The sequence below is a fragment of the Streptococcaceae bacterium ESL0729 genome (assembly GCA_029391995.1).
Classification (GTDB): domain Bacteria; phylum Bacillota; class Bacilli; order Lactobacillales; family Streptococcaceae; genus Floricoccus.
In genome coordinates, this window is record CP113924.1 from 1 (window position 1) to 115343 (window position 115343).

At 38.1% G+C, this 115343-nt stretch carries 104 protein-coding genes, 3 tRNA genes, 3 rRNA genes and 1 other annotated feature (1 of these 111 running past the window's edge); of the genes, 85 read left to right on the forward strand and 25 right to left on the reverse strand.

The window, feature by feature from the left end; all coding sequences use genetic code 11:
- Positions 1–4 precede the first annotated feature (4 nt).
- The 17 genes from dnaA (at position 5) to OZX68_00085 (ending at position 24648) form a co-directional block, all read left to right on the forward strand.
- Positions 5–1384 carry a chromosomal replication initiator protein DnaA gene (gene dnaA / locus OZX68_00005; GenBank protein WEV60678.1) on the forward strand — a complete coding sequence of 460 codons (1380 nt, stop codon included), beginning with the start codon at positions 5–7 and terminating at the stop codon, positions 1382–1384.
- Between the two features lie 167 nt (positions 1385–1551).
- A complete protein-coding gene (gene dnaN, locus OZX68_00010; protein WEV60679.1) occupies positions 1552–2694 on the forward strand; it encodes a DNA polymerase III subunit beta in 1143 nt (380 codons plus the stop codon).
- Between the two features lie 68 nt (positions 2695–2762).
- Positions 2763–6089 carry an ATP-dependent nuclease subunit B gene (gene rexB / locus OZX68_00015; GenBank protein ID WEV60680.1) on the forward strand — a complete coding sequence of 1109 codons (3327 nt, stop codon included), beginning with the start codon at positions 2763–2765 and terminating at the stop codon, positions 6087–6089.
- Positions 6076–9726 (forward strand): helicase-exonuclease AddAB subunit AddA, encoded by a 3651-nt coding sequence (gene addA / locus OZX68_00020; protein WEV60681.1) that lies wholly within the window; start codon positions 6076–6078, stop codon positions 9724–9726. Before rexB ends, addA begins: the two co-directional genes overlap by 14 nt.
- A gap of 77 nt (positions 9727–9803) precedes the next feature.
- Complete coding sequence (locus OZX68_00025) at positions 9804–9998, forward strand: DUF951 family protein (GenBank protein WEV60682.1); 195 nt, start codon at positions 9804–9806, stop codon at positions 9996–9998.
- Between the two features lie 35 nt (positions 9999–10033).
- On the forward strand, positions 10034–11152 hold the full coding sequence (gene ychF, locus OZX68_00030) for a redox-regulated ATPase YchF (GenBank protein WEV60683.1): 1119 nt from the start codon (positions 10034–10036) through the stop codon (positions 11150–11152).
- A 60-nt stretch (positions 11153–11212) separates the two neighbouring features.
- Positions 11213–11785: an aminoacyl-tRNA hydrolase gene (gene pth / locus OZX68_00035; GenBank protein ID WEV60684.1), complete on the forward strand. Its 573-nt coding sequence runs from the start codon at positions 11213–11215 to the stop codon at positions 11783–11785.
- A 1-nt stretch (position 11786) separates the two neighbouring features.
- On the forward strand, positions 11787–15308 hold the full coding sequence (gene mfd, locus OZX68_00040; protein WEV60685.1) for a transcription-repair coupling factor: 3522 nt from the start codon (positions 11787–11789) through the stop codon (positions 15306–15308).
- Entirely contained in the window at positions 15309–16781 is a 1473-nt protein-coding gene (locus tag OZX68_00045) for an oligosaccharide flippase family protein (protein ID WEV60686.1), read from the forward strand.
- A gap of 53 nt (positions 16782–16834) precedes the next feature.
- Positions 16835–17119, forward strand: coding sequence for an RNA-binding S4 domain-containing protein (locus OZX68_00050; GenBank protein ID WEV60687.1), 285 nt, complete (start codon positions 16835–16837; stop codon positions 17117–17119).
- Positions 17094–17492 (forward strand): septum formation initiator family protein, encoded by a 399-nt coding sequence (locus OZX68_00055; GenBank protein ID WEV60688.1) that lies wholly within the window; start codon positions 17094–17096, stop codon positions 17490–17492. Before OZX68_00050 ends, OZX68_00055 begins: the two co-directional genes overlap by 26 nt.
- On the forward strand, positions 17485–17781 hold the full coding sequence (locus OZX68_00060; protein WEV60689.1) for a S1 RNA-binding domain-containing protein: 297 nt from the start codon (positions 17485–17487) through the stop codon (positions 17779–17781). The genes OZX68_00055 and OZX68_00060 overlap by 8 nt, the downstream gene beginning before the upstream one ends.
- Before the next feature lie 60 nt (positions 17782–17841).
- Positions 17842–19137 carry a class A beta-lactamase-related serine hydrolase gene (locus OZX68_00065; GenBank protein WEV60690.1) on the forward strand — a complete coding sequence of 432 codons (1296 nt, stop codon included), beginning with the start codon at positions 17842–17844 and terminating at the stop codon, positions 19135–19137.
- Positions 19138–19140: 3 nt separating this feature from the next.
- On the forward strand, positions 19141–20382 hold the full coding sequence (gene tilS, locus OZX68_00070) for a tRNA lysidine(34) synthetase TilS (protein WEV60691.1): 1242 nt from the start codon (positions 19141–19143) through the stop codon (positions 20380–20382).
- Positions 20383–20386: 4 nt separating this feature from the next.
- Positions 20387–20926, forward strand: coding sequence for a hypoxanthine phosphoribosyltransferase (hpt, locus tag OZX68_00075; GenBank protein ID WEV60692.1), 540 nt, complete (start codon positions 20387–20389; stop codon positions 20924–20926).
- A gap of 152 nt (positions 20927–21078) precedes the next feature.
- Positions 21079–23106 carry an ATP-dependent zinc metalloprotease FtsH gene (gene ftsH / locus OZX68_00080; GenBank protein WEV60693.1) on the forward strand — a complete coding sequence of 676 codons (2028 nt, stop codon included), beginning with the start codon at positions 21079–21081 and terminating at the stop codon, positions 23104–23106.
- A 147-nt stretch (positions 23107–23253) separates the two neighbouring features.
- Positions 23254–24648, forward strand: coding sequence for an amino acid permease (locus OZX68_00085; protein WEV60694.1), 1395 nt, complete (start codon positions 23254–23256; stop codon positions 24646–24648).
- Positions 24649–24682: 34 nt separating this feature from the next.
- On the opposite strand, the gene OZX68_00090 is transcribed toward OZX68_00085, so the two are convergent.
- From OZX68_00090 to hisS, 4 genes are read right to left on the reverse strand one after another with little or no spacing between them, the layout of a single operon-like run.
- Entirely contained in the window at positions 24683–25558 is an 876-nt protein-coding gene (locus OZX68_00090; GenBank protein WEV60695.1) for a YitT family protein, read from the reverse strand.
- 32 nt (positions 25559–25590) lie between these two features.
- Positions 25591–26487, reverse strand: coding sequence for a YitT family protein (locus OZX68_00095; protein WEV60696.1), 897 nt, complete (start codon positions 26485–26487; stop codon positions 25591–25593).
- Between the two features lie 4 nt (positions 26488–26491).
- Positions 26492–28243: an aspartate--tRNA ligase gene (gene aspS / locus OZX68_00100; GenBank protein ID WEV60697.1), complete on the reverse strand. Its 1752-nt coding sequence runs from the start codon at positions 28241–28243 to the stop codon at positions 26492–26494.
- Positions 28243–29529 (reverse strand): histidine--tRNA ligase, encoded by a 1287-nt coding sequence (gene hisS, locus OZX68_00105; protein WEV60698.1) that lies wholly within the window; start codon positions 29527–29529, stop codon positions 28243–28245. Before hisS ends, aspS begins: the two co-directional genes overlap by 1 nt.
- 356 nt (positions 29530–29885) lie before the next feature.
- Between hisS and rpmF the strand changes: the two genes are divergently transcribed.
- The 3 genes from rpmF to OZX68_00120 are packed head-to-tail and all read left to right on the forward strand — an operon-like array spanning position 29886 to position 30454.
- Positions 29886–30056, forward strand: coding sequence for a 50S ribosomal protein L32 (rpmF, locus tag OZX68_00110; protein ID WEV60699.1), 171 nt, complete (start codon positions 29886–29888; stop codon positions 30054–30056).
- Between the two features lie 12 nt (positions 30057–30068).
- Positions 30069–30218: a 50S ribosomal protein L33 gene (rpmG, locus tag OZX68_00115; protein ID WEV60700.1), complete on the forward strand. Its 150-nt coding sequence runs from the start codon at positions 30069–30071 to the stop codon at positions 30216–30218.
- A gap of 56 nt (positions 30219–30274) precedes the next feature.
- Positions 30275–30454, forward strand: a complete 180-nt coding sequence (locus OZX68_00120) for a hypothetical protein (protein WEV60701.1) — start codon at positions 30275–30277, stop codon at positions 30452–30454.
- Between the two features lie 35 nt (positions 30455–30489).
- Here the strand turns inward: OZX68_00120 and acpP are convergent, their stop codons facing one another.
- The 4 genes from acpP to OZX68_00140 all read right to left on the reverse strand — a co-directional run bounded on the left by acpP (position 30490) and on the right by OZX68_00140 (position 34276).
- Complete coding sequence (gene acpP, locus OZX68_00125; protein WEV60702.1) at positions 30490–30732, reverse strand: acyl carrier protein; 243 nt, start codon at positions 30730–30732, stop codon at positions 30490–30492.
- Positions 30725–31735 (reverse strand): phosphate acyltransferase PlsX, encoded by a 1011-nt coding sequence (gene plsX / locus OZX68_00130; GenBank protein ID WEV60703.1) that lies wholly within the window; start codon positions 31733–31735, stop codon positions 30725–30727. Before plsX ends, acpP begins: the two co-directional genes overlap by 8 nt.
- Before the next feature lie 72 nt (positions 31736–31807).
- Positions 31808–32608 (reverse strand): Cof-type HAD-IIB family hydrolase, encoded by an 801-nt coding sequence (locus OZX68_00135; GenBank protein WEV60704.1) that lies wholly within the window; start codon positions 32606–32608, stop codon positions 31808–31810.
- A 45-nt stretch (positions 32609–32653) separates the two neighbouring features.
- Entirely contained in the window at positions 32654–34276 is a 1623-nt protein-coding gene (locus OZX68_00140; protein ID WEV60705.1) for an ATP-binding cassette domain-containing protein, read from the reverse strand.
- A gap of 171 nt (positions 34277–34447) precedes the next feature.
- On the opposite strand from OZX68_00140, the gene OZX68_00145 reads away from it, so the two are divergent.
- From OZX68_00145 to trpS, 7 genes are all read left to right on the forward strand, one after another.
- Positions 34448–34597 carry a teichoic acid D-Ala incorporation-associated protein DltX gene (locus OZX68_00145; protein ID WEV60706.1) on the forward strand — a complete coding sequence of 50 codons (150 nt, stop codon included), beginning with the start codon at positions 34448–34450 and terminating at the stop codon, positions 34595–34597.
- Between the two features lie 12 nt (positions 34598–34609).
- Positions 34610–36079, forward strand: coding sequence for a D-alanine--poly(phosphoribitol) ligase subunit DltA (gene dltA / locus OZX68_00150; protein WEV60707.1), 1470 nt, complete (start codon positions 34610–34612; stop codon positions 36077–36079).
- The gene (gene dltB, locus OZX68_00155) at positions 36079–37293 is read left to right on the forward strand and encodes a D-alanyl-lipoteichoic acid biosynthesis protein DltB (protein ID WEV60708.1); all 1215 of its coding nucleotides are present in this window, start codon (positions 36079–36081) and stop codon (positions 37291–37293) included. The genes dltA and dltB overlap by 1 nt, the downstream gene beginning before the upstream one ends.
- Before the next feature lie 23 nt (positions 37294–37316).
- A complete protein-coding gene (dltC, locus tag OZX68_00160) occupies positions 37317–37556 on the forward strand; it encodes a D-alanine--poly(phosphoribitol) ligase subunit DltC (GenBank protein WEV60709.1) in 240 nt (79 codons plus the stop codon).
- On the forward strand, positions 37553–38827 hold the full coding sequence (gene dltD, locus OZX68_00165; protein WEV60710.1) for a D-alanyl-lipoteichoic acid biosynthesis protein DltD: 1275 nt from the start codon (positions 37553–37555) through the stop codon (positions 38825–38827). The genes dltC and dltD overlap by 4 nt, the downstream gene beginning before the upstream one ends.
- Before the next feature lie 27 nt (positions 38828–38854).
- Positions 38855–39562 carry an alpha/beta hydrolase gene (locus OZX68_00170; protein WEV60711.1) on the forward strand — a complete coding sequence of 236 codons (708 nt, stop codon included), beginning with the start codon at positions 38855–38857 and terminating at the stop codon, positions 39560–39562.
- A 26-nt stretch (positions 39563–39588) separates the two neighbouring features.
- Positions 39589–39808, forward strand: a binding site (T-box leader).
- Positions 39809–39848: 40 nt separating this feature from the next.
- Positions 39849–40871 carry a tryptophan--tRNA ligase gene (trpS, locus tag OZX68_00175; GenBank protein WEV60712.1) on the forward strand — a complete coding sequence of 341 codons (1023 nt, stop codon included), beginning with the start codon at positions 39849–39851 and terminating at the stop codon, positions 40869–40871.
- 102 nt (positions 40872–40973) lie between these two features.
- On the opposite strand, the gene OZX68_00180 is transcribed toward trpS, so the two are convergent.
- From OZX68_00180 to OZX68_00195, 4 genes are all read right to left on the reverse strand, one after another.
- Positions 40974–41594 (reverse strand): helix-turn-helix transcriptional regulator, encoded by a 621-nt coding sequence (locus tag OZX68_00180; GenBank protein ID WEV60713.1) that lies wholly within the window; start codon positions 41592–41594, stop codon positions 40974–40976.
- Positions 41595–41749: 155 nt separating this feature from the next.
- On the reverse strand, positions 41750–42508 hold the full coding sequence (recO, locus tag OZX68_00185) for a DNA repair protein RecO (protein WEV60714.1): 759 nt from the start codon (positions 42506–42508) through the stop codon (positions 41750–41752).
- A 21-nt stretch (positions 42509–42529) separates the two neighbouring features.
- On the reverse strand, positions 42530–43705 hold the full coding sequence (locus OZX68_00190) for a pyridoxal phosphate-dependent aminotransferase (protein ID WEV60715.1): 1176 nt from the start codon (positions 43703–43705) through the stop codon (positions 42530–42532).
- A 131-nt stretch (positions 43706–43836) separates the two neighbouring features.
- Positions 43837–43908: transfer RNA gene (locus OZX68_00195), tRNA-Glu, on the reverse strand.
- A gap of 470 nt (positions 43909–44378) precedes the next feature.
- On the opposite strand from OZX68_00195, the gene OZX68_00200 reads away from it, so the two are divergent.
- The 4 genes from OZX68_00200 (at position 44379) to cls (ending at position 47916) form a co-directional block, all read left to right on the forward strand.
- A tRNA-Lys gene (locus OZX68_00200) sits at positions 44379–44451 on the forward strand.
- A gap of 90 nt (positions 44452–44541) precedes the next feature.
- Positions 44542–45864 (forward strand): hypothetical protein, encoded by a 1323-nt coding sequence (locus tag OZX68_00205; protein WEV60716.1) that lies wholly within the window; start codon positions 44542–44544, stop codon positions 45862–45864.
- A 287-nt stretch (positions 45865–46151) separates the two neighbouring features.
- Positions 46152–46337 carry a hypothetical protein gene (locus OZX68_00210; protein ID WEV60717.1) on the forward strand — a complete coding sequence of 62 codons (186 nt, stop codon included), beginning with the start codon at positions 46152–46154 and terminating at the stop codon, positions 46335–46337.
- Between the two features lie 127 nt (positions 46338–46464).
- Positions 46465–47916 (forward strand): cardiolipin synthase, encoded by a 1452-nt coding sequence (gene cls / locus OZX68_00215; GenBank protein WEV60718.1) that lies wholly within the window; start codon positions 46465–46467, stop codon positions 47914–47916.
- Positions 47917–47945: 29 nt separating this feature from the next.
- Here cls and dusB read toward each other — a convergent pair whose 3' ends face one another.
- On the reverse strand, positions 47946–48944 hold the full coding sequence (gene dusB, locus OZX68_00220) for a tRNA dihydrouridine synthase DusB (GenBank protein WEV60719.1): 999 nt from the start codon (positions 48942–48944) through the stop codon (positions 47946–47948).
- Positions 48931–49806 (reverse strand): Hsp33 family molecular chaperone HslO, encoded by an 876-nt coding sequence (hslO, locus tag OZX68_00225; protein WEV60720.1) that lies wholly within the window; start codon positions 49804–49806, stop codon positions 48931–48933. The genes dusB and hslO overlap by 14 nt, the downstream gene beginning before the upstream one ends.
- Before the next feature lie 165 nt (positions 49807–49971).
- Here hslO and OZX68_00230 point away from each other — a divergent pair, with 165 nt between their 5' ends.
- The 3 genes from OZX68_00230 to rpsI all read left to right on the forward strand — a co-directional run bounded on the left by OZX68_00230 (position 49972) and on the right by rpsI (position 52310).
- Positions 49972–51261, forward strand: a complete 1290-nt coding sequence (locus OZX68_00230; GenBank protein ID WEV60721.1) for an adenylosuccinate synthase — start codon at positions 49972–49974, stop codon at positions 51259–51261.
- Positions 51262–51457: 196 nt separating this feature from the next.
- Positions 51458–51904 carry a 50S ribosomal protein L13 gene (gene rplM / locus OZX68_00235; protein WEV60722.1) on the forward strand — a complete coding sequence of 149 codons (447 nt, stop codon included), beginning with the start codon at positions 51458–51460 and terminating at the stop codon, positions 51902–51904.
- Between the two features lie 13 nt (positions 51905–51917).
- Positions 51918–52310 carry a 30S ribosomal protein S9 gene (gene rpsI / locus OZX68_00240; protein ID WEV60723.1) on the forward strand — a complete coding sequence of 131 codons (393 nt, stop codon included), beginning with the start codon at positions 51918–51920 and terminating at the stop codon, positions 52308–52310.
- Between the two features lie 59 nt (positions 52311–52369).
- On the opposite strand, the gene OZX68_00245 is transcribed toward rpsI, so the two are convergent.
- The 3 genes from OZX68_00245 to OZX68_00255 form a co-directional block, all read right to left on the reverse strand.
- The gene (locus tag OZX68_00245; protein ID WEV60724.1) at positions 52370–53416 is read right to left on the reverse strand and encodes a tyrosine-type recombinase/integrase; all 1047 of its coding nucleotides are present in this window, start codon (positions 53414–53416) and stop codon (positions 52370–52372) included.
- Positions 53417–53522: 106 nt separating this feature from the next.
- Positions 53523–53720: a DNA-binding protein gene (locus OZX68_00250; GenBank protein ID WEV61342.1), complete on the reverse strand. Its 198-nt coding sequence runs from the start codon at positions 53718–53720 to the stop codon at positions 53523–53525.
- 374 nt (positions 53721–54094) lie between these two features.
- Positions 54095–54451: a hypothetical protein gene (locus OZX68_00255; protein WEV60725.1), complete on the reverse strand. Its 357-nt coding sequence runs from the start codon at positions 54449–54451 to the stop codon at positions 54095–54097.
- Between the two features lie 90 nt (positions 54452–54541).
- On the opposite strand from OZX68_00255, the gene OZX68_00260 reads away from it, so the two are divergent.
- The 4 genes from OZX68_00260 (at position 54542) to OZX68_00275 (ending at position 59192) form a co-directional block, all read left to right on the forward strand.
- Positions 54542–55012 (forward strand): helix-turn-helix transcriptional regulator, encoded by a 471-nt coding sequence (locus OZX68_00260; GenBank protein WEV60726.1) that lies wholly within the window; start codon positions 54542–54544, stop codon positions 55010–55012.
- 29 nt (positions 55013–55041) lie between these two features.
- Complete coding sequence (locus tag OZX68_00265) at positions 55042–55431, forward strand: Cro/Cl family transcriptional regulator (GenBank protein ID WEV60727.1); 390 nt, start codon at positions 55042–55044, stop codon at positions 55429–55431.
- 403 nt (positions 55432–55834) lie between these two features.
- Positions 55835–58369, forward strand: a complete 2535-nt coding sequence (locus tag OZX68_00270; GenBank protein ID WEV60728.1) for an AAA family ATPase — start codon at positions 55835–55837, stop codon at positions 58367–58369.
- A 364-nt stretch (positions 58370–58733) separates the two neighbouring features.
- Entirely contained in the window at positions 58734–59192 is a 459-nt protein-coding gene (locus OZX68_00275) for an HIT family protein (GenBank protein ID WEV60729.1), read from the forward strand.
- 72 nt (positions 59193–59264) lie between these two features.
- On the opposite strand, the gene OZX68_00280 is transcribed toward OZX68_00275, so the two are convergent.
- On the reverse strand, positions 59265–60347 hold the full coding sequence (locus OZX68_00280) for a hypothetical protein (GenBank protein WEV60730.1): 1083 nt from the start codon (positions 60345–60347) through the stop codon (positions 59265–59267).
- A gap of 154 nt (positions 60348–60501) precedes the next feature.
- Here OZX68_00280 and OZX68_00285 point away from each other — a divergent pair, with 154 nt between their 5' ends.
- Both OZX68_00285 and OZX68_00290 read left to right on the forward strand, forming a co-directional pair.
- Entirely contained in the window at positions 60502–60984 is a 483-nt protein-coding gene (locus OZX68_00285) for an NUDIX hydrolase (GenBank protein WEV60731.1), read from the forward strand.
- Between the two features lie 245 nt (positions 60985–61229).
- On the forward strand, positions 61230–61772 hold the full coding sequence (locus OZX68_00290) for a DUF4062 domain-containing protein (GenBank protein WEV60732.1): 543 nt from the start codon (positions 61230–61232) through the stop codon (positions 61770–61772).
- Positions 61773–61805: 33 nt separating this feature from the next.
- On the opposite strand, the gene dcm is transcribed toward OZX68_00290, so the two are convergent.
- Positions 61806–63071: a DNA (cytosine-5-)-methyltransferase gene (dcm, locus tag OZX68_00295; GenBank protein WEV60733.1), complete on the reverse strand. Its 1266-nt coding sequence runs from the start codon at positions 63069–63071 to the stop codon at positions 61806–61808.
- A 153-nt stretch (positions 63072–63224) separates the two neighbouring features.
- On the opposite strand from dcm, the gene OZX68_00300 reads away from it, so the two are divergent.
- Both OZX68_00300 and OZX68_00305 read left to right on the forward strand, forming a co-directional pair.
- Complete coding sequence (locus OZX68_00300) at positions 63225–64718, forward strand: Sau3AI family type II restriction endonuclease (protein ID WEV60734.1); 1494 nt, start codon at positions 63225–63227, stop codon at positions 64716–64718.
- 34 nt (positions 64719–64752) lie between these two features.
- Positions 64753–65043, forward strand: coding sequence for a hypothetical protein (locus OZX68_00305; GenBank protein WEV60735.1), 291 nt, complete (start codon positions 64753–64755; stop codon positions 65041–65043).
- Positions 65044–65149: 106 nt separating this feature from the next.
- Here the strand turns inward: OZX68_00305 and OZX68_00310 are convergent, their stop codons facing one another.
- Positions 65150–65524: a hypothetical protein gene (locus OZX68_00310; GenBank protein ID WEV60736.1), complete on the reverse strand. Its 375-nt coding sequence runs from the start codon at positions 65522–65524 to the stop codon at positions 65150–65152.
- A 92-nt stretch (positions 65525–65616) separates the two neighbouring features.
- Between OZX68_00310 and OZX68_00315 the strand changes: the two genes are divergently transcribed.
- From OZX68_00315 to celB, 6 genes are all read left to right on the forward strand, one after another.
- Positions 65617–66636: an alpha/beta hydrolase gene (locus OZX68_00315; GenBank protein WEV60737.1), complete on the forward strand. Its 1020-nt coding sequence runs from the start codon at positions 65617–65619 to the stop codon at positions 66634–66636.
- Between the two features lie 122 nt (positions 66637–66758).
- Positions 66759–67136: a DUF1622 domain-containing protein gene (locus OZX68_00320; GenBank protein ID WEV60738.1), complete on the forward strand. Its 378-nt coding sequence runs from the start codon at positions 66759–66761 to the stop codon at positions 67134–67136.
- Between the two features lie 132 nt (positions 67137–67268).
- Entirely contained in the window at positions 67269–68705 is a 1437-nt protein-coding gene (locus OZX68_00325) for a 6-phospho-beta-glucosidase (GenBank protein ID WEV60739.1), read from the forward strand.
- Positions 68706–68756: 51 nt separating this feature from the next.
- On the forward strand, positions 68757–69098 hold the full coding sequence (locus OZX68_00330; GenBank protein ID WEV61343.1) for a PTS cellobiose transporter subunit IIA: 342 nt from the start codon (positions 68757–68759) through the stop codon (positions 69096–69098).
- Between the two features lie 15 nt (positions 69099–69113).
- Complete coding sequence (locus OZX68_00335) at positions 69114–69620, forward strand: hypothetical protein (GenBank protein WEV60740.1); 507 nt, start codon at positions 69114–69116, stop codon at positions 69618–69620.
- Positions 69620–70951, forward strand: coding sequence for a PTS cellobiose transporter subunit IIC (celB, locus tag OZX68_00340; GenBank protein ID WEV60741.1), 1332 nt, complete (start codon positions 69620–69622; stop codon positions 70949–70951). The genes OZX68_00335 and celB overlap by 1 nt, the downstream gene beginning before the upstream one ends.
- 29 nt (positions 70952–70980) lie before the next feature.
- On the opposite strand, the gene OZX68_00345 is transcribed toward celB, so the two are convergent.
- Positions 70981–72246 carry a replication-associated recombination protein A gene (locus OZX68_00345; protein ID WEV60742.1) on the reverse strand — a complete coding sequence of 422 codons (1266 nt, stop codon included), beginning with the start codon at positions 72244–72246 and terminating at the stop codon, positions 70981–70983.
- A 145-nt stretch (positions 72247–72391) separates the two neighbouring features.
- Here OZX68_00345 and OZX68_00350 point away from each other — a divergent pair, with 145 nt between their 5' ends.
- From OZX68_00350 to OZX68_00400, 11 genes are all read left to right on the forward strand, one after another.
- Complete coding sequence (locus OZX68_00350) at positions 72392–72859, forward strand: DUF3013 family protein (protein WEV60743.1); 468 nt, start codon at positions 72392–72394, stop codon at positions 72857–72859.
- A gap of 9 nt (positions 72860–72868) precedes the next feature.
- On the forward strand, positions 72869–73825 hold the full coding sequence (prmA, locus tag OZX68_00355) for a 50S ribosomal protein L11 methyltransferase (GenBank protein WEV60744.1): 957 nt from the start codon (positions 72869–72871) through the stop codon (positions 73823–73825).
- Positions 73826–73920: 95 nt separating this feature from the next.
- Positions 73921–74676 (forward strand): 16S rRNA (uracil(1498)-N(3))-methyltransferase, encoded by a 756-nt coding sequence (locus OZX68_00360; protein WEV60745.1) that lies wholly within the window; start codon positions 73921–73923, stop codon positions 74674–74676.
- A 106-nt stretch (positions 74677–74782) separates the two neighbouring features.
- A complete protein-coding gene (locus OZX68_00365; protein WEV60746.1) occupies positions 74783–76996 on the forward strand; it encodes a bifunctional (p)ppGpp synthetase/guanosine-3',5'-bis(diphosphate) 3'-pyrophosphohydrolase in 2214 nt (737 codons plus the stop codon).
- The gene (gene dtd, locus OZX68_00370) at positions 76996–77448 is read left to right on the forward strand and encodes a D-aminoacyl-tRNA deacylase (protein WEV60747.1); all 453 of its coding nucleotides are present in this window, start codon (positions 76996–76998) and stop codon (positions 77446–77448) included. Before OZX68_00365 ends, dtd begins: the two co-directional genes overlap by 1 nt.
- A 157-nt stretch (positions 77449–77605) precedes the next feature.
- The gene (locus OZX68_00375; GenBank protein ID WEV60748.1) at positions 77606–78784 is read left to right on the forward strand and encodes an ABC transporter substrate-binding protein; all 1179 of its coding nucleotides are present in this window, start codon (positions 77606–77608) and stop codon (positions 78782–78784) included.
- 22 nt (positions 78785–78806) lie between these two features.
- Complete coding sequence (locus OZX68_00380) at positions 78807–79688, forward strand: branched-chain amino acid ABC transporter permease (protein ID WEV60749.1); 882 nt, start codon at positions 78807–78809, stop codon at positions 79686–79688.
- Position 79689: 1 nt separating this feature from the next.
- Complete coding sequence (locus OZX68_00385) at positions 79690–80646, forward strand: branched-chain amino acid ABC transporter permease (GenBank protein ID WEV60750.1); 957 nt, start codon at positions 79690–79692, stop codon at positions 80644–80646.
- On the forward strand, positions 80646–81410 hold the full coding sequence (locus OZX68_00390; protein WEV60751.1) for an ABC transporter ATP-binding protein: 765 nt from the start codon (positions 80646–80648) through the stop codon (positions 81408–81410). The genes OZX68_00385 and OZX68_00390 overlap by 1 nt, the downstream gene beginning before the upstream one ends.
- A complete protein-coding gene (locus OZX68_00395) occupies positions 81410–82114 on the forward strand; it encodes an ABC transporter ATP-binding protein (protein WEV60752.1) in 705 nt (234 codons plus the stop codon). Before OZX68_00390 ends, OZX68_00395 begins: the two co-directional genes overlap by 1 nt.
- Positions 82115–82154: 40 nt before the next feature.
- Positions 82155–82814, forward strand: a complete 660-nt coding sequence (locus tag OZX68_00400) for a CBS domain-containing protein (protein WEV60753.1) — start codon at positions 82155–82157, stop codon at positions 82812–82814.
- A gap of 43 nt (positions 82815–82857) precedes the next feature.
- Here OZX68_00400 and OZX68_00405 read toward each other — a convergent pair whose 3' ends face one another.
- Positions 82858–84126 carry an MFS transporter gene (locus OZX68_00405; protein WEV60754.1) on the reverse strand — a complete coding sequence of 423 codons (1269 nt, stop codon included), beginning with the start codon at positions 84124–84126 and terminating at the stop codon, positions 82858–82860.
- Between the two features lie 9 nt (positions 84127–84135).
- Positions 84136–85788 (reverse strand): family 43 glycosylhydrolase, encoded by a 1653-nt coding sequence (locus OZX68_00410; protein WEV60755.1) that lies wholly within the window; start codon positions 85786–85788, stop codon positions 84136–84138.
- A gap of 119 nt (positions 85789–85907) precedes the next feature.
- Here OZX68_00410 and OZX68_00415 point away from each other — a divergent pair, with 119 nt between their 5' ends.
- From OZX68_00415 to purR, 5 genes are all read left to right on the forward strand, one after another.
- A complete protein-coding gene (locus tag OZX68_00415) occupies positions 85908–86837 on the forward strand; it encodes an AraC family transcriptional regulator (GenBank protein WEV60756.1) in 930 nt (309 codons plus the stop codon).
- A gap of 417 nt (positions 86838–87254) precedes the next feature.
- Positions 87255–87668: a 30S ribosomal protein S12 gene (gene rpsL / locus OZX68_00420; protein ID WEV60757.1), complete on the forward strand. Its 414-nt coding sequence runs from the start codon at positions 87255–87257 to the stop codon at positions 87666–87668.
- Between the two features lie 118 nt (positions 87669–87786).
- Positions 87787–88257: a 30S ribosomal protein S7 gene (rpsG, locus tag OZX68_00425; GenBank protein WEV60758.1), complete on the forward strand. Its 471-nt coding sequence runs from the start codon at positions 87787–87789 to the stop codon at positions 88255–88257.
- Positions 88258–88463: 206 nt separating this feature from the next.
- Positions 88464–90590 carry an elongation factor G gene (gene fusA / locus OZX68_00430; protein WEV60759.1) on the forward strand — a complete coding sequence of 709 codons (2127 nt, stop codon included), beginning with the start codon at positions 88464–88466 and terminating at the stop codon, positions 90588–90590.
- Between the two features lie 98 nt (positions 90591–90688).
- Positions 90689–91498, forward strand: a complete 810-nt coding sequence (purR, locus tag OZX68_00435; protein WEV60760.1) for a pur operon repressor — start codon at positions 90689–90691, stop codon at positions 91496–91498.
- Between the two features lie 32 nt (positions 91499–91530).
- Here purR and OZX68_00440 read toward each other — a convergent pair whose 3' ends face one another.
- Positions 91531–92274: a glucosaminidase domain-containing protein gene (locus tag OZX68_00440; protein ID WEV60761.1), complete on the reverse strand. Its 744-nt coding sequence runs from the start codon at positions 92272–92274 to the stop codon at positions 91531–91533.
- A gap of 149 nt (positions 92275–92423) precedes the next feature.
- Here OZX68_00440 and OZX68_00445 point away from each other — a divergent pair, with 149 nt between their 5' ends.
- Genes OZX68_00445 through OZX68_00460 form a run of 4 tightly spaced genes read left to right on the forward strand, consistent with a single transcriptional unit; the run spans position 92424 to position 94980 of the window.
- A complete protein-coding gene (locus OZX68_00445) occupies positions 92424–93038 on the forward strand; it encodes a phosphatase PAP2 family protein (protein WEV60762.1) in 615 nt (204 codons plus the stop codon).
- The gene (locus tag OZX68_00450; protein WEV60763.1) at positions 93035–93982 is read left to right on the forward strand and encodes a TIGR01212 family radical SAM protein; all 948 of its coding nucleotides are present in this window, start codon (positions 93035–93037) and stop codon (positions 93980–93982) included. Before OZX68_00445 ends, OZX68_00450 begins: the two co-directional genes overlap by 4 nt.
- The gene (locus OZX68_00455) at positions 93976–94518 is read left to right on the forward strand and encodes an SAM-dependent methyltransferase (GenBank protein WEV60764.1); all 543 of its coding nucleotides are present in this window, start codon (positions 93976–93978) and stop codon (positions 94516–94518) included. The genes OZX68_00450 and OZX68_00455 overlap by 7 nt, the downstream gene beginning before the upstream one ends.
- 48 nt (positions 94519–94566) lie before the next feature.
- On the forward strand, positions 94567–94980 hold the full coding sequence (locus OZX68_00460; protein ID WEV60765.1) for a hypothetical protein: 414 nt from the start codon (positions 94567–94569) through the stop codon (positions 94978–94980).
- Positions 94981–95054: 74 nt separating this feature from the next.
- Here the strand turns inward: OZX68_00460 and mscL are convergent, their stop codons facing one another.
- Positions 95055–95489, reverse strand: a complete 435-nt coding sequence (mscL, locus tag OZX68_00465) for a large-conductance mechanosensitive channel protein MscL (protein ID WEV60766.1) — start codon at positions 95487–95489, stop codon at positions 95055–95057.
- Positions 95490–95744: 255 nt separating this feature from the next.
- On the opposite strand from mscL, the gene OZX68_00470 reads away from it, so the two are divergent.
- From OZX68_00470 to polA, 17 genes are all read left to right on the forward strand, one after another.
- The gene (locus OZX68_00470) at positions 95745–96851 is read left to right on the forward strand and encodes a hypothetical protein (GenBank protein ID WEV60767.1); all 1107 of its coding nucleotides are present in this window, start codon (positions 95745–95747) and stop codon (positions 96849–96851) included.
- Between the two features lie 99 nt (positions 96852–96950).
- Positions 96951–97751 carry a Wzz/FepE/Etk N-terminal domain-containing protein gene (locus OZX68_00475; GenBank protein ID WEV60768.1) on the forward strand — a complete coding sequence of 267 codons (801 nt, stop codon included), beginning with the start codon at positions 96951–96953 and terminating at the stop codon, positions 97749–97751.
- A gap of 11 nt (positions 97752–97762) precedes the next feature.
- Positions 97763–98461 (forward strand): CpsD/CapB family tyrosine-protein kinase, encoded by a 699-nt coding sequence (locus tag OZX68_00480; GenBank protein WEV60769.1) that lies wholly within the window; start codon positions 97763–97765, stop codon positions 98459–98461.
- A gap of 20 nt (positions 98462–98481) precedes the next feature.
- The gene (locus OZX68_00485) at positions 98482–99246 is read left to right on the forward strand and encodes a tyrosine protein phosphatase (protein ID WEV60770.1); all 765 of its coding nucleotides are present in this window, start codon (positions 98482–98484) and stop codon (positions 99244–99246) included.
- Positions 99247–99264: 18 nt separating this feature from the next.
- Positions 99265–99966 (forward strand): sugar transferase, encoded by a 702-nt coding sequence (locus OZX68_00490; GenBank protein WEV60771.1) that lies wholly within the window; start codon positions 99265–99267, stop codon positions 99964–99966.
- Between the two features lie 20 nt (positions 99967–99986).
- Positions 99987–101156, forward strand: a complete 1170-nt coding sequence (locus tag OZX68_00495) for a glycosyltransferase family 1 protein (protein WEV60772.1) — start codon at positions 99987–99989, stop codon at positions 101154–101156.
- A 141-nt stretch (positions 101157–101297) separates the two neighbouring features.
- Positions 101298–102491, forward strand: coding sequence for a hypothetical protein (locus tag OZX68_00500; protein ID WEV60773.1), 1194 nt, complete (start codon positions 101298–101300; stop codon positions 102489–102491).
- Positions 102492–102655: 164 nt separating this feature from the next.
- Positions 102656–103687 (forward strand): acyltransferase, encoded by a 1032-nt coding sequence (locus tag OZX68_00505; protein ID WEV60774.1) that lies wholly within the window; start codon positions 102656–102658, stop codon positions 103685–103687.
- Between the two features lie 11 nt (positions 103688–103698).
- Positions 103699–105117 carry a flippase gene (locus OZX68_00510; GenBank protein WEV60775.1) on the forward strand — a complete coding sequence of 473 codons (1419 nt, stop codon included), beginning with the start codon at positions 103699–103701 and terminating at the stop codon, positions 105115–105117.
- A gap of 124 nt (positions 105118–105241) precedes the next feature.
- Entirely contained in the window at positions 105242–105826 is a 585-nt protein-coding gene (locus OZX68_00515; GenBank protein ID WEV60776.1) for a VanZ family protein, read from the forward strand.
- A gap of 99 nt (positions 105827–105925) precedes the next feature.
- A complete protein-coding gene (glf, locus tag OZX68_00520) occupies positions 105926–107056 on the forward strand; it encodes a UDP-galactopyranose mutase (GenBank protein WEV60777.1) in 1131 nt (376 codons plus the stop codon).
- 1 nt (position 107057) lies between these two features.
- A complete protein-coding gene (gene galE, locus OZX68_00525; protein ID WEV60778.1) occupies positions 107058–108050 on the forward strand; it encodes a UDP-glucose 4-epimerase GalE in 993 nt (330 codons plus the stop codon).
- Positions 108051–108582: 532 nt separating this feature from the next.
- Positions 108583–110130: ribosomal RNA gene (locus OZX68_00530) — 16S ribosomal RNA — on the forward strand.
- Between the two features lie 99 nt (positions 110131–110229).
- Positions 110230–110302: transfer RNA gene (locus OZX68_00535), tRNA-Ala, on the forward strand.
- 147 nt (positions 110303–110449) lie between these two features.
- Positions 110450–113355, forward strand: a 23S ribosomal RNA gene (locus OZX68_00540).
- 101 nt (positions 113356–113456) lie between these two features.
- A 5S ribosomal RNA gene (gene rrf, locus OZX68_00545) occupies positions 113457–113572 on the forward strand.
- The 16S, 23S and 5S rRNA genes sit together here with 1 tRNA gene alongside, the layout of an rRNA operon.
- Positions 113573–113684: 112 nt before the next feature.
- On the forward strand, positions 113685–115343 hold the 5' portion of the coding sequence (gene polA / locus OZX68_00550; protein WEV60779.1) for a DNA polymerase I. Its footprint extends 975 nt past the window's final position; 1659 of the gene's 2634 nt are visible here — the first part of the coding sequence; the start codon lies at positions 113685–113687; its stop codon lies off the right edge, out of view.

Below are 115343 nucleotides of genomic sequence, written 5' to 3' on the forward strand. Positions count from 1 at the left end.
TTTTATGAAACTAAACAAACTTGAGTTGCAGTTTTGGAATAAAATTAAGGCCCTGGCTAGGGAAAATATTAAACCTGCAGCTTACGAGTATTTTATTGAAACTGCAAGGCTCTTAACTGTCGACAATAAGGAGGCTAAAATCCTTGTTGAGACTACCTTCCAAGAACCATTTTGGCAGGGACAAGAAGACCTGATAACAACTGCAGGCTTTGAAGTTTATGGTGATAAGATAACTTTTACCCTTCTTGCCTCAGATAAGATTACTGATGATGAGCTGGCTCTTTATGAAACAACAAGAGAAGAAGCTAAAAACCCTAGTGGAAGTGCCTTGGATTCTGGCCTTGATGAAAAGGCTAATATGGGAATTAGATCTGATTATACCTTTGAAAATTTTGTCCAAGGGGAAGGGAATAAATGGACCTTAGCTGCTGCTATCGCAGCCAGTGACTCTCCTGGTAAACTATATAATCCTTTATTTATCTACGGGGGTGCAGGCCTTGGGAAAACCCATCTAATGCATGCCATTGGTAATGAAATACTAGAGGATAATCCCAAAGCTAAGGTAAAGTATGTCTCAAGCGAAACCTTTGTCAATGATTATGTAAATGCAACCAGAAAAAATAAGATGGATGTTTTTACTAATACTTATCGAAATCTTGATCTACTACTTCTTGACGACGTTCAATTCTTTAGCGGCAAAGAAGGAACCCTTAATGAATTCTTCTCAACATTCAATGCCTTATACGACAAGGAAAGCCAAATTGTTCTTACTAGTGACAGACTTCCACAGGAGCTTAATAACCTAGAAGAGCGTCTAGTTTCACGCTTCTCGTGGGGACTTACAACTGATATTACTCCCCCAGACTATGAAACAAGAATGGCCATCCTGCTAAATCTAGCTGAGAAGTCTGATATCCATTTTGATGATAAAACCTTGGGCTATATTGCCGGACAAATTGATTCAAATATTAGGGAACTTGAAGGGGCCTTCAACAGAGTTGAGTTCGTCACCAAAACGTCCAACCTTTCAGCAGCCAATATTGAGATGGCTGAAAAGGCTCTTGAAGGACTTAAGGCTAAACCCAATGCAGTTAAAACACTTGTGGCTACCGAAGAAATCCAAGCAGCGGTAGCCCGTCATTATGATATAAGTGTTGAAGATATCTTAGGTCGCAAACGTGTTAAGCAAATAGCCTTCCCCCGTCAAGTAGCCATGTATCTTAGTCGAGAGCTTACTGACAATAGCCTGCCCAAAATTGGAACTGAATTTGGTGGTAAGGATCACACAACAGTTATGTATGCCTACGACAAGATCAAAGATTTGATGAAAGTTGACTCTGATTTGCAAAAAGATGTCGATAGCATTAAAAGTAGTCTAAAATAAGCCTGTGGAAAACTAGCTGACTTATCCCAAGCTTATCCACAATTAATCCACAGGATAAATCCTTTTAAATCAAGGGATTAGATCACTTATCCCAAGTATCCACAGGACTTATTACTATTACTATTCTACTTATACTTAATATATATATAAAAAAGGAGTTTAAAAATATGATTAATTTTTCAATCAACAGAAGTGCCTTCTTAAATTCATTAAAAATTGTTAAACTTGCCATTAGCTCAAAAGTTGTTATTCCATCTTTGTCAAAAGTAAAAATTTCAGTTGATGCAGAAGGTCTAACCTTGACTGGTTCAAATGGACAAATCTCAATTGAGCATTTCCTTTCAAAGGACGATGAAAATGCTGGAATGTTTATCAATGGTGTTGGTAGTATTCTCCTAGAGGCTTCTTTCTTTGATAGTATTGTTTCAAACCTTCCAGAAGTAACCTTTGAATTTAAGGAACTTGAACAAAACCAAGTCCTCCTTACATCAGGCAAATCTGAAATTACCCTAAAAGGACTTGCTTCTGAAAATTATCCACGGATCCAGGAGATTCCGACAGATAATCCTTTGAAGATAAATGTTGGCCTTCTAAAAAATATTTTCTTAGAAACAGCCTTTGCTGCTAGTACCCAAGAAAGTCGTCCCATCTTAACTGGTGTCCATCTAACTCTTTTAGAAAATAAAAAATTAAAGGCCGTGGCAACTGATTCGCACCGTCTCAGTCAAAGGGTGGTTAATTTGGACAAATTAAGCGAAAATTTCGATGTGGTTATTCCAAATAGGTCTCTAAGCGGATTTAAGAGCGTTTTTTCAAACGATAATGATGATGTTGAGGTATTCCTTTCAAGTAGCCAAGTGCTCTTTAGAAACGAAACTACGAGCTTCTACACACGTCTGGTCGAAGGAACTTATCCAGAAACAAATCGTTTAATCCCAAATGACTCAGACTATACCCTTGATTTAACCTTTAATACAGCGGCCTTAAGACATACTATGGACCGTGCTCGCCTGTTAAGTAATGCCACTCAAAATGGTACTGTGAAACTTACAATCGCAGATAACAAAATTATCGCCTCTGTTAACTCACCAGAAGTGGGAAGTGTTCATGAGGAAATTGATGCCCTTAAATATCACGGAGATGATCTTGTAATCAGTTTTAATCCACAGTTTATGATTGATGCCCTAAAAGTCATCCAGGACGCTGAGGTACGTATTAGATTCATCTCAGGCGTTCGTCCCTTTACTCTAGTACCAAATAGTGAGGGAATTGATTTCATTCAGCTTATAACTCCAGTGAGAACAAATTAAGACTTAAGAGCAAATATGTTAGAATAAGACTAAGAAATTAGTCTTATTTTTTATGGAATGAGGTAGACATGAAGATAATTTATACGGATATATACAATGATTTAACAGGCGAGCTCATTAGGAGGGCCAAGGAGATTATGAATCAGGGAAAGAAGATTTTTTACCTGGTTCCATCATCCCTCTCTTTTGAAAAGGAGAAGGAAATCCTTGAAGCTTTTTCTGAGGGCAGGGATACTGCTCTTTTTGATTTAACGGTTTCCCGCTTTAAGCAACTGCCCTGGTATTTTTCAAAGTCGTCGACCTATGAAGACAAAATTGAACTTACCAAGGTTGGAAAAACCATGCTTTTTAAAAAGATTATTAAAAGTTTTTCCAAAAAAGAGCTGCCCCTTTATTTCTCGATGAATTCTAGTGCACCTTTCCTTGATTCACTAGTAGATTTACACCAAGAAATGGAAAAATCTAATCTGACGAGTCAAGATTTACTGTCAAGTCAAGATGATGAAAAAATGAGAGAGTTAGCAAAAATTATCGATTGCTTTAATTTAGAGCTTGCTGAAAAATATGCTAACTATTCTAAGCTTGATAGCTTCATTGACGATCTTGTAAATGACAAATTTACTAATAATTTACAGGATTTGGTTATTGTAATCGATGGTTATTCTAGGTTTTCAGCTGAGGAAGAAAGACTTATATCAGTGTTAAGTCAAAAGGTTTCAAGCCTTATAATAGGTACATATGCAAGCAAAGAATCCTTTACAAGCACCTTCTTACAGGGAAGTGTCTATCAAAATTCAGTAGAGATGATGCTTAGATTCAAGAATTATTTTTCAGCAGAACTTGAATATTTTGTAAATGATGATGTAAATCCAATCTTTACTCAAATTTCTAAAGCTTGGGAGAATGAAAATGACCCAACTTCGACAAAAACATATAATCTCAAGCTAGAAAATCTTGAAAGTGAACGTGTAAAGCTTTGGCAAGCTGTAAACCAAAAAGAAGAGATTGAATATGCAGCCAAGGAAATTAGACAACTTGTTAGTAAAGGTGTTCGCTACAAGGATATTGAAGTTTTAGTTGGTGATTCAGATAATTATCAAATAAAATTGGAACAAATTTTCTCCATGTATGAAATTCCAATCTTTTATTCCAATGAAGAGTCGATGCGAGATCATCCGCTCATTACTTTAATTGAGAATATTATCAGGCTTAAGCGTTATAACTATAATTTAAATGACGTTATCAATCTCTTGAAGGCTCAGATCTATTTTCCCCTTCCTTATAATTTAGATGATGTCTATGATTTTGAATTCTACCTGGCAGCAAATAATATTAATGGAAGAAAGAACTACCTTAGTGACTTTACAAGTATTTTTGACCAGGATGATCTTTTTAGGATAAATGAGCTGAGAGAAGGACTTTTTGGGGAAAATTCTCCCTTACAAAAAATAACTACTTATAATAGAAGAAAACTTGCAAAAAATGTCGTAAAAGACTTTAAAGATTTCCTAAAAGATGCCTCAGTTATCCAGATTATGGACAGGTTATACACAGAAGCTGAGGATAACAATGACTTTGCCACAGCAAATCGCCACCAACAGGTGTGGGATTTGATGCTTCTTAGTATGGAAGAGTTTTTGGCAGTTTTTGATGGGCAAAAGCTAACCATGGAAGAGTTCCTAGACCTGCTTTACTCAGGTCTTGCAGCAGCTACTTACCGAGGTATTCCAGCTAATGTTGATGTTGTAAAGGTTAGAGACTGTGGGCTTGTTGAGCCTAGGAGTTCTAAATATGTCTATGTTTTAGGTCTTAGCCAAAATAACTTTCCTAAAAGTAAAACAAATACAACCCTATTATCTGATGATGACAGGCTAAAAATTAATGAATCTTTAAAAGATAATAACAGGCCTGGGGATAATGTTAGTAAGTTTATTGATCAATTGAGCCAAACAAGTAGTGCTAAGAATATTTATAATGCCCTATCCCTTTTTAATTCTGCAACAGAAAAGTTAGTTTTGTCTTATCCACAGGTGTATGATTCTAGCCAGGAAGATTTTTCTCCCTATCTTAAGTTTTTGGTGGATATGGGGATAAAAGTCCAGGTAAAAGGTGGAATAAATCTTGCGTCTGGTCTTGAGGAGATAGGTAATTATCCGGGTCTTTTAGCTAATATTGGTAAGTTAGAGCGTTTGATGCAAGACGAAACATCTCTTAAGGCCAAGGATTCGTCCACAAGATTAGCCTTCTGGCGGAGTTTGACAAGGATTTTAAAAAATAATCCCCAATATAATAAGATTATTGAGGGAGCAAGGGATGAAATAAAACCAAGTAAAATTTCAAAGGAGGTAGTGGATAGTTTTTACAAGGATAAGATATATGCCTCAGTTTCTTCATTTGAGAACTTTTATAATTGCCAATATAAGTACTTTATTAACAATACTCTACTATTAAAAGAACTTGAAACCTTGTCACTTGATTCTAGGATTTCTGGAAACTACTTTCATGAAGTTTTTGAACGCTTAATGCTTATTGGGCCTAACTCTCAAAATTTTGATAAGAGCCTTAAGGCTTCATTAAAGGAGGTCTATTCAGAAAGAAATTACCGCTACTATTTTCAAAATGAAACGGGGAAATATCTTTATCAAAATCTAATTGATATTATTGAGCAGACATCAACCATGCTCTTAAGTGTTGTAAAAGAGGGCAATATCAGTCCAGAGAAGTTTGAGGAGACATTTGGTTTTCCACAATCTAGGCTTACTGATTATTCGGTTAAAATTGATGAAAATCACGACTTAAAATTAAGAGGTAAGATTGATAGAATTGACAAGATATCAGATAAAATCGGAATCATTGATTATAAGTCGGGTAATTTATTCTTTGATTTGAATAAGGCCTTTAGTGGTCAAAGTTTACAGTTTATGACTTATTTAGATATCCTAAGAAGGAATTATTCAAGTGATATTTGGGGTGCAAGCTACCTAAGGCTACAAAATCCAGAATTTAATCTCAAGGATTTAGTAAGTCTTGATGACCTACCAAGTAAGCTTCTCAAGGAGATGTCCTACAAGGGAATTTTTAATGGAGATGACCTTCCTTATCTAAGAGATACAAAGCTCTATGATATAGGTAGAAATAATTATTTTTCCAAGCAGGAAATTGATGACTTGATTGGCCATAATGAAATTCTTTATAAGAGAGCGGCAAGAAGTCTTTTGGATGGTGAGCTTGAAATAAATCCAGTTGCTGATAAAAGTAAGGTTTTGGGATGCGAATATTGCAATTTGAAGGCGATTTGTAAATTTGAACCAAATATCCATATGAATTACACCAGGCAGATCGGTAAGCAATCAAGGGAAGATATATTTAAGGAGATTTCAGATGACAGAGCTTAAACTCACAAAAGAACAAACCCAGGCCATAACAGATAGTGGCCAAAATATCCTTGTATCTGCTAGTGCGGGAAGTGGTAAGACCTTTGTAATGGTTGAAAGAATTATTGGTAAAATTCGGCAGGGAATTAGGATTGAAGATCTTTTTATTTCAACCTTTACAGTTAAGGCTGCTAGTGAATTAAGAAGCCGGATTGATAAGAAGTTACGGGAAGAGCGGAGGTTATCAAAGGATCCTGTCGAAAGGCAGTTGTTTACACAAGCTTTACAGGGTCTTGATACAGCCCACATTGGTACCACTGACGCTTATACTAGCTACATCTTAAAACAGTTTTACTATACCATTGATCTTGATCCCAATTATAGGCTTATGGCCGACAAGGCCGAACAGGATGTCCTAAAAGAAGAAACTTTCACAGCTCTTTTTGAAGATTACTTAGCTGGAAGTGATCAGCTGGCTGAAGACTTGAGGATGTGTAAAGATAGGTTTACAGCCCTAGCAAAAAATTACTCAAATGACCGTAATAATAAGGGTTTTAAAGAAGTAATTTACAAGATTCATGCTTTTTCAGAAAGTACTGAAGACCCGAGAGCTTGGCTACAGCACAACTTTTTACAGGCAGCCAATGATTACCTAAAATTTACTGATCTACCCGATTCATTTTTTGAAGAATGGAAGAAGGATGTCTATGATTTTATCACCTTGATGGAATTTTATAAGGACAGTGACCTTTTTACTACCAAAAAACAGCTTGAAAAGGTTAATTCATTTTTTGATGAACTACCAAGACTAGTTAAGGCTATGGTTAACAATGATTTAGAATCCTTTGGACAAATTTTTTCTGGCTTGGATTTTGATATCCGCTTTGGAAAAACAGACGATGAATTAATCAAGGAAAAAAGAGAGGAATTTAAGGCACAAAAAAATAGTCTAGTTGGTAGTAAAAGTAAGCCTGGATCAATTTTAAAATTTATAAATAATCTTAACCATCCATCTTTGGTTGAAGAATTCAGTAGTAAAGCTTTGCCTCTGCTGGAAGACTTGCAGAAGGTAGCTCTCGCCTTTTATGATGCTTACTTAAAAGCAAAATTAAGGGAGAATCTCTTGGAGTATGCCGATATCAATCATTTGGCCTTGAAAATTCTTAAAGAGAATGAGAGCATCAGAAAAACTTTAGCAGACAAGTACAATGAAATTATGATTGATGAGTATCAGGATGCTAACCAGGTCCAAGAGGCCTTGTATCAACTTATAAGTAAGGGGAATAATCTCTTTATGGTTGGTGACATTAAGCAATCGATTTACAGCTTTAGGCAGGCTGATTCAAGCTTATTTCTTTCTAAATATCTTTCTTATGGACAGAATGTAGGAGGTAAGCTGATTAGGTTGAAGGAAAATTTTAGAAGTAAGGTTGAAGTTTTAAGTTTTACCAATAGTTTTTTTGAATCACTCATGGATGAGAAGCTAGGTCAAATGGACTACGGGGAGGAAGAGAAGCTAGTTTTTGGATCAAATGAATTTTCCAAGGATGAAGATCCTAGTAATTATCCAGAATTGCTACTCTATCATGAAGAAAAGGACTCCCCTGCTCCTAAAAGTAGCGAAAGTTTAGAAAATCAATCAGCAGTTAAAAATGAAATTATGGTAATTGCTAATAAAATTAAGGAATTACGAGCACAGGGCAAGGATTATAAGGAGATGGTAATTCTTGTTCGGAGCAAAAGCAATAATAATGAAATTGAAGATATTTTAACAGCTATGGGTATTCCTGTTATTCTTGACGAAGGTCGCAATAATTACTTGGAGTCAATGGAAGTTAGGATCATGCTTGAAAGCTTGAGGGCAATTGATAATCCCCTTCAAGATATTTCCTTGGTTGCCCTTTTAAACTCACCCATGTTTGATTTTACAGAAGATGACCTTTTTAGAATTTCTTTACAATCAGAGGATAATCTGCCCTTTTATCGTAAATATCAGCTGGTTCTTGAAGATAGTGGGCAAAGGATGGATTTGATTGAGGGTAGGCTAAGAGATAAATTGCAGTCCTTTGATCAATTTTTTAGTAAATGGATTACAATGTCTAGTAAAGTTTCTTTACATAAATTAATTTGGAAGATTTATGAAGATACTTATTATTACGAGTATGTTGGTGCCATGGAGAATGGTAGCCTTAGGCAGGCAAATTTACAAGCTTTACTAACTAGAGCAAGTAGTTTTGAAAAAAATGGTTATAAAGGGCTTTACCGCTTCATCAAAATGATTGATAAGTTCTTAGAGCACAACAATGATCTTGCCAGTGTAAATATTGACCTGCCAGATAATTCTGTAAGGGTGATGACCATCCACAAGAGTAAAGGTTTAGAATTTAACTATGTTTTCCTGATGAAAGTTGAAGGCAGGTTTAATGAAAAAGACTTGAATGGTAAGATTATTTTATCCAAAGAAAAAGGGCTTGGTAGTCAGTATAAGGCCAATTTTACAGACCGAGTAACGACAGATTTTCCCTTTGCTTTAGTTAATATAGAAACTTTAGCCTATAAACTTAACCGGGAAGAGAATCTTCGTAATTCCTTGGCGGAGGAGATGAGGATACTTTACGTAGCTTTTACAAGAACTGTAAAGAAACTTTACATAGTATCAGCAATTTCAGAAAATAAGCTGAAGACCAAGTATCAATCTGCCCATCTGGAACAATCAAAGCTGGATTTTAAGTCCAGAAAGAATGCAAAGTCTTATCAGGACTGGTTGCTTGCTTTACTTTATGCCTATGAAGGTCAAGGGCTTCTTGATATCTTTGAAGGGAAAAAGCTTGTTTCTGATCAACTGAAACTTATAATTAATCTTATAGATTTTAGTGATGGACAGGAGGTCACTCATGTTGATGGTTCTTTTGATGAAATCAAGCAAGAGCTTAAAGAATTTGATGATGAGCTGCTCTACCTTGATGATGTAAAGGAAGCCAGGAGGATTTTAGATTCAGCTGATGAGATGAATGAAAAATATAAAAGAGCCATAAATCTTCCAACCATTCAAACACCTAGTCAGATTAAGAAAAGATATGAAAAAATAATTGAAGTAGAGCCAATAATCAATATGAGGCAGGAAGCTTTACACAAGTTTACACTTGATGTAAATGATAAAGTTAGCCCCAGTGAGTTGGGAAGTGCGGTCCATGAATTTATGCAGTTAGTTGATCTTGATGACACGAGCTTAAATGGATTGAAGGATACTTTAGCTAGAGTAGCGGCAAGAAAAGCTGTCAAGAAGGTCATTGATTTAGAAAAAATATCCACCTTTTTTACCAGTGATTTTGGTCAATTTATGATTGAAAATAAGGATAAATTAACTAGGGAAGCACCATTTTCAATGCTGAAAACTGACTCTCAAGCTAGTGAGCAATACTTAATTCGGGGAATTGTGGATGGTTTTATTAAGCTTAAAGATAAAATTATTCTTTTTGACTACAAGACTGATCGATTTACGAGTAATAGGCAAATTCCTAAACTTGAAGATCGTTACAGGGTTCAAATGGAACTCTATGAGCAAGCTTTGAAAATGAGCTACAAGATTGAAAAGGTAGAAAAATACTTAATTTTACTAGGTGGACCAGGTCATGTTATTACCCATAAAATGGACTGATTTACATGTGAGTAAATTGATTTTTTAGTTAGTTTATAGTAAAATTAACATGCTAATCTTAGGGGGAGGCCAGATAAATGACATATGATTTAGGTGATTTTGTTGAAATGAAAAAACCTCATGCCTGTACAGTTAAATCGACTGGGAAAAAAGCAAATCGTTGGGAGATTATTAGAATGGGTGCAGACATTAAAATTAGATGTACCAATTGCAATCATATCGTTATGATGGGTCGCCATGATTTTGAAAAAAAATTAAAAAAGGTTTTATAAGTTAAAGATTAAATAGATAGTAATAGGAGACAAGAATGGCTTTAACAGCTGGTATTGTTGGTCTACCAAATGTTGGTAAATCAACGCTTTTTAATGCAATTACACAGGCAGGAGCAGAGGCTGCAAACTATCCGTTTGCGACAATTGACCCAAATGTTGGGATGGTTGAAGTACCTGATGCTCGCCTGCAAAAATTAACTGAACTAGTTAAACCTAAAAAAACGGTTCCAACAACTTTTGAGTTTACTGATATTGCGGGTATCGTCCGTGGTGCCAGCCGCGGTGAAGGTTTAGGGAATAAATTTTTAGCAAATATTCGTGAAGTTGACGCAATCGTCCACGTGGTTCGTGCCTTTGATGATGAAAATGTTATGCGTGAACAAAACCGTGAGGGTGACTTTGTTGATCCTATGGCTGATATTGAGACAATCAATCTTGAGCTCATCTTAGCTGACCTTGAGTCCGTTAATAAACGAATTGCCCGCGTTGAAAAGATTGCTCGTACGACAAAAGATAAGGATGCTCAAGCTGAGTTTGCTGTTCTTGAAAAAATAAAACCAGTTCTTGAGGACGGAAAATCAGCAAGAACAATTGAATTTAACGAGGACGAAGAAAAGGTTGTTAAGGGATTGTTCCTTCTTACGACTAAGCCCGTTCTTTATGTAGCAAATGTTTCTGAAGATGAGGTGGCAGATCCTGAGGCTATTGATTACGTTAAACAAATCCGTGATTTTGCAGCGACTGAAAATGCTGACGTGGTCGTGATTTCTGCCAAGGTTGAAGAAGAAATTTCAATGCTTGATGAGGAAGAAGAAAAGCTAGAATTTTTAGAAGCGATTGGTCTTACTGAATCAGGTGTTGATAAGCTAACTCGTGCAGCTTATCACTTGCTAGGTCTTGGAACCTACTTTACAGCTGGTGAAAAAGAGGTTCGTGCCTGGACCTTTAAACGTGGTATGAAAGCACCACAAGCTGCTGGAATTATCCATAGTGACTTTGAAAAAGGATTTATTAGAGCAGTAACCATGGCTTACGACGATCTTTTACAATACGGGAGCGAACGAGCTGTTCGTGAAGCAGGACGTCTGCGTGAAGAAGGAAAAGAATATGTTGTCCAAGATGGAGACATCTTAGAATTCCGTTTTAACGTTTAATAATTAAGTAAAGAGGTTTACATTTATGTAAACCTCTTTGTAAATATACAGGAGAAAATCATGACAAAAATGATAGTTGGATTGGGAAATCCGGGAAGTAAGTATAAGGATACAAGACATAATGTTGGGTTTATGGTTGTAGACGAATTAGCCAAAGAAAATAATTTAACCTTTACAAGGGATAAGACTTTTGCAGCTGATATAGCAACAACTTTTATTAATGGTGAAAAAATTTACCTGGTAAAACCTGTAACTTTTATGAATGAATCAGGTAAGGCAGTCGGTCCTCTTCTTTCTTATTATGGTTTAGATAACGAGAATCTTCTTGTTATTTATGATGATTTGGATATGGAACCTGGAAAGATTCGCCTTAGGGCTAAGGGTTCAGCAGGAGGCCATAATGGGATTAAAAGTATTATAGCTCATACAGGTAGTCCTGTCTTTAACCGTATTAAAATCGGAATAGGTCGTCCCAAGCACGGGATGAAAGTTCCTGATCATGTTTTAGGGAAATTTGATACAGATGATAGTATTGCAATTGATTTAGCTATAGAAAAAGCCTGTCAAGCTTGTGTTGACTATATAAAGGATGATGATTTTATAGCTTGTATGAATAAGTATAATGGTAATTGATATGGATTTGATAAATTTTTTAAATGATAATAGAAGTTTACAAAATTGGCAATCTAAGTTTACAAGTTTGTCAAGGCAGCTTATCTTGGGTCTATCAGGAAATATAAAATCCTTAATTATGGCCAATGCCTATAAGAACAATCCTAAAAAATATGTAATTATAACAGATAGCCAGTATCATGCAAGTGAACTTTATGAGGAATTAACAGCTCTTTTGGGGGAAGAACATGTCAGTCAATTTTTTTCTGATGATAATGTTTATGCAGAATACGCTATTGCAAGTAAGGACCGACTTGCATATAGATTGGCAGCCCTTGATTTTTTAACGGACCCTCAAAAGGAAGGTTTTGTAATTGTTCCTTTTTTGAGTATGAGACAGCTTCTGCCCCAGGTTGACGCTTTTAAAAAGACTTGTCAAGTTATTGAAGTAGGTCAGGAATATGATTTAAGGACCTTAGTTAGCCTCTTAAGTCATATAGGTTATGATAAAACTCAAAGGGTTATGGCTCCAGGTGAATTTTCTCAAAGGGGAGATATTCTTGACATTTATCCCTTGGATGCTGATTATCCAGTAAGAATTGAGTTTTTTGGTGATGAAGTAGATGGCATTAGATTTTTTGATGTGGAGAGTCAACGTTCTTTACAACAAATTGACAGTTTTGAAATAAAGGCTGCCAGTGATTTCATTTTAGATGATGCTGAATTTTCTAGGGGTCTTAAAAAGCTTAAAGAAGTTCATGAAAAAACGACAGATTTAAAGGTCAGATCTTACTTGGAAGAGATTATTGCTGCTTCAAAGAATAGTCACTATCATAGAGATTTACGAAAATTTTCAGAGTTTTTCTATGAAAAAAAGACAAGTCTTCTTGATTATTTTCCAAAAAATATTGAGATTTTTATTGATGATTTTCAAAAAATAAATGAGATGAACAATAAAATTAATCTTGAACTGGGTGATTTTATTGTCGGTGAAAAAAACCTTAATCACCACATAGATGGACAGGAATATCTAGCAGATACCATGCCCAAGGTTCGAAATTATAAGCCTGCAACTTTTTTTTCAAACTTCCAAAAGGGTCTAGGTAATCTTAGATTTGATGCTATTTATAATTTTAATCAACATAGCATGCAGGATTTTTTTGGCCAACTACCCCTCCTTACCGCTGAAATTGCAAGATTTATAAAAAATAAGTACACAGTTGTTCTTCTAGCTAGCCCTCAAAAATACGGGAAAATGGAGGAAGCTCTTAGGGATGAGGGATTAAAATTTAAAGAGGTTGCTGAAGATAATCTGGGAAAAAATCAAGTAAACTTGATTTCATCAACAGTAATTTCTAAGGGTTTTAATTTTTTAGATGAAAAATTAGTGGTAATTACTGAGGCTGAGATTTTTGGAAAGGTTCGGAAGAAAAAAATAAGGCGTTCAAGTAAAATTTCAAATGCTGAACGTTTGAAAGATTATAATGAACTTGAGATTGGCGACTTTGTTGTCCACAAAAATCATGGTATAGGTAAATACTTAGGAATTGAGACCATTGAAATTGGTGGGGTTCATAGGGATTATTTAACCATTCAATATCAAAATTCAGACAGGATATCTGTTCCCATTGATCAACTTGACATGCTAACCAAATATACAGCAAGTGAAGGTAAGGCACCTAAGATAAATAAGTTAAATGATGGTCGCTGGAAGCGAACTATGAAGACTGTAAACAAGCAGGTTGAGGACATATCTGATGATTTAATTAGACTTTATGCCATTCGTCAAAGTCAAAAAGGGTTTGCCTTTTTACGGGATGAAAAAGGTGAATCTGAATTTGATAATAATTTCTCCTTTGTCGAAACTGAAGACCAGCTGAGAAGTGTCAATGAGATTAAAAAGGACATGGAAAAAGACAGACCGATGGACCGTTTATTGGTCGGTGACGTTGGTTTTGGGAAAACAGAGGTGGCCATGAGAGCGGCCTTTAAGGCGGTAAACAATCACAAGCAGGTAGCAGTTCTTGTTCCGACAACAGTCCTTGCTGAGCAGCACTATAAGACTATGCTAGATCGTTTTAATGAATTTGGTGTTGAAATAGCAGTTCTTTCCCGCTTTCAAACCAAGGCCCAACAAACTAAAATCCTTGACGACTTAAAAAAGGGAAGAATTGATATCATTGTTGGAACCCATCGAATTTTATCCAAGGATGTTGAGTTCTTTGACCTTGGTCTCATGATAATTGATGAGGAACAACGGTTTGGTGTAAAGCACAAGGAACGACTAAAGGAATTGAAATCCCAGGTTGATGTTTTGACCCTCACAGCTACCCCAATCCCAAGAACTTTACACATGTCGATGCTTGGGATACGTGATCTTTCAGTCATTGAAACTCCACCTACTAATAGATATCCTGTCCAAACCTATGTAATGGAGCTTAATTACGGGGTAATTCGTGATGCCAGCCTTCGTGAAATAAGTAGGGGAGGTCAAGTTTTTTACCTTTACAATAGGGTTGACACCATTGAACAAAAGGTGAATCAACTATCAGAATTAATTCCTGAGGCAAGAATTGGTTATGTACATGGTCAAATGAATGAAGTCCAACTAGAAGATACCCTACTTGACTTTATTAACGGGGAATATGATATCTTAGTTACAACAACCATTATTGAAACGGGTGTTGATATCCCCAATGCCAATACTCTATTTGTTGAAAGTGCTGATTATATGGGTCTTTCCCAACTTTACCAGCTGAGGGGACGCGTTGGTCGGAGTAACCGGATAGCCTATGCTTACTTTATGTATGATCCAAGTAAGCAGTTGACAGAGGTCAGTGAAAAGAGACTAGACGCTATTAAAGGCTTTACTGAGCTTGGTAGTGGATTTAAGATAGCTATGAGAGACCTATCAATTAGAGGTGCGGGTAATCTGCTTGGGGCTGAGCAGTCAGGTTTTATTGAAAGTGTTGGTTTTGACCTCTACAGCCAGCTTCTTGAAGAATCTGTCAATAATCGCCTCGGTCGAAAAAATTCTAAGCCAATGACTAGTGCTGAAATTAATATTGGTATTGACGCCTTTATTCCATCAGAATATATTACCGATGAAAGGCAAAAAATTGAAATATACAAGAGGATTAGAGAAATTTCTAGCCGTGAAGACTATGAAAATATCCAAGATGAGTTAATTGATCGTTTCGGGGAGTATCCAGATCCAGTAGCCTACTTACTTGAAGTTGGTTTATTAAAACACTATGCTGATAATGCTCTTGTTGAAAAAATTGTGAAGAAGGTTGATGTAATTATTTACACTATGTCTAGCTTGGCAAAAAATACCTATCTTCCACAAGATTATTTTGATGCCCTATCTAAGACTGATTTACCTGTAAAAATTGGAGATGAGGGTGGAGTTATGGTACTTCGCTTTGATATAAAGAAGATAAAAAGTGTAAACTACTTGACTGAACTTGTAAACTTTACTGAAAGATTAAGTGAGATTAGGGACGGTAAGCAACCTAGAAAAACCACAGCAGGAGAGGATTAAATGTCCAAAAGGATTAAAGGGGTAAATATTTTAATTATATCTAGCTTAGTTGGGAAGATCCTATCAGCCATCTACCGCTTTCCCTACCAAAATATAGTAGGTGATTTGGGGTTTTATGCCTACCAACAGGTCTACCCATTTTATGCTATTGTTACCTGTCTTAGTCTTACAGCCCTCCCTAATTTCCTATCAAGTTTACTTAATACCTCAGAAAAGCCAGATGAGGTAAGGGGTCAATTCTTCCAAGTAACCCTTTTTCTTTCAATCGCAGCTTTTGTTATTCTATCTCTCTTCGCCCTACCTCTGGCCAAGGCCATGGGTACAGTAAATTTAGCCTTGCCTTTGGTTTCATCGGTTCTTCCTTTGCTATTAGTACCTTTTTTATCCCTTTACAGGGGTGTAAATCAGAGTAAACTTGACATGCAGACAACAGCCATTTCTCAGTTACTTGAGCAGCTTGTCAGGGTGTCAATGATAATTTTGGCTGCTACAAGTTTTATTAGCTTCAATAAAGATGTTTACCTGGTAAGCTCCCTAGCTATGCTGGGAAGTTTCTTTGCTGGTTTGGTAGCTTTAATTTATTTGATGTCAAAATCGAACTTAAAGGTTAAGGATTTGTTCAAATCTTTTTGGAAGATTGATGACAAGGTAAAAATTATTAGGGAATTTGGTCTATCATCGCTAGTCTTTGTCTTTTTTATGATTTATATGTTAATTTTTCAATTAATTGACGTATTTATTGTTAAAGATAGTTTGGTTGCTGGCGGCTATAGCAGTGAGCAGGCAGAGATTTTGAAAGGTATTTATGATAGGGGGCAGCCATTTTTACAACTTGGTCTGGTCTTTGTTACATCAATTTTTACTAGTGCTCTACCTAAGCTTAGCTTAGAAAAAGATGATGGCTATCTTAAAACGATATTTGACTTGGTTGTCTACCTATCGATAACTTTAACTGTTGGTTTGTGTCTTCTTTTACCCCAGATGAATGAGGTTTTATTTAAGACTAATAGTCAGCCAGAGGCCTTGATTATTTTTTCAAGTCAGGTTGCTTTTGTTGGGATTATTCAGTTTTATCACCACCTGTTATTTCTTGAAGGAAAAAATAAGATGTCAGCTTTGATTCTTCTGGTCGGTCTTCTTGTTAAGTTGAGTCTGACTTCCTTTCTTACAAAAAGTTATGGTCTAAGCGGAGCAAGTTCTTCAAGTCTTATCAGTTTACTGATAATTTTGATTCTTTATATTTTTGTAAGTCGCAAGTTTCCCAAGCAAATATTTAATTTTAACTACTGGATATCTCTAGCTTTGATGGTTTTTCTCATTTATTTTGGTTCAACCATGTTTCACGTGGAACATCGAATTCTTCAAGCCTTTAAGGTTTTCTTGATAATTGTTATATCTGCCTTAGCTTTTTTAATCTCCTGTAAAAAACTTAATGCTTTTTCAAAAAGCTTGTGGGATGAAATAAATCTCTAAAAAATTTTTGTAGATAATTTTAAACTAATATTTTTTTGTGTTATAATCTAGTCATGAGATTAGATAAATTTTTAAAAGTAAGTAGACTTATCAAAAGACGTACTGTCGCTAAAGAGGTAGCAGATAAGGGAAGAATAAAACTAAATAGTGTACTAGCTAAGAGTTCAAGTACTGTTAAGTACGGAGATCTTTTGACCATTCAATTTGGTAATAAAGTTGTTGAAGTGCGTGTACTGGAAACAAAGGATAGCACTAAAAAAGAAGATGCTAGTAAGATGTATGAGTTGATTAGCGAGACGAGGTTGAATCAAGATGACCAAGAAAAAGAAGGTTGTTAGACTCAATAATGATTATACCAATATGCAGATGATTAAAAAGGGAAAATTAATTAGGGGAAGGCTTCTAACCCGTAGGCATATGGGCATTATTTTAGTTGTTTTTACTGTGCTCTTGTCTTTTGCAGCCCTTAATCTTGTGTCAGGTTACCAAGATTTGAGGAGAAATATTGCCCTTGAAAAGACTTACGAGGAAGAAAATAACAAGCTTACCCAGACGATTGCTCTTAAGGAAAAGCAGGTTATTAAGCTACAAGATGACGATTATGTTGCCAAGTATGCACGGGCTAAGTACTTCTATTCAAGAGACGGGGAGCTAATTTTTAACATACCTGAGTTAATAAGTCACTCCAATACAAGTAAAGAAAATGAATAAAAGAAGATATGAAATTTCCAATATAACGAGATTTGGCATCTTTGTTGGCCTAGATAATGGTCGGACTGGGCTTGCCAGATGGGTAAATGTCCCTAAAAAAGGAGTTTATCACAAGGGTGACTTGGTCCTAGTTGATACTTTAGAAGAAGATTCTAACGGCAAGATTAGCCTTGCTATTTTGCCAGAGACTTTTTCCCAGAAGTATGATGATTTTCTAGAAACTTCCTATGAAGTTCTGTTAGATGTTCAGGAAAAAAATAAGGAAATTAGAAAAATATTAGATAAGTAAAACATCAACTTTTGATTGTCAGAAGTTGATGTTTTACTTGTTTTGAAGTGAGGGATTTTTTTGAATAAAACAAGATATCTGCTATTACTTGCTCTTTTTTTACTTGTAGTTTGCGGGGGCTATACTTACTGTAAATTTAAGGAAAAAGCAGCATCCGCAACAGAAATGACAAGTGATCTAAATAGGTACTATCAAGCCATACCTGAGCAAGCTAGTGTGTTTACAGATACTTTTACATACGTTGACAAAGACTTGACAAGTAAAGGTCAGATGATTGAGGCCTTTACCAATTTAAAAATAAAATCATTGATGACATCAAATTCAGGTCTGATGTTGTTTCAGCTAGAGGATAATTCCTTTATACCGGCTTTGAAATCCATCGTTTATCCTAATAATATAGGCTATAAAAAGTTAGTTAATGAAATTAAAACAATTAAAAACCAGACAGAAACATATAAAATACCCCAAGAAAATAAAGATTATCTTTACGATGTTGTAAATGATAGTGTAAATATAAGTTTACAACAGGAGGTTGAAATTGACAAGGAAGTTTTCGTATCTTTTGTAAATCAAGGTCAACTCATCTGGATTAAAAAAAATCGGTTGGAGAATCTAAGTCCTAATTATGAAAGACTTCAAAAATTATTAAATGAAAATTATGATAGCGAAAATTTTTCAATTTACATCCAGGATTTAGCTTCAGATGAGAGTGCCTCAATAAATCCAGACCAGCTCATGTATTCGGCCAGTCTGGCTAAACTTCCTATCCTATATTGGGTACAAAAGCAGATTGCAGAAGGGCTTGACTCCAATAAAGCCTATCAATATGTAAATGCTGTGAATGAAGGAGCTTTCTCCTTTCAACCAGCAGGAAGTGGATTTTTAAGTAAGACGGCAGACAATAAGGAATATAAGTTATCAGATCTAATTACCTATACTGGAAAACGTTCTGATAATGTTGCTAGTAACTTGTTGTCCTACTACCTGTGTGAGAATAATAAGGAGTTGTTCAATGAAAGTATAAGTTTGCTTGCTGGTAGAAGATGGAATTTAGAAGATAGGCAGGCTTCAAGTAGGATGACAGGCAAGTTGATGGTCGAACTATATAAGCTTGGTGGTCAGAGCTATCAAGCCCTTAAACATACTGATTTTGACAATCAAAGAATACCTAAATATTTACCAAGTAACATAAGCATTGCCCATAAAATTGGTGAGGCCTATGATTTTCACCATGATGTGGCGATAGTTGAAGCTCCTAAAGCTTACCTTATAAGTGTGGAGACGCAAAATGATGTAGATATTGATGATATTAGTAGGCTGTCAAAGGAAGTTTATGAAATTTTGGTGGGAGAGTAGGCGATGGATAATCTAAAGGATAGTTTCCTTAAGTTAGCAAAAGATAGGAATTTGTTTGGAGAACACCAGAAGGTTTTAATAGCCCTTTCTGGAGGAGTGGATTCCCAAACCCTCTTTAATCTACTTTACAGCTTGAAAGATGACCTTGGAATTGAACTTGGTGTAGCTCATGTAAACCATAAGCAGAGGCAGGAAAGTGACCTAGAAGAACGTATTTTGATGGAGCGGATGCATGATTTATCCATCCCTATCTTTACAAAATCATTTACAGGTAAATTTACCGAAGAAGCTGGTCGTAGCTTTAGATATAGCTTCTTTAAGGACCTTATGTTTACACATGAGTTTACAGCACTAGTAACAGCTCACCATGCAGACGATGTAGTTGAAACAGTCTTAATGAAGCAGATTAGAGGCAATCGCTTGCGTCATCTTGGTGGGATTAGGGAAAGGCAGGATTTTGGTGGAGGAGAGTTAATCAGGCCCCTTTTAAGTTTTAGTAAATCTGATTTTGAAACAAGGGATTTTTTTGATGACTATACTAATAGGGAAAATCTATACTTGCGAAATCTTATTAGAAATCAAGTAATACCACAATTAGAGGATATAAATCCATCATTTAAGGACGGTCTTTTATCCTTAGTAAAAGAGATTAATATGTCTTTAGAGGTAGTTGAAGAAAATATTGCAAAACTTGGCCTTTCTAGTGACAAGGTTAATCTAGCTATTTTTATGGATCAAGGAGAGGCTTTAAGGAATTTTATTCTACAGGATTATCTGGAAAAATTTCCTGATTTAAAGGTTGGTAGGCGGCAGTTTGATGAACTTTATCAAATGCTTATAAGGCCAGGACAATTTACAGTCAATGTATCTAAGGATTATAAGTTGATTAAGGATAATGATAATTTTTACTTTAAGAGGCAGGATCAATCTCTTGAGATTAAGCAATTTGTAGTTACAAAAACAAGGCCTACGGGGACTTCCTATGAAAAACTCTATATCCCCAAAGATGCTGACTTTTCCACAAGAAATAGGCAGGCTGGGGATAAAATTTTAATCAATGGCGTTAACAAAAAAATTAGGCGTTATTTTATTGACCAAAAAATCTCCCTGCTTGAGCGTGAACATGCCCAAATTATCGAAGTAAATGGGGAGGTTTATGGTATCTTGGGGATGGTTACAAGTGATTTGAGTAAATCCCTTAAAAATGATAAAATTAGGGATACTTTATACTACTATGAGAGGTGAGAAGATGTTAGAACAAGATATAAAGAAAGTATTATTTTCAGAAGAAGAGTTGCAAGAGAGAGCTGTTGAATTGGGGGCAGTTTTAACTGCAGATTACCAGGATAAAAATCCCCTAGTCGTTGGAATCCTTAAGGGCTCTGTCCCATTCTTAGCAGACCTTACCAAGAGGATTGATGCCCATCTTGAAATGGACTTCATGGTTGTTTCAAGCTACCACGGGGGAACTTCTTCAAGTGGTGAGGTTAAGCTAATCAAGGACCTTGACACAAGTGTTGAAGGGCGTGATATCCTAATCGTTGAGGACATCATCGACACAGGTCGCACACTTAAGTATCTGGCTGAGCTTCTTGAGCACCGTAAGGCTAACTCTGTTAAGATCGTAACCCTTCTTGACAAGCCTGAAGGACGTGTTGTTGATATCGAAGCTGACTACGTTGGTTTCAATGTTCCAAATGAATTTGTAGTTGGATATGGTCTTGACTTTAACGAAAACTACCGCAACCTTCCATACATTGGTGTTCTTAAAGAAGAAGTTTACCAATAAACAAGACTTAAGTACCATAGTTATTTAAGATTTTATATTATAAAATTTATATATTTGATAAGTAACCAGGGGCATTTATGGTGCTTATAATTGGAATTTCATAAGAATTCTGTCATAATATAAAAAAATTAATGTTTTAGAAAAGGAAATAAATGAATAACAATAGGAAAAACAATGGTTTTGTGAAAAATTCCTTTTTGTATGTCCTACTTGTCATTGCTGTAGTATTTGGTCTTAATTGGTTTTTAGGTGATACTTCTACTTCAGTAAATAAGGTGGATTATACGGAATTTGTTAAAGAGCTGAAGGCTGGCGAAATTGAAAATATTAGTTACCAACCTTCTAGCGGACTTTTGGAAATCAAGGGTGATTACAAGTCAGAAAAATCTGTAAAAACTGACTCTGAGCTTAAGCTATTTGGCTCATCTAATGTCAAGGTAAGTAAGTACAGGACTCTTGTATTATCAAATGACTCAACAATTTCTGAAATTCAACAGCTATCAAATGATGCAGGAGTTGAGATTAAAGTCATTCCTGAAAGTTCAAGCGGTGTATGGCTTAGCTACCTAATGTCATTTTTACCATTGATTCTTCTAGTTGGTTTCTTCTACATGATGATGGGTGCCAATGGTGGTGGCCGTGGTGGTGCAGGAAATGCCATGAACTTTGGTAAATCTAAGGCTAAACAGCAAGACGGAGCTGCTGTTAAGGTTCGCTTCCAAGATGTGGCTGGAGCTGAAGAGGAAAAACAAGAGCTTGTTGAGGTTGTTGAATTCCTTAAAAATCCTAAGAAATTTACAGATCTTGGTGCCCGTATTCCTGCAGGTGTCCTTCTTGAGGGCCCTCCAGGAACTGGTAAAACCCTACTTGCTAAAGCTGTGGCTGGTGAGGCTGGTGTTCCATTCTTCTCAATTTCAGGTTCTGACTTTGTTGAGATGTTTGTCGGAGTTGGTGCGAGCCGTGTCCGTGATCTTTTTGAAAATGCCAAGAAGAATGCCCCAGCCATCATCTTCATTGATGAAATTGATGCAGTCGGTCGTCAGCGTGGTGCTGGTATGGGTGGTGGAAACGATGAGCGTGAGCAGACCCTCAACCAACTTCTTGTTGAGATGGATGGATTCCAAGGGAATGAAGGCATTATCGTAATCGCTGCAACCAACCGTAGTGATGTGTTGGATCCGGCCCTCCTTCGTCCAGGACGTTTTGACCGTAAAATCTTGGTTGGAGCACCTGACGTTAAGGGACGTGAAGCAGTTCTTCGCGTTCATGCTAAAAACAAACCACTTGGACCGGATGTTGACCTCAAGGTTGTAGCCCAACAGACTCCAGGTTTTGTGGGTGCTGATCTTGAAAACGTACTTAATGAAGCAGCTCTTGTGGCAGCTCGCCGTGATAAAAAAGTAATTGATGCTAGTGATATTGATGAGGCCGAAGACCGTGTAATCGCAGGTCCTGCCAAACGTGATAAAAAGGTATCTGCTAAGGAACGTGAGATTGTGGCCTACCACGAGGCTGGACACACCATTGTTGGACTTGTTCTGTCAAATGCAAATGTTGTTCACAAGGTAACAATTGTTCCACGTGGCCGTGCTGGTGGTTACATGATTTCTCTGCCAAAAGAAGATCAAATGCTCCTATCTAAGGAAGATATGCAGGAACGTCTTGCAGGTTTACTTGGAGGACGTAGTGCAGAAGAGATTATTTTCAACCAGATTACGACTGGTGCTTCAAATGACTTTGAACAGGCAACACAACTTGCCCGTGCCATGGTTACCCAGTACGGAATGAGCGATCTTCTTGGTACCGTTCAGTACGAAGGAAATCAATCAGTATTCGTGGGTCGTGACTATGGTCAAACTAAGGGTTATAGTGAAGCGACTGCAGTTGCCATTGATGAAGAAGTTCGTCGTATCGTTGCGGAAGCTCATGAACAGGCCCTTCAAATCATTGAAGACAACCGTGAAGCCCATAAAAATATTGCTATGGCTCTCCTTAAATATGAAACTCTTGACGCCCGTCAAATTATGAGTATCTATAAGACAGGTAAGATGCCGGCTGACTTTGTTGATGATGAACCTGAGGTTGCACAAACTTATGAAGAAGCTAAGGCTGAATCTGATAAGATTGACCACGACCGTCAAGTTACTGAAGAAAAAGAAACAGGAGAAGCAACTGATTAATATCAGTTGCTTTTTTTTATGGTCTTAGCCATCGACATATTATCTTGTTTTTTAATTTTATTTATAGTAAAATTGAGGATACCTTTAAACTGTGTGAATATTATGGAAATATCGCAATGGAGGAATTTTTTTTAAGAGGAATAATTTATGAACATCTTTCGTAAGAAGAATCTAAGTTCTGGAAAAACTGAGATGAAAAGGCATTTAAGAACCTTTGATCTTATCTTTCTTGGGCTTGGAGCAGTAGTTGGTAGTGGGATATTCACTATCACAGGTATTGGAGCAGCTGAATATGCAGGACCAGCCCTTGTTATATCAATTATCATTGCAGCCCTTGCTGTTGGTATTTCAGGTCTTTTTTTTGCTGAATTTGCTTCACGCTTGCCAGTAATTGGAGGACCTTATGGTTATCTATATGCTATTTTTGGAGAATTTATAGCTTGGATAGCTGGATGGCTTGTCATCATGGAGTTTTTATCAGCCGTCTCAGGAGTTGCTAGCGGTTGGGCATCTTATTTAAAGGGTCTTTTCCATATTAGTTTACCAAAGGCCCTAAGCGGACCTTTTAATCCGTCTGAAGGAACTTATATTGACATTTTACCTGTCCTAGTTATTGTTTTAGTAACTGCTATTGTTCTTATGAACTCAAAGGTTGCCCTTCGTTTTAATGGTGCCCTTGTTGCCCTTAAATTTTCAGCCCTAGCTCTTTTTATCATTGTTGGTATTTTCTTTATTAAACCTGAAAATTGGTCTAATTTTTCACCTTATGGTTGGGGATCATTTTTTGGAGACCCTAATCAAAATAAGGGAATTTTAGGTGGGGCTGCCATTATGTTCTTTGCCTTTTTAGGATATGAATCAATTGGGACAGCTGCTGATGAAGCCATTGAACCTCAAAAATCGGTTCCCCGTGGTATAGGTGGGGCCTTAGCTATTGTAGCCCTTCTTTATATCGTTGTAACCCTTATTCTTACGGGTATGGTTAATTATACAAAATTAAATGTAGCAGATCCCCTAGCCTTTGCTCTTCGCCATGTGGGTATGTCATGGGCTGCCAACTACATCTCAATTGTTGCTATTTTGACCCTGGTTACAGTTTGTATTTCAATGATTTTTGCTCTTGCTCGAATGATTTATGGAATTAGCCGGGATGGGCTTATTCCAAAAAGTTTTAGTAAAATTTCTGAAAAAACTAAGGTGCCAACAAATGCAACCTTGCTTGCAGGATTTGTATCTGCAGTAGCAGCAGGTATTAGTAGCTTAAATCAGCTGGCAGAATTTGTAAATATTTGTACCCTAGCCTACCTTATTCTTTTAGCCCTTGGAATTATTAAGTTAAGACATGACCAAGGTCTTCCTGAAAAGGGACAGTTTAAGACACCTTTAGTTCCCCTTTTACCAATTATTTCAATTGTTATTTGTGTAAGTTTTATGAGTCAATATAGCTTGATCACTTGGATTGCCTTTGGTGTTACCTTAGTCATTGCAACAATTATCTACTTTACCTATGGTTACAAGCATAGTGAGCTTAATAAAAAATAAAAAAGTTTGGAAGATTTCTTCCAAACTTTTTTATTTAAAATAATTTTTTCTTACGAATATTATAGGTAAAGCCACTTCCAATTACCTCGTGAACATTAATGACTGAGATGAAGGCATTTGGATCAACATCAAGCATGAGATTTTTAACGCGGGGGATTTCTTCTGGTGACAGGACAATGTAGATGACTTTTTTATCAGTCCCAGAGTAAACTCCTTCGCCATTTAAAAATGTAGCACCGCGGTCAATTTCATTGACGAGCTTAATACCAGCTTCTTCGGCCTTATTTGATATGATAATCATTCCTCGGACAGCATAACCACCATTTTGAATGATTTCGACAGCCTTGCTGTAAACAAAGCTTGCTATCAAGGTATACATCATATGCTTAACATCAATATAAGAAAGGCTTGCCACAAGGACAATGATATCAATGAATAGTAGGGCTTGACCCAGTTGAACACCTTTTTTAATCTCCAAAACCTTTGCAATAATATCAGAACCACCAGATGTTCCACCGAAGCGAAAGATTATTCCAGTCCCAACACCAGCAAAGGTTCCTGCAAGAATACCTGCAACCAGAAAATCACCGTCAACGTTAATGGAAAGGTCAAATTTTTGGAAGTAGTAGATGAAAATTGACATGACGATGGTTGAATAGATGGTGTAGGCGATAGATTTTTTACCCAGATACTTGTAGCCTAAAATGAAAGGCGGAATATTTAAGATAACCCGGGTGAAGGCTGGGTTTATTCCTAGCAAAGCGTGGATGATTAGGGTTATCCCACTGACACCACCCTCAGCTAGTTGGTGTGCCATATTGAATTCAACAAATCCAAAGGCATAAATGGCTGTCCCAACTGTAACCATAAGAATGCTTACGGGATCAAAGATTGAATTGTTTTTTTTCATAATAGTCCTTGAGATTTTTAAAATATTAGGGCTTATCCTTCGTCAAAATTTCCGAGAATTTTAACATTTTCAGATATTGAAACAAAGGCATTTTCATCAACTTTTTTCATGTTATTTTTGAAGTATGAAAATTCTGCCCTGGTAATAATTGTAAGTAGGATGGTCATTTCATCGTGGCTATAGGCACCCTCAGCATTGTTTATGATGGTAACTCCCCGGTGTAATTTATTCTGGATAAAGTCAGATACTTGATGGGATTTTTTGGTAACAATCATAACCTGCATCTTCTTTTGCTTGGTGTAAATAGCATCCGTTACCCTACTTGAGACAAAAATGGTGAAAAGTGAGTAAAACATGTACTTCCAGCCAAAGAGAACTCCAGTAATAAGCACGATTACGGCATTAAACATGAGGGAGATGTGACCGACATTTCGGCCAGTTTTTTTGCGAATGGCAAGACTTATAATGTCTGTTCCCCCGCTTGAAATTCCATTTCTAAAACTATAACCAATCCCAGCTCCCATGATAAGTCCACCAAAGATAGCGTTGATTATTGGATCTGTTGTTAGGACAACCTCAGGTATTATCTGCATGAAGATAGAGCTTAGGGTTACTGTTAAGATAGTATAGAGGGTAAATTTATGACCAATTTTCTTCCAGGCTAAAATAAAGAGGGGAAGATTTATGGCATAAAGGGTAACCGACACAGGAATGGTGAAGCCCAACAGCCTATGGCTTAGGGTTGAAAGAATCTGGGCAAGCCCAGTCGCTCCAGTTGAATAAACATGACCCGGAACGAAGAAGAAATTGACTGCAATACTGGATAGGATGGCATAGACAATTGAGGCTGAGAATTTTTCAGTAAACTGCTCTATTGTATTCTGGGCTCTAATATCTTCTGAACTTTGTTTGGTAAATGGTATTTTCATAGGCTTATTCTTTATCTGCCTTGACTTCCAGGTGAAGCTCCTCAAGTTGTTTTGGTGCTACAAGACTTGGTGCTTCGGTCATTGGGTCGCTTGCCTTATTGTTTTTCGGGAAGGCGATAACTTCACGGATGTTGTCTTTCTTAGCTAGAAGCATAGCAAGACGGTCAAGACCAAGTGCTAGTCCTCCGTGTGGTGGGAATCCGTAGTCGAGTGCTTCAAGAAGGAAACCAAATTGCTCGCGGGCATCTTCTTCGCTGAAGCCTAGGGCTGTAAACATTCTTTCTTGAAGTTTGCGAGTGTTGATACGGAGGCTTCCTCCACCAAGTTCATATCCGTTGAGGACAACATCGTAGGCAACGGCACGTACCTTTTCAAGGTCTGACTCAAGGAACTCTTCACTTTCCTTAGTTGGAAGTGTGAATGGGTGGTGGGCTGACATGAAGCGTCCTTCTTCTTCACTGTATTCAAACATTGGCCAGTCGATTACCCATAGGAAGTTGAATTTGTCAGTGTCAATTAGGTCAAGCTCTTTAGCAAGACGGCTTCTTAGGGCACCAAGTGTGTTGTTTGCCACATCTAGTTCGTCAGCAACAAAGAGGATTAGGTCTCCGTTTTCTGCCTTAAGTTCTCCTAGGAGTTCAGGAGTCTTGTCAGTTAGGAATTTAGCAACTGGTCCAGTTAGGGCGTCGCCGTCAACCTTAACCCAGGCAAGACCTTTTGCACCAAACTGCTTAGCAAATTCAGTCAGCTTGTCGATGTCCTTACGCGAGTATTTGTCTGCAGCACCTTTTGCAAGGATTGCCTTAACTGCAGGAGCTTCTGAGAAGACCTTGAAGTCAACAGTTTTTGCAAGGTCAGAGATGTCTACAAGTTTCATATCAAAACGTGTGTCAGGCTTGTCGCTTCCGTAGAAGTTCATAGCATCATCATAGCTCATGCGTGGGAATGGAAGTTGCACGTCGATGTTAAGTGCTTCCTTCATAACTTTTGCAAGAAGTCCTTCAGTTAGGTCCTGGATATCTTGGTCGTTTAGGAATGAAGTCTCAAGGTCGACCTGTGTGAATTCAGGCTGGCGGTCACCACGAAGGTCTTCGTCACGGAAACATTTAACGATTTGGTAGTAGCGGTCAAATCCAGCATTCATAAGGAGCTGTTTAGTGATCTGTGGGCTCTGTGGAAGGGCATAGAAGTGTCCCTCAGAAACACGGCTTGGTACTAGGTAGTCACGGGCCCCTTCTGGAGTTGACTTAGTAAGAACTGGTGTTTCCACATCGATAAAGTCAAGGTCGTCTAAATAGTGACGGATTGATTTAGTGATCTGGTGGCGCAGTTTGAAGTTGTTAAGCATTTCCGGACGACGGAGGTCAAGGTAGCGGTAACGAAGACGAGTTTCGTCACTTGCGTTCATGTCGTCAGTGATCTCAAAAGGAGTTGTTTTTGAGGTATTAAGAATTGTAAGGGCAGAAACTGCAAGTTCAACTTCACCAGTTGGGACCTTGTCGTTTGTACTTGTACGGCGGACAACCTCACCAGTAACCTCGATAACGTACTCATTACGGAGTGACTCAGCAGTAGCCATAACCTCGCTTGATACGTGTTCAGGGTTGATGACAAGTTGCATGATTCCTTCGCGGTCGCGTAGGTCGATGAAGATTAGACCTCCAAGGTCACGGCGGCGTCCAACCCATCCCTTAAGGGTGATTGTTTCACCAATATTTGCACTGCGTACTTCTCCTGCGTACATGGTTCTTTTCATTACATTTTCTCCTCTAATTCATCAAAAATTTTCCCAAAGTCTTCACTGATCTCTGAGATAGTTGTTGTTACTTCCTTGCGGCTTTCGTTGTTCTTAACCTTGATTACACCACTTTCAACCTCAGACTCACCAAGGGTGATAACCATTTTGGCCTTGTAGGCTTCAGCACTCTTGAACTGGGCCTTGATTTTGCGTCCAAGGTAGTCGCGGTCTGCTTTAAATCCTTGGTTGCGTAGACTTTCAACAAGCTTAAGGGCTGGAAGGTTTGCTGCTTCGCCAAGCACGATAACATAGGCGTCAAGTGAGTTGGCTGTTGGGATTTCAATTCCCTGCTCTTCCATAACTAGAAGAATGCGTTCCATACCAAGACCAAACCCAAAAGCGGGAGTTTCAGGGCCGTTGAAGTATTCAACAAGTCCGTCATAGCGTCCACCAGCACAGATGGTAAGCTCAGTCCCCTTAACGTCAATCATAAATTCAAAGATTGTGTCGTTGTAGTAGTCAAGACCACGGACCATGGTTTGGTCGATGATGTAGTCGATATTTAGAGCTTCAAGCATGGCACGAACCTCAGCAAAGTAGGCACGTGACTCGTCAGTCAGGTAGTCAAGAACCTGTGGAGCATCCTTAATGATTTCGCGGTCGCCGTTGTCCTTGCTGTCAAGGATACGAAGCGGATTTTCCTTGAGGCGGCGTCTGCTATCCTCAGAAAGTTGACCCTCAAAAGGTGTCAGGTAGTCGACTAGGGCTTTGCGGTAGTTGGTGCGACTTTCCTTGTCCCCAAGGCTATTTAGGTGGAGTTTGATTCCCTCAATCCCCAGTTGATCAAAAAGGGCGTAGGCCATGGTGATGGTTTCAACGTCAGTTGCTGGATTTTTTGAACCAAAGCATTCGACACCGATTTGGTGGAACTGGCGGAGGCGTCCAGCCTGCGGGCGTTCATAGCGGAACATTGGGCCTGTATAATAAAGCTTAACGGGCTTTTGAACCTCTGGGGCAAAAAGCTTATTCTCAACATATGAGCGAACAACTGGCGCTGTTCCTTCAGGACGAAGGGTGATATGACGACCCCCCTTGTCCTCAAAATCATACATCTCCTTGGTGACGATGTCACTGGTGTCTCCGGCACTGCGGCTGATTACTTCGTAGTGCTCAAAAATGGGCGTGCGAATCTCCTGGTAGTTGTAGCTTGAGAAGACAAGGTTTGCTGTCTCTTCTAAAAACTGCCATTTTGCACTTTCGCCAGGCATAATATCTACGGTGCCTTTTGGTCTTTGTAGCTTCATAATACTTCCTTTCTATAGAAAAAGCCCTTGGATTAATCCAAGGACGTAAAATACGTGGTGCCACCTTTTTTCACAGGGGTATCCTGCCTCATAAGCTGTAACGTTGCTAGCGATAATAAGTCACGGATGGGTTGTATCCTTTCAGCCAGGGGACACTCTCTGCTAGGGATATTGTAACAAATGATTGGTCATTCCTCAAGGTTAAAATTTTTATTTTTTAAGAAAGATGCAGTTTGTAAAGTAAAAATACTTTACAAAACTCTTGTATTTGTTTCAAAAACATGTTAAGATACTAAAGTATTTGAATTTAAGGGCCCAGTGCCTAGTCAAAGAATATAATAAAAGGAGACATACACATGGCAGTACCAGCACGTCGTACTTCAAAATCTAAAAAAAATAAACGCCGTACTCACTACAAAATTTCAGCTCCAACTGTAACTTTTGATGAGACTACAGGTGATTACAACCGTTCGCACCGTGTATCACTTAAAGGATACTACAAGGGTCGTAAAGTTACTAAGGATTAATAGGAGGCTAATATGCGCGTAAACATTACTTTGGAACACAAAGAATCTGGTGAACGTTTATATCTGACTCAAAAAAATAAACGTAACAACCCAGACCGTCTTGAACTTAAAAAATATTCTCCAAAACTACGTAAACACGTTGTTTTCAAGGAAGTTAAATAATAATAAAGATAAAAGCCTATCAAAAGATAGGCTTTTATTTTAGAAAGGGAAGGCTTATGACAAGAGAAGAGTTTGAAGGAAGAATTAGGGAAGAGCTTAAGATGCCATTTTTTAAGCTCCAATTAGAAGGCCATACTTATTCAGAAGAAGAGTACCAAGCTTTCAAAAGGGATTTACTTGATTATTATAAGGATTATGTCCAAGATCTTGATACGGATTTTCAAGGTGGTCTATAAGCATAAAAAAAGACGTGTAAACTACACGTCTTTTTTTATGCTTTTTTATCTGCAATGTAGTCGATAACATTTCCGATTGTAATAATCTTTTCAGCATCTTCATCAGAAATTTCAATGTTAAATTCATCTTCAAGAGCAAGAGTAAATTCCATGATTGAAATTGAGTCAGCGTGGAGATCATCAACGATATCTGTATCTACTGTGATCGATTCTGGATCCACTTCTAAATTTTCTACCAAGGTAGTTTTAATCTGGTTAAAAATTTCTTCTTTAGTCATTTATCTCTTCTTCACTTTCTTTTTGATAATATTTTACAAGTTGTCCAACGACATCACTTTCAAGCATCTTATTAATTTGCTTAATGGTTGAGTAGATGGCTTCACCAGAAGATGAACCATGAGCTTTGATTACTGGTGATTTTAGCCCGAATAGGACAGCTCCACCGGCTTTTTCGTAATCCATCTTATCCTTAAGACCCATTAGGCTATCTTTAAGAAGGAGCCCTCCAAGTTTTCCAGAAATTCCGCCCTCTTTAATGGCTCCTTTAAGGAGTGTCATGATGTTACTTGCAGTACCTTCCATGGTCTTTAAGACAGCATTCCCTGTAAAACCATCGGCCACAATGACGTCAGCAAGGCCTTCTTGGAGGTCACGAGCTTCGATATTACCTACAAAGTTAATGCTCTTGTCTTCTTTGAATAGCTGGTAAGCCTCCTTGAGGACTGGTGTTCCCTTTGAAGCTTCCGTTCCATTATTTAAAAGTCCCACTCGAGGATTTTTGATGTCCCTGACATTTTTTGCATAAAAACTTCCAAGGGTTGCATAGTCACGCAGCTGCTTGGCAGTGTTTTCAGTGTTGGCACCAAGGTCAAGCATATCAAAGCCCCGACCATCTAAGCTTGGGAGTGTAGACATTAGAGCAGGACGCTCAACCTGTTTGATTCGTCCCACAACAAAGATTCCACTTGCAAGCAGGGCTCCAGTATTTCCCGCTGATAAAAGGGCATCAGCTTCCCCGTCTTTTACTGCTTGAGCAGCACGAACCATACTTGAGTCTTTTTTACGACGGATGGCCTTCACGGGCTCATCATCACCTTCAATTTTTTGGCTGGTATGGACAATTTTTATATTTTTATCATCAACTAGGTGTTCCCTAATCTTTTCTTCATCACCAAAAAGAATAAATTCTAAATCTGGAAAATCCTTTTTAGCTAACTTTACTCCGTCAATAATAGCTTTTGGAGCGTGGTCACCACCCATCGCATCAATAGCAATTCTCATAATTTCTCCAATTTTTTAAGTAGATAAAAGAGTTTTTTATCTGGCATTCTGCTTCTGTGTTAGAAGAGTCTATCACAAATTTACTAATTTTTCAATTTGACCAATTGTAGCTTCATCATTACAGTGACCAATTTGATACTTACAAATATCCTTAACTTCGTCACGGGCATTTTCTGTAGCATAAGAGTGGCCAACATAGCTAAGCATCTCAAGGTCGTTTAAGTTATCACCAAAGGCTGCCATATCTGCTGGATCAATGTTTAATTTTTCAGCCAAATGACTAAGGCCAAGGGCCTTATTAACATGACCGGCCATGATATCAATCGATTCAAAACCAGTAGTAACTCCCCGGTAAGGCTTGATTCTTTCATTCACCCAGTCCTGGGCATTAAGAACGTGCTCTCTAGGGAAGGTTACCATAACCTTTAAGACGTCATCTTTGAGATCATCAAAATTATCAATTAATTTAACATTTGAATAATATTTCTTGAAGTGGCTGATAATCTCATCATCTGCCGATTCAAGAATATAGGCTGATTCCTTACCAGATAAGGAAATACTATCCCTATTAACGTGTGGATGATTGGCTAAAATCTTGGTGATTTTTTTATATTCATCGGGATTCATCTTATTTTCATAAAGAATCTCGCCACCATACTCAACAATACTTCCATTTTCAGCAATGAAGGCTACCTGATCTGTAAAATCAGAAAATAGGTCCTTGAGGCTGGCAAGCTGTCGCCCACTTGCCGCAGCAAAAATGATTCCCTGATTTTTAAATTCTTCTAAAACATGTCCCAGGCGTTTTTTATCAAAACTCCCATCTTCCTTGAGGAAGGTACCGTCCATGTCGGTTGCAACTAGCTTAATCAAATCTATCTCCCTTAAAATTTTGAGAACAAGGTCCGACTAATTACCTTAGTCCTTCCAAAGTTCCTTAACCTTACCTTGAACTTCTTTGTTTTCAAGGAATTCGTCATAAGTTTCATCAATTCGGTCAATAACCCCGTTTTTAGAAAGAACAACGATATGGTTGGCTAGGGTGTTGATAAATTCGTGGTCATGGCTGGCAAAAAGAATACTTCCCTTGAAGGCTTTAAGGCCGTCATTTAGGGCAGAGATTGACTCTAGGTCCAAGTGATTAGTTGGGTCGTCGAGAACAAGGACATTAGACTTAAGCAGCATGAGCTTACTTAGCATAACGCGGACTTTTTCTCCCCCACTTAAAACATTAACGGACTTATTAACTTCTTCTCCTGAGAAAAGCATACGCCCAAGGAAACCACGGAGGAAGGTATTGTCATCTTCTTCCTTGCTTGCAAACTGACGAAGCCAGTCAAGGATAGTTTCTCCACCAGCGAAGTCACGTGAGTTATCTTTTGGTAGGTATGACTGACTTGTTGTAACTCCCCACTTGATTTCACCAGTGTAGTCGATGTCACCCATAAGTGCACGCATAAGAGCAGTAGTTTGGATGTCATTTTGCCCAATAAAGGCTGCCTTGTCACCTGGTTTAAGAATGAAGCTAATATTATCAAGGATTACTTCGCCATCAATTTCGATGCGGAGGTCCTTAACAGATAAAAGGTCATTTCCGATTTCACGTTCTGGTTTGAAGTTGATAAATGGATATTTACGGCTTGAAGGAACGATTTCTTCAAGTTCAATTTTATCAAGCATTTTCTTACGTGAGGTTGCCTGTTTAGATTTAGAGGCATTGGCTGAGAAGCGGGCAACGAACTCTTGCAGCTCCTTGATTTTTTCTTCAGCCTTACGGTTTTGGTCCCCTTGAAGCCTTGCTGCAAGTTCACTAGATTCCTTCCAAAAGTCGTAGTTACCAACATAAAGCTTGATTTTACCAAAGTCAAGGTCGGCCATGTGGGTACATACCTTGTTTAGGAAGTGACGGTCATGGGATACGACGATTACTGTGTTTTCAAAGTTAATTAAAAATTCCTCAAGCCAGTTGATGGCTTGAATATCAAGACCATTGGTCGGCTCGTCTAGTAGAAGAACGTCAGGTTTACCAAAAAGAGCTTTGGCAAGAAGAACCTTAACGTGCTCACCGGCTGTAAGGTTGGCCATAACGTCATTGTGTAAGTGCACTGGGATTCCCAGGTTTTGTAGAAGGGAAGCAGCTTCACCTTCAGCCTCATATCCACCCATTTCTCCAAATTGTGCCTCAAGTTCTGCTGCACGCATGAAGTCATCGTCAGTTGATTCTGGATTCATGTAGATGGCATCTTTTTCAGTAGCAATCTTTGAAAGAGCCTCGTTACCAGCCATAACCACGTCAAGTGGAGTCTGCTCCTCATAGTCAAAGTGATTCTGACGAAGGACAGAAAGGCGTTCGTCTGGTCCAAGAGATACATGACCTGTAGTAGGTTCGATGTCTCCAGCAAGGATTCTTAGGAAGGTTGATTTACCAGCACCATTGGCACCAATAAGTCCATAACAGTTCCCTGGATTAAATTTTATGTTTACTTCATCGAAAAGTTTGCGGTCTGAAAATTGTAGACTAATATCATTAACTGTAAGCATTTTTTCTCCTATAAATGTAGATATATTCTTTTATTTTACAGGTTTTTTAGTTAAAAGTAAATCTCAGGGCATTATTATAGGGAAAGGACACTCTCTCTAGGAGAGCATGAAGAAGCTAGAATCTTACATTTTTGTAAGTCTCAATTTTTTCCAATGTGGTATAATGAGAGCATGAAGAAAATACAGACATTTTTTACTGGCAACCGTATTGCTAATTTTACGGCTAGAACAGTACTATATTTTGTTATCCTTGTGGGACTACTTTATCTATACCACTATTCGGGAATAGGCCAGGGTGGCTTCTTGTATAATGAATTTTAGGAGGAGGAAACTATGATAGATAATATGATTAAAACTATTGATAGCCATGATGCAGGAAGTCCTGTTTATGATTATTTGGGTCAAGTATATAGCTATGGTGACTTAAAGGAGAAATCTGATCAGCTTGCTGCTCATCTACTTGGGCAAAACTTGCCTAAAGAAGCTCCAATTATGGTTTATGGTGGCCATCAGTTTGAGATGATTGTAGCCTTTTTGGCTTCAGTTAAAGCAGGACATGCCTATATTCCTGTTGATGTGAATTCATCGATTGAGCGAATTGAAGGAATTATTGAGGTTGCAAATCCTGCAGCTCTTATTCCCGTCAATGAGCTTCCCCTTGAGATTGATATTCCAGTCATTGAATTAACTGATGAGATATTTGTGGGAAGTCCTGTAATTGATCCGACAAATTTTGTCAAAGATGATGAAAATTACTACATAATCTTTACTAGCGGGACAACAGGCAAGCCAAAGGGCGTGCAAATTAGCCATAACAATCTTTTAAGCTTTACAAACTGGATGCTTGCTGATTTTAATCTGCCTGAAAAACCGGTAACTTTGGCTCAACCACCATATTCTTTTGACCTGTCAGTCATGGACTGGGCACCAACCTTAGCCTTAGGAGGAGTTTTAAAGGCTCTCCCTAAAGAAATAGCAGATGACTTTGCTCGATTCTTTGCCCTTCTTCCAAAAATGAATTTACAGGTTTGGGTGTCAACTCCGTCATTCTCTGAGATTGCCATGCTGTCACCAGAGTTTAATCAAGCTAATTACCCAGAGCTTAAGCACTTCCTTTTCTGCGGTGAAGAGCTTACGGTTGGTACTGCTAAAAAACTTAAGGAACGCTTTCCTGCGGCACAAATCTTTAATACCTACGGGCCAACTGAGGCAACTGTAGCTATTACTGAGATTGAGATTACAAGTGACATCATTGAATCAAGTGAGCGTTTGCCGATTGGTCGTGTTAAGCCTGATACTAAGATTCATATTGTTGACGGTGAAATCGTCATCGCAGGTCCTGGAGTTTCAAAGGGTTATATGAATAACCCAGAGAAAACAGATGAAGCCTTTTATGAAATTGACGGGGTTCCTGCTTATAAAACTGGGGATTTAGGTAAATTTGATGAAAATGGCATCCTCCACTACGGTGGTCGTAAGGACTTCCAGATTAAGCTTCATGGTTACCGAATTGAGCTTGAAGAGGTAAACCACTTCCTTAACCTGTCAAAATATGTCAAGTCAGGTGTGGCTGTTCCTAAGTACGGAGCTGACCACAAGGTTCAAGCCATGATTGCTTACGTGGTACCTGAAGCAAATGATTTTGAAAAAAATATTGAATTGACAAACGCCATCAAGGCAGAGCTTAATGAGTTGATGATGCCCTACATGGTGCCAAGTCGTTTCAAGTATGTAGACAGTCTACCAATTTCTCCAAATGGAAAAATTGACCTTAAGGCTGTAATTGCTGAGGTGAACAAGTAATGCTTGATTTTTTACATAAGATACCGAACTTCGAGGCTTATGGGAATCCACAATACTTTTTCTATCTAGCTATTGCCCTCATTCCAGTAGCAATTGGAATTTACCGCCAGAAGAGATTTCACCTCTATGAGGCCTTGGTACAATTTGTTTTTATCTTCCTGATGTTTACAGGAGGGAAAGTTAACCAAGGTTTAGCTCTTCTTGCCTATATTGTATGGGAATTTGTGATTGTAGGCTCTTATTTGACCTATAGGAAAAATGCAAATAGGACTTGGGTCTTCTATCTGATGACCGTTCTTTCAATCCTTCCCCTAGCAATTGTTAAGCTTTCTCCAGCTCTTTTAGGTCACAATTCCCTATTAGGTTTTATCGGGATAAGTTATTTGACCTTTAGATCGACTGGGATGGTTATGACAGCAAGGGACGGTGTGATATCAGGCTTTAATCCTTGGATGTTCTTTAAATTCGTCCTATTTATGCCGACCTTTACAAGTGGGCCCATAGACCGTTATGAGCGTTTTGAAAAGGACTATGATAATCTACCAACTAAAGATGAATATCTGGATATGATTCAGAAGGCTGTCTGGTATATCATGGTTGGTTTCCTTTTTAAATTCATAATCGCTTATGTCTTAAAAGATATTGCCATGCCTTATGTCGAGGACCGAGCCCTATCTCGTGGTGGCTTTTCTTGGTCACTTCTTGGATACATGTACGTTTACGGGCTTGATCTCTACTTTGACTTTGCTGGTTATTCCCTCTTTGCCGTGGCAATCTCATATATCTTTGGGATTAAGTCACCAATGAACTTTAACAGACCCTTTATTTCAAAGAACTTAAAGGATTTCTGGAACAGATGGCACATCAGCCTAAGCTTTTGGTTTAGGGATTTCGTCTTCATGCGTTTGACCTTTACCCTGATGAAGAAAAAAGTCTTCAAGAGCCGTGTTACTACAGCAAACGTTGCCTACATCCTTAACATGCTTCTCATGGGATTTTGGCACGGGGTTACTTGGTATTATATAGCTTATGGACTCTTCCATGGTCTAGGACTTGTTGTTAATGATGCCTGGCTTCGCTATAAAAGAAAACATAAAAATCAAATTCCACACAATAAATTCACGGAGATTTTTGCAATCTTCCTAACGATTCAGGTGGTCTTTGTGGGATTCTTGATATTCTCAGGATTCCTTGATAAACTATTTTTTAAATAAGAAAATTTGAGAGGAAATATAATATGGAAAACGTAAGAGATGGAATTATTGAAATCATGACTGAGGTTTCAGGAGAAGATGTAACTTCAATGATGGATGAAAACTTCTACGATAATGGATTACTTGATTCAATGGCAACAATTGAAGTGCTTATGAGCATTCAAGATGAGTTTGGAGTGACAATTCCTGTTCTTGGATTTGTCCGTGAAGAGTGGGATACACCAAACAAGGTCATTGCTAAAGTTACGGAGATGCTTGGATGAGACTAATAAAACGCCTGTGGTGGATTTTTGGTCCCTTATTGCTTGCTGCAGGTCTTTTATTTGCTTTACTTGTTTTTACCAAGTCTGACGGTAGATTTTCTGAGAAAATTTTAACACGTGCAGCTTCATCCCTTGAAACACGTATTTTTAAGGGGCGGGCCCACAAGCATGCAGCCTTCACAGACGAAAGTAAAAACTATGTTCCCTTCATGGGTTCAAGTGAGTTGACACGTTTTGACTCCTTTCACCCATCTGTTCTTGCAGACAAGTATAAAAGAGACTACACCCCCTTCCTTCTAGGATATATGGGAACCCAGTCTTTTGCCCAATATTCAGCCATGCAGCCAATAATTAAAGATTTAGCCGGTAAAAAGGTTGTCTTTAGTATTAGTCCCCAGTGGTTTGATCCCAAAAGTCAAAGTAAGGCAGCCTTTCAGACCTTTTACTCAAAACTTCAAGGAATATCATTTTTAAATAATGCAACAGCTTCGCAAGAAGATATTTATGCAGCCAAAAGATACCTTGAGATGGATATTCAAAATGGTGGTCTCTTCAAGCAGATAGCTGACGGAAAGCCACTTTCTGATTTGCAAAAGAAGAAGAGTGTCTTTGAAGAAAATATCTTGGCCAATGAGGATTTACTTTTTTCTCATTTCGATATGACGGATAATTATGACAAGAAGATTCTTCCAAGAGAGGCTGATCTTCCCGATACTTATGACTATAATGTCTTGGATCAACTAGCTATTAAGGAAGCTAAGGCCAATACGACCAATAATAATTTTGGCATTAAGAATAGCTTTTATAATGAGCGTCTGAGGGAAAGTGTCGGTAAACTTAAGGGTACTCAGGCAGGCTTTGACTATACAAAGTCAGTTGAATACAACGACTTCCAGTTGGTTTTAAATGAATTTGCTAAAAATAATGTCGAAGTCCTCTTTGTAATTCCACCCATTAATCAAAAGTGGATTGACTACACAGGTCTTCGCCCTGAAATGTACCAAGCAACTGTTAAGAAAATCAAGTATCAGTTAGAGTCACAAGGCTTTACCCATATTGCTGACTTATCCCATGCTGGTGTAAATGAATATTACATGCAGGATACCATTCATATTGGTTGGCGGGGTTGGCTTGATTTAGATACCTATATCAACCCCTTCTTGACAGGAAGCACTGGAAAATCAACCTATAATCTAAATAATACAGAGTTTCTTTCAAAAAATTGGGCAACCATGGACCCAGCAGATATTACAGACTTTAAGGAAAATTAATCAAATAAGAGATTGGCGGAGGGACAGATGCGTTTGTTGAAAAATCTATTTTTAGATAAAGAAGCAGAAGAAAAATCTCCTTTGGCTAATCCAGCGATTTTTATTCCTGGAAGCAGTGCTGGAAAAAATCGTTTTGATTTGACCTTTAAAATGCTTGGCATTAATCCTAAGGATGTTTTGAAGCTTAAGATAAATGCAGATCATGTTATTTCCTGTACGGGATCTTATCGAGGTTATATTGTAATTTCCTTTGATGATAATCGGGATGGGCATAAAAATATACAAAAACAGGCTGAACTTTTGGATTCAGCCTTTGCCTATTTGTCAAGCAAGTATAATTTTCATGAATTTAATGCCATTGGTCATTCCAATGGAGGTCTCAATTGGACTATTTTCTTGGAAAAATATTTTAATAAGTATCATAAAAAAATCAACAACCTGGTGACAATCGGCAGCCCCTTCAATCTTAATCACGGACGCGGTCGTAAATCCCCCATGCTCATTAATTTGATAGCTGGTAAAAAGAAGCTTCCAAGATACATGAATGTTTACACGATTGTAGGACTTGATGATAGCCTGGTCAAGCCTCACAGTGCTTATTCAGCCATAGATGTCTTTTACAAAAGAGTGGCGAATTTTACACAGATAAGTTTATCAGGCTTTAAGAGTCACCACTCTATCTTGCCTCACAATCAGGATACGGTGAATCTTTTGGCAAAAATTTTACAAATTTGACTTTGTTGACGATAATCTAAATTAAATATATAATTTCGTTAGGGAAGAGTAGCCTTTGAAATGGTTTCAGGGAGTTGGCGGTGAGTGCAAGCCAATACCAGGAAGATTGCGAATGGACCCTAGTATGATTGATTTGAAAAAATAAAAATCACGGCCACCACCGTTATCAGGCAGTCGTTATCTGACGACTTGAGAGGCAGAATCTGCCTAAATTGTGGTGGTACCGCGAATACATTCGCCCGCAGACTTGTGTCTGTGGGCTTTTTATATTATTAAAGGAGAAAAAATGAAAGAAATTATTCTAACGGGTGATAGACCCACTGGAAAGCTTCACATCGGACATTATGTTGGATCACTTAAAAACCGCGTAATCCTTCAAGATCAAGATAAATACGATTTGTTCGTCTTTTTGGCTGATTTACAAGCCCTAACTGATCATGCAAAAGACCCTAAAAAAATTATTGAAAGTATTGGTGAAGTAGCACTTGACTACCTGGCTGCAGGTCTTGACCCTAAAAAGTCAACCATCTTCATTCAAAGCCAGATTCCTGAGCTTGCTGAACTTACCATGTACTATATGAATCTTGTAAGTGTGGCTCGTCTTGAGAGAAATCCCACAGTCAAATCTGAAATCGCCCAAAAGGGCTTTGGAGAAAGCATTCCAGCAGGTTTCCTTGTGTATCCAGTTTCTCAGGCGGCAGATATTACAGCCTTTAAGGCCAATTTAGTACCAGTTGGGACTGACCAAAAGCCAATGATTGAGCAAACCCGTGAGCTGGTTCGTGCCTTTAATAATGCCTATAATACTGACGTTCTGGTAGAACCAGAGGGAATTTATCCAGAACATGAAAGTGCTGGCCGCCTTCCAGGCCTCGATGGGAATGCCAAAATGTCTAAGTCCTTAAATAATGGGATTTATTTATCTGATGACATGGATACGCTCAAGAAAAAGGTTATGAGCATGTACACTGACCCCAACCACATTCGTGTTGAGGATCCAGGACAGATTGAAGGAAACATGGTCTTCCACTATCTTGATGTTTTTGGTCGTCCAGAAGATGCAGAAACTATTGCTGAGATGAAGGCCCATTATGCAGCTGGAGGTCTTGGTGATGTTAAGACCAAACGTTATCTACTGGATATTCTTGACCGTGAACTTTCACCCATCCGTGAACGTCGTCTTGAATATGCTAAGGACATGGGAGCGGTCTATCAGATGCTTAAAGAAGGTAGTGAAAAAGCACGTGCTGTTGCTGCAGTTACTCTTGACCAAGCTAAAAATGCCATGGGAATTAACTATTTCAAATAAAGTAAAAAAGAGCAGAATTGCTCTTTTTTACTTTACACTTTACATTCTAAATGCTTATATAATAAGGAGTTATATATGTAAATTTACATAGATTTACAGTTATTAAAAAAGGTGAAATACATATGCTAAGGTCCAAATTAAGGGAGTAATGATACCCCAGAAGATTAGCATAATTGGGCGGGCAATATCATCTTTCCACCAGAGAAATTTATCACTTTTAGCCTGCTTGCTGGACTTGTAGTGTCCCACTGTTAAAGGATATTTTCTATCCAGTCGTGGTTGCCACAAGCTTAGTCTGATATATTTTAAGAGGGGCCAGAGAGCTAAGAAGGCAAATAACCAGAAAAGAGCACTAAATATTTGAAGAAGATTATTATTAATAAAGGATAAAGAAGCTCCAAGTCCAAGCATAAGGACGAATAAAAGAAGTTTTAAAATATCAAAAAGCTTATCTTCTCCCTCCCTTTGAAGCATTTGCTTGGAAAAATTTTGTGAGTATTCTTCAAGTTCTTGGTTTTTATTTTGCCCCTCATCTTGCTCGAATAAATCAATAATTTCAACATCTAGGGCACGAGCTACTGACTTTAGGGTTTCAAGGCTTGCATCATCTCCACCTTCTAGGCGTTGAATGGTCCTGATACTAAGACCACTTTTTTCAGCCAAGGCTTCTTGGGTTAGTCCTTGCCCCTTCCTTAGTTGGGCTATGGTTGTCTTATTTTTCAATTTAAAAATCCTCCTTGATTTATTGAGACAATTGTACAATTTTTAAGACTTAAATAATAGGACAGTAGCCTGTCAATAGGCTGACAGTTTGCCGCCAGCTACAATCTAGCTATAATACAGTAAAAACTAGCTTTACATTCATGTAAAGCTAGTTTTTAATCTTTCATGATATTAAACCACTTGTCCATTTCATCAAGAAATTTTTTTGATTTCAAGTGAAGTCCTACATACTCGTCATAAAGTTCATTTACAAACTCCCGAATTTTCTTTTTAAGCTCTGGCTTAAGGCTAATACTTTCTAGTTTATCAAGATCAACCCTTGTAAAGATGTTTACAAAATATAAAACATTAGGATCCAGGTGACTCCGTCTTTCATCTTCAAAAAAATGATTGGGACAAAGGGCCCCGCTGTATTTAAAGGAAAAATCAAGGGGAAGGTCTCGCCTATGACAGAAGGCACATTCTGAAAAGTTAAGCTCGATTCCAAAGTGAGGTAGGAGCTGAATTTCAAAGATATTTGTAATGATTTCTGGGTCAAATCCCCCTTCAATCAGATCAATGCTTCTAGTTAAAAACTTGTAAAGGGGTTTGTCAACTTGATTGTCAGGGAGAGCTGCGTCGGCAAGAGCCATCATATAGGTTGTATGGGCATTTAAGAAGATATCTTCTGCTATCTTTTTATGAAAATTTGGATGGCTGAGGTCTTTGATGAAGGAGAAACCATTGCCGTTGATTTGTAAAATCATCTCCGATTCGCAGGCAGGTTGGAGGGCACCGTTAATCTTAGACTTGGGGGCATTTTTAATAAAAAACATCCTCTTGCCAAAATCAGCGGTAAATATCTTGGCCAGTTTATCCTTTTCCCGGTAGTTTCTAGTATATAAAACCAGAGCCTGACACCGATCTTCTTTCATAAAATTACCTCAATTGATCTATTACTTGCCTTCTTCTTTGATATATTCTTCAAGTCGTGTCATGGCAGTCTTAATGGCTTCCATACTAGCAGCATAGCTGATTCTGATGTATCCTTCACCGAGTTCACCAAAGGCACTTCCAGGGATAAAGGCCACTTGTTTTTTCTGGGCAAAATCAATCAGGAAATTGAAAGAGTTTTGCTCAAAACCTGCAGGAATCTTTGCAAAGATATAGAAGGCACCATCAGGCTTAATGATTTCAAAGTTCATCTTTTGCATCTTATCCATGATGTAGTCTCGCCTTTTAATATATTGTTCAACCATGGGTTTAGCATCATTTTTTCCGCCAGTTAAGGCTTCAATGGCTGCATACTGGGCATTTGTAGTAGCAGCTGTCACCAAATACTGGTGGGTTTTGACAAGTTCCCTGGTTAGATTTCTTTGGGCTAGGATAAAGCCAATCCTCCAGCCAGTCATGGCGTGAGATTTTGAAAGCCCGTTAATGACAATTGTTTGATCGGGCAAGAATTCTCCGATTGAAACATGACTTTGACCCGTGTAATTAAGCTCGGCATAGACTTCATCACTAATAACAAAAATCTCGTGCTTCTTAAGTACTTGAGCAAATTCTTCGATTTGTTTTCTTGAATAGGTCATGCCAGTAGGGTTTGCAGGATAGTTAAGGATGATTGCCTTAACCTCACCCTTGTTGTCATCAAGGGCCTTTTCAAGAACTTCAGGGGTTAGAACAAAATTTTGAGGCCTTGTATCAATAGGTACAACTTGGCCGCCAGCTAAGGTGATGATGGGTTCATAGCCTGGATAATTGGGAGCAGGGATTAAGACCTTGTCACCTTGGACCAAAATTGATAAAAGACTTGCTGAGAGGGCCTCTGTAGCACCTACAGTGACTAAAATTTCATCTTCAAAGGAATAGTTTAAATTATATTTTTCCTTCATAAAGGTAGAGATGGCCTCGCGAAGCTTAAGTAGACCGCTCATGCCAGTGTAGTGACTGTGATTGTCGTTAATGGCCTGAATGGCCTTTTTCTTGACATCATCTGGGGTATTAAAATCAGGCTCACCCAAGGTTAATTTTATAATTCCAGGAATTTTTGAGACCTCTTGGTCGAATTGTCTGATTTCTGAAACAGCGATTTTATCTAAATTTTGATTGAAACGATTACTTAAATCCATAAGAACTCCTTGCTAGGTATTTTAGAGAAATTTTATCAGTATTTTCAGAAAAATTCAACAATTTATTCTTGTTGCCTTTTCAATTAATGAGAATAACAAAAAAACCCCAACCGAAGTTGGAGTTTATAAGATAGTCCGTACGGGATTCGAACCCGTGTTACCGCCGTGAAAAGGCGGTGTCTTAACCCCTTGACCAACGGACCAAATCTTTACACCGTTTCGTTTCCTCAACGGTACTTTCTTATTATACAATCTTTTTGGATTTTGTAAAGTCTTTTTTTAAATTTTTTTTATTTTTTTTAAAAAAGGTTTATAATAAAGAGGATTTTGTCTTTTCTGTTTAAAAAGGAGTATATTAAATAGTCAAATTCTTGAAATGAAATAGATTTAGTGGTAGTATATAGGCATAGAAGAGGTACTGGAATGTACGAACTAACTCATCTTTTTTGACCGACTAAATCGTATTGCTTAGGGATTCGACGACATCTTACAGTATGCATACCGTACATCCGGGAGCGACTTTAGTAAGAGCAAGAAGCCCACCTTGTCTATTAGGCGGGTTCAATACACGGGTTAGTATCCGGCATTCAATCAGTGCCTTGTTTTTTATAAAAAATTCTTGAAATTTATATTTCAAGTGCTATAATAACATAGTAAATTAAATATTTATCAAGCCTCCTTAGCTCAGTTGGTAGAGCAGTGGACTCTTAATCCATGGGTCGCAGGTTCGAATCCTGCAGGGGGCATCGTAAAATCTCAGTTAGCTGGGTTTTTTTTGTATTTAGTTGTTATTAATATTATATTTAAATTATAGAATTATTTTGGAGGATATCGACGTGAAAGATATAACATTCGAAGAAGCAATAGATAATATAAAAAATATACCCGTAGAATTGGAACCTCTATCTCTGTTTGATGTTAAAAGCTTGCTTTTTGATTGGTATATAGAAGGGAAAGAAAGTAATTGCTTATCTCAAGAATATGGCATAGTTGATAGATTTTATTTATTATTCTCAAAAGTGAATTTTCCTTCGGGTTGGAATTGTAGCCGTTGTGATGAAGAACTATTGGGATCTTTTCCATCAAAGACTTCATTAATTTATAAATTAGGAAAAATAGAGCCATCATCTAAATTGAGTTTTAATGATGTTATAGGAAGATGTAAAAATTGTGGTCATATAGAGGAATCATCATGTACGTGTATGTACTGTGTAGCTGAAAGGAATCGTTTGTTGGATGAAAAGTATATTGCTGTAAAAAATATAGAACCTTCAATTCCAACCTTCGAACTTGATGATTTATGCATTGGTGATTACATAGACATGATTTCCTGGTTAAGGACATCATGGTCAAGTGATATGACTTATGTGGAGTCATTTGATTCAAGAGATGTAAGTATCGAGGATAGAATTTATAATGATTTTAGTAAGGAGCTAGAAGTTATAGATAGGCTCTGGGAGCAAGATTTCATTACTGTCGATTCGAGTAGTCCAATTTCAGCATTTTCCTATAAAAGGCAAGATGGAGTATTACAAGTTAAAAGTTTTTTTATCAAAAGTGTAAACTGGAAGTTGAGAACGGCTTTCGAATCGGTGTCGAAGCATCGGTTCCTTTACCCTAATTGGGGAAAATATTTTAGAGGGGAATGTTTTCATGACAATTTAATGAACCCAATAGTTCAGCAAATTGCATATGATAATGTTCAGGATTTATATTCCCTTTGGAAAAATGCAGTTCTTGATGAAGCTATCGAATATTTCAAATATAAATGCAAAGAATTGGGTTTAGATGCAGGGGCAGGAATAAATCCAGGGGAAAAAACCATAGCTATGTTCAAAAATCTTTTAGAACGCTGGACATTAAGTGACGTGTTTTATTTTATTTGGTCTGCTAGCAGAGACGCATTAGCCTATAAAGTAAGTGCAGGGGTATCTTCTGCACAAGCTGCCAATTCTATTAAGGGAAAAATTGAACGTCTTTCTACCAGAGCAGACCAGAATAACTGGACTCTTAAGGAATTTGAGAGGATTAAAGATTTACCATTGTCTATCGCACCTTATATACTGTATTGCGAAATTCTTCAACTTCCACGAGAAGGTTTGCATACTGTACCGAATGTGGAATATATTTATAATAAATTTTATCCAGAACTACTTTAATAAATGTATACTTAAAGTAAGATAATCCTTTTCACCTCCCATAATCTATCTGAGGTTTTTGATATCAGTGATGAGGTCTATTTGTTGACGAGAAGTTCCCTTGATAGGATTTCTAGTTTGAAGGAAGCTCGTGAGGCCATCTTGCATTGAGAATTTTTCCTATTTTTTAATATCAAAAGAGAATTAAATAGTCATTAATCCATAAAAATAGAACCTTATTTTTGACAGTTTTCTGATTTAGTAATACACTTCAATTATAGTAAAAATAATTTAATGGAGGCTCTACCATGGAAACATTACGTGATGGACTAAAGGAAAACCGTGAATCTTTTGACCGTGCTAAGGAAAAAAGACATGAAGAAACAACAATTGATATTAATCGTAAACATGTGGCTGAAGAAACCGCCCGTAAAAAAGAAAAACATGAAGAGCGTGAAGTTGTAAGGCGTGCCAAGGAAGAAGAAAAAGATTAAGAAGAAGGCAAATAAAAGGGGCTTGCCCCTTTTTTTCTAGCCTTATTAAGCTTACTTGCCTTTAATTAAGGGGAATCTGTTATAATAAAAGGAAGAGTTTAGAAAATTATTTTAAAAGGGGGATGATATGTCTTTTTCGACATTTTTAAGTATTATAACGGCACTAATTACCATTAATTCGATTCTTGCAATTATTACCATTTTTAGAAAGCCAAGATCGATCGCAAGTATCTTTGCCTGGCTCATGGTTCTTGTTTTTCTACCCGGTATCGGCTTTTTCACCTACCTTTTTCTAGGCCGGGGGATTGATAAAACAACAGTCCACAGGTTTGAGGATGAAAATAGGGAAGACTTAAGTCATATCGCAGCCAAGATTGCACAAAATAATAGTAAGTTTAAGAAGAAGGAGATGAATCCTCAGGAGCGTCAGCTGAAACGGTACTTCAACAATGTAGAGCGAACTCCCTTGTGCCGAGGTAATGACGTTAAATTCTTCTTGGACGGTCAGTCAAAGTTTAAGGCTCTTTTTGAGGATATAAGACGCGCCAAAAGTAGTGTGCACGTTGAGTACTATGCTTTTTTCCCCGATAAAATCGGAACAATCTTTAGGGACCATCTGATTGATAAGGCCCGTGAAGGTGTGGAGGTCAGAGTGATTTATGACCCCTGGGGAGGGCATACAAGGAGAAGTTTCTTTAAACCCCTTGAAGAGGCAGGAGGTAAGGTAATTCCCTTTATTACCGCTCGGGACGTCCTTAGAAATACTAGGCTTAACTACCACCTCCACCGCAAAATAGTAGTCATTGATGGCCAAATTGGTTGGACTGGTGGTTTTAATGTGGGAGACCAGTATATTTATGGGAGTAAAAAATTTGGTTTTTGGCGGGATACTCACGGAAGGATTACGGGGACTGGGGCCTTTGGTCTCCAGGAAACCTTTATTCGTGACTGGAATGTGTCAGTCAAAAGGCCTGAGGATAAGCTTAAAAGGCTTGATCAGTATTTTGTGGTTCCCAAGGAAGGAACAGGAGATGTTGACGTTCAGATTGTGTCAAATGGGCCAGAAAATCCAAGTAAGGTTTTAAGGACAGGATTTATCAAGATGATTATGGATGCAGAAGATTATATTTGGATTCAATCTCCTTATTTGATACCAGATGATCCCATGATTACAGCCCTCGTTTCTGCTGCCAAATCAGGGGTTGATGTAAGAATTATGATTCCTGACATGCCAGATCACCCTTTTATTTTTAGGGCAACCCAGTACTATGCCAACTTCCTCCATAAACACGGGGTAAAAATTTACAACTATACCAATGGTTTTATTCATTCTAAGACCTTGGTAACAGATGATAAGCTGGGTGTTTTTGGGACCAGTAATCAAGATATTAGAAGCTACGAGCTTAATTTTGAGATGAGTGCCTTTTGCTATGATGAGGATATTGCTAGGCAGATGGCTGAGACCTTTAAAAATGACATTAAGAAGTCTGAGCTTTTAACGGATGAGATTATCGCCAATCAGTCCCTCTGGTTGAGGTTTAGACAAAATTTCTCAAGGCTTTTAAGTCCAATATTATAGAAAAAAAGAAGTCCCGAGGACTTCTTTTTTTATTTAATGGCTTGTAAGTAATCATCAAAGATTTGGTTGATTTCAGCTTGGCTTTCAGCCTGATTGATGGCAACCTTGACCTTGGCAGCACGGGGGGCACCTTTTAGGTAGTAAGCCGCATGCTGGCGGAACTCACGGGAACCGATATCTTCACCCTTCAGGTCAATCAATCGACTCAAATGAAGTCTTGCAATATTGATTTTTTCTTCAACAGGTGGCTCTTCTAAGAGCTCTCCAGTCTTAAGGTAGTGGTTGGTCCTGTGGAGCATCCAAGGGTTACCAAGGGCCGCACGCCCAATCATAACGGCGTCACAGCCAACCTCATCAATCATTTTTTTAGCCTCCTCAGGTGTGCGAACGTCGCCATTTCCCATGAAAGGAATGGTTAATTTGTCAGCCACCTTGGCTAAAATATCCCAATCAGCATGCCCTTCATACATTTGAACTCTTGTTCTTCCGTGCATGGCAAGGGCTGAGGCACCAGCAGCTTCAGCTGCTAGAGCATTTTCGACAGCATAGAGGTGGTCAGTGTCCCAGCCTGTCCGCATTTTGACAGTTACAGGAATATCGACAGCACTTGTCACTGCTGATACCATCTCATGGACCTTATTTGGATCAAGGAGCCAGCGGGCACCTGCTTCAGCCTTTGTCACCTTGGGTACGGGACAACCCATATTAATATCAATCATATCAACTGGAGTATTTTCTTGAACGAATTTAGCAGCTTCAACAAGAGTTTCCTTGTCACCACCAAAAATTTGCAGGCTGATAGGATGTTCTTTTTCATCCATTTCAAGCATGGAAAGAGTTTTCTTATTGCGGTGTTGGATACCCTTGTCTGAAATCATTTCAACAACGACAAGACCAGCTCCAAATTCCTTGGCAGTCATCCTGAAGGCCTTGTTGGAAATTCCAGCCATTGGGGCTACAACAACCCGGTTGGGGATTTCAACATCTCCTATTTTCCAGGGTGAGTTGTATTTACTATCCATTTGCATTGATAATCTCCTTTAGGTCTTCTTCAGTGAATTCATAGTGTTTATTACAGAACTGGCAGGTGACGTCTGCCCCGTGGTCTTCTTCAATCAGAGCTTCAAGTTCTACGCGACCAAGACTTGCAAGACCATCAGCGAAACGCTCGCGTGAGCAGTCGCATTGATAAGTCAGGGGACTTTCGTCAAGAATCTTGTAGGCATCACTTCCGTAAATGGCAGTAAGCATTGAGGTAAATGGATCATCTTCTTCAAGAATAGTTGAAATGGCAGGCATTTTTTGAACATGTTCTTCAAAACGCGTAATCTCATCTTCTGTTGCATCTGGCATAACTTGGAGGAGAAAACCACCTGCAACCTTAACGCTTCCGTCTTCATTAAGAAGAACATTTAGGCCGACAGCACTTGGAGTTTGCTCACTTACGGTAAAGTAGTAGGCCAAGTCCTCACCAATTTCTCCAGTAACAAGTGGTACCTGCCCAGTATAGGGATTTTTAAGTCCCATATCTTTTACAACGGCAAACCAGCCTGGGGCAAGAATTGGTCCCACAATAACCTCACCAGTTGAATTTTTCTTATAGTCAATCTCAGTGTTCTTCATATAGCCTTTAACATGACCATGGGCGTCAGCTATGGCAATAATTGGTCCTACGACCTCACTGTCAGGCAAGATACGCAGAGTAATCTTGTCTTTTCCCTTTTGGTTGGCTCCAAGAATTAGAGCTGAAATTAGGGTACGACCTAGGGCCACAGTTGAGGTAGGCCATGTTTGATGTATTTTTTGAGCCACTTGAACAGTTTCTGTGGCGTCTAAAATAAAGGCCCGAAAGTGTCCATTGTCTGATATTGTTTTAATTATTTTATCCATGATTAATCTCCTTACTTGTAAGATTATTACAAGGTATTCTAACACATTTTGGCTACTTTTACCTGAAATCAACATTGATTTAATCTTTTTGACTAAAATGATAAGAAAGATATGGCTTTTTTTGATATAATAAACTGTAACTAAGTAAGAATTAGGGAGATAAATATGCCATCAGTTGTTGTTGTAGGTACCCAGTGGGGGGATGAAGGTAAGGGAAAAATTACCGATTTTTTAAGTGCGAATGCAGAGGTAATCGCACGCTATCAGGGTGGAGATAATGCCGGACATACGATTGTTATCGACGGCTTCAAATACAAGCTTCATTTAATTCCATCAGGAATCTTTTTCCCAGAAAAAATTTCTGTTATCGGAAATGGTGTGGTAGTAAATCCAAAATCATTAGTTAAGGAGATTGCTTATTTACATGAAAATAATGTGACGACAGACAATCTTCGTATTTCTGACCGTGCTCATGTAATCTTGCCATACCACATCAAACTTGACCAGCTGCAAGAAGATGCTAAGGGAGATAATAAGATTGGGACAACAATCAAAGGGATTGGTCCAGCTTACATGGATAAGGCAGCACGTGTGGGTATCCGTATCGCAGACCTCCTTGACCGTGAAATCTTTGAGGAACGCTTGAAGTCTAACCTTGAAGAGAAGAACCGTCTTTTTGAGAAAATGTATGATTCAGAAGCCCTTGATTTTGATGAAATCTTTGAAGAGTACTATGAATATGGTCAACAAATCAAAAAATATGTGACTGATACATCAGTTATCTTAAATGATGCCCTTGACAGTGGTAAACGTGTTCTTTTCGAAGGAGCTCAAGGGGTTATGCTTGATATTGACCAAGGTACTTACCCATTTGTTACTTCATCAAATCCTGTAGCTGGTGGTGTTACGATTGGTTCGGGTGTTGGTCCTTCAAAAATTAACAAGGTTGTCGGAGTGTGTAAAGCATACACTAGCCGTGTAGGTGATGGACCATTCCCAACTGAGCTTTTTGATGAGACAGGTGAGCGTATCCGTGAAATTGGTCATGAGTACGGAACAACAACAGGACGTCCGCGTCGTGTGGGATGGTTTGACTCTGTTGTTATGCGTCATTCACGCCGTGTATCTGGAATTACCAACCTTTCACTTAACTCAATTGACGTTTTAAGTGGTTTACCAGAAGTTAAAATTTGTGTGGCCTATGAGCTTGATGGTGTAAGGATTGACCACTATCCAGCAAGCCTTAAAGATTTACAACGTTGTAAACCTATTTACGAGACCCTTCCAGGATGGGAAGAGGACATTACAGGTGTTCGTACCCTTGATGAGCTACCAGAAAATGCCCGTAACTATGTGAGACGTGTTGGTGAGCTTGTTCAAGTTCGCATTTCAACCTTCTCAGTGGGACCAGATCGTGATCAAACTAATGTTTTAGAATCAGTTTGGAGCCTGTAAAATATTCCAAGTAAAAAGGAGCTTTCTCCTTTTTATTTTATTCTTTTCAAGTAAAAGCCCTTGACGAAGCTTCAAAATTAAGGTAAGATAATAAGCGGTATTGTTTACCACCATTTTTTGGCCCCGGAAACCGAAAAATAATAAGTGCAAGGAACGGCACACACGTAAACAAAGACAGAAAATAATAGGAGATATCATGAACAAAACTACATACATGGCTAAGCCAGGTGAAGTTGAGCGCAAATGGTACGTTGTTGACGCAACTGATGTACCTCTAGGACGCCTTTCAGCAGTTGTTGCAAGCATCTTACGCGGAAAAAACAAACCAACATTTACACCACACACTGACACAGGTGATTTCGTTATCGTTATCAATGCTGAAAAAATCAAACTTACTGGTAAAAAAGCAACTGATAAGATCTACTACCGTCACTCAATGTACCCAGGTGGTCTTAAATCAACTACAGCAGGTGAATTACGCGAAAACAAACCAACTCGCCTAATCGAAACTTCTGTAAAAGGTATGCTTCCACACAACACTCTAGGACGTGCTCAAGGTATGAAACTTAAAGTGTATGCAGGTAGCGAACACAACCACCAAGCACAAAACCCAGAAGTGCTTGATATCACAGGCTTAATTTAAGGAGGGCTGAACATTGGCACAAGTACAATATCTCGGCACAGGACGCCGTAAAAACTCAGTAGCTCGTGTACGTTTAGTACCTGGTACTGGTAAAATCACAGTAAACAAAAAACCTGTTGAAGAATACATTCCACATGCTGACCTACGTTTAGTAATCAACCAACCATTTGGTGTTACTCAAACTGTTGGTGCATACGACGTTTTAGTTAACGTTAACGGTGGAGGATATGCTGGACAATCTGGTGCTATCCGTCACGGTATCGCACGTGCTCTTCTTGAAGTTGACCCTGACTTCCGTTCAGAACTTAAACGTGCTGGACTTCTTACACGTGACGCTCGTATGGTTGAACGTAAGAAACCAGGTCTTAAGAAAGCTCGTAAAGCTTCACAATTCTCAAAACGTTAATCAATTCCTTATTGTATCAACGTTTACAAGGACTTTTTGGTTCAAGTTGGTTCAAATTATCAATTTGACAAAGAACTTAAGAGATTTAAAGCATCGGCATCTTGCTGGTGCTTTTTTTCTGGCATCAATTCAAGATAATAGTTTTGTGTTGTTTGGATATTGATATGTCCCAAGCGTTTTGAAACATAGGCGATATCAATATCTTGTGAAAATAGAAAAGAAGCATGTGTGTCTATTAAGCCATGGAAGGTAGTTTTTTGGATATCTAGTTTTTTCAGCAATCTGGCAAGTTTAGCAGATTGTTGAAAGCCGTCAGAATCAAAAAAATATCCATTATACTTAACTGGGAGAGAATTTAGAACATCGTATACTTCTTGATTAATGGAAATATCTCGTTTTGAGTTTTTGGTTTTTAAAGAAGTATCTTCAGAAGTTGGACTAAGAGAGCACCTGACATGAATGCCATATTCAAAGAGGTCTTCTGGGCGTATACCTAAGAGTTCTCCACGTCCCATGCCAGTCTCTAAGGCAAGAAGTACAAGGACGTTAAACTCTTTTTCTGGATGACTAATGACGTAAGTATGTAATTTCTTAAATTCTGTAATGGAGAGCGCACGGTTTCTCTTATCTAGAACCTTTCCTCGTGTTTTGACTAAATTAGCAAAATCGGTAGCAAGATAGCCACGAGCATAAGCATCGCGTAGTGCTGTTTTGATTTTCAATAATACTTCATGAGTAGTTTTTCGAGAGTAGGTTTCTGCATACTTATCTATTTTTCGTTGAACTACAATATCATTCAAATCCTTTAACTGTATATCGCCAAATAATTTCTTCACTACTTGAGAAGTTCTTTGATAATTTTGAAAAGTTGTTTCTTTTACGTCATTTTTCTTTATGATGTAAATCCAGTTTTCAAAGAAATCAGCAAAAGTTGTTGTACGTTCTGCTAACTGTTTTCCATTTCCTTTCTCTAATTCATTTTCTAAGGCCCAGCGAGTTGCATCTTTCTTAGTGCCAAATGATTTTGTCAATTTCTTATGTTGACCATGGTTGTAAAGTGAAATCTGAGATCTGTATGAGTTACCACGTTTAATTATACTAGGCATTTATAACAAATCATTTCACTGAAAGATGGTTGATAAATGCTAGTTGAATACATTGCCAATTCTACATGGCGCAAAGTATCTAATAAACCATCATACGATTTTTTAGCTAGATAGAGTGCGTCTTAATAAAGTTGATGAGGGAAGTAACAGTGTAGCGCTCTTGTCTCCCAATCATAAAACGTTCTAACTCATCGTTTGCGCGAACGAATTTATCAAAAGATTTTGGATTAATCCCTAAGAACTGAGAAGCTTGTTCTCTAGTAAGCAGGTAGGGTAATTCATAAGTAGTTATAGTATTTTCCATTTCGTCAATATCTTCATATAACCATTTCAGTTCTTGTCTTCGTTCAGAATCGAAATCCATTTTTTTCGTTTTTTGTTTAGGAGTAATAATTGCTTCATATTCATAAATTTCTGTGTACGTGGGAGTTTCAATGATTTTTTGATTGTAGGCTTTCAAAGACCATCACTCCTAGATAACTGTTCAGTTGTCAATGACCGATGAGATAAGCAGACACTTTTCTCCTGATGTTGGTCTATAAATAAAGTTAAGAGAAAATCCTGCTGCGCGGTCTTTCCAAACCGCTCGCTTGCAGAAGAATTCTTAACGCCGAAACCGGCTTTAGGCTTGGTGCCCAGCCAGCTCCGCCTAAATTTTTCTACAAGCGAGCAGTGAAATTAGTGGGTGGGAGTGTTTTCGCCTTTTTTGTTTACGAGCTTTACAGAGTCAGCAGTGGCTGATAATCCATAGTTAATGAAACGTCCATTCACTTGCGCCCATGGTCTGATTGCTGAATTGTCAAAAGTAATTGTGGATAACCCTCGTTGTGCTAATTCATCATTTGAAATTATTGGTGCTTCTGCGGTAGTCGCTACTTTTACTGAGATTTTTTCATAACGTACTTTCGTTAAAATACACTCATAGCTCCAGCTTAAGATTTCGCCCTCCTTTTGCCATCTTGCAACACTAACGACTAGATATTCTGATTCTAGTTTACTTTTTGGTAACTCTAGGTCGGTAATTTTGATTCCCATAATATAGCTTTCCTTTAATATACGACTTTTTATACGGTGTCAATAGAAAATGGCGAAAAAATATATACGAAAATTTATACGGGTGATACAATGGAAGAAACGACATGGAGGAATCAGCAGATGTTTGAATTATTGCAGCCAGATAAAGTCAAGGTTGGCCAGCGAATCAAAGAAATCAAGGAGTCGATGAATCTTTCTTTTACAGAGTTAGGGAATCGCCTTGGATTAAAGAAGCCAACGATCAGTGCCTACGTTCAGGGATACACATTGGCGCCAATCGTTGTAATCAAGCAATTATCTAGTATCAGCAGAAAAACCGTTGGGTGGTTTTATTACGGTGATATAGATGAATATATCGCAGATTATTTGCGATTAAAAGGTCAATATGAAATTCTTAAAGACCATCCAGAAATCGTTCAAATAATCAAAGACAAATTTTATACTGGCGATTTCAAAAATTCTGGTTGGGAGAATGAAGTTGGCTACCCAGAAGAAATCTTTATTGATGACTTTTTTATGAGATACAACAGACGTTCATCAAACAAGAGCTACAGGAATTAGCAGCCAATGAAATAGATGGCTTGCCTTTTGTGGATGATTTGTTGCAGGCGAAAAAGGATGAAGCAATCTTAGTAATCACCACTAATATCTTTGAATTTATGGATGTAGCTGGAGAATTCAATTATGGTGACAAAGATACTATGATAAAACTAATCAAAGAAGAAGTTGCCAAGTTTGATTTTTCTTCGAATGGTATATTTGAAGATCAATATTTGATTGGAAAATTAATCAATATACTGGCGGATAATCAGCAGACGGGCCAGTTGATTAATAATCTGTCCGAAGAATTGACGGATAAATCATTTACAGGGATGTTTGGTGGGGAAGAGTTGATAGAGACGATTCAGACGTTGCGGCCGGCTTTGATTAAGTTGTATGGGGAAGTTAGTGCTGATCAGGTTGAGGATTGGTTTGGGTAGTAAGTTGTTCACGAGTTGGAACAAAATTTTTATCGTGAGTAAAATCATTGCAGAAAACTATAATAGATATTTTGAATACTATTTCCTTTTTATTTGTCTATAACAACCATATTTGAGGTATAATTTCTTTAAGTGTGAAAAATGATTACTTATTAATATTTGTGAAATTATGGATAAAGTATACGGGAGTTTAAAGTATTAGTTTTATTGGATATGCCATCATTAACAGGACAACAAATCTCGGAGGGGGGTAATTCTGACTAATCATTTATTTAGTCGGAAATTTTCTATGAAGCAGTTCCCCTGACTAAAGAAAAAATAAATCATAAACAGTTTTGGTGGCATATGAGTGTAGTAAATATTTATGTTAAGCGATTATTATTTTAAGAAAGGAAAGTTTAGGATGCTCAATGAAATTGTTGAATGGATTAAGAAACAGCCTTATTGGCAACAACATTTAGGAAACCTGATATTTGCGAATGGAAATTTAGATGATGCTGGATTAGAAACAGTATATTTACTATTCAAGCAAGAATTTGATTTGGTGAAACAACCTCTTCAAAAAGAAAATTTGCCTTTCTTAATAGAAAAAGATATAAGTGAATCTGCTGAAAATTATACATGGGATGGGGTATCAAACATAACTGGCGTAAACGCGCTTAGCTCTAAGGAATCTCTAAGTGTGGGTAGCCAAATCACATTAATCTATGGAGAAAATGGAACAGGTAAGTCAGGATATACTAGACTCCTAAACAATGCTTTTTTATCTAGAGGAGATAAAAATATAATCTCTAATATTTATAGTGATGCAAATGAAGAGATTAGTGCCAATTTTCATTTTACTGATCAAACTGGAAAACAGTCCGTTATAAATTTTCCAAAAGAAAAAAATAGAGTTTTGTTCAATGATGTGGCAGTTTTTGACACAGTCAGTGCTATGAACGATTTGACAAAAGAAAATGAAATTAGTTTTGCACCCTTAGAGTTTAGATTTTTTGAGGATTTAATGACTGGTTTTGCATATGTCAAGAAGAGTCTGGAAACGGATATAAAAAAACTACAAGGTGAAAATCCGTTTATTATTTATTTTAAGGAAAATACGCCGACAAGAGAATTAGTGTTATCTTTGAACAAAGACACAGACTTAAACAATTTGAAACAAAGAGTAACGCTATCGGAAAATCTAGAAATAGATTATAAAGAAAAAATGAAAAGAAAAGCAATTTTATTAGGCTTGAATGTCAATAAGAAAGTGGCCGAATATAATCAGTACAAAACAAATTTGAAGCAACTTGAAGAAAAAGTTAAAACATTAAATGAGAAGTTTTCCTCGAATAGATTGCAAAAAACAAGGGAGTTATTGGTATCAAAAGAGGAGTTAGAGCAAATATGTGATAAGGAAGGTTTGAAGCAATTTAAAGAGGATAATATATATTTACTTGGGTCAAGCGAATGGAAAAATTTTATTCAGGCGGCTGACACATATTATAAAGCTATTGAACAAGAAATTGAACATTGTATTTTTTGTGGTCAATCATTAGAACAGGTATACCTAATTGATAAGTATTGGAAGTTTTTATCTAGTGCAGCAGAAAAAAATTTAAGTATAGCAAACAAAAATATCGATAAAATAACGGATGACTTTTTATCATTAGATACAAAGCTAATTGTCAATGATTCGAAATTAGAAGAATGGTTGAAGGAAGAATATCCAGGTCATTTACAAATAATTTTTGATGCGGAGCTAAAATTTGAAGAGATAAAAAATAATATAGTGGAAAATCTGAGCTCTAACAATTTAGACTTTCAAATTAAGAGTAAAGATATCAGCACTGATAGTTTTAATGAAATTTACAACCAACTTAACCAAAAGATTACAGAATTAAATCAGGAGAAAGTTGCTCTTGAATTGAAGGAAATAAAGAAATTTGAAGAAGAATATGATGATATTCAAAAGTTAGAGGGTTTGCTACCTCAAATTAATAATTACATTCTGAAGTTGAGGTGGATTGATAAGGCACAAAGAGTTAACCCTTCAACAAATAGAATCACGGCATTTCAAAATAAGTTATTTAAGAAATACGTTACTCAAGAATATGTTGATAATTTTAAGATGGAATGCAGAAATTTGCAGACGAATTTTTCTGCACAAATTGTTCAACGAGGACGAAAAGGAACTACGCTTAGCAAATTGACTGTTCAAGGTAAAAGACCTATTGAAATATTGAGCGAAGGTGAGCAAAGATCGATTGCTCTCGCCAATTTTCTGGCTGAAATGAAATTGAACCCCAATAATAATTGCTTAGTTTTTGATGATCCTGTTAGTTCTTTGGATTACAAAAGGCGAGAAGCGATTTCAAGACGTCTTGTCGAAGAAGCTAAGTGCAAACAAATTGTTATATTTACACATGATATTACTTTTCTATTAAGTATTCAGCAGTGTTGTGATAAGGAGAATGTCTCTTATCAAACTACAACGCTCAGAAAGTTCCAAAATGAAGCGGGGTTTGTACAGAATAATGTACCGTGGATTGGAATGACCGTGAAGAAAAGGATTTCGTATCTTAGAAATGAGTTGCAAAATGTAGAAAAAACGTATAAGTTATTGCAATCTGGAAATATAGATAAACAAGATGAGTATGAAAAAAGTGCCAAACTATGGTGTGAGCAGCTTAGAGAAACTTGGGAACGGATGATTGAGGAGATTTTGTTTAATAACTCTGTTCAAAGATTTCACCCTGCAATTCAGACACAAAGGTTAAAGAATGCTTTATTTACAAAAGATTTATATCAAGAAGTTGAAAATGGAATGAGTAATTGTTCCAATTGGGTTCATGATAGAGCAGCAGGATTAGGAGAAGCTATCCCTACTCCAGATGAGTTGCAGGATTATCTGACGGCGTGTGATTCTTTTCAAAAATCGAATAAACCTAAATAATAGGTGTTGTATTGAATGATCAATCTCGACTCGCGAATTTTTTGGAAATTGACACCATTGCTTTCAAACAATCTGAAAAAAAGTGGAATTTTTGCTAATAGTATAGCTTAAATTCGTTGACATTAAAGCTTTTTCAAGCGAATTCAAAAACAATCAGTCGAACCAGGTCTTAAGAAAGCTCGTAAAGCTTCACAATTCTCAAAACGTTAATATTGCTGGTTCTTCTCCTCGAGAAGACACAGGATTATATATGTTCAAACACCCACCTTTGGTGGGTGTTTTTTTGCTCCCAACCAAGTAAATAATTTAGTTATAAATATTTTTTTGATATAATAATGCAAATTTGAAGATGGAGAATTGATATATGTGTTTGATATGCGACAGGATAGAGCTGATAAAAGATGGTAGTAATCCTTACTTCGTAAGGGAGCTTACGGCGGGTTATGTCGTCTTGGGGGACAGCCAGTATTTCAGGGGCTATACGATTTTTTTATGCAAGAATCATAAGAGTGAACTTTTTGACCTAGATCCTGAATTTAGGAGGAAATTTTTAGACGAGATGTCTCTTGTTGGGGAGGCTGTTTACAAGGCTTTTGAGGCTGAAAAAATGAACTATGAACTCCTGGGTAATGGAGATAGCCACCTTCATTGGCATCTTTTTCCAAGGATTTCTGGAGATATTGGAAATTACGGCAATAAGGGAAAGGGCCCTGTTTGGTGGTACCCTATGGAGAAAATGTACGACGATTCAAATACACCAAGTGATGAAGAGTTGAATGCTTTGAAGGATAAATTGTCAAAGGAGTTGGATAAGCTTTTTTGATGACTCAAATATATTAAGAAGGCTTTTTTACAATTAAAACCCCATCACTATTAATGATGGGGTTTAAGTTATTTAGTTATTTCCAGAATTTTTCCTGGCGTAATCAATAGCATTTTGGCAAGCATTAATAAAGGTTCCACTAGTGTCCCTTCGAACTCTTTTAGATCCTGTGTCATAATTTTCCTTGTCTGTCATATAATCACGAAGAAGCTCTTCTTTAGTAAAAAGATGGCGGGTTACATCAAGGAAGGAATATCCACTTTGTGCACTTTGATTTACTACACCAAGCACAGGTGTCACACCTCTATCATCCATAGCAAGCTGAAAATAAGGATGTCCAGATCCAGCCCCACTTGAAATTTGGAAGAAGACGTTATTGCTGGCATCCACTACATATACCATTCCAAGTCCCATCATTCCTTTGTAATTTTTCACGCGGGAATCAACGGTATTTGCAAACAGAAGCATCCTAGTTTCAACAGGCAGGGCATCAAATGTCTTGTTGGCCTCCTCTCCAGTAATCAGGGGTATATTTTCAGCTTGTTTTCCTAATGAGTTGGGTGAAATCATCTCGTCAAACTGTTTTTTAAGAGCTCCACTCATATCTTGAACTACATGTCCAGCAGCCTTGTCATAGTTTACCTGGTCGCTGTAATAATCATCTAACATTTCCTCTTTGGTAAAAAGGTGCCTGGTAACATCTATGTCTTGTATAGTTACTTGATTTTGGTATTGATTTTTATTGACTCCATCAACTGGAGTTATCCCATTATCATCCATGTATAACTTGTAAATAGTCATTCCTGAAAAACTATCAGATTCATTTGTTAAATTGATGTAAACATCTTGGCCGTCAATAGCATAAGTTAGTGTATATCCATCAATACCTGGATTATTTTTAATGCTAGAACTCACAGTATTAGCAAAAAGTATCATTCGCACGGTAACAGGTAGAGTATCAAATTTATCAGTAATTTCTTTTTGCGGATCATCCTTAGAATTTGTACTATCTGTACTTACCATATTATCGCTAACAACTTCACTGCTGCTAGATGTACTTGAGGAGCTTTCAATTTGGACGTTTTTCTCTTTGGAACAGGCTGTGAGGATTAAAAGTATTAGTGGTAACAGTAAGTATGGATTTCGTTTTTTCATAACTTTCCTCCAGTTGAAATTTATTATTATTTTTACTATAAAATAATAATTTAAAAAAGTAAATTATTACCTGGCTAGGCTAATAATTGAATAAACTTGTAAGTTCAAATATAATAGACCAAACTACTTATTGGTATATAGAAAGGAGCATCTTATGAAAAAAACTAGTCATTTTGGTGTGTACGGGGTTTCCTTTAATAGCAAGGGCGACCTTCTTTGTATCGAGAAGACTTTGGGTCCGTACAAGGGGCGTTTTGACCTTCCAGGTGGCAGTCAGGAGGCGGGCGAGGGGCTTACGGAAACCCTTATGAGGGAGATTTTGGAGGAAACGGGCTTTACCCTTTTAACTTACTCAAACCCAAGAATCTATGATGCCATGGTGAAGGTTGAAAATGGCGATTTTTTCGTCCACCATATTATGGCCCTTTACGATTTTAAAATTAATGAGGCCATCCCGCAACAATCACTTCCACGCCTTGTAGAAGATGGTCTTAATGACTCCCAGGCAATTAAATGGCTTCCCCTTGATCAGATAACCTTAGATAATTCATCACCTCTTGTTCTGAAGGTAAAAGATGAAATTTTAGGAAATCCTGTCCTGGATAAGAGTATTTATGACGGGTGGGAGGTTAAGTAAAATAAAAACTACCAAAATTATTTGGTAGTTTTTATTTAGTCTATTTCTTTTATAAAATTGCCAATCTGTTTAACAATCTCTGTCACAAGAGCATTACCCATAAAGAACATACGCATGCAATTGGATTCCATTGAATAAAATAGTGTTATTTTTTTTAATATTATAGGTAAAGTCCTTGATCTTTAATATTTTGACGGATATAATAGACGGTAGATATTACAAATATACATATGTAGGAGGAATTTATGCCTAAAATTTTTAGTGAATATAACATAACTTTATCTTGTCCTAATGATATTAAGGATGAGAAAAAGGTAATTGAAAGTGCTGTAGAGGATTTTAATATTTACATAGGGCAAACATACAATATAAGATTACGATTATCGCACTGGTCTACTGATGCCTATCCTGAAAGTGGCGGGGAGCCGCAGAAACTATTAAACAAACAATTCATTGATGATTCGGATGCACTTATTTGTATTTTTTGGAGTCGTTTTGGAACCCCAACTAGCTCTCATGAATCTGGAACAGTAGAAGAATTTGAAAATGCAATTAATAGTGGTAAACAAGTATTTATATATTTTTGTGATATCCCAAAAAAGATTTCAAAAATTGACACGCAGCAATTAGATAAAGTAAACGATTTTCAGAGAAAAATAGAAAAAGACAAGCATATATTTTATAAATCTTATGAAAGTATTGAAGAGTTTGAACGTTATATTAAAAAAGATATAAGTTCATACTTTATCAAAAAAAATAACCTTGAGAATGATAATAGTAAAAATTAATAAAAACTACCAAAATTACTTGGTAGTTTTTATTTAGTCTATTTCTTTTATAAAATCGCCAATTTTTTTAACAATCTCTGTCACAAGAGCATTACCCATAAAGAACATACGCATGCGGTCGGTTACTGGTTTTATTTGTCCATTTGCATCCTTCTTTAGTGCAGTCCAATCTTTAGGGAAATCTTGTAAGCCTTCAGCTTCGATTGGGGTGAGAAGGCGGTAGCGGTTATTTCTGTAAATTAGGTGTGTTGACCTATTTACAGATCCTTCTGATGTAAGCATGGTACGTCCTGGTAATTCTTCACTATCATAAGGCGACATTCCACCTTCTGAAAAGATGTAAGAATGTCCATCGGCCGATGTTCTTTCAATTTTTTTAGGTCCTCTGAGGTATTTGAATTTTTCTAATTTCTCAGAATCAGTTAGATAGTATTTTTCAGCAACATCAACCTCATCTTGAAGAACATGACCCAGGGTAAGCCTTGTCCCATCATAATCGGCTGCTGTTTCAATTGTATAATACTTACCGTGCCTCATAATCCCAGTATTCCAGACTTGACCTGTAAAGTTATCTGAAACTTCGACGATATCCTCAGGAAGCTCATAGAAGGCACGGCGATCTTTTACGGCTAAATTTTTGACAGGAAACTGACTTGCAAAAAGTCCATCGTGGAAAATATAATTGTCATAGTTGTTTTCAATGAATACATTATCTGTATTTTCGAAATCTGAATCAATTTTTTGTGCAAAACTCGTATCATTTCGGTAAACGAAGAAGAAAACTCTCCTTCGCCTCTGACTACGTCCATATTCAGCTGCATTGATAACTCGCCATTCGACTGAATAATTAAGGTCATCAAAGGCCTTAAGCATTATAGCAAAATCACGTCCCCTTTGTTTTGATGGTGATTTTAAGAGGCGATCGACATTTTCAAGGATTAAGTATTTAGGTTTTATAATTTTTGTGGCTCTTATAATATCCCAAAAAAGAACCCCTTTTTTTCCTTCAAGTCCCATCTCATTTTTTTTCGTCCGAGCTACGGAATAATCTTGGCAGGGAAAACCACCGACAATCATATCAGCGTCCATTGCCTTGAATTCTTCATCTGTAATATCAGAAATACTGATATTTATATTTTCGCTATCTTCAAAGTGATAGTTATATACTTCGTACGCGTCTTGTGATTTTCTCGATGGCTCCCATTGGTTTGACCAAAGGGTTTTAAATATATTAGAATCAGAATTTTCAAGACCTATTCTGAATCCACCTACTCCTGCGAATAGTTCTAGAATTTTCATATTATTATCTCCGTTTATAGTTTATTAGTATATTATATAAAAGTTATTCTGAAAGATCAAGGAATTTATATTTAAATATATAATAAGAATATTCATCAAAAAATAATCTTTAAATTTGCTATAATTAAGAAAATATTTTAAGGGGATGAGAATATGGATAGCTATTTATTTGATTACGATGATGGAAGTGTTGATAGTGTGGTTGAATATTCAAAAAAGCTTATTGGAAAAAAGTTTAGTGAAATTATTGATGAATATGAAAAAAATCCTTATGAGAGCTATGAAAATCGTTCTTTAGATATAGTGTGTGAGGATAAGGTAGCTACTTATATTAATCCAAAATCAAAGGGGCAGTACGGTAACTATATGGAACGGTATTTTTATGGTTATGAACCTAATAATGACCGTGGAGCTGATTTTCCAAAGATTGGTGTTGAACTCAAGATTACACCTTTTAAGGTCAATAAAAATGATAGTATGAGTGCCAAAGAACGGTTAGTTTTGACAATCATTAATTATATGACTGAAAATTTGGATGATTTTTATGGTACCCATATGTGGGAAAAATGTGAAAAAATCCTTCTTCTTTTTTATAATGGTCTGACAAAAGAACGTACTGTGACTGAGTATGTTATTGAAAAGGTCTTTTTATACGAATGGTTTGAAGAGGATATGGAAGTAATCCTAGAGGACTACAAAAATATCACGGATAAAATTAAAGCTGGGCGGGCTCATGAGCTTTCAGAATCAGATGGTAATTACCTTTCTACATGTACCAAGGGTGCTGGAAAAGGAAAAGATTTACGTGCTCAGCCCTTTAATGATATTTTAGCCAAACAAAGGGCCTGGGAGTTAAAATCAAGTTATATGACATATTTGATTAAGAATAAAATTTTTAATCAAGAAGATCAGGAAAGTGTTGTTAAGAATTTTAGGGGAGAAAAGAAGCCGTTCACGGAAATTATTACTGAAAGAATTATGCAGTATAAGGGTATGTCTTTGAATAGTCTTTGTGATAAATTTGATATTAAATTAAAAACTAAAAATGCCGGTAACCTTTTAGTGAAAAAAATTATGGGCTTATCTAATAATATTGATGAAACTAAAGAATTCCAGAAGGCTAATATGATTTTAAAGGTAATTCGTGTAAACAAAAATGGTCTTCCAAAGGAAGACATGTCATTTAAAAATTATCAATTTGAAGAACTTGCAAAAAATGATGATTGGGAGCAGTCGCAGCCTTATTTAGAAATCTATAGTAGAAAATTTTTATTTGTAATTTTTAAGGAAAATGATTCAGGAGACTGTCTATTAGATGGAGTTAAATTTTGGGGGTTCCCTGAACGCCAGCTTGATGAAATTCAACGGGTTTGGGAGGAGACGAGATCCATTATTAATGATGGAGTGAAACTTACCCAAAAGGGAAATAGGGTGTTAACAAATTTCCCACAAAGTAAGAAAAACCAAATAATATTTACTAAAATTCATGCTCAGAATTCCTATTATGAGCTTACTCCTGGAAATTTTTTCGGAAAGGGAAAATTATCTGACACTTATAAACTTCCTGATGGAAGAAGGATTACAAAACATTCATTTTGGCTATCAAAGAAATATCTCAAACAAGTCTTTGATGGCAAGTGGGACTAGCTTGTTTGATTCTAATACATAAAGGAGCACTATAATGACAAGAAAATCGGTTCTTTGGGCGGTAGTTTTGGTTTTATTAGTAAGCTATTTGGCCATTCTTTTTGAGAGCAAATACTTGGTTGGTCTTGGGATTTTGGGAATTTCCCTTCTTTGTTTTTCTATGGCCTATGCCATAGGTGTAAGGCATAATTATTCCCTCTTAGGTATCGATTTTGGTCCCAGCTGGCGGCGTTTTTCGGCCCTTTTCCTTCTAGTCATTGCCTTTCTTGTAATGCTTCTAGGAATTTATTTGACATTTTTTTATCAAGGCCCTATGACCTTTTAAAAATTACTAGAAAGTTTAGTAGTTTTTTAGATAAAAAAGAGTGGGAATCAATTATGTCCCGCTTAGTTGAAAGGAGATATCATTAATATAATCATTAATGATAAATTCAATTCTTTTGACTTATAAAACTTGGGTTTAAAAGGATGAAGATTGCAAAAAAGCAAATTAAGAGAATGGCTAGTAGCCAGAAAAATTTCCCTAATTTTGTAGTTGGATTAAATGTAAGTCCCCAGCCAAAGACTTTTGGAACAAAAAGTTTTTGGCTTTTATGTTCTGGTTTTTGGTAGAAGGAATTGCAGGCAAAATAATCAGCAACAATGAGAATTAGGATTGATGCGAGCATCAAAATCATCAATGTTCTAATTGCTTCCATATTGTCCTTAAAAAAGACGGTCAGAAGGCAAAAGAGTAGAGTGAAGAAAAGAGAAATCCAAGTTACCCAGAGGGAAACCTTGTCGGTCTTTGTATCGTTTTTAGTCATAGCAAACTCCTTTAGATGTTTAACGTGAAACATTTTGTTATACTATCATTATACACTATATTATACACTATATATTTACAAGGAGGTACTTGTTGAATAAGAAAATAATCATGTGGGTATCCCTATCCTTTACCTCCGTTTTTCTTCTAGTCCTATCCCTCGCTCTCTTGGCCATGTGGCTTTATCCTAAATCTACTGCCTTCGTCCTCAGTAAGGCTGTTTTTAAGACAGAAACGGCTATTTCAGATGAAGAAAGTAACCAAAAAAATAAGGCTAACATTAGCATTCAAGAAAATTTAGTCTATCCATCATCTCATAAAAATAATACCTTTGACCTCTATTATCCAGCTTCAACTGAAGGTCCCTTACCTCTTTTGATTTGGGTACACGGTGGAGGTTATCTTGGCGGTGATAAGGAAATTGCTAAAGAATTTGCGGCAAAGCTTGCGGCTGAAAATCAAGTGGCCATCCTTTCTATGAATTATGAGCTGGCTCCAGAGTCCCAGTATCCCAATCAGCTCATACAGGTTGATGATTTGACCAAGTATTTACTCGAAAATCAGCTGGTCTATCCTTTGATTGATTTTAACCGTATTTTTTACGGGGGAGATAGTGCGGGAGCTCAGATTGCCCTTCAGTACCTTCTTGTCCAGACAAATGAAGCCTATGCCCAAGGGATGTCCCTTCCGCAAAGAGTTTCTAGGGACAGGCTCAAGGGGGCTATATCCTATTGTGGACCTGTCAATCTTGTAAACTTGGTTGACAAGTATGGTAATAATCAGGCAGTAAGCTTTACAATATCTAGTGTTTCTTGGTCAATTATTGGGACTAGGGAGTGGCAAACGAGCCCCCAACTAGATCAAGCAAGTATTGCTCAGCATATTGATAAAAATTTTGTCCCAACTTATATTACAGATGGCAATTATTATTCCTTTGAAGACCAAGGAATAAGCCTGCAAGAAAGATTAACTCAGCTTGGAATCGCTAATGATTCGCTGTTCTTTACAAGTAGTAGTCAAACAATTGGACATGAATATCAATTTGATTATTCGACAAGTGAGGCCATCGAGTGCTTCAAACAGACGGAAGCCTTTATTAATAAATACAAATAACTTTTACACCCTTTACACATATGTAAAGGATTGTGTAAATTTAATTTGATTTTCATCATTATAATCTTAGGTTTTTATTGTTTTTTATGGTAGGATAAAGCAAAGATTTGAGGAGGTTTTAAATGGATTTTTATGAAAGTTTAACTAATGCGATTTATCCTTTTTTTAAAGTATTCGTCGTCCTATTAAATGTCATCGCTGTAGCCATCTTGATTTATGGTTCTGTACTAGGAATTGTGGAATTTATTAAGTCTCATCGTAGTAGGATTTCAACGACTGAGGCCATTGAATCCAACCAGCACATAAAAAATCATCTGGCAAGCTATATTCTACTTAGTTTGGAAGTTCTTATCGCTTCAGATATTATTGAGTCAATTGTCCATCCAACCATGCAGGATCTATCTAAGCTAGCCTTTCTGGTTGTAATTAGAACGGTTATCTCATTCTTTCTTAACAGGGAGATTGAAGATGAAGGAAAAATCGATAAAAAAGCTAAATAGAAATTTAAAGGCAATTCCTAGGAATTGTTTTTTTGTGCTTTTTTTTGTGAAATTTATATCTCATTTTTGAAAACGATTTCATAAGATGTTAGGATGAATCTATGAAATTGAAAGGTAGGATTTATTATTATTATGTCTAGTTCATTTAAGGAAAATTTTTTGTGGGGCGGAGCAGTTGCTGCCCACCAGCTTGAAGGGGGCTGGCAGGAAGGTGGTAAGGGTGTTAGCGTAGCCGACGTTATGACTGTTGGAACACCCACAAAATACCGTGAAATTACAGAAGGTATCCTTGAAGGTGAATATTACCCAAATCATGAAGGAATTGATTTTTATCACCGTTACAAGGAAGATGTTGCCCTTTTTGCTGAGATGGGCTTTACATCTTTTAGAACTTCCATTGCCTGGACAAGGATTTTTCCAAATGGAGATGAAAGCCAGCCAAATGAAGCAGGTCTAAAATTCTATGATGCCCTCTTTGATGAGTGTTTGAAACATGGGATTGAACCAGTGGTAACTCTGTCTCACTTTGAACTTCCCTATAATCTTGTTACTGAATATGGTGGCTTTACCAACCGTAAAGTAATTGACTTCTTTGTAAACTTTGCGACTGTTTGTTTTGAAAGATATAAAGACAAGGTTAAGTACTGGATGACCTTCAATGAGATTAATAACCAGGCCAACTATAATCTTGATTTTGCACCCTTTACTAACTCGGGTATTGTTTACAAGGAAGGTGACAACCGCGAAGCAATCATGTATCAAGCAGCTCATAATGAGCTTGTAGCCAGTGCTCGTGCTGTAAAGATTGGTAAGAAAATAAACCCCAATTTTGAAATTGGTTGTATGATTGCCATGTGTCCAATTTATCCAGCAACGTGTAAACCATCTGATATTCTTGCAGCCCAAAAAGCCATGGAGCTTCGTTATTACTTTACAGATGTTCACTGTCGCGGTGAATATCCAGCCTACATTCTTAAAAATTGGGAACGCAAGGGAATTGATATTGAAATCTCTGAGGAAGATAAACGTGACCTCCTCGAAGGAACTGTCAACTACATTGGATTTAGTTACTACATGTCATTTGCCATCGAACACAAGGACGGTAAATCTTACTACGACTACGATGAAGAAAATGATTTGGTTAAAAATAACTATGTAGAAGCGTCAGACTGGGGTTGGCAAATTGACCCCGAAGGTTTACGTTATTCCCTAAATTGGTTTACAGACATGTACCAAAAACCATTATTTATCGTTGAGAATGGTTTCGGAGCATATGATAGGGTTGAAAGTGATGGTTCAATCCATGATCAATATAGGATTGACTACCTAAGAGCCCACATCGAACAAATGCGTTTAGCCGTTGTAGAAGATGGAGTTGACCTTATGGGTTACACACCTTGGGGCTGCATTGACCTTGTATCTGCGGGAACTGGGGAGATGGAAAAAAGATATGGCTTTATCTATGTTGACAAGGATAATAAGGGTAAAGGAAGCCTTGAACGTAGTAAGAAAGATTCATTTGATTGGTATCAAAAAGTGATTAAATCAAATGGAGCAAATTTAGGATAGTTTACATAAAGTTTACAAGCTTTACATAAGGGAGATAAGATGGAAGAGAAAATGACAAATGAAGACTTGCAGATGATTGCTTTTAATATTATTTTACATAGTGGTAATGCAAGAAGTTTAATTAATGAAAGTTTAAGGGCTATGCGGGAAGGTAATTTTGATTTAGCCCAGGAAAAGATGGATGAAGCCAATAAGGCTTTGGTTGAAGCCCACCATTCACAGACAAAATTACTACAGGATTTTGCAAGTGGTCAAAAAATTGAAATTGAAATTATTATGGTCCATGCCCAGGATCACTTGATGACAACAATTACCCTACAAGAAGTTGCTAGGGAGCTTGAGTACCTTTACAAGCAAAATCAAGAGATTATGGCCAAGGTTAAAGTAGGTTAATGGGGGAAGATTAGTATGAAAAGAAGTGAAAGAGAGAAGAAAAAGCAAGAGTTTACCATGAAAAATATGTACTTTAATCGCTTTATGCTAATTAGGTACGCTACGGCACTATTTTTCTTCTCAAATTTATATTGGGCAATCTTTGCCCTTGGAACAAGGAGTGTTCTTGCTCTCATACCAGTATTCTTACTTATTTTAAGCATTCCTGTTTTATTTGAACATGTAAACCTTTATGGAAATCATACTAATCTTTTACCTGCAACAAAAAGATATTATCTATTGCAAGTTATTATGAACCTAGTTTCCTTAGCTTTGATTCCAAGTTCCATCTTTGGCCAAGTCTTTAGTTTCGTAAAAAATACCCAGGAGGCGAGAATTTTTACCGCATCAATTCTTGCTCTAGGTATTTTAATCGGGGCCTTAATTTTGTTAAAACTTAAAAAAATTAGTCTTAATGAGGACCGTCAATTTATAAGGATCAAGAGATATGAGGAAATTATGACCACGAGAGGAGTTATGTAATGAATAAGTTTATGAGTTTCTTAGAAAATCACTTCATGAAACCAATGGGTAAAGTGGCCCAGTATAAGTTTGTCCGAGCGATAATGGCTGCAGGGCTTGCCACCATACCATTTACAATTGTAGGTTCCATGTTTTTAGTACTAAATATCCTACCAACAGCCTTTCCGGCCCTTGAAGGATTCTTTGACAACACCTTCTTTAGGTTTAGCGATCTTTACATGATTGCAAATACAAGCACCATGGGAATTTTATCCCTCTACTTTGCCCTTGTCATGGGTTATGAGCTTACCAAAATTGAAGCCCAAGAAGCTAAATTAGACGTAAGTCCAATCAATGGTGCCCTTCTTTCAATGTTTGCTTTCTTTATGTGTCTTCCAGAATTAATTTTTTCAGATGGAAAGCTTACCTTGATTGAAGTTGTTACTGAAGATGAGAAGGTTATCCAGGGTGTGAGAATGGCTGGGACCATTGAAAGACTTGGAACAACAGGTATTTTCACGGCCATTATTATGGCTGTTGTGGCAACACAAATTTACTTCCTTTGTATTAGGAAAAACTGGATTATTAAAATGCCAGATACAGTGCCAGCTGGAGTATCAAGATCATTTACAGCTCTTATTCCAGCCTTTGCCGTAGCCTTTGCTGTCCTGCTCATTAATGGCGTTTTAGTTCTAGCTGGAACAGATATTTTCAAAGTTATTGCTATTCCCTTTGGTTTTGTAGCTCACATCACTAATAGTTGGTGGGGACTTATGATTATCTACTTCCTCATCCACGCACTATGGATTTTAGGTATCCACGGGGCAAATATCATTAACCCATTCATAATGCCATTTCTTCTGACTAACATGGCCGCAAATGTTAATGGAGCTCACCTGCCTTTTGCTGGAGAGTTTCAAAATTCATTTGTTGTTCTTGGAGGATCAGGAGCTACCTTGGGGATGGTAATTTTCATCGCTTTCTTTGCTAAGTCTGAGCAACTTAAGGTTTTAGGTCGGGCATCTGTAGTTCCTGGCTTCTTTAATATTAATGAACCAATTATTTTCGGGATGCCAGTTGTTTATAATCCCTACCTTGCTGTGCCTTTCTTCTTGGCTCCAATGGCTTCTGCAACCATAGCCTACTTCTCAATCAAATGGGAATTAGTTAGCCCAGTTATTGCTCAAACACCTTGGCCAACTCCTGTTGGAATTGGTGGATTCCTTTCAACAGCTGACTGGCGAGCAGTAATTCTTGCCCTAGTAACAACATTTGTTGCCTTTCTAATTTGGCTTCCATTCGTTAAAATTTATGACAACAAACTTGTGCAGGATGAAAAAGGAAATGCTTAAAAGAAAAAAAGAAGCCAAGGCTTCTTTTTTTACTTATTTTTTCCCTTACTTTTATCTTGTGCAAGGTCAAATCTTCTTTGATTTAAGGCACGTTCATATCTCCCCTGGTCGCCTCCTTGATAATAGCTAGCTGATTTAATCTTTTCAGGTAAATAGTCCTGATTTACCCAGTGGTTAGGATAGTCATGGGGATACTTATAACCGACTGCCTTACCAAGTTTTTTGGCACCCTCATAATGGCCATCCTGGAGATAACTTGGAATATCTAAGGCCCCGTGCTGATGAAGGTCTTTAATGGCAGCATCAATGGCCTTATAGGCGGCATTTGATTTGGGTGAGAGGGCTAAATCAATCACTATATTAGAAAGGATAATCCGAGCTTCTGGAAAACCAATCCGCTCCGCTGCTCCAAGAGCTATTACAGCTCGGCTACATGCTTCTGGGTTGGCTAAACTTATGTCTTCATAGGCGATAACGGTAAGCCTTCTAACAAGACTAACCAAATCCCCTCCCTCAATAAGTCTTGCCGTATAATGAAGGGTAGCATCAACATCAGACCCCCTGATTGATTTTTGGAGGGCACTTAAGAGATTATAGTGGACATCTCCGTCTCTATCAAAGGCCATGGCCTTCTTTTGTAGGCTATTTTCCATATCATCTAGGCTGACATGATGATTCTTGCTTGAAAGAACAGCAAGTTCCAAGGAATTATAGGCACTTCTCATGTCCCCACCAGTTGAATGAACTAAAAAATTCAAGGCATCATCATCAATTTTCACATCAAAGTCAAATCCCCGTTCCTTGTCGTTAATGGCTCTTTCAATGGCTTTTTTGATGTCATGAGGACTCAAGGAATGGAGTTCAAAAATCTGCACCCGGCTTCTAATGGCTGGAAGAACAGAGAAATAAGGGTTTTCTGTGGTTGCTCCGATTAGAATTATCTCTCCATTTTCAAGGAGGGGTAAGAGAAAGTCTTGCTTGGGTTTATCAAGCCTGTGAATCTCATCTAAAAGGAGAACCAAGCCCCCTGAAAATTTTGCCTCCTCAGCAATTTCTTGAAGTTTTTTCTTACTATCAGTGGTGGCATTAAAGCTTCTAAAGGCCATGTTCGTGGTTCCTGCAATGGCACTTGCGATACTAGTTTTCCCGATACCAGGAGGCCCGTAAAGAACCATTGAAGAAAGTAGACCACTTTCAACCATCCTCCTAATAATTTTACCTTCCCCGACCAGATGCTCTTGGCCAACGATTTCATCAATATTTCTAGGTCGCATCCGTCTTGCTAAATTTTGCATGGCTCCCTCCTCTTGTCCTCTATCTCATTAGTAATACTATCACTTTGGGCAAAAAATTTCCAAGTTTGAATTTTTTAGCTTTTTTAGCTATTGTAGCACTCAATGTGTTAAAATTAAGAAAGATAATAATACGATGGGAGAACAAATGGCAAAATTAGATTTTTTAGATGTCCTTGACACTAGACTTGATAAAAATTTTCCTTATGATTACCAAATCAATTGGGACAAAAAAAAACATGCAGTCGAAGTAGCTTTTTTACTGGATGCTGAGAACAAGGAAGGAATTACGATTGTAGATAGTGATGATGTTGAATCATCTGAAAATATTGTTTATGAGGATGCAGTAATTCTTGTAAATCCTTCTAAATCAAGGGTTGATTCAGAAGATTATCTGGCTGTTATTCCTTATGGGGATAAGGGCTTGTCGCTTGAATTTCTCGATCTTCTTGTAGATTATTTGACTGAGGTTGCAAATAAGGGTCTTGATGATTTGATGGACTTTTTGGCAGACCCTGAAGCTGAGGAATTTTTCCTTGTATTTGATGAAGAGGACTTTAAGCAACAGGCTGGTGCACTTGTGGAAACTGAATTTTACAAGTACCCACGCTACTAGGAGGTAAATATGGATAAATGGCAAGAAATCAAGGTTGAACTTGGCCGTGAAGCTGTTGAAGCAGCAAGTGAAATCATGATTAATTCAGGAGCTCAAGGGCTTGCGATTGAAGACAGTGCAGATTATTTGGACCACGAAGATAACTTTGGAGAAATCCTACCTGAGGTTGAGCAGTCTGATTCTGTAACAATTGCTGGTTACTACCCAGAAACCACAAATGTTCCTGAGGTTCTTTTAGAGATTGAGGAAAAAATCAAAGGTCTCTCTGAATTTGGGATTGAAGTAGGTGAGGTTAAGGTCTCAGCTGAACAGCTCTCTGAAGAGGACTGGGCTGACTCATGGAAAAAATACTATGAGCCAACAAGAATCTCACACGATTTGACAATCGTTCCAAGCTGGACTGACTATACACCGGTAAATTCAGCTGAAAAAATCATTCGCCTGGATCCTGGGATGGCCTTTGGTACGGGAACTCACCCAACCACCAAGATGTCTTTATTTGCCCTTGAGCAAATCCTTCGCGGGGGAGAAAGAGTCCTTGATGTTGGGACTGGTTCAGGTGTCCTTTCAATTGCTTCATCCCTTCTTGGGGCAGGTGAGATTTATGCCTATGACCTTGATCAGGTAGCAGTAAATGTGGCCCAGGAAAATATTGACCTTAATGAAAATATGACCAATATTCATGTCTCAGCAAATGATCTCCTTAAAAATATTGACCAGGAAGCTGATGTAATTGTTGCAAATATCCTGGCTGATATCCTGATTTTCATGACAGATGATGCCTACCGCTTGCTTAAGGATAATGGTTATTTAATCATGAGTGGAATCATTGAAAGTAAGTGGGACATGGTGCGTGCTGCCGCTGAAAAGGCTGGTTTCTTCCTAGAAACTCGCATGCAACAGGGTGAGTGGAATGCCTGTATCTTTAGAAAGACTGACGACATCATGTCGGTAGTTGGTGGCTAATCTACTGTATAAATCAACATAAATCAGATAAACCAGCTTCGGCTGGTTTTTTTGTTGTGATATAATGGAAGAAAAGAAGCAAAAGGAGAAAGTTCATGCAACAATATCATATAAAAAGTCAGGCACCAGCCCTTGATGAAATTTTTGAGATTGAAGACGGAGATACCCTGGGTCACATGTTCCGGGTTATGCGTTTGAATGAAGGCGACCTGATTCAGTTGGTTTTTGATGACCGCAAATTGGCTCTGACTGAAGTTGTTGAAGGACAAAAATTCAAAATTACCGAATTCTTAGAAAGGTCAGTCGAACTTCCAGTAGATGTAACCATTGCTATGGGTTATCCAAAGGGAGATAAGCTCGATTTTTTGGCTCAAAAGGGAACTGAGCTTGGCATGCACGCCCTTTGGGGCTTTCCAGCTGACTGGTCAGTTGCAAAACTTGACCATAAAAAAATTGGGAAAAGGGCCAATCGTCTTGAAAAGATTGCCCAAGGGGCCAGCGAGCAGAGCAAGCGATTGGTAGTTCCTAAGGTTCAGCTCTTTGAAAATAAGGGTGACTTCCTTAATAAATTAAGTAACTTTGATCTAATTCTTGTGGCCTATGAGGAGTCTGCTAAGGAGGAGGAAAAGGCAGGTTTTGTTCAGGCCCTTGAGACCCTTAAATTTGGTCAAAGGGTTCTTGTAATCTTTGGCCCAGAAGGCGGTATTTCGCCCAAGGAAATTGATTGTTTCCTAGAAAATGGTGCAAAAATAGTTGGGCTTGGTCCAAGAATTATGAGAGCTGAGACAGCTCCTCTTTATGCCCTAAGTTCCCTAAGCTTTTATCTTGAACTATTAAATAATAAGGAATAAAGTTTATAAATTATTTCATTCTTATTAGAAAGCACGCATAGTGCTTTTTTTTTTGAACAATTGGTGCTAAAATTAGACTAATAATTTGAGACACTGAGGAGAAAAGATGGCTACAGAACCGAATTTGACGGGAGATCAGGTTGTGAAACTTGCTTCCTCTTACATGAATGAGAAGGATTTGATCATGGTCCAAAAGGCCTTGGTTTTTGCGACAAAGGCCCATGCCTTGCAATATAGACAATCGGGAGAACCTTACATTGTTCATCCCATCCAAGTAGCAGGTATTCTGGCTGATTTGAAGCTTGATGCTGTGACAGTAGCTTGCGGATTTTTGCATGATGTAGTTGAGGATACAGAGGCTACCCTGGATGATTTAGAGGAAGAATTTGGGGAAGATGTCAGAAACATTGTTGACGGGGTTACAAAACTCGGTAAGGTTGAATATAAGTCCCATGAGGAGCAGTTGGCTGAGAATCATCGTAAGATGCTTATGGCCATGAGTCGAGACATGCGGGTAATTCTTGTCAAGCTTGCTGACCGCCTGCACAACATGAGAACTTTAAAGCACTTGCGTCCTGACAAGCAAAAAAGAATTTCACGTGAGACTATGGATATCTATGCCCCCCTTGCTCACAGACTTGGTATCAGTAGAATTAAGTGGGAGCTTGAGGATTTATCATTTAGGTACTTGAATGAACTTGAGTTCTATAGGATTCGCAGTCTGATGAATGAAAAGAGGACTGACCGAGAAAATCTTGTTACAGATGTCGTTGCCAAGCTAAATAAGCATTTAGAAGAGGTCGGCGTTGAAGGTGAGGTATATGGCCGTCCTAAACACATCTATTCTATTTACAGGAAGATGCATGACAAGAGGAAGCGTTTTGATGAAATCTACGATTTAATCGCCATCCGCTGTGTCATGGATACAACATCTGATGTCTATACAACACTTGGCTACATTCATGATTTATGGAAGCCTATGCCTGGTCGTTTTAAGGACTATATAGCAAATCCCAAGGAAAATGGTTACCAGTCTGTTCATACCACAGTTTATGGACCTAAAGGGCCGGTTGAATTCCAAATCAGGACTAAAAAGCAACATGAAATTGCTGAGTACGGGGTTGCAGCTCACTGGGCCTATAAGGAAGGTCACAAGGCCAAGGTAAGTAATGATGAATTGGCACAAAACCTTAACTGGCTTCATGAGCTGGTTGAACTTCAAAGCCAAAGTAATAATGCCCAGGATTTTATCAAGCAGGTCCAAGAAGATATTTTAGCAGAAAAAATTTATGTTTTTACTCCGACTGGGGCTGTTCAGGAATTACCATCAGGTTCTGGTCCGATTGACTTTGCCTATGCCATCCACACTCAAGTAGGAGATAAGGCAACAGGTGCTAAGATAAATGGTAGGATGTCCCCTTTAACCCAGACCTTGAAAACGGGTGATGTTGTTGAGATTATCACCAGCAAGACCTCTTTTGGTCCTAGTCGGGATTGGTTGAATATTGTAAAGACCAACAAGGCCAAGAATAAGATTAAAAACTTTTTTAAGAGTCAAGATAAGGAGCTATCAATTAATAAGGGGCGTGAGATGCTCCAGGACTACTTGCAGGAAAATGACTTTGTGCCTAATCAGTATCTTGATAAAAGACACCTTGATGATGCGTGTAACAAGCTTAATTTTAGGGATTCAGATGCTCTTTTTGCCTCAATTGGCTTTGGTGAAACAGGAGTAATCAGCGTCTTTAATAAGCTGACTGAAAAAGAACGTCGTGAGATTGAGCGGGAAAAACAACGTCAAGAAGCTGAAGAGCTTATGCAGGGTGAGGTCAAAAAGACCAAGACTGATGTTATGAAAATCCGCCATGATGGTGGAGTTAATGTTGCAAACATTGACAGTCTTCTTGTGCGGATGAGTAAATGTTGTAATCCTGTACCAGGAGATGAGATAATCGGCTACATTACTAAGGGTCGGGGAGTTTCTATCCACCGAAGTGACTGTCAAAATGTTAAGGCCCAAGAAGATTTTGAAAATCGATTGATTGACGTTGAATGGGAGGAGACAACAGGCTCTAAGGAGTATGTAGCAGACATTGATGTCTATGGTTTTAATAGACCAGGGCTCTTAAATGATATCCTCCAGCTCCTAAGTAATACCACCAAGAATCTAATCTCTGTCTCAGCTCATCCTACTAAGGATAAGAAGATTGCAAATATCCATATTTCACTTGGGATTAAGAACTTAAGTGAGTTGACCTTGGTTGTTGATAAAGTCAAGATGATACCTGATGTTTATTCAGTTAAGAGGACAAATGGCTAATGAGAGTAGTAATTCAAAGGGTTGAGCAAGCTAGCGTGTCTGTCGATCACAAAGTGATTGGGCAAATTAATCAAGGTCTCCATCTTCTCGTTGGTATCGAAGATGCAGACAGTCAGCTAGATCTTGACTATGCCGTCAGGAAAATAGCCAATATGAGGATTTTTTCAGATTCTTCCGGCAAGATGAATCTTTCCGTCAAAGATATAGGAGGAGGGATTTTATCCCTGTCCCAGTTTACCCTCTATGCCAATACCAAAAAGGGGAATAGGCCATCATTTACTGGTGCAGGAAGACCTGATTACGCCAGAAAGCTTTATGATAGCTTCAATGATTCCTTAAGTAAAGCTTTGGGTCAAAAAATAGAGACAGGCATTTTTGGAACAGACATGAAGGTTTCCCTTCTTAATGATGGACCAGTTACCATTATTTTAGATAGTAAAGAAGCTAGATAATAGAAGAAAAAGGCAGTTCCATTTGGGGTCTGTCTTTTTTGCTGTTAAAAAATAATAATTATTGACAATTTTCAGATAATTCAATATACTATGACTAGATTAGTTGAACTAGATTAATTTAAGGAAATAATTGAGTAAATTTAGGAGAGGTCTTAATATGAAGAAAGTAGTTTTATCTGCCTTGGCCGTAATAACTACCTTAAGTTTAGCAGCCTGTGGTCAGGCTCCTACTGGGGCACCAGATGGTGCAGCTAATAAGGTTGGAAATACATTTAAAATAGGATACGATTTGGAGATGACGGGTCCTGTTGCAGCTTATGGTGAGCAGGAGAAGATGGGAGCTGACCTGGCTGTTCAGCAAATAAATGCAAGCGGTGGAATTAATGGCAAGAAGATTGAAGTCGTAGCTAAGGATAATAAATCCGACAATGCTGAGGCTGCTAATATCGCAAGTAGCCTGGTTTCAAATGATAAGGTGGTAGCGGTCATTGGACCAGCAACCTCAGGAGCTGCAAAGGCTATCATTCCTAACACAGCACGTGCAGGTGTTCCTTTCATTACACCATCAGGGTCTGATGATAGTCTGACAGTCATGAAAAATGGCCGCCTAAATGAATTTGCCTTTAGAACTATCTTCCAGGATAGTGACCAGGGTAAAATCATTGCAGAGTACGTAGAAGATAGCCTGAAGGCTAAAAATGTTCTTGTTTATTATGATAATTCAAGTGACTATGCCAAAGGAATCTACAATTCATTTAAGAAGTCATTTACAGGAGATATTGTTGATACTGTAACCTTCCAGTCTGGTGACAAGGACTTCCAAGCAACCCTATCTAAGATTAAAAATCTTAAATTTGATGCCATTGTAATGCCTGGTTACTATAATGAAACAGGTTTGATTACTAAACAGGCACGTGAGCTTGGAATTGACGCTCCAATTATTGGAGGAGATGGATTTGCATCAGATACTTATGTGAAGCTTGCAGGTAATGCTGCAGCAAGTAATGTTCACTATGTAGGTGCCTTCTCTCCTAAAGCTCCAGCAAGTAGTAAGACTGAACCCTTCATTGAAGCCTACAAAAAGGCCTACAATCAAGAGCCATCAGGATTCTCAGCCTTGGCCTATGATGCAGTTTATATGGTTAAAGAGGCAGCTGAAGCAGGAGATGTTGAAGACTCAGCACAGCTTGCTAAATATCTAGCAAAAATTAAGGGATTTGAAGGTGTAACTGGGATGATTACAATTGATGAAAATCACAATCCGATTAAATCAGCCGTTGTAATAAGCTTGGATAATGGAGTTGAGAGCAAAGCGGAAGTTGTTAATCCGAAGTAAATAAAATGAAAAAGGTGAATCAATGCAAATAATCGTAAATGGTTTGATTCTCGGAAGTGTGTATGCCCTAATAGCCTTAGGGTATACCATGGTATACGGGATTATTAAGTTAATAAATTTTGCCCACGGTGATGTCTACATGATGGGTGCCTTCATGGGTTACTTTTTAATAAATAACCTCCATATGAATTTCTTTTTGGCCCTCATCATATCAATGGTTGGGACAGCACTTTTAGGGGTTGTGATTGAATTTTTAGCCTACAGACCCCTAAGGAATTCAACAAGGATTTCTGCTCTGATTACAGCAATCGGGGTGTCCTTCCTCTTAGAAAATACAATGATCTACTTTCTAGGTAGCTCAGCTAGACAGTTTCCACAAGCTATCGAGGTTCACAAATATAGCTTTGGATCGATCACAATTACAAATATTCAGCTGATGATTCTTGTAACATCACTTATCTTGATGGCAGCCCTTCAGTTGATTGTTCAAAAAACTAAGATGGGTAAAGCTATGCGTGCTGTATCAGTTGATAAGGAAGCCGCTCAACTTATGGGGATTAATGTTGATCATACAATCAGCTTTACCTTTGCCCTTGGTAGTGCCCTTGCAGGAGCTGCAGGTGTCATGATTGGTCTTTACTATGGTTCAATTGATCCTTTAATGGGTATGACACCAGGACTTAAAGCCTTTGTCGCAGCGGTTCTTGGAGGAATTGGAATTATCCCAGGTGCAGCTCTTGGTGGGCTTGTAATTGGTCTTTTGGAAACATTTACCCAGTCAATTCCAGGCAAACTCTCTTGGATTGCAGGTTATAAGGACGCTGTAGTTTATGCTATCTTGATTGTCATCCTCCTAATTAGGCCAGCTGGTATCTTAGGAAAAAGCGTGAAGGAGAAGGTTTAATATGAAAAATAGAGTAAAAACAAGCCTGATCTGGTCAGTGCTTTTGGTGGCAGGATTTGTCCTGCTACAATTCATGATTTCTGGTGGGATAATAAATACCTTCGGTGTTCAGTCAATTAGCTACATCGGAATCCAAATTATTCTAGCCGTTGGTTTGAACTTTGTAATTGGATTTTCGGGACAATTCTCCTTCGGTACAGCTGGTTTCATGGCTATTGGAGCTTATGCTGCAGCCATTGTTGGTATGTATTCAACCTACTACTATGCCTTTTATATAGCCATGTTTGTAGGAGCTGTTCTTGCAGGACTAGTAGCCCTAATCGTTGGGATTCCAACCCTTAGACTTAAGGGAGACTATCTAGCCATTGCGACCCTTGGAGTTTCTGAGATTATTAGAATTCTTATCATGAATGGTGATGAGTTGACCAATGGAGCAGCGGGACTTTCAGGGATTCCTCTCTTTACCAGCTGGCAGACAGTTTATATCTTTGTAGCCCTTGCAATCATTTTGACTGCAAACTTTGTTAACTCAGCAAGTGGGCGTGAGACTCTCTCAATCAGAGAAGATGAGATTGCAGCTGAGTCTATGGGGGTTAATACTACAAAAGTTAAGGTTTTAGCCTTTGTTTACGGGGCTGTTCTTTCAAGCATTGCAGGGTCTCTTTATGCAGGTCTAATCGGAACAGTAACTCCTAAGGACTTTACTTGGTTACAATCAGTAAATATCATTATTATTGTCGTTTTTGGTGGACTTGGAAGTATCACTGGTACAATAATTGCAGCTATTGCTCTTGGTTTCCTAAATATCTTCCTGCAAGATTTTGGAAGCCTAAGGATGGTCATCTACTCACTTGCTCTAATTCTTGTAATGATTTTTAGACCAGGTGGGCTTCTTGGAACCAAAGAATTTAAGTTATCTGCATTTTTCAATCATAAAGAAACTAAGGGGGTCAAATAATGGCACTTCTTGAAGTAAAAAATTTAACAAAAAACTTTGGTGGCCTAACTGCCGTAAGTGACGTTTGTATCAGCCTTGAAAGCTCTGAATTAGTTGGTCTGATTGGACCTAATGGAGCTGGAAAAACGACCCTTTTTAATCTATTAACTGGTGTCTATGAGCCCAGCGAAGGTAGTGTCGAGCTTGATGGCCGCGTCTTAAATGGTCTTCCTCCCTATAAGTTTGCTCAGGCTGGCTTAGGTAGGACCTTCCAGAATATTCGTTTGTTTAAAGACCTTTCAGTCTTAGATAATGTTTTGATTGCCCTTGGTGCCAAAAAGAAGAAGCATTTTCTGGCCAGCCTTTTACGTCTTCCAATTTATTATAAGGTTGATGAGGAGCTTGTCGCTAAAGCTCAAGAGCTTTTGAAAATTTTTAACCTGCAGGACAAGCAAGATATTCCAGCTAGTAAATTACCCTACGGGGAACAAAGAAAGCTTGAGATTGTTCGTGCCCTTGCGACTGACCCTAAAATTTTATTTTTAGATGAGCCTGCAGCTGGGATGAACCCCCAGGAAACAGCCGAATTGACTGGTCTGATTAAGGAAATTCAGGAAAAATTTGGGATTACAATCGTCTTAATCGAGCATGATATGGGACTTGTAATGGATGTTTGCCAAAGAATCTATGTACTTGAATATGGTAGGATGATTGCAGAAGGTAAACCAGAAGAAATTAAGAATAATAAAAGAGTTATTGAAGCTTATCTAGGAGGTGAAGCCTAATGTTAGAGGTTAAGGACTTATCTGTCTATTATGGCGTGATCCAGGCTGTAAGTGATGTAAATTTTAAGGTTAACGAGGGTGAGATTGTTTCCCTGATTGGAGCTAACGGGGCTGGTAAAACAACCATTCTCCATACGATTTCAGGTCTTGTCCGCCCTAAAAATGGGATTATAACCTTTGAAGGGCAGGAAATTCAAAAAACTGCCCCACAAAGGATTGTATCCTCAGGCCTTTGTCAGGTACCAGAAGGACGTCATGTCTTTCCTGGACTTACCGTCCTTGAAAATCTTGAGATGGGTGCCTACCTTAAAAAGGACCGGGAAGAAAATGCCCGCAATCTTAAGAAAGTGTTCTCTCGTTTCCCACGTTTGGAAGAGCGTAAGAATCAAGATGCATCAACCTTGTCAGGTGGGGAGCAGCAGATGCTTGCTATGGGTCGTGCCCTTATGGGAACACCTAAGCTATTATTGCTAGATGAGCCGTCAATGGGTCTTGCACCAATCTTCATTCAAGAGATTTTTGATATAATTCAAGATATTCAAAAGCAAGGAACAACCGTTCTTTTGATTGAGCAAAATGCCAATAAGGCCTTGGCTATCTCTGACCGAGGCTATGTTTTAGAGACAGGGAAAGTTGTTTTAGCAGGTACGGGTAAAGAACTTTTAGAAAGTGACGAAGTACGTAAGGCATATCTTGGAGGCTAATCCTTCAAAGGATTTATTTAAAAATTAAAGGAGTAAGAAGATGGCGGTTAAGGATTTTATGACAAAAGAGGTAATCAGTGTAGGCCCTGATACCAAGGTAGCGGGAGTTACTGATTTAATGCGTGAAAAAAATATTCACCGTTTACCAGTTCTTGATAATGGTAAGTTAGTTGGTCTAGTCACAGAAGGAACAATTGCTGAGGCAAGTCCTAGTAAGGCTACAAGTCTTTCAGTTTATGAGATGAATTACTTGCTTAACAAGACAACAGTCAAGTCAATCATGATCAAAAATGTTGTAACAATTTCGCAGTTTGCATCTCTTGAAGATGCGGTCTATTTGATGCGTGAAAACAATATTGGTGTTCTTCCCGTAGTTGATGAGGGGGAACTTGAAGGAATCATCACTGATAAGGATGTTTTTGGGGCCTTCTTAAAGGTTGCAGGTTACGGAGAAGCAGGTGTGAGGATTCGTTTGTCTGTCAAAAATGAAATTGGAGCCCTTGAAAAAATTGCTGATCTAGTAGCAAAAAATGAATACAATGTGATGAGTATTCTCCAGCTTAACAACAAGGAAGAAGGAACTACAATTTTAGAAATCCTTCTTGATGGAAACCATAATGAAGCTGACATTCAAAGTAAATTTGAAGCAGCAGGCTTTAAGGTTGAAAGTGTTGAAAAGACAGAAGCTAAAGCTAGTTAAATTTAAAAAAAGAAGCCTATTAATATTGGGGCTTCTTTTTTTGTTAGTATTTAATTCCTTTGATTGAAATAATTGAAATTCCAGATAGGAGGGCGAATAAGGCAGACATTAGGAAAATGGCTTGAAAACCAAAGGTGCTTATAGCTAGGGCTGCAAGAATTGGAGCAAGGGCTTGAGTTACGGTAGAACCAAGATTATAAACACCCAGGAAGAAGGCAACTTTTTCCTTATCGGGAATTATTTTAAGATTTAAAAGATTATTAAGGGAATTCCATATTCCAAGGCCTAGTCCTGCTAGGAAGGCGTATATAATAATTCCTTTAGCATCTTGGAAGAAGTAAATGGCAAGAGCCCCTAAACTCATGAAAACAGTGGCTAGGGCAAGGGGAATCTTTAAAAATTTTGTCTTGTCGCAAAGGGGGCCAACAAAGAAACCACAAAGGATACCAAAAACAAGCATAATGATATTTAGTTGCTGAACAGTTGACTTGACTACGGCATCACTTTGACGCATGAAATCCGTTAAAATATAAAGAATATAGCTTGCAATCATATAATTTGATGCACTTTGAAACATTTTCCCGGCTAAGGCAAGATAGTAATCACGACCAATTGCCCATTTTGGACAGACTGATTTGAAAAGTTGACCCAAAGATTCTTTTTTAGCAACCTCCTTATGTTCTACATCACCCAGATTAGATGGCTCACGGACAATAATAAGAGCCAGTAAACATCCAAGGAAGGTTATGATACCAAAAGTTGTGAAACCTAATTGAAGCCGGTGTAGGAAGTAGACTCCAAGGACTGTGAATCCATTGTTACCAAGAGCCATGCCCAGTCCCCCGTAAGCAGAAGAGGCTGTTCCACCACCACCTTTTGGTGCTAAATCAAGCCAAGCAACCATTGGTGCCACAACAAAGTTTAGGGCCACTTGCCCCAAAATCCAAGTAATTAAAAGGACAGATATGTTTGTTGCCATACCAGCAATTATCATCAAAATCATGAAGGCTAATGAGCCTCCAAAAATCCAAGGGGTCCTTTTCCCAAAGCGGGAAACTGTACGGTCTGAAATAGATCCTGCTACCATATTTGAAATGGATGCTGCAATCATTGAGGTTGTAGAAAAAAGTGCTACAAGTCCTACCTTATGAGCTGAATCAAGTTCCTGAATAAGGGCAGGTAAGTAAAGGCTTGAACAAACTGCATAGGGCCCAAGCCAGCTGGCAGGTCCAATGACAAGTCCTGGGACCAACCTTTTTAGAGGAACTGTTTTACTATCAATATCTTTTGTTAAAGTGGCTGCATTTTTCATAACTGTCTCCTATAAATTTGATACATGGTAGTAGTCAAATTGACCACAAGATTTGTGCTGGTAAGCATCAACGCTTCCGATGAAGTTGACAAGGCCAGTAAAGCCTCCAATTTCTCCTGGAGTTCCATTAACTCCTTCGTCTGATAGATAATCAACATCAAGTTTAGCTACAAATACAGTCCACTCATCATCTTCTTTAATGCGGTAGAAGATGGTTGCTAGAGCATTTTTATAGGCAATTTTTAGGCTAATCTCTCCTTCTGGAATAGCTACATGTTCATGGATATATTCAATTCGTTCACCTAGTTTGGCCTGGGATAAGGCAAGTACAACTGTATCGTATTGTTCAGAGTAGGTCAGATGAGCAAACAGCCAATCATTAGCATCATAGTAAAGACCAAGTCCTGATTTTTGTGAGTAGTGATTTGGTTTGAAGGTAAGTTTTGTTTCAACCTCATAGTTAAATGAACTTGCCCTAGTCCCCATGATTGAAGGACTTACCTTAGAAAAGAGGGAGTCACGCCCGTAAATCTCAAGTTTATTATTGACTTGTTTGACCCAGTCATCATTTTTGAAGTGGTAGGGGGTCATAAAATATTCGCTGATACTCGCTCCTTCAAAGTTTTCTTTGATATCATCTTTTTGAGTAGTAGGAAGCTCAACCTCATAAGGAATTTGGACAAACTCTTTTGCCAGATTCGATCCATCCTTCATTTCAAGCCAACCTTCATCGGTCCAAGTCATCTCCTGAATCGAGGTTTCGCGTCCTAGTGGATTTAGGAGCTTTCCTTCAAGTGGGCGACTCATCAGATGGAACATATACCATTCACCAGTTGGCGTTTGGACAAGAGATCCGTGACCAGATTTTTGGAGTCTTGAATGAGGATTATACATTTCAAAGTGACCAGCATCTGGGTCACCTAAAGAAAAAAGATGAGCGGGTGATGAGGTAAGGATGGGCTCCATTGAAGGGTGGGCTTCATAGGGCCCAAAAATATTTTTTGAGCGTCCAATTTCAACGCCATGACCGTAGCCTGTTCCTCCAGAAGCAAGAATTAGGTAGTAGTAGTCATTGCGTTTCCAGATATATGGTGCTTCTACACAGCCCCTTGTAGTGAAACCAGAACTTACCCGTTTCCAATCTCCTATGATTTGGCCATTTTCTGTATCGTATTCTGCAATGACAACTCGACCAGGAGAGGGATAACCGACGCGTGATTCCCATTCAAGGACTGCCAGATATTTTTTACCATTCTCATCATGAAAGAGAGAAGGATCAATTCCAATTGAAGTTACATATTGGGGCTTAGACCAAGGGCCTGTAATTTCATCAGCATACATGGTATAGGTGTTGGCATTAAATTCACGCCCAGTCATATTAACCATTTGACAATAAGTCATCCAAAATTTTTTGGTCGCTTTATCATAAGATAGATTTGGTGCCCAAATTCCAGCTGGAGTATCCGTTCCCCGTAAATCAATTTCTCCACCTGTAAGGACGTTTGTCACAAGTTCCCAGTTAGCTAAGTCTTTTGAATGAAAAATTGGGATGCCTGGAGTCCAGTGGAAGGTTGATGTAGCTACATAATAATCCTCGCCTACACGGATTGCTGATGGATCTGGAGCCATTCCAGCCATAATTGGATTTTGGATAGTAGTCATAGTGTTTTCCTCTTTTCTTTTTGCTAAATTAAACATAAAACTCTAAAAATGGTAATCATTTCATCTATTGCTAGTAATCCCAACTTTACTTATAATAAAGTTTGTTAAGGAGGTAGCAAATGTCAACTAAATTTGAATGTGTGGAGCATAGTGAGATTCAGGATATTTATATATTCCTGGTTGAGATGAAGTACCGTAGCCCTCATCTGCATAGCGATATTGAGATTATTTATCTCCTAAGTGGCACAATGAATCTTACAACTAATGGAGAAACTTTTGAGCTTGGTGCAGGCCAATTTCTTGTTCTAAATTCCTGCCAACTACATGAATTTTCTTCTCAAGATGGAGCCCTCCTATTAATATTCCAGATTTCCCCACAACATTTTGAAGGATTCTTTCCGCAAATCAATGAACTCTATTTTGAGTCAAAACCTGTAATACTTGATGAAAGCCAAGCAGCTACCAGGCTAAGAAAACACTTGTTTCTTGCTAGTCGTGCTCATTTTGAAGCCAGTGACTATTCACCCTTAGTTTGCCACGGCTACACCTCCCTAATCATTCATGATTTACTAGCAGTTGTTCCCTATGACCACAAATCTATACGGGAGCAAAATAAATTCCTTTATAAGCATGACCGAATTAATCAGATAAGTAATTATATAAGTGCCCACTATCAGGAAAAATTGCTTCTTTCGGATATTTCTAGTCATCTTTCACTTTCAACTACCTACCTATCCAGATTTTTCAAAGAAAATTTTGGGATTAGCTTTCAGGAGTATTTGAATATTTTAAGGTGTGAACGAGCCCGATACTTATTAGTGAATACTGAAAATAATCTTTTGACTATTTGTGAGTCTTCTGGCTTCTCAGATATTCGTTACTTAAATAAGGCCTTCAAAAAGGTATATGGGAAGTCCCCTCGTGATTTCAGGAAGGATAACCGCTGGCAGGGAGAATTTCAAGCCCTGGTTTCAGCTGCAAGTATCGGTGATGAGCAGGTTATTTATTCCCAAGATCAGGCTCTAAGAGAACTTTCTAGGTACAAGTAAGCTTAAGAATTAGACCCTCCTAACATAAGTTATAAATTAAAGAAAACGCTTTCTAAAACTTGTCTACAGAATATATAAAAAAAGATTAATTTTCATGTACAATTTTATCTAATCTAGTGGATAATCTTGCCCTATCTCTATTTTTTAAGGCAAGGTCGAGATTCGTCCTTTAGTGGGTCTTGAAAACCTGATAAAAGTCTTGATTTTTAAAGGAAATAATCTTGACAGTAAAAGGCTAAAATGGTATTATTACTAACGGTACTTTTTACATTTGGTCTCTCGAAAGTGTACAGAGACGTGCTGACAAGTTGCAAGGTACACGCAAACGTTACTTTAGTGGCGTGGGCAAGGGAGTCACCTTTTCTTGCCCGAAACTAACAAAACACACATTAAAAAAATAAGGAGTAAGTTAATAAAATGCCTACTATTAACCAATTGGTTCGCAAACCGCGTAAATCAAAAGTAGAAAAATCAAACTCACCAGCCTTGAACATCGGATACAACAGCCGTAAAAAAGTTCAAACTAAACTTTCATCACCACAAAAACGTGGAGTAGCAACTCGTGTTGGTACTATGACACCTAAGAAACCTAACTCAGCTTTACGTAAGTATGCCCGTGTACGTCTTTCTAACCTTATCGAAGTTACTGCTTACATCCCAGGTATCGGACACAACCTACAAGAACACAGTGTTGTACTTATCCGTGGTGGACGTGTAAAAGACCTTCCAGGGGTACGTTACCACATCGTTCGTGGAGCACTTGATACTGCAGGTGTTGCTGACCGTAAACAAAGCCGTTCTAAATACGGAACTAAGAGACCTAAAGCTTAATTCAAAAATCATTAGGAGTTCAGCCTGCCCACTTGTTGCGTAGAAAGAACAACTAGTCATTAGTCTTAAGAACAAGTTATAAAAAATTAATAAAAAATTGAGAAGGAGATAACTCGAAATGAGTCGTAAAGGACAAGCTCCAAAACGTGAAGTTTTGCCAGATCCGTTATATAATTCAAAAATCGTTACACGTCTTATCAACCGCCTTATGCTAGATGGTAAACGTGGAACTGCTGCTAGCATCGTTTATGGTGCATTTGATCAAATCAAGGAAACTACAGGAAATGAACCACTTGAAGTTTTTGAAACTGCAATGGAAAACATCATGCCTATCCTTGAAGTACGCGCACGTCGTGTTGGTGGATCAAACTACCAAGTACCAGTTGAAGTACGTCCAGAACGTCGTACAACTCTTGGACTTCGTTGGTTGGTAACAATTGCACGTCAACGTGGTGAACACACTATGCAAGACCGTCTTGCTAAAGAAATCATGGACGCAGCTAACAACACTGGTGCATCTGTTAAGAAACGTGAAGATACTCACAAAATGGCAGAAGCTAACCGTGCATTCGCTCACTTCCGCTGGTAAGATCTTCTGGCTTTGCCCGAAGAAACTACTTGCTTAAGTAGCACAAGTCCTGTAGTTTACTACAGGCAAGCTTGGCTAGCCCAAGCACAACTAAATAGGTAAACATACAAAGACATAACTGGGTGGGCTACTGCCCTTCCAGTTTTGTTTTTGAACTAAATGTGATAGAATATTTCTATAGAAAAATATTAAGGAGAAACAACCTAATGGCACGCGAATTTTCATTAGAAAACACTCGTAATATCGGTATCATGGCTCACGTCGATGCTGGTAAAACAACAACTACTGAACGTGTACTTTACTATACTGGTAAAATCCACAAAATCGGTGAAACTCACGAAGGTGCATCACAAATGGACTGGATGGAGCAAGAACAAGAACGTGGTATTACAATCACTTCTGCGGCTACAACTGCACAGTGGAAAGGTAACCGTGTAAATATCATCGACACACCAGGACACGTGGACTTCACAATTGAAGTACAACGTTCACTTCGCGTACTTGATGGAGCTGTTACAGTACTTGATGCTCAATCAGGTGTTGAGCCTCAAACAGAAACAGTTTGGCGTCAGGCTACAGACTACAAGGTTCCACGTATTGTTTTCGCCAACAAAATGGATAAAATCGGAGCTGATTTCTACTACTCACTTTCAACTCTACATGACCGTTTGAACGCAAACGCTCACCCAATCCAAATTCCAATTGGAGCTGAAGAAGATTTCATCGGAATCATCAACCTTGTTAACATGACAGCTGAGATCTATACTAACGACCTTGGAACTGACATTAAAGAACTTGTTGTTGGATCAGACGAATTCAAAGCTGAACTTGCTGCCCTTAACTTCGATGCTGATGAATACGAAGCACTTGCTGAAGAATGGCACAGCAAATTAGTTGAAGCTGTAGCTGAAACTGACGAAGACCTTATGATGGCTTACCTTGAAGGTGAAGAAATCACTGAAGCTGAGCTTAAAGCTGCTATCCGTAAAGCAACAATCAACGTTGAATTCTACCCAATGCTTGCTGGTTCTGCCTTCAAGAACAAAGGTGTTCAAATGATGCTTGATGCGGTTATCGACTACCTACCTTCACCACTTGACATCCCTGCAATCAAAGGTATCAACCCAGATACAGACGAAGAAGAAACTCGTCCAGCATCTGACGAAGAGCCATTCTCAGCCCTTGCCTTCAAGATCATGACTGACCCATTCGTTGGACGTCTTACTTTCTTCCGTGTTTACTCTGGTATCCTTCAATCAGGATCATACACACTAAACACTTCTAAAGGTAAACGTGAACGTATCGGACGTATCCTACAAATGCACGCGAACACTCGTAAAGAAATCAGCGAAGTTTACGCTGGAGATATCGCAGCAGCTGTTGGTCTTAAAGATACTACAACTGGTGATACTCTTGCAGACGAAAAACACAAGGTTATCCTTGAGTCAATCGAAATTCCAGAACCAGTTATCCAACTTTCTGTTGAACCTAAATCTAAAGCTGACCAAGATAAGATGGGTGTTGCCCTTCAAAAACTTGCAGAAGAAGATCCAACATTCCGCGTTGAAACAAACGTTGAAACTGGTGAAACTGTAATCTCTGGTATGGGTGAACTTCACCTTGACGTCCTTGTAGACCGTATGAAACGTGAATTCAAGGTTGAAGCTAACGTTGGTGCTCCACAGGTATCTTACCGTGAAACATTCCGTTCAGCTACTGAAGCCGAAGGTAAATTCGTACGTCAATCAGGTGGTAAAGGACAATACGGACATGTTTGGGTTGAATTCACTCCTAATGAAGAAGGTGCTGGATTCGAATTCGAAAACGCAATCGTCGGTGGGGTTGTACCACGTGAATACATCCCAGCTGTTGAAAAAGGACTTGAAGAGTCTATGGCTAACGGGGTTCTTGCTGGATACCCAATGGTTGATATCAAAGCTAAACTTTACGACGGATCATACCACGATGTCGATTCAAATGAAACTGCCTTCCGTGTAGCAGCATCTATGGCCCTTAAAGCGGCAGCTAAAAAAGCTAACCCAGTTATCCTTGAGCCAATGATGAAAGTTACAATCACAGTTCCTGAAGAAAACCTTGGAGACATCATGGGACACGTTACTGCTCGTCGTGGACGTGTAGACGGAATGGAAGCACACGGTAACAGCCAAATCGTTAATGCTTTCGTACCACTTGCTGAAATGTTCGGATACGCAACAACTCTACGTTCTTCAACTCAAGGACGTGGTACATTCATGATGGTATTTGACCACTATGAAGATGTTCCAAAATCTGTACAAGAAGAAATTATCAAGAAAAACGGTGGACAAGCTTAATTGTTCCTAAAAAATTAAATAAAGCACGAATATTCGATTGAATATTCGTGTTTTTTTGTGTAGAATGGGAATAAAAGATAGAATGAAGGGAATAAAATATGAAAAGAAGCGAACGATTAGTAGATTTTACTAATTTTCTCCTAAACAATCCAAATCAGCTAACCTCATTAACGTTTTTCAGTAAGAGGTATGATGCAGCAAAATCTTCTATTTCGGAAGATTTACTAATAATTAAGAAAATTTTTGAGGAAAGTGAAGTCGGAAAAATTACGACCTATGCAGGTGTAAGTGGTGGAGTTACCTTCACGCCCGGTATCTCAGATGACTACAGCTTGGCCTTAGCCAACAAACTTTTAGATGATATTGTGAAAGACAATAGGATTCTTCCAGGTGGTTATATTTACCTTTCAGATGTTTTAGGGAATCCTAAGGTTCTAAAAAATATCGGAAAAATAATCGCCCACGAATTTCGTGATGAAAAAATTGATGCCATTATGACCATTGCGACAAAGGGTGTTCCTATCGCTCAATCTGTGGCAGAAATTTTGGGTATTCCCTTTGTTATTGCTAGACGAGATCCAAAAATTACTGAAGGAGCTACGGTCTCTGTTAACTATATGTCTGGATCAAGTGCTCGTGTTGAGAAGATGACTCTATCAAAACGTAGTCTTAAGTCAGGAAGTAATGTTCTTTTGGTTGATGATTTCATGAAGGGTGGCGGAACCTTTGATGGGATGAAGAGCTTGGTTTCTGAATTTGATTGCAAACTAGCTGGAGTTGCCGTTCTTGCAGAAGGCGTCTTTAACGGAGAACGTCAAATTGATGGTTACAAGTCAATCTTAAAGGTCAATAAACTTGATATCCAGTCTGGAAAAATTGATGTTAGCCTTGGTAATATTTACAAATAAAAAAAATCTCCTTTTAGGAGATTTTTTTGCTTTTATATGCTGAGCGTCTGACCAATCAGAAGAACATCTGAGCTAAGATTATTACTAGCCATTAGTTGGTCGACAGAAGTTCCGTATTTTTGTGAAATCGACCATAGGCTATCACCTGATTTAACGGTATAATTACCACTAGTTTGGTAGCTGCTTGTTGAAGTGCTTGAAGTAGTAGTATAGGCTGCGTTTGACGTTTGATTACTATATCCATAGTTATAGTCGTAGGCAGCAAGACCATAGTCTTCAATTATTTTATTAAGTTTTGCGGCGTAGCCAGGGTCAGTAGCATAGACTCCTTGAAGGGCTGCTGTTGCATCCCAATATCCGCTAGTATTACTCACATGGGTTCCGTAGTAGATGGAATTGTAGTAAAGGAGGGCTCCATTAGCTGCAAAGCTGTCATAGATTGAATCATAGGTTTTAAATGATTCAATCATGTCAACCCAAGCTCCACCCAGATATTCCACAGTTTTCATACTAACACCAGGACCCTTAATACCAAAATAATTATTGTAATTGTTAGCCAGGCTACTTTTACCATAACCAGATTCCAAGATTGCTTGAGCGGCCATAACAGATGGATAAAGTCCATATTGAGGTGCTACTTGCTGGGCAACAGCTGCCATTTCTTTAATGGAAGCAGCATCAACCTCCTTGGGAGTTGATAGACCTAGAATTGATAATCCAATCCCGCCGATAGCTGCCATTTGGAGTATACGGTTTGTATAAGTTGGTATATTCATATTGTATCCTTTCAAGTTTGTACACTTATTTTCATTGTATCAATATAATAAATATTTGTCTATTAAGAAGGCTTGAACGCCAACTATAAAATGCTATAATGAATTTTATGAAAAATAAACTATATTATAGATTTGCTGGAAGTACATTAATGCTTATTTTTATTCTTCTAGGTTATATCGTTAAGTTTTTTCCAAAAACAATAGCACATTTTGATCTGCCCATTCAAAGCTTTGTTTTCTCCCATCGAAGTGACCTTCTAACAAGTTTTTTTGAGACGATTACGAAACTTGGAAATTCTTCAAGAATAATCATTTTGGTTGCCCTATTTGTAATCTTCTTCTACCTTAAAAAGTGGTACATGGAAGCCATTTACCTGGGTGGCCTTTTACTTGTAGTTTCAGGCATTGTTGCACCCCTTGCTAAGCACTTATATCAGAGGCCAAGACCTCCCTTTGAGGACCACTTGATCACTGAAAGTGGCTACTCTTTCCCAAGCGGACATTCTACAGTATCCATGCTTGTATTTTTAGCCTTAATTCTTATTTTCCTACCGAGGATTGAAAAGACATGGCTTAAAATTTTGCTAGTGACCTGTTTAAGTCTTTTGATTGTAACAATTGGCTTTTCAAGAATTTACTTGGGCGTCCACTATCCAAGTGACGTGCTTGGTGGTTTTGCTCTAGCTTCAGCTGCAGTCCTCTACTCTTATCCCTACTATGATAGGATGAGATTTACCTGGCGTTTTAAAGGAATTCAAAAATGAATCAAAAATCATATACAACCTGGAATGAATATCTAAGGAATAATTTCGGGGAAAAAATATTTAAGGTTCCAATTGATGCGGGCTTTGATTGCCCCAATAGGGACGGTACTGTAGCTGTGGGTGGCTGTACTTTTTGTACGGTATCTGGGTCTGGCGACATGATTATAGCACCAGATGAACCCATACCCGTTCAGTTTCAAAAGGAGGTTGATTTCCTCCATAAAAAATGGGGTGGAGTCGAAAAGTATATTGTTTACTTCCAAAATTTTACTAATACCCATGCTCCAGTTGAAATCCTAAGGGAACGCTTTGAACAGGCTGTAAATATGCCAAATGTGGTGGGAATCAACATCGGAACCCGTCCAGATTGCCTTCCTCCTGAAACCATTGACTATTTGGGGGAGTTGAATGAGCGGATGACTGTTTGGGTTGAGTTGGGCCTTCAAACAACCTATCAGGCAACAAGTGATTTAATCAACCGGGCTCATGATTATCAGACCTATTTGGATGCTGTCTCAGCCCTTCGTGCTAAAAATATTTTGGTTTGCACCCATCTAATTAATGGCCTTCCTGGTGAGACTGCTGACATGATGCTTGAGAATGTTAGAAGGACAGTTCAAGATAGTGATATCCAAGGAATTAAACTTCACCTCCTACATTTAATGAAAAATACCCGTATGCAAAGGGACTTTCATGAAGGACGCCTGCAGCTTTTATCCCAAAAAGAGTATGTAAATATAATTTGTGACCAATTGGAAATCATCCCTAAAGAAATCGTCATCCACAGGCTAACTGGAGATGCTCCGCGTGATTCCTTGATTGGTCCCATGTGGAGCCTTAAAAAATGGGAGGTCTTAAATGCCATTGATGCTGAGATGGCAAGACGCGGTAGCACCCAGGGCTGTAAACTAGAAGAGGAGCTAAAAGGAGGTCAAGTATGTTAAGACCCCTACATCTGGCTCATGCTTGGTTGGAAGAGGTTATAAGACCGGGAGACTTGGTGGTCGACGCTACCATGGGTAACGGGCATGATACGGTCTTTCTGGCTGGCCTTACCGATAAAGTTTTTGCCTTTGACATCCAGGAACAAGCCCTTGAATCAACCAGAATTAGGCTAGCAGATCAGGGACTTGTAGCTGAGCTTATCTTGTCTGGTCATGAGCATGTCGACCGCTACGTGGCTGAGCCTATCAAGGCTGCTATCTTCAATCTGGGCTACTTGCCAAAGAGTGACAAATCAGTCATAACACTTGCCCCAACAACCATCGAAGCCGCAACAAAAATCCTTAATCAAATGATTAGGGGAGGACGCCTAGCCATGATGGTTTACTATGGTCATGAGGGGGGAGTAAAGGAGAAGGATGAGGTCTTAAATTTTGTGGCCTCTTTAGAGCAGACTAGCTATCAAGCTATGACCTATGGACCCCTTAATCAAAAAAATACACCTCCATTTTTGATTATGATTGAAAAATTGATATAATTAATTTGTTATAATCATTATAGTTTTTTAAAACTAGGGGAGGTTCTTATGAACAGGGAAAAATTTTTACAGGCGAGCACTCGTGTAGCCCAACCAGTTATTATTGACTTTAAGGGAAATAAATATCCTAATGTAGATCAAAAAGCTGTAGCAGAGCTTTCTTTTGAGGAAGAAACAATTGAAATTACCCTCTTTTCTAAGTCTTGTGACCAGGAAAAAATTAGCAAGGAGGAGATTTTTATCTGGACCTATGCTGATATTGAGAGGGTTAAATTCTTTAATCTTGTTGAAAATTTTGAAGAAACGAATGAAGGCACTGAACTTTCAGAAGCTTTGGGACTTAAGCTTTTATTCAAAAGTGGTGTCACTTACCTTCTTTCATGTAAGGACGCAAACATTAGGCCAGAGCTTAGTGAGTTCTTACCAAGGCGTGGGGTTGAGGTAGCAAGTGATTTAGCTTGATTTAGCATAAAATAAAACATCCAAAACCAGATTATTCATAATACTTTGGTTTTGGATGTTTTTATGTGCAAAAATTATTTCCTTCTGCCTGGTCTATGACCGTGTAAGGCTTCCTCTTTTTTTAGGAGATCTCGGATTTCGGTAAGTAGTTCAATTTGAGGGTCAACCGTAGGAGCTGCTGTAGTATCTTCCTCTTCTTTTTTGCCAGCTGATAGGGTAGCATTAACTATTTTTACTAAAATAAAGACTACAAAGGCTGTTATTAAGAATGTTATTACGCTATTAATAAAGGCACCAATCCCAAAGGTGGCTCCTCCCACCTTGAAAGTTAAGCTATCAAAAGCACTTTTACTTGGTAGAAAGATTCCTAAAAGGGGAGTAATTAGGTTAGTAGTAAGTGAGCTCACTATGGCAGTGAAGGCTCCCCCGATGATTACCCCAACGGCTAAATCTAAAACATTTCCCTTCATAATAAAGTCTTTAAATTCTTTTGCAAAAGATTTAAACATTTCATATCCTCCATCTTATTCTAAAATAATATCAATAATTAATAATAACATATTAAGATAAATAAAACATGGACTAGGGATTTAAACAGGAGTCAAGTATGTTTTTTGATTTACAAATATTAGCTACAAGTAGTGAAAATGCTACTATAGTTTGTTCTATTTTTATTTTTAAAAATAAAAAACTCTTTAATATTGTCTGGGATTAGGTTATACTATAGAATGAGCTATTGTATAATAAAGATAAGGAAATAGGGGATGAAGAGTACTTTTGGAAAAATTTTACTGATTGTAATTATCGCTGTAATGACAGTGTTTATCTGCTTTTTTGGTCTCAAATCGAAGGCTGAAAAGATGGAAAATCAAAAGGTTAAATATGCTCAACTAGCTGTGGAAAAGGATATTAAAGCTGTTGATAATATAATAAGTGACCTTAACAAATTTTATTTTGATTCATCACATGATACATTAGTTAGTGATGTAAATGCAGATAAATTAAAAGAAATTGCGGATCGTTTGGGCTCGATTAAAGTCTCAGTTGATGACTTTAAGGTTAAGGCAGCGGACTTACCAAAAGAGGCCAAGGAGCTTACTGACAAGAAGGAAAAGGCTTCAACAATTTTAAAGGATATTCAACAGAAGATTGATAATCAAACTGCAATAAATAATTTATTAACAAATCCTATAACAAATTGGCAGGAAGCAAGTGATGATTTAGTAATTAAAAGTGATACAGATAAAACAAAATTAGATAGCTTGAAGACTAAATTAGCAGGAACTAAAGGTAAGTGGCAGGAAGTTGCCGCGGGTTACTTGGCTAAGATTGAAGATCAAGTTAATTTGTCAGACACGATTGAAGGCATCATCAGTAAATCCTTAAGTGATGACGAGATAACATCCTATGTAAATGTAGAAACCTATGATCTTCTAGCTGAAAAAATTAAAGAAGTAAAAAATAAAGAGCTTCAAGATAAGTACTCAGAAAAAGCCCAAGAAATTTTAAGGCAATTAAACGAAAAAAATGCCCAAATTGAAAGGGAGAGGCTAGCTGATTCTGAGGAAGATGAGAGTGATACAGCAGCTTCTGGGGCTAATAACTCATTAGGAGGTAACTCAGCTTATAATCCTAATGCTGGAAATCAGAGGCCACCTGCCTCAACTCCTCCATCGAATGGAAACAATATTGTTGTAACTCCACCTGCCAGCTCAGGAACTGATGGATCGTCAGGAGGAGTAGTGGTTGACCCAATCCCAACTCCGCCGTCTGATAATAATGGCAGCTCAACTCCCGTAAATGGAGGAGATAATGGGGCAAATACAAATCAGCCGGATGCTCCAGTGGATTCAAATGATACATCCCACTAATTGATGGTTGAATCGACAAGCAAAAATTTTATATGTTAGTAATTTGAGTTTTAAACTCATAGTTTAAAAAATTATAAGTAAGAAAAGGAACGTGGTGTTTTGGAGGAAAAAGTAAACGTACATGATATCTTTGAGATATTAAAGAAGCATTTGTCATTAATTATTATTACAGGACTTATGGGCTTGGGACTTGCTGCCTTTGTCACCTTCTTTGTGGTGACTCCTAAGTACAGCTCACAGTCTCAGTTGATTGTAACCCTGCCGCAAGCTGATAAAACAACAAATGCTAACGATGTGAATGGGAATTTACAGATGATTAATACCTATAAAACTCTAGTAACAGGGGATTTAGTAATTAATCAGGTTAAAGAAAAATTATCATCAGATTACGGTCTTTCTATGACTTCTGAAGAGCTTAGAAGGAGTATCTCTGTTAATCAGACACAAAACTCACTTATGTTCTCAATCAGTGCAAAAACTGATAATCCTATAAGTTCTGAACATATTGCCAATACAACTGCTCAAGTCTTTAAGGAAAATGTTAAAGACGTAATGAATGTAGATAAAATCTCAATTATTTCAAAGGCTGAAGCAAATCTAAATCCTGTTTCTCCAAGTCCTAAAAAGAATCTTGCAATCGGAGCCCTTGTTGGTCTATTTGTAGGTGTAGGTCTATCCTTCATCCTGGAGCAACTTGATAGGACTGTAAAAGATTCTAGGTTCATAACTGATAGTTTGGGTCTTACAATCTTAGGTACAGTACCACAAATGACTGCTAAGGAGTTAAGTGCTACTTATAAGGGGAAAAAGCCAGTTAAGGAAGAGCGTTTTGAAAGAACTACAAATGATTCGGCAGCTGCTGATGATCAAAGCAAGAGACGTCGTCGTTCAAGAGTATAGGGGAGTTTGTAATGGCTAAAAAAGATAGAAAAAAACAAAAAACACAGGGAGTTAGCTTAATAACTCTGATGGATAAATCGTCACCGATTTCGGAACAATACCGTACAATTCGGACAAACATCCAATTTGCATCAACTGTTAACAATGAAATTAAAACAATCGTTATGACCTCATCAGGACCTAGTGAAGGTAAATCGACCTCATCAGCCAACCTGGCGGTTGTTTTCGCAAATTCAGGTCAAAAAGTTCTTTTGATTGATGCCGATATGCGTAAGCCAACAGTTGCTAAAACTTTTATGCTTCCAAATGTAGGCGGTCTAAGTACAACCCTTACCACTTCTCAAGGGGCCATGGATGTTGTTCAAGATAGTGGAATCCCTAATCTATCAATTATGACGAGTGGACCAAAACCACCAAACCCATCTGAACTTTTAGGATCAGTCAGGATGAATGAAATCCTTCAAGAGGTAAGAGAAAACTTTGATTTCGTTATTTTTGATATGCCACCAGTAGTGGCAGTTACTGATGCACAAATCATGTCATCAAAAGTTGATGGTACTCTTATGGTTGTCAGAGAGGGTATCTCAAGAAAGGACACCCTATTTAAGGCTAAAAACTTACTTCAAATGGTAAATGCCAATGTCTTAGGAGTAATCTATAATGGTGCCAAGAATACTGCTGACCAAGGATACTATTATTACGGGGCTTAGTAGCTCAGGGGGGAGAAATTATGATTGACTTACACTGTCATATTTTACCTGGAGTAGATGATGGGGCTCAAACAATTGAAGACAGCATGGATATGGCTAACAAGGCTGTAAGCCAAGGTATTACCCATATCCTCTGTACTCCCCACCATAATAATGGTAAGTATGATAATAAAGCATCAAAGGTAATTCCAAGGGTCTTAGCCCTTCAAGAAGAGCTTGATAAAAGAGATATTCCACTAACGGTCCTAGAGGGACAAGAAGTCAGAATAACAGGTAGTTTGATTGAGGATATTGTCCGGGATGAAATTTTATTTACTGACCTAGACAACAAGTATATCCTTATCGAATTTCCAACCATCGATGTTCCAAGCTATTCGGAGCAAATTTTTGTTGACCTGATATCAAGGGGTCACACACCTGTAATTGTCCATCCTGAACGGAATGCGGTCTTTAGAGAAGATCCAAATAAATTGATTGATTTTCTTGATATGGGAGTATTAGCTCAACTTACGGCACCTAGCTATGTTGGGGTATTTGGTAAATCAATCCAAAAAACTGCAAAACTTATGGTCAAACATAATATGGTTCAAATGGTAGCTTCAGACGCCCACAATTTAAAGCACCGAAATTTTTATTTAAAAGAAGCCTATCAGGCGATAGAAAAAGATTTTGGTAAGAAAAAAGTTGAATACATGAAGCAGGTAGCAAAAGATCTTTTAAACGGAGATCCTGTAAGTAGACCTGAGTATTCAGAAATCAGAAAGAAAAAATTTGGTTTATTTTAGGAAGATGGGTGAGTTTTTATGAATGAAGATAAGCGTATAGCGAGTAATGATAAAGGAAAAGTAGCAGGTACAGGAGAACAAATTTGGATCAAGGCAAGAGAGCTTGATTCAAAGGAATCTTATAATCTTTTTAAAAGATTAGCAGATATTATTCTAAGCTCCTTTGGTCTACTTGTAGCCAGCCCTATCATTTTAATTGTGGCTATATCGATGAAGATAGAAGATTTTAATGGTCCTATTTTCTTTTCCCAAACTAGGGTTGGAAAAGATGAGGAAGAGTTTAAAATGTTCAAAATAAGGTCAATGTGTGTTGATGCTGAGAAAAAATTGGAAGATTTACTTCATAAGAATGAGGTTGATGGGGCCATGTTTAAGATGAAAGATGACCCACGAATCACTAAGATTGGTAAATTCATCCGTAAGACCAGTATTGACGAACTTCCACAGCTTTGGAATGTTTTAAAGGGCGACATGTCCCTAGTTGGGCCTAGACCTCCTCTACCAAGGGAGGTAGCTACTTACAGTGACTACGATAAACAGAGGCTCTTGGTTAAGCCAGGATGTACCGGTTGGTGGCAGGTAAACGAGCGTAATAGTACAGGTTTTGAAGGCATGCTTGATCGAGACTTGGAGTATATTCAAAGACGCTCGTTAGGCTTTGACCTTCTCATCATCGGGAAAACATTTTTGGTTATTCTTAAACCAAACGAAGGAATGTAAGGAAATATTTAGGAAGTATAATGAAAAATATTTATATAATCGGATCAAAGGGAATTCCTGCCAAATACGGTGGCTTTGAAACCTTTGTGGACAAACTTGTCCAAAATCAAAAGAGTGATCAAATTAAGTATCATGTTGCTTGTACCAGAGAAAATAGCCTTAAATCTAACATCACAGAGGATAACTTTACCTATCACGGGGCAGATTGTTTTAGTATTGATATCCCAAATATTGGGCCTGCAAAGGCCATTTATTATGATGTTGCTGCCTTAAATCACGCTATTAAATTAGCTGAAAAAAATCAGGATACAGATCCTATTTTCTATATCCTAGCTTGTAGGATTGGGCCCTTCATTGGAAGCTTCAAGAAGAAGATTGAAAAGATAGGTGGAAAGCTTTTCATCAATCCTGACGGTCATGAGTGGATGAGGGCCAAGTGGAGTTATCCAGTTAGAAGATACTGGAAGCTATCTGAAAAACTAATGGTCAAGCATGCAGATCTTTTAATCTGTGATAGTAAAAATATTGAAAAATATATTTTAGAAGACTACAAGGCTTATCACCCAAAAACAACTTACATTGCTTATGGGACTGATGTTGATAAGAGTAAGTTTGACTCAAACTCTAAAGACGTTATTGACTGGTTCAGCCAAAAAGATGTGACACCAGATAACTATTATTTGGTAGTGGGTCGTTTTGTTCCAGAAAACAACTATGAGACAATGATTCGTGAGTTCATGAAGTCTGATAGCAAAAAGGACTTTGTGCTGATTACAAATGTCGAAGAGAACAAGTTTTTCGATAAATTAAAGCAGGAGACTGGCTTTGATAAGGATTCAAGAATTAAGTTTGTTGGTACTGTTTATAATCAGGAGCTTCTAAAGTATATTAGGGAAAATGCCTTTGCTTACATTCATGGACATGAGGTTGGTGGAACTAACCCATCTCTTTTAGAGGCCCTTGCGTCAACCAAGCTAAATCTTCTACTAAATGTTGGATTTAACAGGGAGGTTGGAGAAGATGGTGCCCTTTACTGGGATAAGGACAACCTTAATCTTCTGATTAATGACCTTGAAAAAAATGTGACAGATTATTCTGGCCTAGAAGCTATCTCTAAAAAGACAATCGCAGATAGATTTTCATGGGACGGGATTGTTAGCAAGTATGAAGATTTATTTTTAAAAAATTAATAGGAATAATTTGTTTAAATAACATTATGATTTTATAATCAATAATTTTTATAAGCCGGATATGGGAGGAATTATTTCATCAGTAGCACAAATAGATAGGAGTTAGGCAGTTGTATTCATCAATTGTTTTGTGAGTATTTTATGAATTATCAAGAGACGCAATCGGATGGCAGACTATATTTTGATCAAACGACAGTTTTTATTATAGGATATGTTATTTGGTTATTTTCTTTTCTTATAGTAAAGACTGAGTTACTAAATATTTTTATTTTTATAGATAATTTTTCAAAACTTAGGTATTTAGGTTTAGGTATAATTGTTTTATCAACATTTATGAATGATAGGTTATATATTTACAAATATCTAACTTTATTTCCCATAGTTGCATTTTACATGGCTAATAATTATTTCAGAGCTGGGGAGACATATTTCTTGGATGTATCCATTCTTATATTGTTTTCAGTCAATTTGGATTTAAAGAAATTTTTAAAATATCACTTGTTATTTTTTACGATTTTTCATGTAGCAATAATTATGATGTCTTTAGTGGGTATTTTACCTGACATAGTTACTTACCGGGATAATGATATTAGGCACCAGTTAGGTTTTCAGTGGTCAACTTTTTCGGTTCAGGGACTACTTTATATCATCGCGGGTCTCATGGTTTATTTTAGGGAAAAAATTAGTTTCTGGGTCATAATTCTACTAGAAATAATCAATATATACTTATACAAGATGACTAGTACGAGAAGTCCGTTTATAATTATAACCCTGTTCCTTTTACTATATCTTGTTGTCAAATATTTTAAGATAGATTTAACGAAGATAAAATTATATAAGTTATTATTTCTTTTAGCCATTCCTATTTTGACTTTTTCTATTTATTACTTCAGTAAAAATGCGTTGGCATATCCAACGCTGGATAAATTATCATCGAATAGACTTTGGTTGGGATATAAGGCCTTAAGTAATTATAATATAAAACTTTTTGGTCAGAGGACATCTCTTGTACCGATACAAAATGTAGTTGGGGCCGAATATACCTTTGTAGATAGTAGTTATCTACAGTATCTTCTAAAGTTTGGAATAGTATCGTATATTTTATTTTTTAGTTCACTTTTTATTTTGCAGGTAAAGAGTTTGGTATGCAGAAATAGTTATTTTAGCATGGCTATATTACTAATTTTAGTTAACGGTTTACTAGATCCACAAGTACTAGATCCTTTTTATAATTTTTTAATTATATTTATGGGACATATGATAGGTAAAAATTCATCAATTTTTGGAGTTGAAGAAGAAAATTATGGAATTGATAAGAACCTGCTAGCAAGATAGGTAGTAAAACATTGATCGTCATATTTTTGTTTTTTAATCTTCTTCATCGTACACAATATACAGTAAAGGAATTGGTATCAATTCCTTTACTGTATATACATGATTAAACCGTTCCGAATAAGTTTAGAGTAATTATCAAAATATGTTTATATTGAAAGGTAAAAATGAAAAGTAAAAGAAATATTAATCTGGATATTATTAAGATAATTGCTACTGTGCAAGTTATCTGTTTACATAACAGTTCCAATGCCTTTATAATTGATAAGAATCATTGGCTCCAAAATAATAATGTAATTATTAATCAACTTTTATATTATTCAGGCACTATCGCAGTCCCTTTATTTTTTATGGTTAATGGTTATTTAATTTTAAACAGGGGAACTATTGACAGATACTACATTAGTAAAAAAATTATCTCAATTCTAAATGTGGTTGTCTTTTGGAATTTAATTGTTTTTGTAGCTAATCTGTTCAAGGGAAATATTAAAAATCCTATCAAATTAGTAATAGGTAGTTTGATTCAACGAGGATACTTATACCAATTTTGGTTTATGGGTAGTTTGATAATTATTAGTTTATTAGCTATTTTTCTGAATAGGATGCTAAAGAATCATGAAGAAAAGTATCTTATTTTATTAATATCTTTATTTGTTATATCAACGATAGTTGATATATATTCAAGATTTGTCCTGGTCTATCCCATGCAGTCTTATGTAATACAAACTTTCAGGTTATGGACTTGGTTGTTCTATTATATGTTGGGAGGACTAATAGGCAAGAAGAAAAAAAATATACAAAATTTTAGTTACCTGAATAATGGAATTTTATTGTCAATATTTACAGTTATCGTTATTTTTCTTGAGCCTATGATGGCCGTTCAAATAAAAATTCCATATGCAGAATATAATTATGACAATATATTGATTATTGTATGGAGTACTTGGTTCTTCTGTTATTTATTAAATAAACCCCTTAAAATTTCTAATAAATTTAATAATTTGATAATTAGTCTAAGTTCCGTTTCTATGGGAGTATATATAATTCATCCTACTATAATAAAAGTTCTTGGAAAATTGTTTAACACAAGCTTGCCTTTGAACAATATAATTTCCTTGCTTCTAACTATCTTCGTATCGTTTGCTACTGCATATGTTATATCTAAAATACCGTATGTTAATAGAAGTATTAGAATGTAAAAGGGTACTGTATGAAATTAATAAAAAACTACCTTTATAATATAGGTTATCAAATATTTATTCTTATAATTCCTCTGGTTACAGTTCCCTACATTGCACGTGTTTTGGGGGCTGAAGGGGTCGGGATTAATGCCTTTACCAATTCAATCATCCAGTACTTCATTTTATTTGGGAGTATTGGGGTTAACCTCTATGGAAATAGGACCATTGCCTATAATCGGGACAACAAGGAAAAGCTAAGCCAAAGTTTCTGGGAGATTACCTTCCTGCGTTTTATCTGCATCTTTGTAAGTTATGTCTGCTTTTTGATCTTTTTAGGTCTGGTATCAAACTTTAAGGTTTATTATTTCTACCAGTCTCTTTTAATCATTGCTGCAGCCTTTGACATCTCATGGTTCTTTATGGGAATTGAAGACTTTAAAAAGACCGTTTTAAGGAATATCTTAGTTAAACTCTTATCACTGGCTGCTATTTTTGCCTTTGTCAGAACAAGTCATGATACAGCTGCATATATTTTAATCTTGAGTTTATCTACTTTACTTGGTAATTTGACCCTTTGGCCCTATATTCGGAAGATGGTTTATCCGCCGAACTTTAAGGAGATGAATTTGAGGGTTCATTTGAGCCCTTCGATAAGTCTTTTTATCCCTCAAATTGCTACCCAGGTTTATTTGGTATTAAACAAAACCATGTTGGGCCTTGTTACAGGGGTTGAAAGTTCAGGCTACTATGAGAATACAGACAAGATTGTAAAAATTGTTCTGGCTGTTGTCACTGCTACAGGGACAGTTATGCTGCCACGGGTCGCAAATACCTTCGCCAGGGGTCAAAAAGATGAGGTCAAAAGATACTTATATACCTCCTTTGATTTTGTAAGTGCTATCTGCTTTCCCATGTCTCTTGGCCTTGCAGCCATCGCACCCAAGTTCTCAATCTGGTTTTTAACGGAAGATTTTGCCATTGTTGGAAAACTGCTACCGATTCTGAGCCTAATTGTCATCTTTATTGGTTGGAGTAATGTCTTAGGTACCCAGTATCTCTTACCAACCAACCAAACCAAGTATTTTACAATTTCAGTTGTTTCAGGAGCTTTTGTTAATTTACTACTAAATTTCATCATGATTAATTTGTGGGGAGTTTATGGAGCTGTGGTAGCAACTGTCTTATCTGAGATTATAGTAACCTTAGTTCAGCTTTATTATGTCAGATATACCCTTAACATTGCTTATCTATTCAAGGGTACTTGGAAGTATGTATTGGCATCTACTGCCATGATGTTTATGGTTCGTTTTATGAATGATATCATGCCAGGTAAGGCCTTCTACTTTATGATTCAAGTTTTCCTAGGGATTGTGATTTATGTCCTTCTGGTTGTAATTTTAAGGGCACCGATAATCCAAGAAGCTAAAAAAATGCTCAAAAAAATTTAAGGCAAGTAAACCGTCTACCCCAGCTGTAGGCGGTTTTTATATTTGAAAAATTTATATAAAAAGTTTATACTTACTGGAAAATTTAAGAAAATAGATGAGTTATTTCGTGAAATGAAAGGAAACAATGAAAAATTACCTTAAATATATCCTGGCCCTCCTTGTATCCATTGGTCTATCTTACCTCCTAATTCAGCATTTAGCCTATCCAACTTTAGCTGAATATCCACGCCTGGCAAGGATTATGGCCCGTTTTATCTACACCAAGCAAGTCCTGATTCTTATGACTAGCCTACTCATCTGGGTTTTATATATCCAGTGGGAGCTTAAAAAATTATTTGTTGTCTACATCTATATGGCAGCAACAGTCTATGTCTTCCTTTTATTTGTTGTCTTATTTACCAAGGCCGAACATTATCATGCCCTGTCTCTTGATCCCTTTGATTTTCTTAGAAATGTGACAGTAAAGGACTTGAGAGAGGCCTTGTTGAATTTGATTTACTTTATTCCCCTGGGGATAATCTATGGTTTTCATGCAAGGCCAAAAGAGTTTGTCTTTATCTCTCTTCTGACCCTTCTTGGAGTAGAAACCATCCAGTATCTTTTTTATCTTGGAACCTTTGGACTAAGCGATATCCTACTTAATTTTATGGGTTGTTCAATCGGCTACCTTATATTTGTTAAAAATAAAAATAAATTTACTATCATTTAGTTATGTATTATCATTTAACAAACATTGAATTATCATTAACATGTATGGTAAAATTGGGGAGGAAATTAACTAAGAATAGATTGTTTTGAGGAGTTTTTAATGGAGTTCAATACGAAGAATTACGATTATCTAATCGTTGGTGCAGGTCCTTATGGATCAATTTTTGCCCATGAAGCAGCACAGAGAGGGAAACGAAGCTTAATAATAGAGCGTCGTCCACATGTTGGTGGGAACATGTATACCTATAAGGATGAAGGTATTAATGTCCACGAGTACGGAGCACATATCTTCCATACCGACAACAAGGATGTCTGGGACTATGTAAATAGATTTACTAATTTTAATGGTTACATTAACCAAGTTGTAGCGAATTACAAGGACAAACTTTACAATCTTCCTTTCAATATGAACACCTTCTACCAGATGTGGGGCGTTAAGACTCCAGCAGAGGCTAAGGCAAAGATTGAGGAGCAGAAAAAAGAAGCAGGCATCATAGGAACACCAAAAAACCTTGAAGAACAAGCTATTTCTTTAATCGGTACCGATATTTATGAAAAATTAATTAAAGGCTACACTGAAAAACAATGGGGTCGTCTAGCAACTGAATTGCCGAGTTTTATTATTAGAAGGCTTCCAGTACGTTATATCTTTGACAACAACTATTTCAACCACCGTTACCAGGGAGTTCCAGTGGATGGATATACTGCAATTTTTGATAAGATGCTTGATTCAGACTTGATTGATGTTCAAACAGATACAGATTTCTTTGAAAATAAGGAAGCTTACTTAAAAGAGTTCCCTCGTATTGTTTATACAGGAATGATTGATCAATTCTTTGACTACAAACATGGGGAATTAGAGTACAGATCAGTTCGTTTTGAATCTGAAAAATTTGCGACTGACAACCAACAAGGAAATGCCGTAATTAACTATACAGAGCGTGAGGTTCCCTATACTCGTGTGATGGAATGGCGCCATTTTGACCAAAAGGGTAATGATGATGTAACCATCCTTACAAAAGAATATCCGCAAGATTGGGATCGTTCTAAGGAAGCCTACTATCCAGTAAATGACTTAAAAAACAGTGAAATCTTCAAAAAATACCGTAAAGAGGCCGATAAACTTGATAATGTAATCATGGGTGGACGTTTAGGTAACTATCAATACTATGACATGGATCAAGTATTCAATGCTGCTCTTAAAGAAGTAGAAAGAGAATTTGGTAAATAAGATGACAGTTTTAGTTTTAGGTGGAGCTGGCTACATTGGAAGCCACGCCGTTGACCAATTATTAGCAAAAGGTTATGAAGTAGCTGTTGTTGATAACCTATCAACAGGGCATATTAAATCCCTTCCAAAAGCTGTTCCCTTCTATAAAGGGGATATCAGGGATAAGGATTTCATGCGCGGGGTATTTAAAGAGGTTGCTAATATAGAAGGAATCATGCATTTTTGTGCCTCTTCTCTTGTGGGAGAGTCTATGGAAAATCCCCTTAAATACTTTGATAACAATACTTACGGGGCAATAGCTCTTCTTGAGGTTATGCAGGAATTTGATATCAGACATATCGTCTTTTCAAGTACAGCTGCAACCTTTGGAAAAGTTGAGACCATGCCTATATCGGAAGAAACTATGACTCTTCCGATTAATCCTTACGGACAAAGTAAGCTTATGATGGAGCAAATCATGAAGTGGCAAAGTGAGGCTACTGGCATGACTTATGTGGCACTAAGATACTTTAACGTAGCTGGGGCTAAAAGTGATGGCTCAATAGGTGAAGCACATACCTGCGAGACCCACCTAATTCCTCTTTTAATGCAAGTAGCCTTAGGAAAAAGAGAAAATATCCAAATTTATGGTAATGACTACAATACACCAGATGGAACAAATGTGCGTGATTATGTTCAAGTTGAAGATTTAATTGATGCTCATATCAAGGCCCTGGAATATTTAAAAGCAGGTGGTAAACCTCAGGTATTCAATCTTGGTAGCCAAAAGGGATTCTCTAATCTTGAGATTCTTGAAGCTGCTAGAAGGGTTACTGGTCATGCAATTCCAGCAGTTTTAGCTGACCGTAGACCAGGAGATCCAGACAGCTTATATACCTCAAGCCAAAAAGCTAAAGATATTTTAGGATGGTCACCATCTTATGAGAAGATTGATGATATCGTTCAAACGGCCTGGACTTGGCACAAAAAACATCCGAATGGATATGAAGATTAAAAAACAGGTGGTAATTTACCACCTGTTTTTTTAAATTGCAAAAAAATCAAGAAAACTAGTTGACAGCCCTTGCAAACTTTGATAGAATAATAACACTGTCAAGGACAGGTCAATTTGTGATTTAAGACTTTGAAAAAAGTTCAAAAACATATTGACAGAAAATCCAACAGATGGTAAACTAACAAAGTTGCTTAAGGGCAACACTTAGTTGGATAACTTGGTTAAACAACTAAGAAAAAAGTTAAAAAAGTAGTTGACAAAGACATTAAGTCATAGTAAACTATAAAAGTTGTCTGAGGGCAACAGTTCAAAACAAGCTTGAAAAAAACTTTAAAAAAGTGGTTGACAAGTAAAACAAGTTTTGATAAACTAATGAAGTTGTCTCGAAGGAGACAGCGATAGACCTTTGAAAACTGAACAAAGCAAAACGAACCAAATGTGCAGGGTGAATGTTTAGACATTCAACTGTCAATTTTGACAATAAATAAAGCAACAAAAGCGAGCTAGTGACTATTAATAGTCTGCTCATAATTTATATGAGAGTTTGATCCTGGCTCAGGACGAACGCTGGCGGCGTGCCTAATACATGCAAGTTGAGCGCTGAAATCTGGTACTTGTACTAGATGGATGAGCAGCGAACGGGTGAGTAACGCGTGGGTAACCTGCCTTATAGAGGGGGATAACTACTGGAAACGGTAGCTAATACCGCATAACACTTAGTATCACATGATACAGAGTTGAAAGTGCCAAATGGTACACTATGAGATGGACCCGCGTTGTATTAGCTAGTTGGTGAGGTAAAGGCTCACCAAGGCGATGATACATAGCCGACCTGAGAGGGTGATCGGCCACACTGGGACTGAGACACGGCCCAGACTCCTACGGGAGGCAGCAGTAGGGAATCTTCGGCAATGGACGAAAGTCTGACCGAGCAACGCCGCGTGAGTGAAAAAGGTTTTCGGATCGTAAAACTCTGTTGTAAGAGAAGAACACCAGAAAGAGTGGAAAGCTTTCTGGCTGACGGTATCTTACCAGAAAGCCACGGCTAACTACGTGCCAGCAGCCGCGGTAATACGTAGGTGGCAAGCGTTGTCCGGATTTATTGGGCGTAAAGCGAGCGCAGGCGGTTCATTAAGTCTGATGTAAAAGGCAGTGGCTCAACCATTGTAAGCATTGGAAACTGGTGAACTTGAGTGCAGTAGAGGAGAGTGGAATTCCATGTGTAGCGGTGAAATGCGTAGATATATGGAGGAACACCGGAGGCGAAAGCGGCTCTCTGGACTGTAACTGACGCTGAGGCTCGAAAGCGTGGGGAGCAAACAGGATTAGATACCCTGGTAGTCCACGCCGTAAACGATGAGTGCTAGATGTTCGGGGGTATCCACCCCTGAGTGTCGCAGCTAACGCATTAAGCACTCCGCCTGGGGAGTACGACCGCAAGGTTGAAACTCAAAGGAATTGACGGGGGCCCGCACAAGCGGTGGAGCATGTGGTTTAATTCGAAGCAACGCGAAGAACCTTACCAGGTCTTGACATACGAGTGCTATCCCTAGAGATAGGGAGTTCCTTTGGGACACTCGATACAGGTGGTGCATGGTTGTCGTCAGCTCGTGTCGTGAGATGTTGGGTTAAGTCCCGCAACGAGCGCAACCCCTATTGTTAGTTGCCATCATTAAGTTGGGCACTCTAGCGAGACTGCCGGTAATAAACCGGAGGAAGGTGGGGATGACGTCAAATCAGCATGCCCCTTATGACCTGGGCTACACACGTGCTACAATGGGAAGTACAACGAGTCGCAAGCCGGTGACGGCAAGCTAATCTCTTAAAGCTTCTCTCAGTTCGGATTGTAGGCTGCAACTCGCCTACATGAAGTCGGAATCGCTAGTAATCGCGGATCAGCACGCCGCGGTGAATACGTTCCCGGGCCTTGTACACACCGCCCGTCACACCACGAGAGTTTGTAACACCCGAAGTCGGTGAGGTAACCGCAAGGAGCCAACCGCCTAAGGTGGGATAGATGATTGGGGTGAAGTCGTAACAAGGTAGCCGTATCGGAAGGTGCGGCTGGATCACCTCCTTTCTAAGGAAAATACGAGGATACCTGCACATTTAGTTTTGCATTGTTTAGTTTTGAGAGGTTTATACCTAAAACAAGATATATATCTTCTCAAAGAAGATTGGGGCCTTAGCTCAGCTGGGAGAGCGCCTGCTTTGCACGCAGGAGGTCAGCGGTTCGATCCCGCTAGGCTCCATAGGTAGTTGAATTACTACCGCATCGATCATTGAAAATTGAATAATTTCTAATATAACAAAGAAATAAACCGAAAATGCTGTGATTTAAAGAGTTTAAAAACGAAGAAATCAAAACTTATAACTGAATTTAATAATTCAAAATTAAAGGTTAAGTTAATAAGGGCGCACGGTGGATGCCTTGGCACTAGGAGCCGAAGAAGGACGTGACTAACTACGATATTTCACGGGGAGCTGTAAGTAAGCGATGATCCGTGAGTTTCCGAATGGGGAACCCAACATCTAATGGATGTTATCCATACATGAATACATAGTGTATGAGAAGGAAGACGCAGTGAACTGAAACATCTAAGTAGCTGCAGGAAGAGAAAGCAAATGCGATTTCCTGAGTAGCGGCGAGCGAAACGGAAGAAGACCAAACCAAGGGACTTGTCCCTTGGGGTTGTAGGACTGCAACGTGGACTTACATTTTATAGAAGAATTACCTGGAAAGGTAAGCCAGAGAGAGTAATAGCCTCGTAATCGAAATAGAATGTATACCTAGCAGTATCCTGAGTACGGCAAGACACGAGGAATCTTGTCGGAATCCGGGAGGACCATCTCCCAAGTCTAAATACTCCCTAGTGACCGATAGTGAACCAGTACCGTGAGGGAAAGGTGAAAAGAACCCCGGAAAGGGAGTGAAATAGCACCTGAAACCGTGTGCCTACAACAAGTTCGAGCCCGTTAATGGGTGAGAGCGTGCCTTTGTAGAATGAACCGGCGAGTTACGTTATGTTGCGAGGTTAAGATGAAGAGTCGGAGCCGTAGCGAAAGCGAGTCTTAATAGGGCGCTTTAGTAACATGATGTAGACCCGAAACCATGTGACCTATCCATGAGCAGGTTGAAGGTGAGGTAAAACTCACTGGAGGACCGAACCAGAGTACGTTGAAAAGTGCTTGGATGACTTGTGGATAGCGGAGAAATTCCAAACGAACTTGGAGATAGCTGGTTCTCTCCGAAATAGCTTTAGGGCTAGCGTCGTAATTTAAATGTCTTGGAGGTAGAGCACTGTTTGGGTGAGGGGTCCATCCCGGATTACCAATCTCAGATAAACTCCGAATGCCAATGACATATGTACGGCAGTCAGACTGCGAGTGCTAAGATCCGTAGTCGAAAGGGAAACAGCCCAGACCACCAGCTAAGGTCCCAAAATATATGTTAAGTGGAAAAGGATGTGGGGTTGCACAGACAACTAGGATGTTAGCTCAGAAGCAGCTACCATTCAAAGAGTGCGTAATAGCTCACTAGTCGAGTGACCCTGCGCCGAAAATGTACCGGGGCTAAACATATTACCGAAGCTGTGGAATTACTTTTTAAGTAATTGGTAGGAGAGCGTTCTATACAGCGCCGAAGCGTATACCGTGAGGAGTGCTGGAGCGTATAGAAGTGAGAATGCCGGTATGAGTAGCGAAAGACAGGTGAGAATCCTGTCCACCGTAAGACTAAGGTTTCCAGGGGAAGGCTCGTCCGCCCTGGGTTAGTCGGGACCTAAGGAGAGGCCGAAAGGCGTATCCGATGGACAACAGGTTGATATTCCTGTACTAGATATTATAGTGATGGAGGGACGCAGTAGGCTAACATGTGCCAGTTAATGGATTCTGGTCTAAGCAGTGAGGTGTAGTATGAGTCAAATGCTTGTACTTCTAACATTGAGCTGTGATGGGGAAGCGACTAAGGTCGCGAAGTATGTGATGTCACACTGCCGAGAAAAGCTTCTAGCGTTTAAATAATATCTACCCGTACCGCAAACCGACACAGGTAGTCGAGGCGAGTAGCCTCAGGTGAGCGAGAGAACTCTCGTTAAGGAACTCGGCAAAATGGCCCCGTAACTTAGGGAGAAGCGGGCGCTGACTTTAAGTCAGCCGCAGTGAATAGGCCCAAGCGACTGTTTATCAAAAACACAGCTCTCTGCTAAATCGTAAGATGATGTATAGGGGGTGACGCCTGCCCGGTGCTGGAAGCGTTAAGAGGAGTGCTTAGCGTAAGCGAAGCGTATGAATTGAAGCCCCAGTAAACGGCGGCCGTAACTATAACGGTCCTAAGGTAGCGAAATTCCTTGTCGGGTAAGTTCCGACCCGCACGAAAGGCGTAACGATTTGGGCACTGTCTCAACGAGAGACTCGGTGAAATTTTAGTACCTGTGAAGATGCAGGTTACCCGCGACAGGACGGAAAGACCCCATGGAGCTTTACTGCAGTTTGATATTGAGTATCTGTACCACATGTACAGGATAGGTAGGAGCCTAAGATTCATGCACGCCAGTGTATGATGAGGCGTTGTTGGGATACTACCCTTGTGTTATGGCTACTCTAACCCGCACCATTAATCATGGTGGGAGACAGTGTCTGACGGGCAGTTTGACTGGGGCGGTCGCCTCCTAAAAGGTAACGGAGGCGCCCAAAGGTTCCCTCAGAATGGTTGGAAATCATTCATAGAGTGTAAAGGTATAAGGGAGCTTGACTGCGAGATCTACAAATCGAGCAGGGACGAAAGTCGGGCTTAGTGATCCGGTGGTTCCGCATGGGAAGGGCCATCGCTCAACGGATAAAAGCTACCCTGGGGATAACAGGCTTATCTCCCCAAGAGTTCACATCGACGGGGAGGTTTGGCACCTCGATGTCGGCTCGTCGCATCCTGGGGCTGTAGTCGGTCCCAAGGGTTGGGCTGTTCGCCCATTAAAGCGGCACGCGAGCTGGGTTCAGAACGTCGTGAGACAGTTCGGTCCCTATCCGTCGCGGGCGTAGGAAATTTGAGAGGATCTGTCCTTAGTACGAGAGGACCGGGATGGACTTACCGCTGGTGTACCAGTTGTTCTGCCAAGAGCATCGCTGGGTAGCTATGTAGGGAAGGGATAAGCGCTGAAAGCATCTAAGTGCGAAGCCCACCTCAAGATGAGATTTCCCACCAATTATTGGTTAAGAGCCCTGAAAGATGATCAGGTAGATAGGCTAGAAGTGGAAGTGTGGTGACACATGTAGCGGACTAGTACTAATCGCTCGAGGACTTATCCTAAAATAAGAGTCAAGCAACATTTGAAGTTGTTTCTAAGTTATATGAAATTATTCAATTTTGAGTGATCGAAGATGGCGTAAGCCAAAAAGATTACAAACAAGTTTGGTGCTTATTGCACGAGAGATACACCTGTTCCCATGTCGAACACAGAAGTTAAGTCTCGTTACGCCGGAAGTAGTTGGGGGTTGCCCCCTGTGAGATATGGTAGGCGCCAAGCGAACTAAAGAAGCCCGAGGGCTTCTTTTTTTGTTTTAAAAGTCTAGGAACCATAAAGGTTTTTTTATTTTAAATATGTTATCATTAGAGTATCTTAAAATTCAGGGGATTATATGAAAGAATTATTATTAATAGATGGAAGCTCAATCGCTTTTCGAGCTTTTTTTGCACTTTACAATCAAATAGATAGGTTTAAATCACCTAGTGGTCTTCATACCAATGCAATATATGCCTTTCATACCATGCTATCAAATGTAATATCAAATGTTAATCCAGATCATATTTTAGTGGCTTTTGATGCAGGTAAGACAACTTTTAGGACTGAGATGTATGCGGATTATAAGGGTGGTCGTGCTAAAACTCCAAGTGAATTCAGAGAACAACTACCTTTTATTAAGGAAATGCTTGAATTTTTGGGTATTAAGCATTATGAACTTGATAATTATGAGGCTGATGATATTATTGGAACCCTTGCCCACCGGGCTGAAATTGAAGGTTTTGAACATATCACTGTTGTAAGTGGTGATAGAGATTTAACCCAGCTAACAACAGATAAAACGACGGTTGAGATTACTGTTAAGGGAGTTGGTGAACTTGAAACCTACACTCCTACTTATCTTATGGATAAATTAGGTCTTACAACCTCTCAGTTTATTGATTTAAAAGCTCTGATGGGTGATAAATCTGACAACATTCCAGGTGTGACTAAAATTGGTGAAAAGACAGGAATTAAGCTTCTTTTAGAGTATGGAAGTCTTGAAGGTATTTATGAAAATATTGATGGAATGAAGCAGTCTAAAATGAAGGAAAATTTGATTAATGATCGTAAGCAAGCTTTCATGTCTAAGGAGTTGGCAACAATTGATCTTGATTCACCAGTTGAAGTATCCTTGACTGAGACTAAGTTTGATGGACCGGCTGATTTAGAAAATTTAATAGCTTTTTATGACCGAATGGGTTTTAAAAAATTTAAGGATGACTTGGAATCTGGCCAAGATTTGGCTTTGAATCATGAAGTAAAAGAAATTGATTTTCAAGTTATTGAAAGTGAAGAGGAGCTTTCAGAAGCGACTTTCAATAAGGATCAGTTCCTTTATCTGGAAATTTTAGGTGAATCCTATCATAAATCGGATGTTATTGCTTTTGCTTGGGGAGATAGGGAAAAAATTTATGTTTCTAAAAATAGCCTTCTGCTGGAATCTGATAAATTTAAAATTCCGCAAAATACCTATGACTTTAAGAAAAATAAGGTTTTATTGTACCGGGCAGATATTGACTATCCCTTAGTTGAATTTGATAGTATGCTTGCTAAATATTTGATTAGTACTACTGAAGACAATAAAATTTCAACCATTGCAAATTTTTATGACTTGGATTTTCTTGCCAGTGATGATGAGGTTTACGGAAAAGGTGCAAAACTTGCCATACCTGAGGATACGGTTCTCTTTGATCACCTGGCACGTAAGTTAAAAGTTTTGGTTGAATCAAAGGATTTATTGGAAAAAGATTTGCTTGAAAACTCGCAGGAGCAACTTTTATCTGAGATTGAACTTCCTCTTTCTAATGTTTTAGCCAAGATGGAGATACGTGGAATTAAGGTTAATCAGGCTACCTTGGATGAAATCGGTAGGGAAAATCAAACCACAATTGATGACTTAACAACAACTATTTATCAATTAGCCGGAGAAGAATTCAATATTAATTCACCCAAGCAGCTTGGGGTAATTCTTTTTGAAAAAATGGGGCTTCCAGTTGTTAAGAAGACTAAGACA

Bases quoted from the DNA above. Each gene is read 5' to 3' on its own strand.
- dnaA (WEV60678.1), top strand. From the start codon at position 5: ATGAAACTAAACAAACTTGAGTTGCAGTTTTGGAATAAAATTAAGGCC.
- dnaN (WEV60679.1), top strand. From the start codon at position 1,552: ATGATTAATTTTTCAATCAACAGAAGTGCCTTCTTAAATTCATTAAAA.
- rexB (WEV60680.1), top strand. From the start codon at position 2,763: ATGAAGATAATTTATACGGATATATACAATGATTTAACAGGCGAGCTC.
- addA (WEV60681.1), top strand. From the start codon at position 6,076: ATGACAGAGCTTAAACTCACAAAAGAACAAACCCAGGCCATAACAGAT.
- OZX68_00025 (WEV60682.1), top strand. From the start codon at position 9,804: ATGACATATGATTTAGGTGATTTTGTTGAAATGAAAAAACCTCATGCC.
- ychF (WEV60683.1), top strand. From the start codon at position 10,034: ATGGCTTTAACAGCTGGTATTGTTGGTCTACCAAATGTTGGTAAATCA.
- pth (WEV60684.1), top strand. From the start codon at position 11,213: ATGACAAAAATGATAGTTGGATTGGGAAATCCGGGAAGTAAGTATAAG.
- mfd (WEV60685.1), top strand. From the start codon at position 11,787: ATGGATTTGATAAATTTTTTAAATGATAATAGAAGTTTACAAAATTGG.
- OZX68_00045 (WEV60686.1), top strand. From the start codon at position 15,309: ATGTCCAAAAGGATTAAAGGGGTAAATATTTTAATTATATCTAGCTTA.
- OZX68_00050 (WEV60687.1), top strand. From the start codon at position 16,835: ATGAGATTAGATAAATTTTTAAAAGTAAGTAGACTTATCAAAAGACGT.
- OZX68_00055 (WEV60688.1), top strand. From the start codon at position 17,094: ATGACCAAGAAAAAGAAGGTTGTTAGACTCAATAATGATTATACCAAT.
- OZX68_00060 (WEV60689.1), top strand. From the start codon at position 17,485: ATGAATAAAAGAAGATATGAAATTTCCAATATAACGAGATTTGGCATC.
- tilS (WEV60691.1), top strand. From the start codon at position 19,141: ATGGATAATCTAAAGGATAGTTTCCTTAAGTTAGCAAAAGATAGGAAT.
- hpt (WEV60692.1), top strand. From the start codon at position 20,387: ATGTTAGAACAAGATATAAAGAAAGTATTATTTTCAGAAGAAGAGTTG.
- ftsH (WEV60693.1), top strand. From the start codon at position 21,079: ATGAATAACAATAGGAAAAACAATGGTTTTGTGAAAAATTCCTTTTTG.
- OZX68_00085 (WEV60694.1), top strand. From the start codon at position 23,254: ATGAACATCTTTCGTAAGAAGAATCTAAGTTCTGGAAAAACTGAGATG.
- OZX68_00090 (WEV60695.1), bottom strand. From the start codon at position 25,558: ATGAAAAAAAACAATTCAATCTTTGATCCCGTAAGCATTCTTATGGTT.
- OZX68_00095 (WEV60696.1), bottom strand. From the start codon at position 26,487: ATGAAAATACCATTTACCAAACAAAGTTCAGAAGATATTAGAGCCCAG.
- aspS (WEV60697.1), bottom strand. From the start codon at position 28,243: ATGAAAAGAACCATGTACGCAGGAGAAGTACGCAGTGCAAATATTGGT.
- hisS (WEV60698.1), bottom strand. From the start codon at position 29,529: ATGAAGCTACAAAGACCAAAAGGCACCGTAGATATTATGCCTGGCGAA.
- rpmF (WEV60699.1), top strand. From the start codon at position 29,886: ATGGCAGTACCAGCACGTCGTACTTCAAAATCTAAAAAAAATAAACGC.
- rpmG (WEV60700.1), top strand. From the start codon at position 30,069: ATGCGCGTAAACATTACTTTGGAACACAAAGAATCTGGTGAACGTTTA.
- OZX68_00120 (WEV60701.1), top strand. From the start codon at position 30,275: ATGACAAGAGAAGAGTTTGAAGGAAGAATTAGGGAAGAGCTTAAGATG.
- acpP (WEV60702.1), bottom strand. From the start codon at position 30,732: ATGACTAAAGAAGAAATTTTTAACCAGATTAAAACTACCTTGGTAGAA.
- plsX (WEV60703.1), bottom strand. From the start codon at position 31,735: ATGAGAATTGCTATTGATGCGATGGGTGGTGACCACGCTCCAAAAGCT.
- OZX68_00140 (WEV60705.1), bottom strand. From the start codon at position 34,276: ATGCTTACAGTTAATGATATTAGTCTACAATTTTCAGACCGCAAACTT.
- OZX68_00145 (WEV60706.1), top strand. From the start codon at position 34,448: ATGAAGAAAATACAGACATTTTTTACTGGCAACCGTATTGCTAATTTT.
- dltA (WEV60707.1), top strand. From the start codon at position 34,610: ATGATAGATAATATGATTAAAACTATTGATAGCCATGATGCAGGAAGT.
- dltB (WEV60708.1), top strand. From the start codon at position 36,079: ATGCTTGATTTTTTACATAAGATACCGAACTTCGAGGCTTATGGGAAT.
- dltC (WEV60709.1), top strand. From the start codon at position 37,317: ATGGAAAACGTAAGAGATGGAATTATTGAAATCATGACTGAGGTTTCA.
- dltD (WEV60710.1), top strand. From the start codon at position 37,553: ATGAGACTAATAAAACGCCTGTGGTGGATTTTTGGTCCCTTATTGCTT.
- OZX68_00170 (WEV60711.1), top strand. From the start codon at position 38,855: ATGCGTTTGTTGAAAAATCTATTTTTAGATAAAGAAGCAGAAGAAAAA.
- trpS (WEV60712.1), top strand. From the start codon at position 39,849: ATGAAAGAAATTATTCTAACGGGTGATAGACCCACTGGAAAGCTTCAC.
- recO (WEV60714.1), bottom strand. From the start codon at position 42,508: ATGAAAGAAGATCGGTGTCAGGCTCTGGTTTTATATACTAGAAACTAC.
- OZX68_00190 (WEV60715.1), bottom strand. From the start codon at position 43,705: ATGGATTTAAGTAATCGTTTCAATCAAAATTTAGATAAAATCGCTGTT.
- OZX68_00210 (WEV60717.1), top strand. From the start codon at position 46,152: ATGGAAACATTACGTGATGGACTAAAGGAAAACCGTGAATCTTTTGAC.
- cls (WEV60718.1), top strand. From the start codon at position 46,465: ATGTCTTTTTCGACATTTTTAAGTATTATAACGGCACTAATTACCATT.
- dusB (WEV60719.1), bottom strand. From the start codon at position 48,944: ATGCAAATGGATAGTAAATACAACTCACCCTGGAAAATAGGAGATGTT.
- hslO (WEV60720.1), bottom strand. From the start codon at position 49,806: ATGGATAAAATAATTAAAACAATATCAGACAATGGACACTTTCGGGCC.
- OZX68_00230 (WEV60721.1), top strand. From the start codon at position 49,972: ATGCCATCAGTTGTTGTTGTAGGTACCCAGTGGGGGGATGAAGGTAAG.
- rplM (WEV60722.1), top strand. From the start codon at position 51,458: ATGAACAAAACTACATACATGGCTAAGCCAGGTGAAGTTGAGCGCAAA.
- OZX68_00245 (WEV60724.1), bottom strand. From the start codon at position 53,416: ATGCCTAGTATAATTAAACGTGGTAACTCATACAGATCTCAGATTTCA.
- OZX68_00250 (WEV61342.1), bottom strand. From the start codon at position 53,720: ATGGAAAATACTATAACTACTTATGAATTACCCTACCTGCTTACTAGA.
- OZX68_00255 (WEV60725.1), bottom strand. From the start codon at position 54,451: ATGGGAATCAAAATTACCGACCTAGAGTTACCAAAAAGTAAACTAGAA.
- OZX68_00260 (WEV60726.1), top strand. From the start codon at position 54,542: ATGGAAGAAACGACATGGAGGAATCAGCAGATGTTTGAATTATTGCAG.
- OZX68_00270 (WEV60728.1), top strand. From the start codon at position 55,835: ATGCTCAATGAAATTGTTGAATGGATTAAGAAACAGCCTTATTGGCAA.
- OZX68_00275 (WEV60729.1), top strand. From the start codon at position 58,734: ATGTGTTTGATATGCGACAGGATAGAGCTGATAAAAGATGGTAGTAAT.
- OZX68_00280 (WEV60730.1), bottom strand. From the start codon at position 60,347: ATGAAAAAACGAAATCCATACTTACTGTTACCACTAATACTTTTAATC.
- OZX68_00285 (WEV60731.1), top strand. From the start codon at position 60,502: ATGAAAAAAACTAGTCATTTTGGTGTGTACGGGGTTTCCTTTAATAGC.
- OZX68_00290 (WEV60732.1), top strand. From the start codon at position 61,230: ATGCCTAAAATTTTTAGTGAATATAACATAACTTTATCTTGTCCTAAT.
- dcm (WEV60733.1), bottom strand. From the start codon at position 63,071: ATGAAAATTCTAGAACTATTCGCAGGAGTAGGTGGATTCAGAATAGGT.
- OZX68_00300 (WEV60734.1), top strand. From the start codon at position 63,225: ATGGATAGCTATTTATTTGATTACGATGATGGAAGTGTTGATAGTGTG.
- OZX68_00305 (WEV60735.1), top strand. From the start codon at position 64,753: ATGACAAGAAAATCGGTTCTTTGGGCGGTAGTTTTGGTTTTATTAGTA.
- OZX68_00310 (WEV60736.1), bottom strand. From the start codon at position 65,524: ATGACTAAAAACGATACAAAGACCGACAAGGTTTCCCTCTGGGTAACT.
- OZX68_00320 (WEV60738.1), top strand. From the start codon at position 66,759: ATGGATTTTTATGAAAGTTTAACTAATGCGATTTATCCTTTTTTTAAA.
- OZX68_00325 (WEV60739.1), top strand. From the start codon at position 67,269: ATGTCTAGTTCATTTAAGGAAAATTTTTTGTGGGGCGGAGCAGTTGCT.
- OZX68_00330 (WEV61343.1), top strand. From the start codon at position 68,757: ATGACAAATGAAGACTTGCAGATGATTGCTTTTAATATTATTTTACAT.
- OZX68_00335 (WEV60740.1), top strand. From the start codon at position 69,114: ATGAAAAGAAGTGAAAGAGAGAAGAAAAAGCAAGAGTTTACCATGAAA.
- celB (WEV60741.1), top strand. From the start codon at position 69,620: ATGAATAAGTTTATGAGTTTCTTAGAAAATCACTTCATGAAACCAATG.
- OZX68_00345 (WEV60742.1), bottom strand. From the start codon at position 72,246: ATGCAAAATTTAGCAAGACGGATGCGACCTAGAAATATTGATGAAATC.
- OZX68_00350 (WEV60743.1), top strand. From the start codon at position 72,392: ATGGCAAAATTAGATTTTTTAGATGTCCTTGACACTAGACTTGATAAA.
- prmA (WEV60744.1), top strand. From the start codon at position 72,869: ATGGATAAATGGCAAGAAATCAAGGTTGAACTTGGCCGTGAAGCTGTT.
- OZX68_00360 (WEV60745.1), top strand. From the start codon at position 73,921: ATGCAACAATATCATATAAAAAGTCAGGCACCAGCCCTTGATGAAATT.
- OZX68_00365 (WEV60746.1), top strand. From the start codon at position 74,783: ATGGCTACAGAACCGAATTTGACGGGAGATCAGGTTGTGAAACTTGCT.
- dtd (WEV60747.1), top strand. From the start codon at position 76,996: ATGAGAGTAGTAATTCAAAGGGTTGAGCAAGCTAGCGTGTCTGTCGAT.
- OZX68_00375 (WEV60748.1), top strand. From the start codon at position 77,606: ATGAAGAAAGTAGTTTTATCTGCCTTGGCCGTAATAACTACCTTAAGT.
- OZX68_00380 (WEV60749.1), top strand. From the start codon at position 78,807: ATGCAAATAATCGTAAATGGTTTGATTCTCGGAAGTGTGTATGCCCTA.
- OZX68_00385 (WEV60750.1), top strand. From the start codon at position 79,690: ATGAAAAATAGAGTAAAAACAAGCCTGATCTGGTCAGTGCTTTTGGTG.
- OZX68_00390 (WEV60751.1), top strand. From the start codon at position 80,646: ATGGCACTTCTTGAAGTAAAAAATTTAACAAAAAACTTTGGTGGCCTA.
- OZX68_00395 (WEV60752.1), top strand. From the start codon at position 81,410: ATGTTAGAGGTTAAGGACTTATCTGTCTATTATGGCGTGATCCAGGCT.
- OZX68_00400 (WEV60753.1), top strand. From the start codon at position 82,155: ATGGCGGTTAAGGATTTTATGACAAAAGAGGTAATCAGTGTAGGCCCT.
- OZX68_00405 (WEV60754.1), bottom strand. From the start codon at position 84,126: ATGAAAAATGCAGCCACTTTAACAAAAGATATTGATAGTAAAACAGTT.
- OZX68_00410 (WEV60755.1), bottom strand. From the start codon at position 85,788: ATGACTACTATCCAAAATCCAATTATGGCTGGAATGGCTCCAGATCCA.
- OZX68_00415 (WEV60756.1), top strand. From the start codon at position 85,908: ATGTCAACTAAATTTGAATGTGTGGAGCATAGTGAGATTCAGGATATT.
- rpsL (WEV60757.1), top strand. From the start codon at position 87,255: ATGCCTACTATTAACCAATTGGTTCGCAAACCGCGTAAATCAAAAGTA.
- rpsG (WEV60758.1), top strand. From the start codon at position 87,787: ATGAGTCGTAAAGGACAAGCTCCAAAACGTGAAGTTTTGCCAGATCCG.
- fusA (WEV60759.1), top strand. From the start codon at position 88,464: ATGGCACGCGAATTTTCATTAGAAAACACTCGTAATATCGGTATCATG.
- purR (WEV60760.1), top strand. From the start codon at position 90,689: ATGAAAAGAAGCGAACGATTAGTAGATTTTACTAATTTTCTCCTAAAC.
- OZX68_00440 (WEV60761.1), bottom strand. From the start codon at position 92,274: ATGAATATACCAACTTATACAAACCGTATACTCCAAATGGCAGCTATC.
- OZX68_00445 (WEV60762.1), top strand. From the start codon at position 92,424: ATGCTTATTTTTATTCTTCTAGGTTATATCGTTAAGTTTTTTCCAAAA.
- OZX68_00450 (WEV60763.1), top strand. From the start codon at position 93,035: ATGAATCAAAAATCATATACAACCTGGAATGAATATCTAAGGAATAAT.
- OZX68_00455 (WEV60764.1), top strand. From the start codon at position 93,976: ATGTTAAGACCCCTACATCTGGCTCATGCTTGGTTGGAAGAGGTTATA.
- OZX68_00460 (WEV60765.1), top strand. From the start codon at position 94,567: ATGAACAGGGAAAAATTTTTACAGGCGAGCACTCGTGTAGCCCAACCA.
- mscL (WEV60766.1), bottom strand. From the start codon at position 95,489: ATGTTTAAATCTTTTGCAAAAGAATTTAAAGACTTTATTATGAAGGGA.
- OZX68_00470 (WEV60767.1), top strand. From the start codon at position 95,745: ATGAAGAGTACTTTTGGAAAAATTTTACTGATTGTAATTATCGCTGTA.
- OZX68_00480 (WEV60769.1), top strand. From the start codon at position 97,763: ATGGCTAAAAAAGATAGAAAAAAACAAAAAACACAGGGAGTTAGCTTA.
- OZX68_00485 (WEV60770.1), top strand. From the start codon at position 98,482: ATGATTGACTTACACTGTCATATTTTACCTGGAGTAGATGATGGGGCT.
- OZX68_00490 (WEV60771.1), top strand. From the start codon at position 99,265: ATGAATGAAGATAAGCGTATAGCGAGTAATGATAAAGGAAAAGTAGCA.
- OZX68_00495 (WEV60772.1), top strand. From the start codon at position 99,987: ATGAAAAATATTTATATAATCGGATCAAAGGGAATTCCTGCCAAATAC.
- OZX68_00500 (WEV60773.1), top strand. From the start codon at position 101,298: ATGAATTATCAAGAGACGCAATCGGATGGCAGACTATATTTTGATCAA.
- OZX68_00505 (WEV60774.1), top strand. From the start codon at position 102,656: ATGAAAAGTAAAAGAAATATTAATCTGGATATTATTAAGATAATTGCT.
- OZX68_00510 (WEV60775.1), top strand. From the start codon at position 103,699: ATGAAATTAATAAAAAACTACCTTTATAATATAGGTTATCAAATATTT.
- OZX68_00515 (WEV60776.1), top strand. From the start codon at position 105,242: ATGAAAAATTACCTTAAATATATCCTGGCCCTCCTTGTATCCATTGGT.
- glf (WEV60777.1), top strand. From the start codon at position 105,926: ATGGAGTTCAATACGAAGAATTACGATTATCTAATCGTTGGTGCAGGT.
- galE (WEV60778.1), top strand. From the start codon at position 107,058: ATGACAGTTTTAGTTTTAGGTGGAGCTGGCTACATTGGAAGCCACGCC.